Raw genomic sequence first — 115,343 nt, 5'->3', positions numbered from 1 at the left:
AGGGCATGCTTTATTTAATGCAATAGGTGAATTAATTATTTTAACTGTACGCTCACTCTCTTTACCGATCGATGTCGCGGCTAAAACAATTATTGGTTCCTTTATAATGTTGTTGTTACGTTTTATGGTTGGCTTGGTGGTGGTATTAATTGTCACAATCTGCTTAAGTTGTATTGTTCAAACTGGGCCAATTTGGGCGCATAAAAGTTTGGCATTTAGTTTTAATAAAATGAATATTATCAAAAATGCTAAACAAATTTTTTCAATGAAAAATCTATTTGAGTTTGGAAAAAATATTTTAAAGGTTATTGTACTCACTTTGGTTTTTTATTATTTATTAGATTATTATGTTAACCTATTTCAATATTTGCCAACTTGTGGTATTGACTGTGGTGTAATGGTAACTTTTACACTAATTCAATGGTTATGGGGAGGATTCTTAGTTTGTTATATTGTGTTTGCCATAGCAGATTACGGTTTTCAATATTATCATGTAATGAAAGAGTTAAAAATGTCGAAGGAGGATACAAAACGAGAGTTTAAAGATACAGAAGGTAATCCTCAAATTAAGCAAAAGCGTCGTGAAATACAACGAGAGATAACGAGTAATTCAGTGGTTGCCAATGTAAGAAAATCAACAGTGATTATTCGTAATCCAACCCATATTGTTGTTTGTCTTTACTACCAACCTGGCATTACTCCATTACCTCAAGTTGTTGAAAAATTTCAAGATAATATGGCTTTGCATATTGTGAAACTTGCTGAAAAAGCAGGTATCCCAATGGTTGAGAATATCCTACTAGCGCGTGCGCTGTTTCAACAAGTCGAGACGGGACAAATGATCCCAGAAAGCTTGTTTGAACCGGTTGCTGAGTTATTGCGCTTAGTAATGGATCTTCGTTACGATAGTGATGATTGATTAATTATTTATAAAAATTTGAAACTTATCACTCTTTTAGTTGTAGGAATGATAAGCATTATAATGAATAATAAGTTGCATTGTTTTTACTTATTAAAGTAGTTTCCTCCATCGCTTGAGGTTATGAATTTAGAGTATCAAGTGTGACAGAAACCAAGATGGGGAAGTTAAATGATTACTGGGGATTTGAAACGAATCAAGATCGTTGTGGTGGATGATCATGACTTGATCTTTGATGGCTTAAAAAGCTGTCTTGCCCCCTACTCCGATCTGGAATTAGTTGGATTTGTTACTGATGGTCTTGGTGTGTATGATGCCTGTCTAAAATTACAGCCAGACTTAGTGATAATGGATCTTAGCTTACCTGGCATGAGTGGTGTTGAAGCTATTCGTCAATTAAGAAAACGTTGGCCAAAATTGATGGTAATTGTATTGACAGCTTCAGAAGAAGAGCGAAAAGCTCGCGATGCCCTTGATGCAGGCGCTAATGGTTATGTATTAAAACATGGCTCTAAAAGTACACTGATAGCGGCAATTAAAAGTGTCGGTAGAGGTAAGTTTTTCATCGATCCTAATTTGGATGCAGCAAAAATTGTTGCCTTAAAAGGGGTTGAGAATGGGGATATTCCGGTATTAACCCATCGAGAAAAACAGGTACTTAAACTTATTTTCGAGGGCAAGCGTAATCGTGATATTGCTGAAGCATTAGTGATCGGCTTGAAAACAGTCGAAACTCATCGAATGAATATTATGAGGAAACTCGATGCGCATAATGTAGCAGATTTGATGAAATGGGCGCACAGAATGGGATTCTAACAGCTTGGCCCTATTACGGGCCATGATGGATCAGAGATTGATTGTATTCTGGTGCGATTAATAACACCTCAAGTTCATCATTAGAAAACTGGCCTTGTGATTCGAGACGTTTTTCTAATTCTGCTGCGATTTTTGCTATGTTGTCAAAACCGGTAAGGGCTGCGCTCCCTTTTATGTTATGTAAAATGTTTCGTAGATCTTCCCAATTACAGGTTTGTAAGCAATCTTGAGTACGTTTAATCATATCAGAAAAGTGCTGAGCTAGCCGATGGTTAAACTCGTCTTCAGAAAATTTCATAATAGGCTCTGCATTATCGCAGTTAACCTCAGGTTGCATATCGCGATCGATCTGAATTTCGGCTGCCATCTCAATGCATTGGGCTAATTGCTCGAGTGACACAGGTTTAGTCAAATAGCCGTTCATTAATGATATTGTTTTTTCATGCTCACTTGGATTAGCGTTTGCGGTCAGTGCGACGATTGGGCATTCAGTATCTAGAATGACATTACTTTTACGCCATAATCGAGTTGTTTGATAACCATCAATGTCAGGTATTCGTATATCCATTAATACTAAATCGAAAATATGCTTTTTACCCAGTTTAAGCGCCGCTCTACCACTGTCGGCAGTATAAACCATTTGACCAAGTTCAATTAGCATTTGGCTAATAATGTCGCGGTTAGTTGCAACATCATCGACTAATAGTATTTTCAGTTTCCAAGGTATAATCGTTTTGAATAACATTGATGAAGAGGGCAGTGAAATACCGTGTTGGATCTCATACAACTGCTTCCATAATCGCCATGGCAAGTAGGTTAGCTCTTCATTTTCCAGTAATGGATTTTTTCCTTCCTTAGCTTGGCCACCCCACAAAGCAATTTGTGCATGTAGTTTATGCGGCGCAACGATAGGTTCTGGCTGTAAACTCATCGGTGAACTTGGTTCGAGTAAAGGCATACGAAATATGAACGTACAACCATAGCCATAATTACTCTTTAGGGTAATATTTCCACCCATTATAATGGCAATTTTCTCAGAAATAGAAAGACCTAGCCCCGTTCCCACTTTATAGTGTGATGATTGGACAAAAGGTTGGAATATACATACCTGATCCTCTTCTTTTATCCCCGGGCCAGTATCTTTTATATAAAAACAGAGCTGATTTTTTTCTACTTTAATCGTGAGTATGATATGCCCTTGTTCAGTAAATTTTGCTGCATTACCCAAAAGATTGACCAAAATCTGTTGCACTCTTAGTGAATCTAAATTTGAAGATTCTGGTACGTCATTATTGACTATGCAGTGTAATTTAACCGGTTTATCTATTAAATGGGGCTGAATGGTCACCATGGCATCATCAACGATTTTTAGGATCGGGTAACGACGAAGATTTAATTCCACTTGATCGGCTTCAATACGAGAAAAATCTAAGATATTGTTAATAATACTGAGCAACGATTTAGCACAGGTATAGGCGGTATTACGTAAATTAGCTTGTTTTTCGGAAAGCGGCGTAGTTTGCAATAATTCTAACGATCCGGTGATGCCGTTAAGTGGTGTACGTAGTTCATGGCTGATAGTGGTAAGGTGTTCACTTTTACGTGCTGTAGCCCGCTCGGCCAATTGTTTAGCTTCAGTTAGTTCAATGGTACGCATTGCCACTTTGTTTTCTAATTCATCATAACTATGTTTGATAGTATCAAGTAACGCGTTATAAGCGCGGGCAATATCACCAAGTTCATCTTTACGTGATTCAGGTAAACGGCGACTAAAGGTCGGTTGCACATCTTGTTTAATAATATTAACAAAGTGACGAATCGGCTTTGCCAGGTATTGCCATAAAATCCACAACATCACAATGGTCATAATAGCAAATGACAATAATGACCATTTCAATTCATGGACAAAAGGGGTATAGGCAATTTGCTTAATACATGCCTTAGGGATTAATGTGATTTGCTGCCAATTTGGGCCATCGATTTGTTCTGATATAGCATAATAATGGCCAATATCAATGCCATACAGTGATCCTAACAAATGAGTATAAGTTGGCATTAGCATTTTGATATCGGACATCTCCTTTTGAGAGATATTTAACTCGTTGTTGAAAGATAGAACGCCTTTGGGCGTAAGGAAAAAGTTGATATCACTGGCATGGTAAATATTAGAGACATCTAACATATCATTGATATCAATTACAAAACCGACTTGTTGATGATTAGATTTTTGTGATGGCGGCGTGTAACTCATCAGTACATAACTACGTTTGCTAACGGCGTCGTAAAATGGCTCACTCCAACGAAAACCATCTGTTGTTGGTTGCTTGGCTAATGCGGTAATTTCAGTTATTCGTTTGGTTAAATTATTGCGTTCAATCGTGGATAGCGCATAAATAGCGATACTCTTACCAGGTTCAATAATAAATGTATCAATATATCTTTGTTGACCTGAGGTGCCAAAAGTTTGTAGCGCCCATAGATTAGTCATATTTGTTTCCATGGGATGAGAGCCAATATTAATTTGGCGGGCAACCAATTCATGTTGATCTGGAAAATGTAGGCATTCAAACTGGGATTCACTAATGCGATGTTCTAATTGTTGAATGTCAGTAATTGCCTGTTTAAATAAATTACGATTCAAATGAGCCCGTATTTCACTTGTTTGGTGATAGGTCATAAGAATATGTTGTATGGCACCACTATAGATATTGTTATAAGAATTTACTTCGATAAGTATCCATAAACTAATTAGTACCGAAATAAAGGCAAAGGTGAGTTTAGTCACTAAGGACGAACACCAATGTGTATTCATAATTACTCTCTTATCCTAAAACGTATGCACAAAGACATACATACAATTTGTTAACAATAACGCAAATTGCGGTTAAGAATCTACTCAAATTTCTCTATTTATTTTTAATATGTTTAGCTAACGATGAGATTAAGGTATTTACCTGATACGACAAAGATATTGTATTACTCATACTTGTTAACAGATAAAAAAGGTGACATGACGATGATAGAGAGATTTACCGCAACTGGATTGTTTGAAGTTGTTGAAAAAACAGAAAGCAATTGGAACGCAATTTGTGCGGGCAGAAATGCACATTGGTTATCATCTTCTTTCGGTGCCACGGTTGGCGTTCAGATAATACCACCCAACAGTAAAATATGGTACCAACAAGCAAGCTTAGTGCTTGTTAGCTGTCCAGAAGGACGGAATATGGGGCTAAATTATCGAGGTTCTTATTGGGTACTCTGGCAAGCCTATGGCAAAGATATTGATGATAACCTACTTATTCAATCTATTTGTGCTCACCTGGCATTGGCTAAATTTTTGGAAGAAGGTTTGTGTCAACCTGTGACATCACCATCATTGCGCTATCGGAGTATAAAAAGATGAAAAAGAAACTCTGTTGCTTATTTTTATTAACCACCACGGTTGCGCAGGCGGCATCAATTTCTTCCATACACTGGCCGGACAGCGACCCCTTCGTTTATGTCAGCCGTGGGACACCGCTTGCATCGGTAATAAGAGATATTGGTAATTCCTATGGTATTCCTATGGCTATTAGTCCACAAATACAGGATACCTTCAGTGGTCGTATTGAGAACAAAACACCGAAAGAAATCCTGGCATTCTTAGCGCAACAGTATGGCTTAGTTTGGTATTACGATGGTGATGTATTGCATGCTTATAAAGCACAGGAAATGAATAACCAAGTCGTTTCTCTTAGTGCTTTATCAAATGAACGTGCGCTGAATTATATGGGAAAAGCCGGTTTTTTAGATAAAAATAGTTGTGAAGTTAAAGCGATTAATGGATTGAATGCGTTACAAGTTTATGGCGTCCCAGACTGTATCAATAAAGTCACTCGATTTATTAATCAGATTGATCAAGAAGCGAAACAAAATATTCAAACACAGCGTTTAATACGCATTTTCCCGCTTAAATATGCTTCAGCGACGGACACCGTTTATCAATATCGTAAACAAAATGTCACCGTACCGGGTATTGTCAGTGTCCTGAAACAGATGAATCAAACGAATGCCAATGGCGTAAATGCACAACAAGATACAACGTCATTTGCCGCCGATCCAAGGCAGAATGCGGTAGTAGTTAGCAGTAATAAGCACGATATGGGGCTGTATAGCACGTTGATTAAACAGCTTGATATCGCACCAACCATGATTGAAGTATCTGTATCGATTATTGATGTCGATGCGTCAGATTTTAATCAGTTAGGTATTGACTGGTCGGCCAGTGCCAAAATTGGAGGCGGAACGATCTCTTTTAACCAAGGTACATCAGGCAGTGATAATTTTTCAACAGTGATTGGCAATACCGGCAATTTTATGGTGCGTTTGAATGCATTAGAGAAAGTCTCTAAGGCGAAAATACTTTCTCGCCCATCGGTGGTAACACTGAATAATGTACAAGCTGTATTAGATAAAAATATCACTTTTTATACTAAATTACAGGGCGATAAGGTAGCAAAACTAGAATCGGTAACCGCCGGCTCATTACTTCGTGTAACCCCGAGACTGATTGATAGTAATGGTCGCAAAAAAGTGATGTTATCACTTAATATCGAAGATGGTCAGCAAACGAAGGCGATTAATGATAGTGAGCCATTACCACAAGTCCAGAATTCGGAGATAGCTACACAAGCAACTCTGAATACGGGTGAAAGTTTATTACTCGGTGGGTTTGTACAAGATAAAGACCAAACGGTGCAAAATAAAATTCCATTATTAGGGGATTTGCCACTGATTGGCGGTTTGTTCCGCAGTGAAGATCGTAGTAAGCAGAGTGTGATACGTCTGTTTTTAATTAAAGCAGAGCCTATCAATCAAGGAGGCTAATCATGGCAAGCGATTATAAATTGCTATGGTTAAATGGTCCGATGCAAGGGCGAGAATTATTTTTGCCTGAAGGTGATCTGACCATGGGTATCGAGGGTGACATTATTGCACCATTAACCGGGCATTCCTCTTTATCACTGACGGTACAGCCACAAGGTATTACGCTTAATCAGCCCATGACAGTATTAGTTGAAGGCGGGGAGCAGACTGGCCCCATGACAATTCCACTAAATCAAGTCATTGTGCTAGCCGGTATCGGTTTTATGGTTGGGCGAGCTGATGAATCATTACAATGGCGCCCATTACCAGAAGCTAAACTTGCCGACAAAACCAAATGGAGTTTATTACTGTGGAGCGGATTTTCACTCTTTATCTTGCTAGCAAGTTTATTTGTACTGTTATTACCCCCATCAACATCTACCCTGTTTGATCCACATATTTGGTTAAAACAGCAGTTATTGGCACCTGAATTAGGACAGATTCAATCACAGTGGGATAGTAATGGTGGTCTAACGTTGAGTGGTTATTGTAAAAATTTTATTGCTTTGACACAACTAGAAAATGAATTGAAATTACGTGGTATTCGTTTTCGTGACAAAACCATCTGTATTGATCAGCTGGTAGCAAATGTGCAGTCAATTCTAGTCGCTAATGGTTATTTGCAAGCGAGAGTGACAACCGGTAAAGCAGCAGGCGATATTCTTATTTCAGGCGCGATCCAGTCGGGTAAGCAATGGGATAATGTTACCCAACAACTTGGACAATTAAATGGCTTACGTCATTGGCAGGTAATCAATGCGGTTGGTGGTTTTAGTCAGCAATTAATCAATACATTACGCAGTGAAGGGTTATTAAGTGGGTTGATGGTTGAATCTCGCCAAGACAGCATCATTATCACTGGCTTGAGCGACCAGAACAAAGAACAGAAAATACAGCAGCTAGTTGATTCACTTGCTGCTTCAACCGGGCAGCATAGGGATGTAAGAATTGAAAATATTCCTGTGCGCGAAAATTTAAGTGATTATCTTCCGGCCCAGGTTGTTAGTTATGGTGGTAATAGCAAAGCACCGTTTGTTGAGTTAAGTAATGGTATACGACTTAAATATAATAGTCAGTTGGACAATGGTTATGTTGTAAGTTATATCGATTTTACTGGATTAGATTTAAATCGAGATGGTAATTCTGTTCATATTCCATTTTCTTTTTAGGAGGTCATATGACATGTATCACAAAATTGGAAGAGAATTTAAAGCAACAACCAGAATATCAGGCCATTTATTTACAGCAATTAAATAATTGCCAAAAAAGCCTAGCAAAAAATGATGCGAAATATGTGATGGTATTATTGGAGGCTGTAGAAGCAGCAAAACAGGTTATTAATATTTTAGCGCAACGATATAAAAAGCAAAATTAAATAAATATTTATTTTTTACGTTTTACTATTTTATTTTTCTATTTTTTATAAATTTATTTTCATTATTAAAATTTTTTAACCAGAGGAAATAATTATGTTTAATGATATTCAAGCATTAATATCAGATTTGGATTCTCGTCGTTCATTATTATTTGAGCAAATGAAAGAGTTTGAATCTTTGCAAGAAGAAATAAAGCAATTGACCGCAGAATCTGGCCATAGTGCAACCGCACAAAATAAGTTAAAGAAATTAGAACAAGCGTTTCCTGAAGGGATTGATAAATGCCAAAAGGATATTCTTGCTAAAATTAATTCCCTTGAAGAGAATTTCAAAGTTATAGAGAAAACATTTAAATCAATTAATCATGAACCTGATGATGGAAATAGTTCATTGTTAGGATCAGATACTGCAGTAAATACAAAAAAGAAAACTTTTAAATCTTATATTTAGTTATGAGGGCTAAATTATGACTAATCCAATCTTAAACGCACCAGGTAATTATTCTGTCAATGCCGGATCTCTTAATGGGGTTAAAGATAGCTCTGCAATATATGGTGATTCAGTTTTATCCGGCGGTATTGCGATACTCTATATATTTATGAGTTTGTTATCTGATATTGCCAGCCAAAAATATGCTCAAATGCAGCAAAAATCGGATATATCACGTAGTGCCCAGGATATGTTGATGAAATCATCGCTGAGGTCTCTAAAAAAGGTGACAAAGCGACCGGCGAACTGCCCGATGATGTTGTCAAATATATGCGTGATAATGGTATTACTGTTGATGGCATGACAATCGATCAGTATTTGGCAAAAAACGGCAAAGATCTTGATCAAGGGAAATTGCAAGCGGTTAAAGCAGCGCTGGAAACCGTATCAAACCGCGCTTCCGATTTTGTTTCTCAATCGCAACTGCAATTGCAAAAAGTGATGCAAAGCTACAATGTGACGGTTAGTTTAATTAATAGTATGCAAACCATGTTGGCGGAAATGAATAAATCGATTGCGCAAAATATCCGTTAATAGGCAGATCTAACCGTTAATAAATAACGTTAAACAAATTAAATAGTTGGAGGTCGCTATGATCCATTTAACCAGCGGCATTAAAACGGCTTTGTCTCTTAATAAAGGGCAAGTGAATAATAATAATCCCAATAATGGCGATTATGTTATATCCGGCGGAATCGCAGTTCTCTATTTATTTATGAATTTACTTTCTGACATGGCGCAATTGAAATATAACCAGATGCAAATCAAGTCAGAAATGGCGCGTGATGCGCAAGATATGGCTAATCGAGTAGATGAAATCATCGCCAAAATTGCTAAAGAGGGCGATAAAGCGCTGGAAAAATTGCCGCCTGATGTTATCGACTATATGAGAAATCATGGTGTCACCGTTGATGGTATGACGATTGATGATTTCCTGCAACAAAATGATCCTACAGCCGCTTTATTAGCCAAATTACGGGAAAAAATCGCTGAATCAGGTGCCGATGGCATGCAATCAGCCAGTTGGCAAGATGTAGTTCGTTATATGGATGAACATGGTATTAAGGTTGATGGACAACGTTGTAGTGATTATATCTGGGGATTACCGGAAGTCGGTTCTCGATCCTATCAAAAGATCAGCCGGGAACACATGCAACATATTGCTGATGTATTGGCGGCGGCCGGTGGTTTAGATCAAGGGAAGCTAGGAGCGGTTAAAGCGGCGCTGGAAACAGTATCAAACCGCGCTTCCGATTTTGTCTCTCAATCTCAACTGCAATTGCAAAAAGTGATGCAAGGCTACAACGTGACGGTCAGTTTAATCAATAGTATGCAAACCATGTTAGCAGAAATGAATAAATCGATTGCTCAAAACATTCGGTAGGGGGAAGCAATGGATAATAAAGATTTTGCCACTTTACTTGACTTTGTACAGCAAGGTGGGGCGTTGAGTGGTTTGGCAAATGTTGATCAAAAGGATCTTGATTTACTTTACCGCTACGCGATGCAACTGATGACTTATGGCGACTATCACGGTGCCAAGCGAATTTTTTTCTTACTCATGCGACTCAATCAAAGTAATTTTGAATATGTTTATGCTTTGGCAACTTGCTGCCAACAACTGAATGAACATGAAGAGGCTATTTTTTGTTTTGGCCGTGCGGGCATGAATCGTTTGCAAGATCCACGTAGTCCCTACTTTGCGGGTATTAGTTATCTGGCGCTTGGCAATCGACAATATGCAGAAAAGTCTTTTCGTGCTGCGCTAAGGATATGCCGTTGCTTACCGGCTGAGCAATGGTCAGAAGTCCGAGAAAATGCCCAGCAAAAGTTAGCTTATTTAATGGGAGCAATGTGCCATGAATAATATCAGTGTTACTTCACCCATGAATAGAGCGGATATACAAAATCCTAATGTTTATGATAGCAATCCGGTTGAAAAAGCCAGTTTACCTGCGTGGTCTATGCCAACCTATGTTTCGTTGAATGTGGATCGTGATGAAAAAAACGGCGTGGTTAGCCAGCAACAAGCACAACAGGCTTTTGCTCGCATATTGAGTGCCTTTCAAGCTGATGACGGTACTACCTTAAATCAATTAGAAAAGGTATCCATTAACGATATGATTTTACTGGCTGCCAACCTGAGTTTGAAGACATTTGGTGATACGGCGAATGCGGCAGCTAAAGCAAGCCAATTGATGACGGATACCCAAGCATTTTTACGTGATCAACGGGTAAAAGAGTTTCAAGAGCAGCTGGCCAAACAAATTGAGCAATCGGAAAAAGCGCAAAGAGGCGGTATTTTTGCTGCTATTTTTGATTGGATTGTTGGCGCAGTAGAGGCTGTTTATGGAGCCCTCAAGCTAATTGAAGGGGCGCAGTTGGTGATGTGGTTGGTGGTTCATTAGAAATTGCCAGTGGTGCCTCTTATTTAACTGCTGGCATTGCAGGAATGGTCAAAGCTGCAGCTGAAACGGCGATATTGTTAGGTGCCGATAAGGACAAATGCCAGGAAGTCGCGGATATTGCCGGTAAAGTTCATGGTTAGGAATCTCAATCAATACAGTAAGGCATTAATGGAGGTGTTTTGAACTTAATATTTCTATTAAATTCTGACAGTTTTCTCGTTGATTAACCATGAGAACAGTAATTCGGTTAAATTATCATCTAAAAGCCTAATAATAGGCACACTGCTCCTAGGCTGCGGTTTGTAACCATCGTTTTTTGACCATTTTATCCCGCCTTTCTGACAGTAAAGTGACGGCGTGTATTCCTTTTTCCGCACTCATAAACCGCAATCGGTTTCCACATAAAATACATTGGTACGGGTCAGTATTTAAAAAACCTTTGATAAGGGCTCCAAACCCAGGTTTTTCAGGCACATTAGGAGATATCATGTCTAACGCCTCATACACCTTCGGTAATAAGCCCCCGCGTTTGCGATTGGCTAAAAAACCGTAATAACGGATCATCTTAAAATGTCGCGCAGGGATATGACTGACATAACGCCGTATCATTTCTTCTTGGGATAAGGTCTGTCGTCTGTATTGTTGGCTGTGGTGGTCATAGTAATGATGAACCACGGTGCCGCCGCTGTAGTGTTTCAATTGAGAAGCGGAGATAGGGGGACGTTTAAGATAACGGCCCAGATATTTCACATTATGCCAGGCCCCGCGTGTCTTTTTGGCAAAATGTACTTTCCAATAACGTTGAAATTGGGCATTGAGGTAACGGCACCAGGTCTGATAATTGCGAATGTGCCCGAAGCCAGGCAATTTATTGGGTTGTAACTGAAAATAGTTATCCCTAAGGAGTCGAATGACCGCACTGCGCCAGACCTTTTCAACGTCTTTCTTTTTAAAGAAAATCGGTTTCCAGGTGTCATATTGAGTGAGTCCCCCACGCGTGACGGATAAATGAATATGCGGATGTTGATTGAGTTGGCGACCGTAAGTATGCAGCGCACAAAAAATGCCAATTTCGAGGCCTTGGCGCTTGGCGTGTTTGAGCATGGCGCGGGTTGCACAGCGAAAGAGTTGGTTGAGCAAGTACCAGTTATTGTTAAAAAAAGGCCAAAGTAGGTGAGGCATAGTGAGGGTAATATGTTGCCATTCGCAATCCGGCAAAATATGGCGCTGCTGGGCAATCCACTGTTCGGTGCCTTTGAGGCCACACGCACTGCAGGCTTTGGATTTACAGGTTTGACAAAAGAAGCGTGAATGAGAGCATTCAGGTGAAGAACAGCAATAACGGCGAACGCCCATAGCGCAGGTGCTGCAGGCGAGCATCTTTTCGACAGAGAGTAGTTGCCATTCATCCACGTGATTATTTTCGATGAAAAGGTTCCATCCGTCATCGTATTGAAATAGCAGTTTTGCAGGTCTGGGGATGTACATAGAGCAGAGTATAAAAGACGAGAAGGGAATTGCCTAGAAATAGAGCGCCTTTGCCGCGATGCTCACGCCAAAGGCGTGCTTATGTTCAATTGGGCGCAGAAGTTGTCGCCATGGCATTAGATATTTTCCAGGCTGGACGTGCGATATCGGCCACCAGAGCAATCGCCAAAACAGCGGGTGAAACCATGAAAGAAGCGGCGCCGAAATTAGCTGAAGCCGTGGTTAAAAATTCATCACAAGAAATATCTACTATTGCCGAGCAAGTGGGTAAGCAGGTCTCTGAACAGATCGCTGAACAAATTGGTAAACAATTAGTTAGTGGCGTGGAGAAAGGCTTAGAAAAAGTGGCTGAACGTGGCGGACAGATTGCCAAATCATTAAGTAAGGCTTTCAGTCAAGAAGCAATCCAAACACTGGTAACCCAATCTGTTGAGAAGATAGCTACCCAAGCAGTAGAAAAAGGGGTGCAAATCACAGCAGAAGAACTCACTAAACAAGTCACTAAGTTAATCCGTAATGAAGTGATCAAACAAGCGATCAAAGCCTGTACGTTTGTTTCTCTCGATTTGGTATATGTGGCAGCTAATGCTGGTAAAACGGTGACTAGCGGTATTATTGGCCTAGAAAAAGCCAAGTTACAAAAAGAGATTGAAGCATTAATCCTGCAACAAAATTTTATGGAATTCTGTTTTGATTGGTACGACAAAGCGAAAGAACAGCAAGGTAAAACGATCAAAGATCTGTTAGATAAACAGAGTGATACCTTAGCGGGTGTAAGTAAGACGATTAGTGAAACGGGTATGCTGCAAGCGCGCATTGCTAGTGCTGTCACCGATCATGCAAAACTGATCCACTAACGATCATCTAAAACTGATCCACTTGGTATTATTCGCACATTTTTGTACGGATAATTTATGTTAACCAAGGAGATATTTGTGGATATTCATGTTCGCTTTGCACAAGGACAAAGCCTTCGAAAAATTGCCAGTGAGTTGGGTATATCCCGTAACACCGTAAAACATCATTTACAACAACAGACAATGCCAACTTATGCTAAAAGAAGTCAACAACCGACTAAATTATCCCCCTTTAAACCTTATTTGCTTCAGCGAATTGAACTGGCTAAACCTGATTGGATCCCTGCAACAGTCTTATTTGATGAGGTAGTTGAAAACGGCTATCAAGGTGGTATTGCTCAATTACGCCGATTTGTTTGTCAATTTAAACCAAGCATTGTTCCCGAAGTAGTCGTCCGTTTTGAAACACAGCCAGGTCAACAAATGCAAATCGACTTCACCAGCATCCGGCGAGGTAAAAAATCGCTGAAAGCGTTTGTTGCAACGCTAGGCTATTCGCGTGCGAGTTATGTAAAGTTCTTTGATAATGAACGAGCAGAATCGTGGCAGCAAGGTTTAAGAGAAGCTTTCGACTACTTTGGTGGTGTACCACAGGAAGTATTGTGTGATAACGCAAAATCCCTCATCATCGAACGGGATGCTTATGCAGAAGGTGATCATAAATTACATGTCGAAATGCTTCAAATGTCGAAAGATTACGGGTTTAAATTGAAGGCTTGCAAGCCCTACAGGGCAAAAACGAAAGGGAAAGTAGAGCGCTTTAACCACTATTTAAAAAACAGCTTTATCGTGCCATTAAACACCGACCTTCGTGCTCATAATCTTGAACTGGATATTGAAATAGCTAATGCAAAAGTGGGTCCATGGTTACAACGCGTTGCCCATCAGCGAATTCATGGAACAACGTTAGAGAAGCCAGCAGATAGATTAGCTAAGGAAGTTAAGTCTCTTCTACCCTTACCAGCAAGGGTTTGCCAATCTATCCCACAGACTAATACGCTTAATATCCCTATCGTACCGCCCCTTGAATCTGTCAGTTTGCAACACTCAATCAGCGTATACGAAGCATTACTGGGAGGTGAACATGTTATTGCATGAACAAATTGAACACCTGTGTGAGTCATTGAAATTAAATTCTATTCCGACTCATTGGTCATCACTTGCCGAAAAATGCATTGCCCAAGACAAAAGCTACGGAGAGTTTTTACTGTCCCTGTTAAAATGTGAGCAACAACAACGAGATGAACGAACTCGTAATCTTTTGAGTCGGATGGCAGGATTCCCAGCACATAAAGAACTTAATACGTTCGATTTTAAGTTTGCAACGGGGATCCCCAAACAACACATACAGGAATTAAGCGCATTAACGTTTATTGAACGTAATGAAAATGTCGTGTTGCTTGGCCCAAGCGGTGTAGGCAAAACGCATTTAGCTATTGGGTTAGGATTAAAAGCAGTACAGGCCAAGAAGAAAACCCGCTTTACCACGGCAGCTGAACTGATGTTGCAACTCTCAACTGCCAAACGACAAAATAAGCTCAAACAATATCTATCACGTTCGGTGATGGCCCCGAAGTTGTTGATTATCGATGAGATTGGATACCTGCCGTTTGGGCGAGAAGAAGCAAACCTGTTTTTCAATGTGATTGCCAAGCGTTATGAGCATGGCAGTGTCATATTGACGAGTAACCTATCATTTGGGCAATGGCCAAGTGCTTTTGCTGATGACGCAACATTAACTGCCGCTATGCTTGATCGTTTACTTCATCATTCGCATGTACTGCAATTAAGCGGTGAAAGCTACCGATTGAAAGATAAGCGGCGCTCAGGAGCAATAACTGAGTAAAACAGTGGATCAATTTTGATTGATCGGATTTAGATAAAAAGTGGATCAGTTTTCGGTGATCGTTGACACTTCAAAGAATATCGATTCATTATCATTGCCTATCATCAATAAGTATTAAATCCCTGTACAACCGCCCAACCACATAATACACCGGTAAAAAAACTCATTAGTTCCCACATAAATACCTCTGAAAAGGGGCAATAAAGCCCCTGTCAGCTAAAACGCATTGAGCATACGAGCAACTTTTTTAATGCCCATAACAACCACAGCAACGCCCATAATTGTCCCCGCCACAGCAACAACGCCCGTAATAATCGGAGCGACATCAATCTTTTTTAATAATCCATCAAGATAATTAGCCGATACAGGCGCATCTTCAGCAAACGCAAAAGAACTTAATGCCATTGTTGCGAAAACGCCCGTTTTTAAATAAGCAGAAGAAATACTATTTGTAATATTCATAAAACACCTACAAATTTAACATTTTAATCATTCGTCCTAATCCGTAACCTAGGCTGTGTCCCTTAATTGCTTGAGCTATAGTATCCATCTGTTTCTACGATACTTTGAATTATGGCTCGCTACGATCTTTCTGATGAAGCATGGGCAATCATTGAGCCCTTGTTGCCAACCGTTTTGACATCTTCGCGGGTCGGTCGGCCGTGGGCAGAACATCGCAAAATCGTCAACGGCATGTTCTGGATACTGTGTTCAGGCGCCCCATGGCGTGATTTACCTGAACGTTACGGCCCATGGAAAACCGTTTATAACCGTTTCAACAGATGGTCAAAGGATGGAACTATTAACATTATTTTCAATAAGTTGCTTTCATTTCTTGATGCTCATGAACTGGTTGACTGGTCAGCCATTGCGCTGGATGGCAGTAATATTCGTGCTCTCAAATGTGCGGCTGGTGCTCAAAAAAACATCCCGATATTACCGACGATAACAGCTTGGGTCGCTCACGAGGTGGTTATGGCACCAAAATCCACATGGCGACTGACGGAAGCGGCATCCCGCTAAACATCGTACTGAGTGCTGGGCAGGCTCACGAAAGCCTGTTCGCGCTACGACTCCTGGACGGCATTGGCGTGCAACGCCAGAACGGCAGCATGAAGCGTCGTGGTCATACGGTACTGGCTGACAAAGCCTACTCTGGGAATGCGCTACGTAACGAGTTGAAAAGAAAAGGGATGAAAACGGTTATTCCCCGAAAATCAAATGAAAAACTGGCTTCAGATGGACGCTCGCAACTTGATCGTGATGCTTATCGCCATCGCAACGTTGTGGAAAGGTGTTTTGGCCGTTTAAAGGAATATCGCCGGATCGCTACACGTTATGAAAAAACGGCAAGAAACTATCTAGCAATGGTGAAACTGGGCTGCATTCGCTTGTTTTACCGCCGATTACGCAATTAAGGGACACAGCCTAATACATAAAAGATCAAGACAAGCCCTAACCCAGCCCCTAAGATATTTACATTGAATTCTCCTAACGGCGGATTATTTGAAATAACCAAAGATTGAAGCTTAATAACTTCTGTTTTCGATAATTTCAAAATTACGTCATTACAACTATTTTCATTCCCATTAGTATTCACAATGGGATGACATAATTTAGTTGTAATATCAAAGTCATCTTCCATACTAGCTACTCTGCTAAATCAAGGAACATTTCAACGTTATACCCAAATGTCATTTACCCTGTTTTTTTATCAGGATATCTAAAGGAACGCTTATAACCTGAAATACGACAAACTAGTTCATTAATATCAAATTATTTTGATTTAGCTTCTGAAATAAGCACAAATATTTGATCATAAGCAATTTCAAGATTGCCATATTTATTTACCGCAAAAGAATTCGGATGATATAAATATTGCCCTGCGGAATATGGCAATTGACCTTCTTTTAATGGAATGGAAATTTCAATATTTTGTCGACCTTTATGTAATAATCCAATTTGATAATAACGTTTTATCGCTTCATCTTTTTTATTACCATTTTCATCTTTTTTAAAAAATTCCTTTTCTAAAACCCGAACATCACTTTCTTCAATTTCAACCATTAATAAATATCTTGAATCTACCGTTATCATTGCCATATTTAATTCTCTCTTTATTAAGCGACCAGCATTAAATGATTTCTTTCTCTATACCAGTTTGGTTTTTCAACAATATAAGGTTTAATTTCACGCACATTACGCACCACCACACTAGGAAATAAAGACACGTTATATTCATCCGCAATATCAATACCGATTTTACGTAAACGTGCTCGATGAACTTGTACTTGTTTTTTATTTAAATCAAAGCGCTCACCTAACGTCCATGAATACGCATAAAAAGCCGTTGTATTAGCAGCTCGGGTACTATCAACAATACCTTTTTCAATTAATTCATTTGCTACCGTTTTTATATCCATGTTCGTCACCGATAATTTCTCTGGTAATGCGATAAACTCATTTAATAACGTTTTTAATTCATCAAATTCTGAATAACCCCAATAACATAATTTATATCGCTGTAAATATTTGCCATGTAATTTCAATTCAAATCTGACTATGCCTTCTAATACCAAGTATTCATATAACATCTTTAAATATTTATATTCCTGACTTTCATTTCCAAATTTATTTTCTATTTTCTTCATTGAGTGAATTAATAAATCATGCGCCTTACAATAAACACTGGGATAAATTAAATGAGCATTACCTAATTTCGATAACCAATCACACGTCATACCATTGGTATGTAACCGAAGGATCGAATTTCTAAAACGGAGTGTCGACATTCCCCGAATAAACGCCCTTTCATTGTCATAACCTACTGCAATATTTTGATTGATATGTATTTCTTTAATTAATGCGCCATTCCAAACGTGCCCCGCTACTGTACCCTCTGGAGACTGACGCAATTTAAAACGAGCCCCTTTTGAAAACGGCGGTAATCCTAAAGAACATAAAATACCATTAAAAACATCAAAACATTCATCAACAGATTGACAGCCAAATACATTATCCAATTTCCCCCATCGAGACGGATTACCACTCATAATCAATACAGAACCGCGTATCCTTATATTGACCAAATCACAAAATGATCCCTCATGACAAAAATTTGGCTGAGTCAATTCAAAGGCCTCTCCCGTATCAATCCGTATACGTTGATAAGCTACGTCCCCTAACATCGGTAACGGAAAAATAAAGTCCTGTTCTGCTTTCAGCCAATCGTATTACATTTTAAACTTTTAAAATTTTAAACAATAAATTATTTATAGCATAAGAATATTAAATATTCAAAACTTTAAAAGTTTAAAATGTATAACAGTTAAAATTTTAATCCAAAATAATAAAAAAGGAGAGAATATGGCTAGAAAACACATAGCAGTAACCGAAGAAACAAAAATGAAGATAGAAAGAGTAGCACTAGAAGTATCAAATAAAACAAACAACATAATTAAATGGTCTGAAGTAGTACACTATCTTATTGAAAATTATTTAGAAGAGGCAAGAAAAGATATGCTAAACACCATATCACCAGAAAATCCCAAAAAACAAAAAAAATACTAATAGAAATAAACATTACGATGATCGAATAACACAAGTATAAAAAGCACCCAAATAATGTTAAATAATAGTTAAGAGTAATATTAATCTAATAATTACCGTGGGAAACCACGGTAAAGTTCGGGTGTAACAGAACTTCCGAACCGCTTCGCGGTGAAAATTTAAACATAACAGTCAATGTTATGAGAAAAAAAGACTAAAAATTAAGCATTTTAAAAAAGGAAAATATAGATGAACCGCACAGATAATAATCAAATTGAAATTTTGTTTGTTGTTTTAGGTTTTTTACTACTTATAGGATTTGCTGTCTGGATCAAGAAGATTTTTGAAATTCCTCTTGACATCGCAATTAATACAGGCATCAAAATTGTCATATGGATCGCACTAATCAGCTTTATTATTTGGTACTTCCGTTCAAATTTCAACGTAATAAAATTAACAACCCCACTTATGCTCAGTCTACTATGGTGTAGCTTTTTCCCTATACTCGACTATAAAGCAGGGATTCGAGACAATTTTCCCATTAAGATAGAGCCTGAATGGTACGGAACTGCATTCTGGCAGTTCATTATTTTTCTAGCAATAAATGGCATAGGGTATGGAATAATTTACTATCAAAACAAACGAAATAATGACTACTATTAATTTTCAGGATCGCACAATACACTCTATGTTAAAGACGAACCTCGCCCATTCCGGCAGGCGAAATTTTGCCGAAATGGGCAAGAACCCTTTTGTAACATAGCGTTGTACATAAGAGAATATTTATGAATACGCCTACCTTTACATTAGACGATGCTCAGAAACTTATCATTGCAAAATTTATTCATGAGATGCCGTTCAACCAATTATTAGGTCTTGAGGTGTTATGCTTTGATAAGACACAGATCAAGTTGGTTTTTAACAATAAACCAGAATTGATAGGCAACTTTGAACAGCAGATCTTACATGGTGGTGTCATTGCTTCAGTATTAGATGTTGCCAGCGGCTTAGTTTGCATTGGTAATGTATTAAATCGAATGACTTCATTTTCAAAAGAAGCGCTTAGAAAACGCTTATCAACGATTGGCACCATCGATTTAAATATTAATTACTTGCATCCTGGTCGTGGTAAAAAATTTATTGCTAGTGGCAAAATCATTCGCACAGGTAATAAGATCTCCGTTGCCCGAGCCGAATTGCATAATGAAGAAAATAAACATATCGCAACCGGCATAGCCACTTACTTAGTGAGTTAAAATAACCAAGCTAGCAAACCATAAAATCTATATTAAATTAAACGCTATATGAAGCTTAAGTTATCAAGTTGGTCTTTCGCTGTATTCAAGTTTTCTTTTATCGTCTGATAAATTCAGAGCCAATTTTTACGTTTAAAATAAAGATAGGGTGCCAGCCCGGCGATAATCATCAATATAATTGCTGCCGGATAGCCAAAACGCCATCCTAATTCAGGCATAAATTCAAAATTCATACCGTAACTGGACGCCACCAGCGTTGGCGGTAAAAAAACCACAGAAACAACGGAGAAAATTTTAATAATACGACTCTGTTCAATATTAATAAAACCCATTGCTGCTTGCATAAGAAAGTTTACTTTTTGAAATAGCGATTCATTATGGGGTAACAGTGATTCAATATCACGTAAAATATCTCTTGCTTGCTCTAACTGACCTGCCGGCAATCTTGCCCGGCGGATCAAAAAATTTAATGCTCGTTGACTATCCATCAAACATAATCGCACTTTCCAGCCAATATCTTCTTGTTCCGCTAAATTAGAAAGCGCACTATCAAGTTCATCTCCTTGTTTACCTTCCAGAATAATTCGGCTTAACGATTCCAATACGCTATAAATATTTTCTATTACATCAGCAAGTTGTTCAATTTTAGTTTCAAATAAATCTAAAAATAACTCATAAGCATTAGCATCGATCAGTTTTTGACTTCTTGAACGCATACGATACAAACGAAAAGCCGGCAGATCACGCTCCCGTAACGTATATAAGCGACCATCACGAAAAGTGAAAGCAACCGTCGAATTACCAACATGTTCATCGCTATCTTGATAATAAAAAAATGAATGAATATGTAAACCATCTTCGTCCTCAAAAAAACGAGCCGAAGCTTCAATATCGGTTAATTCAGATGGAGTTACTAATAATTGTTTCAATTCAGTTTGTACTGTTTGCCGCTCTTTCTCATCAGGCTCCATTAAATCAACCCATACAGCATCTGTCAGTTTTTCACCTTCATCAAGTTCCAGACGAGACAAACGGTGGTTGTCTAATTTAAATGCCAGCAGCATATTATGGCGCCTCCTTTAGAACCCCAAATAGTAAAATAAATAGAGGATTAATTAGTAACAAAAATACTAGATCCTGCAAGCAATAATATGTTCAGTTATTGCAACTCTAATTTGGCGTAAGCGGCAACTAGCCATTTAATCCCTTCGCCCTGAAATGCTATCTGCAAGCGGCAACGCTCACCATCGCCTTCCAAATTAATAATAGTTCCTTCACCAAACTTAGGATGACGCACCCGTTGACCTAATGCATATCCACTATCATTTCGATTAATTGGGGTACCAAGTCGTTGATGGCTAATTGGACGTGAAACCGTTGCACGTAAACGGACTTCTTCGATACATTCTGTGGGTAATTCAGCAATAAAACGCGAAGGACGATGGTAAACTTCCTTACCATATAATCGACGGCTTTCCGCATAAGTCAGCGTCAATTTCTCCATCGCCCGAGTCAATCCAACATAAGCTAACCGTCGTTCTTCTGCCAGCCGTCCGCTCTCTTCCGCACTCATTTGACTTGGAAACATACCTTCTTCCATACCCACAATAAAGACCAATGGGAACTCTAGACCTTTTGCCGAATGTAGAGTCATTAACTGAACGGCATCCTGATGTAGTTCCGCCTGCCCTTCACCCGACTCCAACGCAGCATGAGACAAAAATGCTTGTAGTGGCATGAGATCTTGATCTTCTTCTTGATAGCTAAACTGACGAGTAGCAGTGACTAGCTCTTCAAGGTTTTCAATACGCGCTTGCGCTTTTTCACCTTTTTCCTGCTCGTACATTGCCCGCAGACCTGAGTCGCGGATCACTCGGTCAGTTTGAACATGTAACGGCATATCCATCGTTTCTTTAGCCAATGCATCAATTAACTCAAGAAACCGTTCAATCGCCCCCGCCGCACGGCCGGCAAGAACTTTCTCTCTTAATAAATATTCACAACTTTCCCAAAGCGTGAGTTGTTTCTCGCGTGCCGCCTGACGAACAGTGTCTAATGTTCGTTCTCCTATGCCGCGAGTGGGCGTATTAACCACTCGTTCAAATGATGCATCATCATTGCGATTGGCAACCAAACGTAAATAAGAGAGTGCGTCTTTAATTTCTTGCCGCTCAAAAAAACGTTGGCCGCCATAAATTCGATAAGGCATTGAAGACTGCAACAAGGCCTCTTCAAGTACCCGTGATTGGGCATTGCTACGATAAAGAATGGCACACTGTTTTAAAGAGCCACCTTTCTCATGCCATTGCTTAATGCGACTAACTACATAACGTGCTTCATCTAACTCATTAAAGCCACAATAAAGCGAGATAGGTTCACCATCAGCCCCTTCTGTCCAGAGATTTTTCCCTAATCGATTATTATTGTTGGCAATCAATGCGTTAGCCGACTTCAAGATATTGTTAGTCGAACGATAATTTTGTTCCAGCCGGATAGTTTCCGCTGCCGGAAAATCTTGCAAAAAACGTTGAATATTTTCTACTTGCGCGCCACGCCAACCATAAATTGACTGATCATCATCGCCAACAATCATCACCTTACCGGTATCACCGGCCAAAACACGTATCCAGGCATACTGAATACTATTAGTATCTTGAAATTCATCAACCAGAATATTGGTAAAACGATCACGATAATGTTGTAGTATATGTGGTTTATTCAACCACAACTCATGGGCACGCAATAAAAGTTCAGCAAAGTCAACTAATCCGGCCCGATCACACGCTTCCTGATAAGCCTGATAAACTCGCAACCAAGTTGCTTCTGTTGGATTACCATAACTCTCAATATGCTGGGGCCTTAATCCTTCATCCTTCTTTGCGTTGATGTACCACATAGCCTGACGTGGTGGCCACTTACTCTCATCTAAATTGATGGCTTTGATAATTCTACGTAATAATCGATATTGATCATCACTATCTAAGATTTGGAAATCTTGCACTAAATTGGCATCCAAATAGTGCGCGCGCAATAGACGATGGGCCAAGCCATGAAAAGTTCCTACCCACATACCGCCTTGATCGCTACCTAATAACGCATTGATACGATGACGCATCTCAGCTGCCGCTTTATTGGTAAACGTCACCGCCATAATAGAGAAAGGCGAAACCTTATCAACCGCCAGTAACCAAGCTATTCGATGAACAAGTACCCGAGTTTTACCACTACCAGCACCGGCAAGTATTAGCATATTCGTTCTAGGTGCCGCAACGGCTTCGCGTTGCTTATCATTTAAGTTTTCAAGTAAATATGAGGCGTTCATGGTTACCATTAAATTAAGAGAGCAGTCAATGAATCACTACTGTGTTTTTAACCAGATAAGAAGATTATACCAGCGTAATGAGTGAAGCCAAACCGGTTATCTCAACATGAGGCAATATGTCATTCTTATTGGCGGTTAGTAAGTTACTATTATTAGTATTGATCCAACAAGCTTGCATGCCACTCTGTAAAGCCCCTTGAATATCCGTTGTTAAATCATCACCTACATGCAAAATTTTATCCAATACAATATTAAATTTCTGCGCGGCAAGATAATACATATCACTAAACGGCTTAGCGCGTCCATCTGGCCCCGCTTTTAAAACAAATTGAAAATAATCGCCTAATCCGCAAGCATAAGGATCGGCATTGCCATTAGTAATGGCCGCTAGTGGGACTTTTTCGGCTAAAGTAGATAAGGTTTTATGGGTTAATTCTGGGATGACAATTTGACTACGCCAATAAGAAAAGTGTGCCATTATATCGTCAGCACCGCCAGCAGATCCTTCGCTATCGTAACCGTAATGACAAAGTAACGCTTTTACTGCTAACCAACGCCACTGTGTGACATCATGATAAATTTCAGGATACTGATTAACAATTAATGTTTGATAGTTTTTTAAATCGGCAAATTGAAGCTTATCAAAGCGATCGTCATAACAACGAATAAAATTTAACAGTTCTTGTTCAGTTTTATCTATAACAGGACGATTATCATACAGTGTGTCATCCAAATCAAAAGTAATCGCTGCAATAGGTGCTAATTGCCGATAAAAGCGCACTCAAGGTTTCTCCCTTTTTGCTCGTGGATGAGCCACATCATAAACCTTGGCTAAATGCTGAAAATCTAGATGAGTATAAACTTGGGTGGTAGAAAGATTGGCATGTCCAAGTAACTCTTGAACTGCCCTCAAATCTCCGCTTGATTCCAAGATGTGAGTGGCAAAAGAGTGACGAAGCTTGTGAGGATGAATATGACTTCTAACCCCCTGACGAATTCCCCATAACGCAAAACGCTTTTGTACATTACGAGCGGAAATGCGTTTGCCTCTTTGTATTGAGATAAAAACCGCCTCGTCTTGCTTAGCATATTGCTGACGCATCTCAAGCCAACGAATTAACCATTCTACAGCTATACGTCCTAATGGTACTTTCCGCTCTTTACTACCCTTTCCCATAACCCGAACTTCACCACTTTGTAAATCCAAATGTTGGCAATTCAAATTAATTAACTCAGATAAACGTAATCCAGCACCATACATTACTTCCAACATGGTTCGATCACGTACAGATAAAGGATCTGCTAAATCAATATTTAGCAACTGATTGACTTCATCCACATCGATATTTTTAGGTAAATGGCGTTTATTTTTCGGCGCTCTGATTGTCTTAGCTGGATTAGCTGTTATTAGGCCCTGCCCAACTAACCAATCTAAAAAACTTCTTAATGACGAAAGACGTAAAGCAAGACTCGCGGCCTGCAATCCTTGTCGGCGACACTTTGCAACCATCATACGAACATGTGATGTCTCTAATTGTGCCCAATCATTGATGTCCATATCTATAGCCATATCCACTAATACGGCTAACTGACGTTGATAATTAATAAGCGTCACTGGACTTAGCTGCCGTTCTACACGTAAGTAACGTAAAAAATCATCAATTTGTTGCTGCAAGCGTTGCCGTGTTGCATTCATGCCCGTGTTACCCAGCGCAAAAGCAGATCAGGTAATAATTTGGCTAAATGGTCAAGCATGGTCGTTCCCATACCTTTTTGATAATGTTGAATATCACGACTACTAAAGATCACCATCCCTAAATTACCATAAAGTCCTAATAAAGAAACAGCCACCGAACCAACATGATTTGCATCTGGCATTAATAACAATATTTCGGGATTATTTAACGTGCCAAGATAGTGATTTTTTCCACCAAATCGCTGAATACGGACAGGCTCAAAAGCTTGACGTGAAATCATAACTTTTTGTGCATCCATCGGTACACCTAGCTGCCAACAATCACTAAACAAGCGAATATAAGCACCACTCAAACCAAAACTTCTTGACCAGGCATATAAACGTTGCTGAAAATCGGCAAAGTCATCTGCCGTTGATAGCTGGATAACCAATTTTAACAGTCGATTAAAGAGTATTTCATTATTGCGAGCCTGCTCAACCAAGAGTTGCATATCCTGTTCTAGATTTTGGATACAAACTCGTTGACGCTTCATAGACCATTCAACTAATGAAACCGCGTGATGAACAGGATGAGGAACCCGCATCTGTTCAACAGCAGCGGCATTGCGAATAAAAAAATGAGGATTGCTTTTCAGATATTCCACGACAGTCTGATCATCTAACAGAGGTTGAGGATCAAATGCTGCTTCTTTTTTATCCATAATAAAAGACCTTTTAACCAAACAAAACCTAGAAATGAATAACACCATCATAAACATGTGTCGCTGGGCCTGTCATAAATAGAGGATGACCCAATCCATTCCAACGAATTTTTAGCATGCCACCGGGTAAATCAACACGGACACTTTTTCTTAATAAGCCTTGCTGAATACCGATAGCAACAGCAGCACAGGCACCACTTCCACAAGCCTGTGTCTCTCCTACACCACGTTCATGTACACGTAATCGAATGTGTTCATGATCAATAACCTGCATAAATCCTATATTAGCCCGCTCAGGAAAACGTTCATGTTTTTCAAGCATCGGCCCCAATAAAGCCACTTCAGCCGTGTCAATATCTTCAACCTGTAATACGCAATGAGGGTTCCCGATAGAAACGACTCCACATAATATTGTTTGTTGTTGAGTTCTAATTATATAAGTTTTCTCAGATTTTTGCGCTTTAAAAGGCACTTTATTTGGTTCAAACTCAGGAACTCCCATATTGACACAAACATCTTCATTTTCTGCTACCGATAATGTCAATCTACCGGATTGAGTACTTACCTTAATATCGCGTTTGTTTGTCAGTTTTTTAAGGCGAACAAAACGCGCAAAACAACGGGCACCATTACCACATTGAGCCACTTCACTACCATCGGCATTAAAAATACGATAATGAAAATCAAGATCAGGATCATAAGGTGCTTCAACAACTAAAAGCTGATCAAATCCAATCCCCCTATGTCGATCTGATAAACGACAAATAAGCTCAGGAGAAAAATAAACATTTTGAGTAACGGCATCTACCACCATAAAATCGTTACCCAAACCATGCATTTTGGAGAATTGCATTTTCTACTCCATCATAATCAATTGGCTATTTTTTCATTAATCTATTGGTGAAGTGTTTCTGTCTGTATCGATTGATGTTCTGTCTCTTTAGACGATATCGTACTTTCAGCCTTTTGTTTAGCTGTTGTTTTTGCTGGAAAATAGAGTGGCCCTTTCAAACCACAGGCAGAAAGTAGGGTTAATAATATCGATATCATAAATAGCCAAATTAATTTTTTCATTATGTTAAAGCCTGCATTCTTAAATCATTATCCTTTATAATCTATAATCGCAGTTAGGCACAGAAAAGCAAATAGGAAATTGGCGATGACTGACACAGAATTTCATCAACTGGTTGATAAATTGATGGATAGAATAGAAGAACAACTCGATCAATATGATGGTAATAATGATATCGATTGCGAAACCCATAGCGGTATTATGACGCTAACCTTCGAAAATGACAGTAAAATTATTATCAATCGCCAAGAACCACTCCATCAAATATGGCTAGCAACGCGCTCAGGTGGTTACCACTTTAATTATAAGGCAGACAATTGGTATTGTGCTCGCAGCAAGAAAAATTTTATCCAAATATTAGCCTATGCGATTAGTGAACAAAGCGGTGAACCATTTTCATTTGATCTTTAACTACTAAAAAAACAAATATCATTCTTTATTATTTAATGTATATAAAAACTAACGCCTGATTCTTCACGACAGACATTTTCATTGAACTGTGAATTAGAAAATGAGCCAGACAAATAAGGAATGACTTGATTTTTATCTTCTACTTTTATTATCTGGTAAAATTGCGGCAAATTAAAATTGACTAAATTTGTACGGTAGGTAGAACGATAATGTGATGATGAGTAAAAACGGCTTACATCCCTAACAAGTTCTTCTTTATTTCCTTCACAATGTGAATAAATTTCTACCCGATTTTTTTCATCTAAAATATAGATATTAAAACCATGATTATCTTCCGTATCCTCAAAAAAGAATTGCACAATCCCTTCACTTGCATAACCATCAACAACTAAAGGTAGATGATAAGTTTCTTTGACATTCAATTTTATCGGTAAGCCATGTAATTTATTATTAGAAATTGCACCATAAAATTCGACTGCATTTTCCAATTTCTGCACAGAAACATTCAACCGCTCAAAAAACAATCCCCAGGTTTGACCTGCAATACGTAATGCCTTGAAACGCCCTGAGTCATTACAACTGCTTGAGAGACGGAGTTCAATACATTCTGAAACCAGCTGTTGAACACGTGTACCAATCAACCCTCGCATATGTTGGCTATAACAAAAAACTTCAACCACATCTGGTAGCTCAGCATCTTGATGCATTTTGCCCAGAATCGTTTTTAATGCTTCCAACATAGATTGCTCACCAGAGAAATGCAGTGTTCTCACCTCATTCCAAGAGTTGCGATACAGTAGATCAATACTGCTGACTAAGCATTGTGGTGGATCACCAAAACTCAATATGTCTAATTTACGTAAATCAAAATGGATTATTTGATCAGAAAACACCGCTGTCGGATCTTTCTCTAAATTAACAATTATGGCTAAGTGGCGAATTTCACAGGGGCTATATAAAGCTTTTGGTGTGGGAGCCAGTAAGCGAATAGGGAAATTTGTCGTTATATCATTAACAAATTGATGTAATTTATTTTCATCACATTGTGATCCACCGTTATGAATATAAATATGAGATTGTTCTGTCAATAAACCATTAAAGTAAGTCCAGGCCACTAATTTACTAAGATAACGGTTATATTCTAACGGCTGATGTCCAATAATAGAATCTATCGTCGGCGCCTTATTATATAAGTACCAACCACTACGATTCGCGCACCCGGCAGGAACATAAATAAAAGTGAGATGACTCTCAGATAAATCTGGCGAAATTTGCGGATTAACCAAAGTGACTTTGCCTGGTAATACTTCAAAGGCTGCATACAACTTCCGCGTCAACACACCAATATCTTGTGGACTAGCACTTACTCGTAAATTATTACGACGTGCAAAGCGAATAAGGTTACGATAACTTTGCATCATGGTATCAAGTAATTCATTATGCGCATCTCGAACCTGCTCTATTTTCCAATAATTTCGCTTGTCGAGAATATTTAATCGCTCTGTACTCCAATCCCATGAAGTAACAAGCTGTGATAACACATGCCTTCGCCAACCATCACTCGCACAGTTATTGTTTCCACCCGACAATTTTTCACAAACTTTGAGGTAAAAACAGCGACGAATCAAATCAAGACGCTTAAAATCACCGATTTCTATCAAATAACGCGTAACGCGTTCTAACATTAAACAATAGGCATCTAGGCCATAAGAAACAATTTCTCCTGCATGCAAGTGTTTCTTAAATTCCATTGCAAGCAACATACCACGCGGATAATCCCAGGAATAAGCTTCAAGTAAAATACTTTTCAGCACAGCTTTATAAGGAGAATCAACACTTTTATACAGTTGCCATAAACTTGCACCAAAATACTCTTCAGCTGATAATTCACCTAAACCACCTAAATCTAACCATTCATTTGGGGTTAAGACTCCTCGTGCATACAACAATAAAACATATTCATCGTAATTGGTTTCTTCTTCTGCCGGTACCATCATCCATAGTAAACGTTTCCCTGCCATACGAACCGCTGTACGATAAAATTCATCCAACAGTAATATATGTTGTGTCGTTCCACAATCTTCGCCACTTAGGCTACCACTCGTATGGTGGCGAAAACGATTTTCATCAATTAAAAAGAAAGTAGCATCTATACCAAGCGAGGACGCCCATTGCTCAATTAATGTGCATTTTTTTTGTAAAAGTTGTCTTTCTTCTTGATCTAACCATGATTGATGACATACCCAAATATCCAAATCAGAAACATCACTTTGCCCAATTGATGATGTACTTCCCATGGAATAGATACCTGTAATAGGTAATTCACCATTGGTTTGTTGTGAAGATAGTTCACAAAAGAGATAGGCCTCAAACTGCTTTAACCAATTAATTTGTTGAGTATCAGGCGCAAAAAAACAGACACCATTAGGTACATTACCTTCAATATAACCAGGTAACATAGGATGATGATAATTTAATAAAACTGGTAGCAATCCATATACATGCTTGAACGCTTCATTCATAGAAGATGATGCTCGTTCCAGTCGTAATTGATTGATCGCATCCAATCTTTGCTTCAGTGTCTCAATATAAAGATACAAAAGTTTTGCCTGAATTAACTTTAAAAATGAATAACCTCAACTCAGCCATTGGTTCCTTTATTATTAGGGAACGATAACAGCGATATGCTTTTTGAATAGGTTGCTAGAAACGTGATCAATTTAACATTTTGTACCCAAAGCGTAAAGTACATTACCTCTACATTAACTGTTTATTTTTTACACTAAATGCTTTCCATTCTTTCACATAAAAAATCTTTTTCGTTTCTAAGAATTTCAAATAGATGATCCATATAAAAAAGAAAACAATTAGTTAAATTTTCTTATTAAATTTCTTATAATTATTTTCAATGATAAATATTCAAATAAGTATAAAAAAATTAATTAAATATGCTTTTATTTGCTTACATCCAATAAAAAAATCATTTTGCCGCCATTGTAACCCTCCTTTTTTCTGTCTACAAGCTGTACTATACATTAGCTATATTTATTAAGTGCTCAGCTATAACTGGAAAAAGACTTATCAAAATGTTAAAACTGGCTACCTTTCCTTTATAATTCACTCATAATCTAACTACCTAAGAAAAATAAAAACATGTCAATACAAACACTGCGTATCGCAACAAGGAAAAGTCCATTAGCAATGTGGCAAGCGATTTTCGTGAAAACACAACTAGAAAAACATCATCCAACACTAACGATCGAACTTATTCCCATGAGTACTCAAGGTGATATCCTACTCGATACTCCCCTGGCTAAAATTGGTGGCAAGGGGCTTTTTGTCAAAGAATTGGAAAATGCCCTACTAGAAAATCGAGCGGATATTGCTGTTCACTCCATAAAAGATATTCCTGCTACTTTTCCTAATAACTTAGGATTAATGGCTATTTGCCAGCGAGGAGATCCTCGTGATGCTTTTGTATCCAATCAGTATGATTCCCTTGATGCCCTTCCAGCTGGGAGTATTATTGGAACATCAAGCCTACGTCGCCAATGCCAACTACGTCATACTTATCCCCACTTAGTTATTCAAGATCTGCGCGGTAATGTGGGAACACGGCTGAGTAAATTAGACAATGGGCAATATGATGGTATTATTCTCGCTGTGGCTGGTCTAAAACGTCTTAATTTAGAAACACGGATACGTATGCCTCTGCCACCAGAGCACTCATTACCTGCCGTTGGCCAAGGCGCAATTGGTATTGAATGCCGTCTTGATGACCACCATACACAACATTTTTTAGCGCCGTTACATCATCATGATACGGCTATCTGTATTCAAGCAGAACGAACCGTCAATAATCGATTGCAAGGTGGCTGCCAAGTCCCAATAGGTAGCTATGCTATTTGGCAAAATAAACAAATTTGGCTTAGAGCGCTGGTTGGTACGCCTGATGGTAGTCAAATTATTCGTGGAGAAAGATCTTTTAAGCCTGAAGATGCTCAACAAATGAGTATTGAACTTGCTGAAGAGTTACTCAATAATGGCGCCAAACAAATTCTTAACAACATTTTCCCAGGAGCATTTTCTCGATGAGTATATTGGTCACCAGACCAAACCCCAGCGGTGAAAAACTTGTTCAACGTATTAGGTCATTAGGAAAAAAGGCCTTTCATGCCCCACTGATTAAAATTATACCCGGTAATGAACTGGCCCTTCTACCGACTAAATTAGCCAAGCTAACTAATGGTGATCGGGTTTTTTTCTTATCGCCAAACGCAGTTTGGCATGCTAATTCAGCGCTTCATTTAACAGGACGAAAATGGCCTGATACGCTATCCTATTATGGTATAGGGCACTCAACAGCATCCGCTTTTCACCAATTAACTAATTTGCCTATTCAACTATCTCAAAAAGGTGAAACGAGTGAAACATTACTTGAATTACCTGGTTTACAATCACTATTAGGCAAAAAATCTTTGTTATTGCGGGGTAACGGTGGACGTGAACTACTCGCCACAACATTAAAATCGCGCGGAAGCCATATTGATTATTGTGAGTGTTATCAACGTCAACCAATAAAATATGATCGACAAATTTTCCAGTTGCAATGGCAACAGGCAAATATTAGAACAATTATTGTTACCAGTGGCGAAATGTTGCATTTATTATTTAACTTAATTACAGATGATGTTAAACCTTGGTTTCTTTCTCGCCATTTAATTGTTGTCAGTGAACGTTTGGCTAGTACTGCCTACCAATTAGGATGGCAATCAGTAAAAGTAGCCAAAAGTGCTAATAATGATGCTTTAATTCAGGCATTAATATAAACCGATATTGAGATATTAATTATGACGGAACAGAATAAACCAAATGAGGCAAATGAAAACACATCAAATGCCTCTACAACAGCAACGCAATCTACAGCCAAAAATGGTATCTCTCATAGGCAAAAGCGTTCTGGTCTGTTTGGTAGTATAATTACTATCGTACTTATTATCATACTGGGTGGTTGTCTCTATTATTATCTTAATCTAAAGCATCAACAAATAGTCAATGAAAGCAGCGAACTACAACAACAAATAAATGAACTACTGCGTCAACAAGAAACAGAAAAACAGCAAATTAACCAATTAACTGAATCTCAGCGTATTACCCAGTTAGATAAGAAAGAATATGAGCAACAACTTGAACAGAGGGTTGAAGAATTACAAGCTCAAATCACAACACTTTCAAGTACTGATGTAAAACGCTGGTTACTTGCCCAAGCTGATTTCTTGGCCAAAATGGCTGGCCGAAAACTTTGGAATGACTATGATCCCGTTACGGCGATTGCTTTATTAAAAAGTGCTGATTCAAGCCTAGCAGAAATGAATGATCCTAATTTAATTGAGATCCGAAAAACGATTAATAGTGATATCAGTGCGCTATCAGCCATTACCCAAATTGATTATGACGGAATTATTTTAAGACTTAATCAACTGAGCAGTGATATCGATAATTTACGCATAAATGATAGTACTCCAGATGGTAAACCCATGGATGAAGATAGTACTGAACTTTCCAATAATATTACTGATTGGAAACAAAATCTTAGCCAAAGTTGGAAAAGTTTCAGTAAAAATTTTATTACCATTCGTCGTAGAGATTCTCATGAAACCCCTTTACTTGCACCTAACCAGGATATTTACCTACGCGCCAATATTCGAGCACAACTACTGATTACCGCCCAAGCCGTACCTCGTTATCAAGAGCAAATTTACAAACAATCCTTAGAGCAAGCTTCAACTTGGATCCGGATCTACTTCAATACCAACGACGCAGCAACAAAAGCCTTCCTCACCGAAGTGGATAAGCTAATTGAACAACCTATTACGATGGATATTCCCAGCGAATTAAAAAGTTTATTACTGCTCGATAAAGCATTACAAAAACGTATTCAAGGACAAATCCCTTCTTCTGCAACACCGATACCGCATAAGACTCAACCAACCAATGAAAAGAAAAAAAATCAAGACATAAAAATAGTGCCCCCTACACCAACCGAAGAGGCAGTGAAGCCAAGCAATAAAACCGCGCAGGAGAAAACTGCATGATAAAAGTACTGATCCTTTTTATTGTACTAATTGCTGGCATCATCATTGGTCCCATTGTCGCAGGGCACCAGGGTTATGTACTTATCCAAACCAACAACTACGATATTGAAACCAGTGTAACCGGCTTAATCATCTGTTTTATTATTTTACAATTTATCTTCTGTTTTGTTGGCTGGTGCTATCGTCGTATTCGCGGCACGACATCATTTACCCATAATTGGCTAAAAGGCCGTAAATATCATAAAGCGCATAGTCAAACGCAAAAAGCATTACTAAAATTAGCGGAAGGTGATTTTTCACAAGTTGAAAAACTACTGACACGTCATGCTGACTATGCAGAACAACCCGTTGTTAACTATCTACTGGCAGCCGAAGCTGCTCAACAACGTGGCGATGAATATCGTACCAATCAATATCTTGAGCGCGCAGCTGAAGTCGCGGGCAATCATCAACTTCCTGTTGATATTACGCGCGTCCGTATACAACTTGCCGAAGATAAAATTTACGCCGCACGTCACGGTGTCGACAAATTACTGGACCAGGCACCGCGCCACCCTGAAGTCTTAAGAATGGCAGAACAAGCCTATCAGCGGTCTGGGGCTTATCAAGCGCTTATTGAACTTTTGCCTATTATGCAAAAAGAAAAATTATACAGTGCAGAAGAGATCGATAAATTACGCAAAAATGCCTATAAAGGTTTGATTAATCAATATACGGCTGAAGGTGGCAGCGAAAATCTAAAAGATTGGTGGCGGTCTCAAGGACGTAAAATACGTCATGATCCGGTACTACAATCGATCGTGGCTGCTCGCCTTATTGAATGTGACGATAGTGAAGCAGCAGAAAAAATTATCACTGATGGACTAAAACAGCAATATGATGAACATCTTTTATTGCTGGTTCCTCGTTTACAAGTCAGCGATAGCAAAGCTATGAATAAAATCCTACACAATCTAATAAAACAGTCTGGTGGTGCCACTCCCTTACTAAATAGTACTTTAGGTCAACTTGCATTACAGCATGCTGAGTGGCAAGAAGCGGAAAAGTACTTTAAATCTGCTTTAGCACAACGTCCTGATGCTCACGACTTTGCCTGGCTTGCTGATGCTTTAGATAAACAGCATAAAGCTGAAGAAGCTGCACAAATTCGCCAGCATGGCTTACTTTTTTCATTAAAGCATGTAAATTGATAGCTATCTCTTCTCTATTGTTTTGACCTGGCCTCTAACTTTCAGAGGCTTTTTACTCTCATCGATTAATTTGCCATTTTGACGTAAAGCTATCTAAATTAAATAGCATCAATGATTCCCCTTGGATAGAATTTTAGCTTTGTTAAATAATAAAAAAACACCCATCAAAAGATAGGTGTCAAAATACAATCAGGTCTACAGACGGATTGTGCCTCACTCAACGTTGCGTCCGGTTGGTGATGGATATTATTGCATCGATAACGTGGACAATAGGCACATTAAATTGGCTCTGCGTCATCCTATAGTTTATGATGCGAAACGCAATCACAAGAAGCTGGATGAGCATCTACACTCTATCTAAAGCATAATTCATGCCAGATATCATTTTTATATTCAAAGACACTCTTTTTATCCCTATTGATGAACAAATATTCATCAATCAATCATTGATTGCCTTTTAACAAAATGATTTTACTTATTTTGATTGTCACAACCCACAATACGCATGGCTAAACTGTCTCTCTTTAGAGACGCTATAGAAATATTTATATTTTTTCTTTATTTTTCATGTAATAAGATGTCTCTTTATAGAGACATTAAAAGTTAATTTTGTTGTTAAAACACGACAAATTTTTATAAATACAAAAAAAACAACATTTTAAATACAATTATGCCATTTTTTCGCTATAAAAATGTGGCAATCGGCATTATCAGATAATGAATATAAACTGATATATCCACACTCATTTGTTTTTGTTTAGCTGAATATAAAGGTATCAACGGCATAGGGACAGCTAGATATCTAGCCAATCCTCTGCCAGACCAACCAGAATGGAGGCCGCCCCGAGCGGTTCGAAAAATTGAGATTATGTGAGAACGTCATTCCGACATTTGGTCGCCCGCATGCAGTTGTGCTCTACTTGATTTGCCGTGATCAGCTTATGACGAGACTTTCATCCGCAGGAATGCGCGATGCTGGGCACAAAAAATAAAACTGATACGGATTAAATATTGTGGGATTACCATTGTGGTACGCTGAGGCTACAAAAAAACCTGCAATTAGTGTGCAGGTTTTTTTTAAATTTGGTCGGCGAGAGAGGATTCGAACCTCCGACCCACTGGTCCCAAACCAGTTGCGCTACCAGGCTGCGCTACTCGCCGAAACAAAACAATCTCTGTTTTAATAATGCTTTTTATGTAATTTTTAAAACTTATTTATATTATGGTGCGAAAGGGGGGACTTGAACCCCCACATCCGTAAGGATACTAACACCTGAAGCTAGCGCGTCTACCAATTCCGCCACCCTCGCAAACTGCATAAAACAAATATGGGGTGACTAATGGGATTCGAACCCACGACAACCGGAATCACAATCCGGGGCTCTACCAACTGAGCTATAGCCACCATAGAATCTTTAAAAATTCAATTTATTGAATACAACACTAATCCACTACACCGTAGCAGAGCACGCATTATATGGCGCGCCCGACAGGATTCGAACCTGAGACCTCTGCCTCCGGAGGGCAGCGCTCTATCCAGCTGAGCTACGGGCGCTTAACGCCGTTGCGGGTGAGGATAGTACGGATTTAATAGCATGCTGTCCAGTGATTTTTTAAATAAAAAGGTTATTTGCTTATGCTTTATCCATTTCAATCAAAAAATTAACCTTATCATCATTTTTTAGCCAGTTAAACAGGCTATTGCTAATCATTTTTCATCCTTTTACGGCAAAAAATTTGATTCAAAAAATAGATCACAGAAACAATCAATAAAAATACGCCACCCACAATTAATGACAAACGCGTATCGGGATTAATCACCATGCCAACAAGTACACACACCAAAAAAAGTAAGGTCAAATAATTCACGTAAGGAAATAATACCGATTTAAAAGTATGTTGGGCTAATTGCTGTTGATGCACTTGCCGAAAACGCAATTGACTCAATAAAATAACAAACCAAGGTATCATTCCAGGCAATACGCTCGCACTATAAACATAAACAAAAACTGCTTGTGGATCAGGGATAATGTAGTTGAGACCTGAGCCAACAATAAGACACAAAATGGTTAGCATTATGCACCGTGCAGGCACACCATTTGCTGTCACTTTCAATAAAGATTTTGGCAATTGACCATTTTGCGCTAAAGCATAAATCATACGCCCGCCACTATACATGCCACTATTACAGCCTGATAATGCCGCTGTAAGTACGACAAAATTAATTACTGCAGCTGCCGAAACAATGCCTACTTTGGCAAACATTAGCACAAATGGACTACCATTTTGGCCAATCTCTGTCCAGGGAAATAAGGTTACAACAATAAAAATAGCACCAACATAAAAAATTAAGATTCGCCATAAAATATTATTAATCGCTTTTTTTAATGTCACTTGCGGATTTTTCGCTTCTCCAGCAGTAATACCAACTAATTCAACGCCTTGATAAGAGGCCACAACAATACAAAGCGCAAATAAAAAGCCTTGCCAACCACCAGCAAAAAATCCACCATGCTCAGTCAAATTAGCTAAACCTATTGGTTCAAAATTATTGCCAATACCAACAAAAATCAGTCCTAATCCAATCAAGATCATCACAACAATCGTGGTAACTTTGATCATTGCAAACCAGAATTCCAATTCACCATACAAACGTACTGCGGCTAGATTAGCTAGTGCAACAAGTACAACCGCAATCAACGCAAAAACCCATTGTGGCACCTCAGGAAACCAAAATTCCGCATAGACACCAATCGCTGTGATCTCTGATATCCCAACAGCGACCCACATAAACCAATAACCCCAGGCCGTTAAACATCCCCAATATGGGCTCAAATATTTATATCCAAATGAAGCAAAAGCGCCAGTAACAGGTTCAAGAAACAGCATCTCTCCCATCGAGCGCATAATAAAAAAAACAAATAATCCAGCAACAATATAAGCCAGTAATACAGAAGGTCCTGCCCATTTTAATGTACTGGCAGATCCCATAAATAAACCAACACCAATTGTTCCACCTAATGCAATAAGTTCAATATGCCTCGCTTCAAGGCCACGACTGAGGCCTTGTTCCGGTTTCCCCATAGCAATTTCCTGCCCTTTCAATAATCACTTAATACCATATGACCTTTTTGGTCAAAATGACAGATAATAGTGCCGTAATGAAAACATGTTTTTAATAATAACGAAATAAAAATTTATAAATGTCATCAAAATAGTGGTAATTGCTCAACAATGAAAAAACAGTTGTAAGCTAAAAAACCTATTTTAAAGAAGATTTAGCAGATGGAATTGCCATTCATTAGCTGTCAAAGCGAACTATTGCAAAGGAAATAATATACAAATAAATGTCTAAAGTTTGCCACCAAAATAGTAAGCTAAAAAGCGCAATAATTTTATCTGTCTTTTGATACGACTTGGCTGAGCAAGCAATCGATATAACCATTCCAATCCTAATCGTTGCCATAATTTAGGTGCACGTTTTATATGTCCAGTAAAAACATCATAAGTACCACCTATTCCCATGTAAAGTGCATCGGGATAAACTTGCCGACAATCTCGGATAAAAATTTCTTGCCTTGGTGACCCCATCGCTACTGTCACAATTTTCGCACCACTGGCCTTGATGTGATTAAATAATATTTGACGTTGTTCAGGCTTAAAGTAACCATCTTGGCTACCAACAATATTCACCTGCCACTGAGTACGAAGTTTATTTTCGGTCTGTTTAAGAATTTTCGCTTTTCCACCCACCAAAAATACGGGTACCGCCTTTTGACCCGCGATTTCCATCAAGGCTTCCCACAAATCAGCACCCGCAATACGTGAAACCTTTGCTTGTGGGTATTTACGACGAATCGCTCTGACAATACTGACCCCATCGGCATACAGATATTCCGCTTCAGCTAAAAATGCATTTAAGTCACGATCTTGCTCTGCGGTTAGGATTTTTTCCGCATTGATAGCCACTAATGTTCCACTCTTAACCTGTTGATCAAAAAACAGATAATTGACGAAATGGGTTATATCATGGAAACCCCAAATAAGATGACCTCGAATATCATATTTCGGGATCACTGGTTGCTTCATACATTACTCCAGTCGCTATTATTTAGTTTATTTTTTACAATCATTAGTGATATATATGCGAATTAAACCAGCTTTGGCAAATAACCAATAAATAAATTTCGCCACCAACAGACAAAGTGCAAATACCAGACCAAAAAACACCACTCGTGACACGAAAGAGTCCACACCCTCACGGACAAGGACAATAATATTAAAAATAGCGCCAAAACAGAAAGCTTGCAGGATAACCGATTTATAACGATTGGTTTCAAGCTTACTTTTTTCATAAAGCCAATCAAACCACTTAATAGTCAAACCAACGCCAATCGCGCCTATAGGAATAAAAGCAACACCGCCCATCACGACTAAAGAACCAATTAATGTTGGCGATATGGCTAAACCAGAGTGATTATTAAGTACTTGCCAGGTAAAATAATTAGCTGAATTTAATACCAGATTAGGTCGTTCAGGCCATAACCAACTGGGAATAAAAACATAAAAATCACGTACAATAGGCGCTAATCCTTGGAATTCAATTTTGCCATAGTTATCTAGCAACAGAGCCAAATTTTCCCAAGGGGAAAAAGTATCACGGGTTAAATAAAGAAAAGTATAAAAAGCCTCAGCACCCCGAACATCCAATCCATAACGCTCTAATGCTAACCAAAACATGCCAACAATACCGATAACACCGGCAATAATTAGCATCCATAAATTAATCCAGCCACGGATGATGCCGATAAATAGGAAAAGTGCAAAAGCAATAATAATATTAGCCCGTGTTCCACCCACAACCAGATAAGTGAGTAGCCCAAAAACAACCGTGCTAAATAGAAAAAATAACCAACGATACTGGGTCGGTTTTAAAAAATAGACAATTAACATTGCCGGGATGAAGAAATAAAAAAAACGTTTTAATGCCACGCTAGAAACTTCACGAGAAAAAATCTGACTATAGGACTGTAAACGAAACAGTAAAAAGCCATTTTGTAAGAAAAATATCGCCACGGTCACAATAGCAATAAACATCAATAAGAAACACGTTAACCGCGTTTCTACCCCATTCATAGTGAATAATGGCTGTTTAGATTGCTGGACACCACTTCGCAAGCGGGTTTTGTAAGCAATATAATAAACAATGTAAAAACTGATAGATGAGAGCAATGCATTCAATAATGCATTGGTTGGCACCACACTAACATCAAACTGAAAAACAAGTAATCCCGTTAATGGGAAACCAAAGTAGAATGTTAATAAATAAAGTAAAGAAAAAAAGATATTAAAATTAAAACGTACGCGCCGAAATTCTCGATAGGTTAGCGCCAAAATTAATATTAGAGAGATAAAATAGACTATCGATAAGCCACCAAATTCCGCAAAAGTCATTACTGCTCTCCTATCGATGTCAATGCAGATTGCCACCCTTTAGTAAAATTAGGATTAAAAAAGGCTACCTGGCTTCTATCAATTAATGTCATTTTTTGTCGAATAGCAGTCAGTTGTCGTTCATCTAATTGCTCATCATAAAATAGAAAAGGAACATTTTGCTCGATAAGATCCTGCCAAAAGTAATTTTGACGGCTAATAATAAAAGGAATTCCAAACTGAATTAATAAGCACAATGTGCCGATACCCTGCTGTCTTTTGAAAATAAAGTAACCTAAATCACAACAACGCAGTAAAGTGAGATAATCATTAAAAGCGATTTTTTCCTTAATAATAATCACTTCGCCATTAGGGAAATAATTTTCCGCTGCCTGAGCGACTTCTGCAATATACATCTGATTATTATCGGGATATCCCATAGGAACAAAAATTTCAACTGGCTGATTAGCGAATTGCTTTTTGATCGCCTGTAATGCTTCAATATGTCGATTGGACTTATCACCTGAGTTACCAACCAGAATTGTTACTTTATCGGTTTGGTTAATCGATTTTTCATAAACGGTTAAGGCCGGATCCATTTTGGTTGGAAAATAGAGCAAAGATGTTGCTATCGCTGGATTTGAGTGAGAAAAATAATTTAAATCTCCTCGCGTTGCAAAAACATGCCCTACCCGTTTAAATGCCAGACGCCGTAAATAATAAAATAATCTAAATTTCAAAGCAGCTGAGTCCTCATAGAAATCAGCGCCCCAAATATGCCATAAAAATTGTTGTCGACGGATCTTGCCAAACAATAATGCTAACCAGATTGATACATTAAACTGACCATGAAAAAAGAATTGGCAATTTCTATCTGCTTTTGCTTGCTTAGCGATAACTTTAGCAATCGCCTTTTTATTATCAAATTGCTGAATGTGAAGACGTGGATAGCGTGAAGCTAGCGTGAGATCACGACTAACAACCATAAACTGTCTCTTTTCTCGTGATGGCATTGACAAAGATAAAACATCATTAAAAAATGCTAACACTGTCTGATTATGATGTGGGATGTCAGAGCCTAATACATGGATTAAGGTTTTCATGTCCGCCTGCGGTAAAGATAGAATATGCCACTACAAAGCATAAAATAAACGATATAAGTTGCCATATAGGCCTGGGCAGCACCTAAAGCGCCGTAAGCAGGTATTAACCAATAAGCAAGCCCAGTTAACAACGCAAATTGAGTCACTTCCGTTAAAATGTAAAATCGTAATGCTGCCTTAGCAATAACTAAATAACCGAACACATAAGCGCCGACTTTAAATACATCACCAATCAACTGCCAAGCAAAAAGATCGTGCATGGCGAGAAACTTATCGGAAAAAAGCAGCCAAATTGCCAGATCTCGCAATAGCCATACGGTAAAACTAGCTAACGCTACCGCCGGTAAAACAAATTTCAGTGCTTTAAAAATTTCTGCACTAATCTCATCTCTATGCTGCAATTTAGCTAAGGTTGGCAATAAATAGACGGTAAAAGATGCAGTAATAAACTGTAAATAAGCATCTGAAATACTACTCACTGCCTGCCAGATACCCACCTCATCCCAACTATAACGCTCAGCTAATAAATTTCTCATCATAATATAGGCAACCGGCAACGTGACTGAGGTTATTAACGCCATTAAAGTAAATTTAGCTAAATGATGACTAATAGCAGGATTCCACCTTGGTTTAAAAAACGACCAATTCAGTTGCTTATGGCGTAGGATCAGGATCGCTGCTGGCACAACAATTAATGCAGGCACTAAAGCTAATCCTACTAGCGCCCCTTGATAACCACTTAATCTAAAGCAAAAATAGTAAGCAATTACGCCTGCTAAACTACCAACAATAATCGATAGCGCATTACCTTTCGCATCACGGAAACCTTTTAATATAGCGAGAAAATAATTCGCATACGCAATCCCCATTTGTATCAATGCTAAGGCACAAATAATCGTTTGATAATGTGTATGACCAAATAGAGCCAAGCTGATAAATGAGCTAAATAGGAAAAAAATAAGCGCTAATAGAGTTGAAAAACCCAAAATAATGGATGATGAAGTGCCTATTACAGCAGCTAATTTTATGGGTGTCTGATGATATTCAGCAACATATTTGGTCACACCATTGAAGATCCCTGCACCGGATAAAACACCAAGTACAGTAATCAGTTGACGGAAATTTCCTGCCTGACCCACCCCACTAGGGCCAAAAGAAACAGCCAATAATTTGATAACGACTAACCCTGCCCCAATTTTTATTAAGGTTGAAATCGCTGTCCACACAGACGCTTTAGCTAATGACATATCACGCAAAAAAACATCGGATTTGCTTGATCACCTGCTGCTGTTCTTCATCGGTAAGATTATAGAACATCGGTAAACGAACTAAACGTTCACTTTCTTTCGTCGTATAACAATCATCACCATGAAAACGACCAAATTTATGGCCTGCTGGGCTGGAGTGTAAAGCGACATAGTGAAATACCGTCAAAATATTGACTGCTTGCATATGCTTATTAAATGCTGTTCTTTGTTTAATATCTTTCAGTTTGATATAGAACATATGGGCATTTTGTTGCAAATCTGAAGGTATAATAGGTAAATCTAGCTTACCAATTTCAGCCAAAGGTTTAAGTGCTTGATAGTAGTTTTTCCATAAATCTAACCTACGCTGATTAACTTTTTCCGCCTGCTCCAATTGTGCCCATAAATAAGCCGCTTGTAGATCTGACATTAAATAACTGGAACCAATATCTCGCCAGGTATATTTATCAACTTGCCCGCGAAAAAACTGACTGCGATCCGTGCCTTTTTCCCGCACAATCTCTGCCCGCTCAATAAGCAAAGGATCATTAATCAATACCGCACCTCCCTCGCCACCGGAAGAGTAATTTTTCGTTTCATGAAAACTATAACAACCAATATGACCTATCGTGCCAAGCGCTTTACCTTTATAAGTCGACATAACACCTTGAGCGGCATCTTCAACAACATAGAGGTGGTATTTATCTGCCAATGCCATAATGGTATCCATCTCACAAGCCACACCAGCATAGTGAACAGGGACAATAGCGCGAGTTTTGGTGGTGATCGCCGCTTCAATTTTATTCTCATCCATATTCATGGTATCGGGCCGGATATCAATAAATACAATCGTTGCCCCCCTTAGCACAAAAGCATTCGCGGTAGAAACAAAGGTAAAACTTGGCATAATAACTTCATCACCAGGTTTAATATCCAGTAAAATCGCCGCCATTTCCAAAGATGCTGTACAAGAAGGGGTTAGCAGCGCCTTCGGACACTGGAAATGCTTTTCCAGCCACTTTTCGCAACGCTGAGTAAAGTACCCATCACCACATAACTTGCCACTTTGCATGGCTTCTTGCATATAATTTAATTCAGTACCAACAATCGGTGGTTTATTAAATGGGATCATGTCGTCCTCGATATAACCAATAAGCGGTGCTTTCAATTTGTGCACCCATTTGCGAATACAGACGCATGGCGCCTATATTGCTGATTTGAGTTGCTATTCTTAATCGCTCTACCCCTTGCCGCTCACACCATTGGCATGCTGCTATCATTAATTGTTTACCAACCCCTTTACCCTGATGAGTAGGAGCTGTGGCTAATAAACCAATCCGCGCCTCTTTTTCAACGGCGAGTTTTCTAAGCGTAACAAAGCCCTGAATGTCTCCTTGTACATTTTTGACTAACAAGCAGCCATCATCAAAAGAGCCCTTAACGGCTTTTTCAAGCCACACAGAATAAAAACGAGCATTGTCGACCAATTGATACCAGGGCAGGCGAAAACGGCTATGTGAAAAAGCCGTAGCAGCAATAGTTTGCAATAATTCAATATCCTTTTCAGCCGCCACAACCAATTCAGCACTATGATTTTTTACGCAGCTAGCAATATTTAGACAAAAATCAATTTCACTTTCTACCAGCCAAAACCCCATCGCTAACATTGCGTCAATCAGTTCAGTATTAGCAGTCGCAATTTTGGCTTGCACAAGATCATATTCGGTTAATTGAGCTAATGAAACAATTGGTGCATCAGGTGCAAAATGCAACTTTGCCGTTTTACGTTTAAAAAAATCACTTTCCCAACTGAGTATTTCAATATTGGCGTGGATAGACATGCAGCAAATCCTGTAAATATTGACCATAACCGGTTTTCGCTAGTTTTTCCGCTGATTTTCTAACCTGTTCATCCGTCAACCAGCCGTTACGCCATGCGATTTCTTCTAGGCAAGCGATCTTAAATCCCTGCCTTTTCTCAACGGTTTGTACAAACATACTCGCTTCAATCAAGCTGTCATGAGTGCCGGTATCTAACCAGGCAAATCCGCGGCCTAAGAGCTCAACATTTAGTTGACCATGCTTAAGATACATTTGATTCAGGCAAGTGATCTCTAGCTCTCCACGTGACGAAGGTTTAATTTGTTTTGCAAAGTCAACCACTTGATTATCATAAAAATAGAGACCAGTAACCGCCCAGTTGGATTTAGGTCGCTGTGGTTTCTCTTCAATAGACAGCACTTTAAATTGTTTATCAAATTCAACCACACCAAAACGTTCAGGATCCATCACCTGATAAGCAAAAATCGTTGCCCCCGACAGACGAGCTGTTACAGATTTCAATTTAGGGCTAAAAGCCTGCCCAAAATAGATATTGTCACCTAATATCAGACAGCAAGCATCCTTTCCAATAAACTTTTCACCGATCAAAAATGCTTGCGCTAAGCCATTAGGTGAGGGTTGTACGGCATAACTGAAATGAACACCAAAAGCATCACCATCGCCAAGTAAACGCTGATAATCAGGCAGATCTTCCGGTGTCGAAATAATTAATATTTCTCGGATGCCAGCCAACATAAGGACCGAAAGCGGATAGTAAATCATCGGTTTATCATAAATAGGTAGCAGCTGTTTAGAGACACCACGTGTAATGGGATACAAACGGGTTCCAGAGCCACCAGCCAAAACAATGCCTTTCATCACTTTTCCTCGTTTTCAATTATGTGGCAATACCTAAACGTTGACCAGCATATGAACCATCTTGCACATGACGCCACCAAGTTTCATTACTTAAATACCATTCAACGGTTTTACGCATACCCGATTCAAAAGTCTCTTGTGGCTTCCATCCCAACTCTTGCTCTATCTTGCTAGCATCAATTGCATAACGCATATCATGGCCTGGACGATCAGTGACATAGGTAATCAAATCACGATAATGAGTCACTCCATTCGGCTTAACCGGCCGTAATTCTTCCAGCAGATCGCAAATTGTTTTTACCACATCAATATTTTTACGCTCATTATGGCCGCCAATATTATAAGTCTTCCCCGCATCTGCTTGACTGATGACTAAGTGCAATGCACGGGCATGATCTTCAACATACAGCCAATCACGGATCTGTTCGCCTTGACCATAAACAGGCAATGATTTACCGGCTATCGCGTTCAATATGATCAAAGGAATTAATTTTTCAGGAAAGTGATAGGGGCCATAATTATTAGAGCAATTGGTCACCAGTGTTGGTAAGCCATAAGTACGCTGCCAGGCTCTGACTAAATGGTCACTAGAAGCCTTTGATGCAGAATAAGGGCTACTTGGTGCATAAGGGGTTGTTTCGGTAAATAACCCCTCAGTTGTATGCAAATCGCCATAAACTTCATCGGTAGAAATATGATGGAAGCGAAATAACGGTTTTTTCTGCTGGTCTAAATGATTCCAATAATTGCGAGCAGCCTCTAATAAATGATAAGTGCCAACAATATTGGTTTCGATAAAGGCGGCGGGCCCATCAATCGAGCGATCAACATGACTTTCTGCCGCTAGATGCATAACAGCATCAGGTTGATATTGCGCAAAAATTTTATCCATTGCCGGTCTATCAGCAATATTTATCTGGGTAAAAGTATAACGAGGGTTGTCTACCACTGACGCTAACGATTCCAGATTACCGGCATACGTCAAACTATCAACCACTAGCACATTATCGTTAGTGTGCTCAATGATATGACGCACAACTGCCGAACCGATAAATCCAGCCCCACCCGTCACTAAAATACGTTTCAACGCCATACTCCTTTGGTGTCAACCACCCATTTTTGTCGAATTTGCTCACCATTAATTGCCTTAAATTGTTGATGGTCAACCAGCAACAAAATAATATCTGCATTAGCAATGGCAACTTCAGTAGATATCAATTGACAAGAGCCATTTAATACTTTTGGTAACTCATCAATGTTCGGTTCTACAGCATAAGTGGTGCCCATATGCCAATCGGCAATCATTTTAGTAATTTGCATAGCGGGACTTTCCCGTAAATCATCAATATCCGCTTTAAAGGCAAGCCCAAAACAGGCAATTTTAATTTCATTTGCCCGTTTTCCTGTCTCAGTTACACAATCTGCTAATGCTGTCTTGACCTGATCGACAACCCAGACTGGCTTACTATCATTAACTATACGAGCAGTATGAATCAAACGGGATTGCTTTGGATTCTGAGCAACAATGAACCAGGGATCGACAGCAATACAATGGCCTCCAACACCAGGGCCAGGTTGTAAAATATTGACCCGAGGGTGACGATTGGCCAAACTAATTAGTTCCCAAACATTAATCCCTTGCTCGGCACAAATAAAAGACAGTTCATTGGCAAAAGCAATATTGACATCACGAAAACTATTTTCTATCAATTTACACATTTCAGCCGTTTTCGCATTGGTGAGCACACATTCACCTGCCAGGAAAATTTTATACAATTCACTGACTCGTTGAGATGACTTCATTGTCATACCACCAATAACGCGATCATTTTCGATCAGCTCAACCATGACCTTACCTGGTAAAACACGCTCAGGGCAATAAGCAATATCAATATCTGAATTTTCGCCTTGTTGCTGTGGAAATGTCAGATCAGTACGTATAGCAGCCAGTTGCCCTGCCATTTGCTCCGTTGCGCCGATTGGCGAGGTAGACTCCAGAATAATTAAATCGCCTTTTTTTAAAAACGGAGCAATAGATTCTGCCGCTGCCATAACATAAGACAGATCAGGTTTATGATCATCTTTAAACGGTGTAGGAACTGCAATTAAAAACGCATCCGCCTTCTGAGGTGTGGTAAACGCTTTCAAATAACCAGCTTCTACGGCTGTTTTTACCGTCTTATCTAAATCTGGTTCAACAATATGAATTTTACCTTGATTTATCGTATCAACCGCATGTTGATTAACATCAACCCCAATCACTTTTTTCTGTCGAGCAGCAAAAGCAGCGGCGGTAGGTAAACCGATATAACCTAAACCAATAACAGAAATAGTTTCAAAACTCATAATGTCACCTGATTTGTTTTCAACGCTTCAAGAATTCGCAGGCAAGCTTTACCGTCACCATAAGGATTATGTGCACGGCTCATTTTCTGGTAAGCATCGTCATTCGTTAATAATTGCGTTACGACTTGAACAATTTTTTCTGTTTGTGTACCGACTAAACGTACCGTACCAGCTTCAACCGCTTCTGGGCGCTCAGTAGTATCACGCATCACTAATACGGGCTTACCTAAAGCTGGCGCTTCTTCTTGAATACCCCCTGAATCTGTCAGGATCAAATAAGCGTTATTCATTAAATAAATAAAAGGTAAATAATCCTGTGGATCAATTAAGATTATATTATTAATACCCTGCAAAATTCGTTGTACTGGTTCACTGACATTTGGATTGAGATGAACCGGATAAACAACTTGAACATCCGTATGACTTCTGGCAATTTCAGCTAATGCATGGCAAATACGCTCAAATCCGCTACCAAAACTTTCCCGCCGATGTCCTGTAACTAACAGCATCTTTTTATTTTGATCAAGAAAAGGATATTGCGCAGCAAGGCTTGCCCGTATTGTGGCATCATTCATCATTTTATTACGTACCCAGAACAATGCATCTATTACCGTGTTACCAGTAACATAAATGCGATGATCAGGGATCGACTCGCGTTGTAAATTTCTTCGTGAGTACTCGGTAGGCGCAAAGTGATACATAGCCAGATGACTGGCAATTTTACGATTAGCTTCTTCTGGCCAAGGAGAATACAAGTTACCGGTTCGTAATCCTGCTTCAACATGACCAACCAGAATACGCTGATAAAAGGCAGCCAGGCTGGTTGCCATCGTGGTTGCCGTATCACCATGAACCAATACCACATCGGGTTTAAAAGATAGCAATACGGGTTTCATCCCTTCAAGAATACGACAAGTAATATCAGTTAAATCTTGTCCAGGAGTCATAATATCTAAATCATAATCAGGTATGATCTCAAAAAGATGCAATACCTGATCCAACATTTCTCTATGTTGAGCAGTTACGCAAACTTTCGACTCAAAAGCCTTATCGTTTGTCAAAGCATGTACAAGTGGAGCCATTTTTATGGCTTCAGGACGAGTACCAAACACAGTCAACACTTTCACAATGACTCTCTTTTTTATTTTAACTTCATCTACTAATGAGATGTAACATCAATAATGATTTTACCTTCAACATATTAATAGTTTGTTGAAGTCCCCTATTGTTATATGTTTAGCAAATAATTAGGTTTTGCGTCTTAACAATGCAATACCTATCCCACTTAAAGCACCAATCATTCCCCAAATGATCATCATTAACACTCGACGAGGACTATCACGTTTAACTGGATCTTCTGGTGTTCTTAAATAGCGGTAAGTTTGAAAATTATTCTCGAGAACAGGTTCTACATTTAATGTCGCTAACATTGCTATATTTTGATCATAGCTTTCATCATAATTAGGCCCAGTTGCCTGTAATGTTTCAATTTGTGCTTGTAATAAGGAAGTACCCAATAGAAACATTTCTGAATCAGGTAGTTGATCGATCGGGACATCGACTTTATTACGTGAAATGCCTTGCTTTTGAGCAACTTTTAACGATTGCTGTAGGATATTTAAACGCCGTTCATAACTTGCCTTTGCGACCATTTCCTGACGTTTAACTAATGTTTTAAAAGACTGCTCCTTTGCTAGCCATACACCTTTAATCTGCTCGTTAAGATTAAAAGTCGCTCGTTTGTTAGCAAAAGAAATATATTCACGTAGTAATTGATTCGCATCAGAAGCCGTTTCAGCAATTAATTTTATATTATCATGGAGTATCTTGTTATCATCTTGGGGGGTAAATTGAATATTATCAATTAATTCATCAAGTAATACAGCATCAGCCTTAGCATTTCCTTCCATGCGTGTTTTATAGTAATCACTATTTAACCAAAATTCTCGGCGGGTATCATAAGAACCAACTTGGGCAGTAAATTCCTGATAAACCTGATTCGCAATGGTTGGCAACTGATTATCTTGCGCTTCATTAATATGCGAATCCAAATTTCGTAAAAATTGCTGTTGGGAATAATATGCCCCTAAATTATTAACTGTAGGTAAATCAGTGACAGCATTAGCACTCCATTTTTGTTGCATCATGTAAGAAACAATCAATGCCACAGCCGCAAAAATAAATGCTAAAGAGATAATCCATATTTTTCCCTGCCATAGCGCACAAAATAACCTTTTGATATCTAACTCATATTCAACAGACTGTAAGTGAGAATTAGGTTTGGGTTGTGTTTCTGATTTTGTCACTGGTATGACACTCCTTTAAACATTTGTTTATTTATTTTGCTATACGTTGCATCCGACGTTTAACCCGTTTCACAAAACGCGCCACTTTCCAAGCACGTTTAATACAATAGCCATAGACAGCAAATATAAGCAAAAATAATGCCAACATCACCCATTCAGGAATAAAACTTGAACGTTCACCGATCATGCCTATCGCTGCTAAAATAGCTGCCGCTAAAGTAATTAAGATAAAAGCCTGGCTTGAAGTAAAACCTGACCGCATAATCAAATGATGAATATGTTGTCTGTCGGGTGAAAAAGGACTCATTCCTTTACGAAGGCGCCGATACATAATGGCAATCATGTCCATCAAAGGAATAGCAATAATCCAAAGAGCCGTCACTGGTTTAATTGAACGTTGCTCACCTTGTGTCGACATCAAAAGCAACCAAATAATGGTGAAACCAATTAATGTACTACCCGCATCTCCCATAAACACTTTATAGCGCTTTCCCAATAAACCTAAATTCAGGAATATATAAGGAAGAATGGCAGCAATAACAGCAAAACACCAAAAAGCTAATGCCATATTGCCATTTTGATAAAGCAAAATACCTAACGCAGCAAATGAGATACAAGAAAGCCCACCAAGCAGACCGTCAATACCATCAACCATGTTAAAAGCATTAACCGCTGCCCAAACAGCAAATAACGTCGTCAAATAGCTTAAAGGCCCCAATTTTATTTGCCATGGGCCAAGGACATAACCTAAGTTATCTAATATTAGGCCTGCAAAATAAATCATGACAAGCGCAACAATCGCTTGAATCGTTGCTCGAATTTTAACACTAATATCAAAGCGATCATCTAATACACCAACAAATACTAAAATCCCAGCACAAATCAAATACAACCATTTATGTGGAATGTATTCGTTTGTAATCATGAATGCCAAACTAATACCAAAAAAAACCGCAATACCACCAACCAAAGGAATTTCTCCCTGATGTGTTTTTCGATGATTAGGTTCATCTACCAGACCAAATCTTTTTGCCACTTTTCTCGCAATAAATATAAAGATCAATGAAAACAAGAAAACCCAAAAAACATCGATTAGTAAATCTAGTGTGTGCACAATATTTACTCTCTTATAATTTTTTTAGACACCATCCACTGCATCCATTTCCATGTATAGACTATAAGTGTACTTTAAGTTAGCGTATATGTAACAATAACAAAACATTTCTATCATCTTGTACCAGCTATTAATAAGCAAAATCTATACCAAAATAGAGACTACTGGATAATAAAAACGAACAAAACAAAACGCCACATAAAAGTGGCGTTTTACAATAAATAATTAAACAAATAACAACTTAAGAACGTTTCATGAAATCGAAAAATTCATCATTGGTCTTCGTCATTGCTAATTTATTAATTAAAAATTCCATTGCATCAATTTCACCCATAGGATGAATAATTTTGCGCAATATCCACATTTTCTGTAACTCATCAGGTAAGGTTAATAATTCTTCCTTACGCGTACCGGAACGATTATAATCAATCGCCGGGAAAACACGTTTTTCCGCTATTTTCCGCGACAAATGTAACTCCATATTTCCGGTGCCTTTAAACTCTTCGTAGATCACTTCATCCATTTTAGAACCAGTATCAACTAGTGCTGTAGCAATTATGGTTAGGCTTCCACCTTCTTCTACATTACGTGCCGCACCAAAAAAACGTTTTGGACGATGTAATGCATTTGCATCCACCCCACCAGTTAATACTTTTCCAGAGGAAGGAACTACTGTATTGTAAGCACGAGCAAGACGCGTAATCGAATCTAAAAGAATGATGACATCTTTTTTGTGTTCAACTAAACGTTTAGCTTTTTCTATTACCATTTCAGCAACCTGAACATGACGGGATGCAGGTTCATCAAAGGTTGAAGCAATGACCTCACCTTTAACTAGACGTTGCATTTCGGTCACTTCTTCGGGACGCTCATCAATTAACAACACCATCAAAACACAGTCTGGATAGTTATTGGCAATATTAGCTGCAATATTCTGCAATAACATGGTTTTACCTGCTTTTGGTGGAGCAACAATTAAACCACGCTGCCCACGCCCAATCGGTGCAGCCAAATCTAAAACACGAGCTGTCAAATCCTCTGTTGACCCATTGCCACGCTCCATACGTAGACGGTTATTAGCATGTAGCGGTGTCAGATTTTCAAACAGGATTTTACTACGGGCGTTTTCAGGTTTATCAAAATTAACTTCATTAACTTTTAGTAGGGCAAAATAGCGTTCTCCTTCCTTAGGAGGACGAATTTTTCCTGATATAGTATCTCCCGTTCGTAGATTAAAGCGACGAATCTGACTGGGAGAAACATAAATATCGTCAGGACCGGCTAGATAAGAGCTGTCAGCAGAACGAAGGAATCCAAATCCATCCTGCAAAATTTCTAGCACGCCATCACCAAAAATATCTTCTCCACTTTTCGCATGCTGCTTCAAAATCGAGAAAATAATATCCTGTTTCCTCATGCGGGCTAGGTTCTCTAGCCCCATACTTTCGCCAAGAGTAATCAATTCAGATACCGGCGTATTTTTTAATTCGGTAAGATTCATAATGGTGGGTTCTTAAACTCGGGGTATATTTTTTGAACTATGAACAATAAATAGTATAGCAATCTCTAAATGCCTGTTTAAATAAAAATACAAAAACCTTAACGATTCTTGATGTATATATCAATTTCATTAGGATATAAATTCATGTAGTAGCAGTAATTTGTTAATTTACTACCTTAGATAACACTCTTTATACAGCAAAGACAGAATAAGACTATAAGAATTCATCTCAAAGTTGATGAGGAAATCTCACTTTATACTTCTTAGGCCCTACACAACAGCACCAAGCAAATAACAAATGGAACATGTCTGTCTAAAAGAATTATCTCTATGGGAGTCAATGGAATTCAGACCATTGTAGGATATAGATTATCCAGAGATAACAAATATGTCTATACAATAGCATATCCAATATGTACACATTAAGATAAATAACGCGTATCATATTAAGTAATGGCGCTAAGTTACCATGCTTCAAAGCAGACGTCTAGCTATGAATTGCATAAAAAGCAGACGTCTAACAAGAAATTGAGAAAAATATTGGTCTACTAAACGTCCGTTGTTAATATTTTAGGAAAAATTAGAGGTTTTTGTCTAAAAATTCTTTTAATTGAGTTTTAGACAGAAGACCAACTTGCTGGCCAACCTTCTCGCCATTTTTAAAAAGCATTAAAGTAGGAATGCTACGAATACCATATATAGTTGCTATATCAATACTTTCATCAACATTCAATTTGGCAATAATCAATTTAGCTGTATATTCATCAGCAATTTCGTCTAAAATAGGGGCGATCATTTTACAAGGGCCACACCATTCAGCCCAAAAATCAACTAATATTGGTTTTTTTGCAGATTTGACTGTTTCTTCAAAATCAATACCAGATAGATGAATAACTTTTTCGCTCATTGCGATACTCCAAGGATCAAGTTTTTATGTCGTTTCAGTCTAACATTAATTTAACCATGTTTGCTTTATTTCAAACAATCTTCTTTCATAAAGCAACCGTTAACTGATATTCTAACACACTATGAGTAAAACACATTTGACAGACAAGAAGTTTATAGACTTCGCCCTACACCCTAAAGTTATTGAAGCCCTTAATAAAAATGGCTTTCATAATTGTACGCCGATACAAGCGTCAACATTGCCTTTTACTGTCGAAGGCCGTGATGTTGCGGGGCAGGCACAAACAGGAACAGGTAAGACATTGGCTTTTCTTACCTCAACATTTCATTATTTACTAACACATCCAACAAATTCAGAACGTCAAGTTAATCAACCTAGAGCGCTAATTATGGCTCCTACACGGGAGTTAGCCGTTCAGATATATACCGATGCAAAAGAATTAGCCGCTATAACAGGCTTAAAAATGGGCTTAGCTTATGGTGGTGATGGCTACGACGAACAACTGCATGTACTCCAATCGGGAGTAGATATTCTTATCGGTACAACCGGGCGCTTGATCGATTATGCTAAACAAGGCCACATTCATTTAGGTCGCATTCAGGTAGTTGTACTTGATGAAGCTGACCGCATGTATGATCTTGGTTTTATTAAAGATATTCGTTGGTTATTTCGTCGAATGCCACCCGCTGCCCAACGCTTGAATTTACTCTTTTCCGCAACACTTTCTTATCGTGTTCAAGAACTGGCATTTGAACAAATGAATCAACCCGAATATATTGAGGTAGAACCTCAACAAAAAACAGGTCATCGCATTAAAGAAGAACTTTTCTATCCTTCTAATGAAGAAAAAATGCGTCTGTTACAAACGTTAATCGAGGAAGAGTGGCCCGAAAGATGTATAATTTTTGCTAATACTAAACATCGCTGTGAAGATATTTGGGCACATCTTGCTGCTGATGGTCACCGTGTTGGCTTACTGACCGGTGATGTGGCACAAAAAAAACGGCTACGTATTCTTGAACAGTTCACTCAAGGCCATTTAGATATTTTAGTTGCCACAGATGTTGCCGCTAGAGGTTTACATATTCCATCTGTCACGCATGTATTTAATTACGATCTCCCTGATGATTGTGAAGATTATGTCCATCGTATTGGTCGTACTGGGCGCGCGGGTGAAAGTGGTCATTCGATTAGTTTGGCTTGTGAAGAGTATTCTTTAAATCTACCGGCTATTGAAGAGTATATTCAGCATCAAATCCCGGTCAGCAAATACAATAGTGAAGCATTATTACAAGATTTACCGACGCCAAAACCACGTCGTCGTCCACGCGCTAGCGGAACACGGCGTAATAATAGTAGTCAAAGCCGACAGAATAATTCACGCAACAATCGTAAACGTCCGAGCTAATAAACATATGTTAAAATCATCGCTTTACGCAGCAATCGATCTTGGTTCTAACAGCTTTCATATGTTAGTAGTAAGAGAAATTTCTGGTTATGTACAAACCCTTGCCCGCATAAAGCGTAAAGTCAGACTGGCCGCTGGTCTTGATGAAAGTAACTATTTATCTCAACACGCAATGGATCGTGGCTGGCAATGTTTGCATCTTTTTTCCGAGTATTTACAAGATATTCCGACTGAACAAGTGCAAATTGTTGCTACAGCAACCCTTCGTCTCGCTAAGAATGCTGACCTTTTTATTAAGCAAGGAGAAAATATTCTAAGGCATCCCATCAGAATTATTACTGGTGAAGAAGAAGCACAACTCATTTATCAAGGGGTAGCACATACCACTGGCGGTTCAGATAAACGACTAGTGATAGATATCGGCGGTGGCAGTACTGAAATCATTACCGGTACCCATGTTAAACATAGTCAACTTGTTAGCCTTAATATGGGTTGCGTTACCTGGCTTGAACACTACTTTAAAGATCGTAATTTGACCGAAGAAAATTTCACACAAGCTGAAACTGCTGCACATAAAATTATTAAACCTAGCGCGAGCCGACTTATTAAGCAAGGTTGGCAAATTTGTGTCGGTGCTTCAGGTACAATACAGGCTATACAAGAAATTATGCTAGCTGCTGGCATGGATGAACGTATTACGCTAGATAAATTACAATTATTAAAAAAAGCCGCGATCACCTCTGGAAAATTAGAAGAATTGGAAATCAAAGGATTAACGCTAGAACGAGCGCTAGTTTTTCCCAGTGGTTTAGCTATTTTAATTGCCATATTTGCCGAATTGAAAATCGATTACATGATATTAGCAGGCGGGGCATTGCGTGAAGGGTTAATCTATAACATGCTTGATCTTCCTGCAAAACAGAATATACGCGCAATTACACTTGCCAATATTCAACATCGTTTTCAAGTTGATATTGAGCAGGCTAACCGGGTAAAGAGGCTAACTGAATATTTTTATTCACAATTAAAGAAAAGCTTTTATCGTGATAATCACCAACTTGATGAGCTATTAAAAGGTGCCAGCGCGCTGCATGAAATTGGCTTAAGTATTGATGCTCGTCATGTTACTAAACATGCCCATTATCTCATCAGCCATCTTGATATGCCAGGTTATACACTTACGCAAAAACGCTTATTAGCGACTTTACTTAAAAACCAAACTGGCCCGATTGAGTTAACAGAACTAATCCAACAAAATGCGATCCCTGTCCAATATGCTATTCTTCTTTGTCGGCTTTTAAGACTGGCGATTATTTTTACTCTTCCACGTCGTGACAATACCATACCGTTATTACGTCTTAGAGCAAATAAAGAAACCTTAATCCTTACATTACCCCATCAATGGTTATTGGAACATCCGCTCTGTTATGAAAATTTACAGCAAGAAATCCAATGGCAAAGTAATATCAATTGGCCTTTGTTACTAGAAGAACAAACTGAATTAACACAATAAGCTCAATCTATTTTAGTTAGCAAAATTTATTTTCTGTTTAACCCCAATCTGGCTCTGATATCCGCAATCGCAGACTGGCCTTTTTCCATTCGCTGCTCGGCGGTGACTATTTTTTTATTTTGCTCCCAGATCAAATCATCTTGTGGTAATTCATGTAAAAAACGACTAATCTCCGGTCGAATAAGCTCACCATATTGCCGTCGCTCTCGACAATGGCTAAAGAATAACTCTCGCTGAGCGCGAGTTATGCCCACATAAGCCAGCCGGCGTTCTTCATCAATATTATTTTCATCAATACTGGTTTGATGGGGTAATAATCCTTCTTCCATACCGACTAAAAAAACGTAAGGGAATTCGAGTCCCTTTGAAGCATGCAAAGTCATTAATTGCACCTGATCTAAATCTTCAACCGTTTCCCCACGCTCCATCATATCCCGCAAGGTAAAGCGTGATACAACCTGAGATAACGTCATTGCCTCATCAATATCATTGCCATTAATCATTTCATCCATCCAGCCAAATAGTTGATTAACATTTTTCATCCGTATTTCAGCCGCTTTGGTACTGTTTGATGTTTCATATAACCAACTTTCATAATCAATGTCATGCAGGAGATCTCTAACCGCAAGCAGGGGCTCACGTTCTGCTCGTTCGGCAATCTCTGCTAACCAACGAGTGAAATGCTGTAATGCCGTCAAACCACGTCCAGTTAATGTTTGTTCAAGTCCAACATCAAAACTGGCAGCAAACAGGCTTTTTTGGCGTAAAATCGCCCATTCACCTAATTTTTGGATTGTTTTCGGCCCAATTTCGCGTTTAGGGGTATTCACTATGCGGAGAAAGGCACTATCATCATCGGGATTAGTTAGTATCCGCAAATAAGCTAAGATATCTTTAATTTCTGCACGTGAAAAAAATGAAGTTCCACCGGAAATACGGTAAGGAATGCGGTTTTGTAACAATAATTTTTCAAATAGGCGCGATTGATGATTACCACGATATAAAATAGCATAATTTTTATATTGGGTTTTATTGACAAAATGGTGGGCAACCAATTCGCCGATCACACGCTCTGCCTCATGATCTTCATTATTAGCGGTGATAACTTTTAACGCTTCACCATAACCCAATTCAGAAAATAACTTTTTATCAAAAACATGCGGATTATTAGCAATCAATATATTAGCGGCTTTCAGAATACGGCCAGAAGAGCGATAATTTTGCTCCAGTTTGATCACCTTAAGCTGAGGGAAGTCGGTTTTTAGTAACGCTAAATTTTGCGGTTGAGCACCACGCCAGGAATAAATAGATTGATCATCATCACCAACAACAGTAAAGCGTCCACGGTTACCCACTAACAATTTAACCAGTTGATACTGGCTAGTATTGGTATCTTGATATTCATCCACCAGCAGATAACGGATCTTTTGCTGCCAACGCGAACGTATCTCTTCATTCTCATCCAGCAAGCGGGTCGGTTTAGTAATTAAGTCATCAAAATCCAGCACATTGCAACTTGATAAATGTAATTCATAACGCCGATAACATTCAGCAAACCGTTGTTGTTGTTCTGATTTTACCTGTGCCATCACTTGGTTGGCCGTTAATAGATCACTCTTCCAGTTAGAGATAGTAGAAGCCAACTGGCGTAATAGATCTTTATCTTCTTCCAATAAATCAAAGGTCAGCTCTTTCAGCAGAGCCATTTGATCGTGTTCATCAAATAATGAAAAATTGGCCTTTAGGCCTAATGCGCTATATTCCCGCTTAATAATTTCCAAGCCTAAAGTATGAAAAGTGGCAACCATTAATCCTCTGGTCTCTTTTTTCCCTAACGTTTGCCCAACACGCTCCTTCATCTCTCTAGCCGCTTTATTGGTGAAAGTGACGGCCGCTACCTGACGCGGTAAATAACCACGCTGACGAATTAAGTAGGCAATTTTATGGGTAATAACCCGGGTTTTACCTGAGCCCGCCCCAGCCAGTACCAAACAGGAGCCGTCAACATATTCAACCGCTTGTTGTTGATTGTAATTTAATCGCATAGGCTGTTAACTGAGCATTTTCCATTATTTGTTGTAATGGTAAAATTGTATCAGAAAGCAGATAAGTAAAAAATGGCATAAAAAACCCGCTAATTAGTAATTAAAATATAGCGGGTAAAAAGTCATATAAAAATAGGTTAATTCTTACCATAGTGAGTTGATTGTGTCACATTAAATGGTGATAAGTTCGGTTAGCGCTAGGTTTGCAAATCGAGTATTGTTGTACTTTTAGTGCAACTGCTAACAAATAAAAATAGATAACTTATTGATTTAGCAAAACTAGATTTTATTTTAATGCTATTTCCTAGTTGTATCTCACAAAGATTATGACAAAGTAGTTAATATAGCAAAACAACCTGAGCAAATCGTAATACAAAGCTATAAACGGCTACCAGACTAACTAAAAAATGGGTTTATGGGGGAGCTCAAACAAAAATTTGTTATTTCTCCCCGATAAATTTCATCAAAACATAAATTTTCCTTTTAAGAATGTTGTATGTTTATCCATCCTCCTCCAGTACGATTATTTTTATAACGAGTAATATATTTATAGGGTACAGGAGTGATGAATGTCGCTTCGACAGACTTATTTGGCATCATTGCAATAAATTTAGAATCCTGTGCATTTGCCGCAGAAAGTAATAATTTGGGAGTTAATATTTTGGGTGGCGTTTTAACTTTTTCAACTCCCATTGTAATTGGACTAATAGGAACTTCCGCTATATCAGGAATATTCACTTCATAAAAATAATTTCGTGTTTCCGCATAGCCTCCAGATTCTAGTGTCGTACCAAAAGAAACAAAATCCGGATTGGGTGAAGTCACATGGTTTTTGGCTAATGTTCCTGCGTCAAAACTTGTAGTGGTCTAATAAAACTGTAGAGATTTATAGCTTATAATTAAGCAAAATCTTATAGGTATAAATATGACCCGAAAAGTAAAAGTAACCTTTAGCGGAAAGCAAAAACTGGAATATGCAAAACTCATGGTTGAAGGTGGATATAGCAATATCCAAGTTGAAAAAATATCCGGTGCGGGTAAATCTGCCGTATCACGATGGAAGCAACAATATCTTGCCGAGTTAAATGGGAATACGCCTGTAAAATCAAAAGCGTTAACACCCGAGCAACAGCGCATACAAGAATTAGAAGTTCAACTTAAGCGTGCTCAGAGGGATAATGACATATTAAAAAAAGCCGCGGCTTACTTCATCCTCGACAATCAAAACTCAAAATCGTGAAGCAACTGAAAATCATGTACCCCAATTTTACGGTCACTGAGTTATGCCATCTTTTTGAAGTAAGCAGCAGTAGTTTTTATTATGAAACGAAAATACCGACAGTTGAAAATGAAAGACTGTGTGGCGAAATCAAACGTATTTTTTATACATCGGGTCAAATTTATGGCAAAAGACGTATTCAAGCCGAGTTAAAGGGTTTAGGGCACCAAATTGGCACTTATAAAATATCGAACATCATGAAATTAAATCAATTAGTTGCAATTAGACCAACGAAAAAGCACTACTATCACTCATCGGGTAACGAACATCGATATGCCCCTAATTTGCTTAAACGACAATTTTCCCCTGAACAGCATAATCACTATTATGTCGGGGATATCACGTATATTAGACATCACTATGGGTGGAGCTATTTAGCCTGTGTGTTGGATTTAGCCACCAAAGAAATTATTGGTTATGCCTTATCAACAAAACCGGATTCGAAATTAGTGAAAGAAGCCTTAGATAACGCAATTGAACGGCAATTACCGGATACGACAAGTTTGATGTTCCATTCAGATCAAGGTTGCCAATATTCATCGGAGGAGTTTAGGGCGCACCTCTTTGAACGGAAAATAACTCAAAGCATGAGTCGGCGAGGTAATTGCCTCGATAATGCCGTGATGGAAAGATTTTTTAGGAGTTTAAAGACAGAAAGACTTAACCGTTTATCGTTTATGAATCATCAATCTGTTGTCTGTGAAGTTGAAAATTATATTCAGTTTTACAATTATTATCGACGCCATTCAACGATTGGTTATTTAACGCCACATCAAAAATATCATGAACTAAAAAATGCCGCTTAGATCTTCTACAGAATTTGTTGACCATTACAACTAAAGATTTCTATGAAGCGTTTTTTGATAACAGATGCAGGATCTGGCGATCGAGGGAAGAAACCGCCCGCACTTTTGATCACTTCAGGTGAACGATCATCTCCACGATAAAAAAATGTTCCATTCGTTTGTGCTTCTGTTTCATTAATAGATCTTGAGCTTGCTATTAAATCTGTCGAGGAAGACTCAGATAAAACGGTTGGTGATGCGTTCTCTGTACCTGGCAATACTAGAAATTTTTTTGGCTTAATTGGCTTAGCCGGAACCGGAAGAGGTAAACTTACTGCTGTTGATGAAGGATTGATATCTGAACCTGTAGACACCAATTTAACCGGTTTTGGGGAAATGGGAACCACCTCTGATAACGGCATTATATTTCTTCTTGATGAAAATTGGCCAGGTATAGACAATCTTTTGGATGCGATAGGTTGTGATTGCATTTCCCCATTGCTCTGGCTTGCCAATTCCAATTGTTTTATCCTGTCAGCAATCGATATAAGCCCATCAGCATCCATAAGAGTTATCGGATTATTTCGCACCATCCAAAATAGATTTAACCCATCCACTGCCCCTGCCGGATCCGCACTCAACCAGCGCCCCACCCAAGGCTGGTAGTAACGGTAACCATAGTAATACAGCCCAGTTGCATCCCGCTCCTTGCCCGAATAGCGGATGGTTTTATAATCCGCCTCAATCTGACTGCGTGCCGTCCATATCGCTGTGCCACCGTATGGATAATACTCTTCCAAGCTGATAATAAAACCATCACCATCAACTTCCATACAACTGCTGCCGATAAGATTGTCATAACTGTAACGAAGTTGATTGTTCCCATTAATGGCCGGCGGCTCGCCTATTTCCCAGTGTAATAACTGCACCTGCGCCCGTCCAGCTTCACCAATAGTGATAACCTGAAAAATCTCGCTGGTTACATCATCGTTTGCCGTGCTGCGCAACTCTAATCCCGGTAGATACTGCACACGTTGACCCCGCACACTGTTGCCCATCACTTGCCGGTTTATCTTGAGGATCCGCTGGCTATCCGCCGCATAACGGTAGTATTCATTGTCATCCGTGGCATCTTCTCGTGTCACTGGTGTCACCTTTTGTAGTTCGCCACGTGGTGTCCAGTTGAGGTGTTGCCCCGGCAATAACATACGCTGATGACCCGCTGTCAACGATCACCGAAAACTGATCCACTTTTTATCTAAATCCGATCAATCAAAATTGATCCACTGTTTTACTCAGTTATTGCTCCTGAGCGCCGCTTATCTTTCAATCGGTAGCTTTCACCGCTTAATTGCAGTACATGCGAATGATGAAGTAAACGATCAAGCATAGCGGCAGTTAATGTTGCGTCATCAGCAAAAGCACTTGGCCATTGCCCAAATGATAGGTTACTCGTCAATATGACACTGCCATGCTCATAACGCTTGGCAATCACATTGAAAAACAGGTTTGCTTCTTCTCGCCCAAACGGCAGGTATCCAATCTCATCGATAATCAACAACTTCGGGGCCATCACCGAACGTGATAGATATTGTTTGAGCTTATTTTGTCGTTTGGCAGTTGAGAGTTGCAACATCAGTTCAGCTGCCGTGGTAAAGCGGGTTTTCTTCTTGGCCTGTACTGCTTTTAATCCTAACCCAATAGCTAAATGCGTTTTGCCTACACCGCTTGGGCCAAGCAACACGACATTTTCATTACGTTCAATAAACGTTAATGCGCTTAATTCCTGTATGTGTTGTTTGGGGATCCCCGTTGCAAACTTAAAATCGAACGTATTAAGTTCTTTATGTGCTGGGAATCCTGCCATCCGACTCAAAAGATTACGAGTTCGTTCATCTCGTTGTTGTTGCTCACATTTTAACAGGGACAGTAAAAACTCTCCGTAGCTTTTGTCTTGGGCAATGCATTTTTCGGCAAGTGATGACCAATGAGTCGGAATAGAATTTAATTTCAATGACTCACACAGGTGTTCAATTTGTTCATGCAATAACATGTTCACCTCCCAGTAATGCTTCGTATACGCTGATTGAGTGTTGCAAACTGACATATTCAAGGGGCGGTACGATAGGGGATATTAAGCGTATTAGTCTGTGGGATAGATTGGCAAACCCGTGCTAGTAAGGGTAGAAGAGACTTAACTTCCTTAGCTAATCTATCTGCTGGCTTCTCTAACGTTGTTCCATGAATTCGCTGATGGGCAACGCGTTGTAACCATGGACCCACTTTTGCATTAGCTATTTCAATATCCAGTTCAAGATTATGAGCACGAAGGTCGGTGTTTAATGGCACGATAAAGCTGTTTTTTTAAATAGTGGTTAAAGCGCTCTACTTTCCCTTTCGTTTTTGCCCTGTAGGGCTTGCAAGCCTTCAATTTAAACCCGTAATCTTTCGACATTTGAAGCATTTCGACATGTAATTTATGATCACCTTCTGCATAAGCATCCCGTTCGATGATGAGGGATTTTGCGTTATCACACAATACTTCCTGTGGTACACCACCAAAGTAGTCGAAAGCTTCTCTTAAACCTTGCTGCCACGATTCTGCTCGTTCATTATCAAAGAACTTTACATAACTCGCACGCGAATAGCCTAGCGTTGCAACAAACGCTTTCAGCGATTTTTTACCTCGCCGGATGCTGGTGAAGTCGATTTGCATTTGTTGACCTGGCTGTGTTTCAAAACAGACGACTACTTCGGGAACAATGCTTGGTTTAAATTGACAAACAAATCGGCGTAATTGAGCAATACCACCTTGATAGCCGTTTTCAACTACCTCATCAAATAAGACTGTTGCAGGGATCCAATCAGGTTTAGCCAGTTCAATTCGCTGAAGCAAATAAGGTTTAAAGGGGGATAATTTAGTCGGTTGTTGACTTCTTTTAGCATAAGTTGGCATTGTCTGTTGTTGTAAATGATGTTTTACGGTGTTACGGGATATACCCAACTCACTGGCAATTTTTCGAAGGCTTTGTCCTTGTGCAAAGCGAACATGAATATCCACAAATATCTCCTTGGTTAACATAAATTATCCGTACAAAAATGTGCGAATAATACCAAGTGGATCAGTTTTAGATGATCGTTAGTGGATCAGTTTTGCATGATCGGTGACACCGCTGCCGTAAACAACGCATCTACTTCTGTTGGATCCTCTGTCAGCGTACTTAATACACCGCGATTACTGCGGTCGCTAATGGTAATGTTTATGGTGTAATTGTTATTGCTAGCGGGTGCACTATGACGTATTTGTGTCAAGTTACCGCCGGTATCGTAACTATAAGTACGGAAGTAGTTTGTATAGGTAGAGTTATCTGATGAAAGGGGGACAATGACGGGAGGTAAATTATTGCTTTGCTGTGGAATATCGGCCATTTCACGTCCGGTGGCATTGACCAGCTGATAAAGGCTGTCATAGCTGTAAGTATTTTCTGGTACTATTTTTTGATTGCGCCAAAAACGAGTCTCTTCAGCATCATTACGGATGTTAAGCACGTTACCTACTGGATCATACTCATAGCGTAGATCCTGCAACACCCTCATTCCGGCAATATGTCCTGCTGGACGCACTGCTTTAATTCCCATCAGGCGCTGCGTTTCCGGTTCGTAAGTGTACATGGTCACCACACCATTGCCATGTTCTTCACGCAATTTTTGGCCTGCGGCAGAATAAGTCAGTGATTGTACGATAACCTGTTCCTGACCGTCTTTCACCGTCAGCCAACTACTCATCAGTAAACCAGCTACATCATAAGCCATACGTTGTAAATTACCACGCGCATCAATAGTGGTTAACACACGACCGGTTGCATCTGCTGTAACCTGAGTGGTATAGGGCTCGTCATCTAACTGTTGATTCCAAACAACGGGATCATTTCCTTGCCAATCAGCGATTGTCTCCTGCCTATCTGCCTCCTTTAACAACTTGCGGGTCACTGCCAGCGGGATACCACTTAAAGCGATGCTATCTGTCTGCACCAGACCTGCCGTGTCATAATGGCTAACACACTGACCAACCAGATTGTATCTCTGCTCCTCTTCGGTGTTACCGGCCCAGATAAAACGTTCCGTTACCCGAGTTGCTTCAGTGGTTACTTGTTCTGTGATACTTAGTTGACGTCCCGGTAGGCTGGCATCCTCATATTGAAAAGTATGGGTAACAGCTTGGCTTATATCTTCTTCACCATGGTTGTAAACGCCGATATTACTTATTGCTATAAAAGGCCGGCCGGCAATATCGCTTAAAGCTAGTGTGATACCTGCATCAGCACTCTGCGTACTCAGCACATTGCCAAGCAAGTTAGTTTGATAGGCAAAGTTGGTCAGTCCGCGCTCATATAAACGCGGATCGGCACTTTGCGCCAGAAAACCGCGGGCATTGTACTGATGGTGAGTAATACGTTGCTCTGTATTATTTGGTGTATCAGGATGGCGGTAATACGCGATATCACGCACGCTCAGACCTCGATTATCAACCACCGTGATCGTCGGTGTTTTACTAAATAGCAGTGTACTCATAAGTGTCTCCTGAAAATGATTATGCAATCAATTTTTGTTACGTGGAGTTAGCCACGACAGGAAATATACCACTTTATGGGTAGCTTTTTTAATAACTTGGGCACACTAAGGGATGATAAATTAAGCTTAAAGAAAGGGTGATTTTTAAGCAATTTAAATAGAATAAATCGCGATTGAATTAATATATTAACTTCGTATAGGTGTTCAGCTTTTATGTAACATAGATAATTTTTCTATCCAACATTATGCTAGCGCATTTTGTCTAAAACGGCATGTTTGCTTCAGGATGTTATTTTTAATATCTAGCAATCGATGGTGTCATAACCCAAAATTAATTCCTTTTTTACCCCATTATCTCCGCTAAATGATGCAGGTTTAACTTATAAACCAAGTAGTAAGGTAAACAAACTCATCTAACTACAATTAGATAATGGAGATATTTAAAGAATTGCTGAGCGATATTATTATGTTATCAATGGCAAGGTAAATAAAATCTACCGTATTGCCCCTATTTTAACTAGCAGCATCAATGCGCTTCATATCAGTCATATAATTACGCAGTTTTTTACCTATGATCTCAATGGGATGATTACGGATCGCTTCATTGGTATCTCGTAATTGTCTATTGTCAATCTGGCTAACGGGTATATTTTTCGCTAAGTCGCCTGGCTGTAATGTTGCTATAAAATCCTTCAACAAAGGAATTGCTGCAGAAGAGAATAGATAATTACCATATTCTGCAGTATCGGAAATAACGACATTCATCTCATATAAACGTTTACGCGCAATGGTATTCGCGATCAAGGGTAATTCATGTAACGATTCATAATAAGCCGACTCTGCGACAATACCGGCTTGCAACATCGTCTCATAAGCTAATTCAACACCAGCTTTGGTCATTGCGACTAATAACAGACCATGGTCAAAATATTCCTGCTCTAAAATTTTGCCCTTATAGGTAGGATAATTTTCAAACGCCGTTTGCCTTGTTTCTGCCCGCCAAGTGAGTAAATTGTTATCATTATTCTGCCAGTCTGCCATCATGGTGGCTGAAAATTTACCGGACATAATGTCATCCATATGTTGCTGAAATAATGGCGCCATGATTGTTTTTAATTGTTCAGATAATGCAAATGCCCGTAATTTAGCCGGATTAGCTAAACGATCCATCATGAGCGTAATACCACCTTGTTTTAATGCTTCGGTGATTGTTTCCCAGCCATACTGGATTAATTTCCCCGCATAGCCTGGTTCGACACCCTCGGCAACCATTTTGTCATAACACAGTAATGAGCCGGCTTGTAGCATGCCACATAAGATAGTCTGTTCACCCATCAGATCCGATTTTACTTCGGCAACAAAAGAGGACTCAAGTACACCAGCGCGATGACCGCCTGTGGCAGCTGCCCATGCTTTAGCAATATTTATCCCTTCACCTTGCGGATCATTTTCTGGATGAACGGCAATCAGCGTTGGTACACCAAAACCGCGCAGATACTCTTCACGGACTTCGGTTCCTGGGCATTTTGGCGCCACCATAATAACGGTAATGTCCTGGCGGATCGGCTCACCCACTTCGACAATATTGAAACCATGGGAATAACCTAATGCAGCCCCCTGTTTCATTAATGGTTGAATGGTCTGCACCACAGCAGAGTGTTGTTTATCTGGTGTTAAATTAATAACTAAATCCGCTTGCGGAATTAATGTTGCATAAGTACCAACAGTAAAACCATTTTCTATCGCCTGACACCATGAAGGACGCTTTTCTTCAATCGCTTCTTTGCGCAATGCATAGGCAACATCCAGACCGGAATCACGCATATTTAGTCCCTGATTAAGTCCTTGCGCTCCACAGCCAACAATGACAATTTTTTTGTCTTTTAAATAACTGGCTCCAGCAATAAATTCATCACGAGCCATAAAACGGCATTGACTTAATTGCAATAATTGTTGGCGCAAATTTAGGGCATTAAAATAATTAGCCATAGATTAATTTCCTTCATAATTTCAGCATGTTATTATACATTTTCTATTGTTTTATTGTCAGATTACTTAGCAAAGAAGCGTTGCTATGCTTACTATATGCGATCAAAATTATTGCGTAAATTGATATATTTGAAATATAATGTTGCAAAATATGCAATATTATATGGCCACTTTTTATCACTGAGGGCGCAATGGATATTCGCGATCTAAAGTTATTTTTACATCTAGCTGATAGCTGTCACTTCGGACGCACGGCTAATGCCATGCATATCAGTCCCTCGACATTATCTCGCCAAATACAACGTCTGGAAGAAAGTTTTGGTCATCTTTTATTTATGCGCGATAATAGAACTGTACGCCTCACAGAAGCAGGAAAACAATTTACACAATTTGCCCAACAAACACTGCTTCAATATCAGCAACTTAGCCACTCACTTAACCAACAGAGCGCCTTATTGACTGGTGAATTACACCTATTTTGCTCAGTTACTGCCGCTTATAGTCATTTACCCAAGATCCTGGATACCTTTAGGCTAGCAAATCCTTTAATCGAAATTAAATTAACCACTGGTGACGCAGCGGATGCCGTCAATAAAGTTGCCAGACGAGCAGCCGATCTAGCGATTGCCGGTAAATCGGAAAAATTACCGGATAATATTTTATTTAACAAATTAGGTGAAATTCCGCTCGTCTTGATTGCGCCATCATTAGCGGGAACGATCCGTCAACAAGTTTCGCAACCGCAACCGAACTGGCAACAAATTCCATTTATCCTGCCAGTACACGGACCTAGCCGCCAAAGAATTGAGCTTTGGTTTCAACAGCACGCGATTATTAATCCGCTAATTTATGCTACTGTGTCAGGCCATGAGGCCATTGTATCGATGGTAGCACTCGGTTGTGGTATCGCATTAATACCTAAAGTGGTCGTTGATAATAGCCCTGAATCTGTCCGCAATCGTATTTGGCAACCTGATCCTATTTCACGGGTTGAACCTTTTGATCTTGGCGTTTGTGTTTTAAACAAACGCCTTAATGAACCATTAATTCGCGCATTCTGGCAGTTGCTGCCTGCTGCCAATATGCTCAGTCAATAATTGACTTGGCGGCGCTAAAAAGAATTGGAATGAGGCATTATTGGTTTCATCATGATACTGATAGCCCAATGCGGCAAGATGATTGGCAAATAGGGCTTCTGAACCAGACAATTCAAAGGCTGCCAAGACACGGCCATAATCAGTTCCATGACTGCGATAATGAAACAGGGTAATATTCCAATAAGTACCTAACGTTTGTAAAAACTTAAGCAGCGCGCCTGGAGACTCTGGAAAGACAAAACTTAATAGTCGCTCATTAAGTGGCTTTGACGGACGTCCTCCCACCATATAACGCACATGGAGTCTGGCCATTTCATCATGGGAAAGATCAGCAACTTCATAACCCGCTCGTCGTAAATCAGCAACAATGTCAGCACATTCATCAACCCCATAGCTCAACCGAACACCAACAAAAATAGACGCTTGCCCTGAATTTATGTCGCTATAACGATAATTAAATTCAGTAACAGCACGCTTACCCAATACTTGGCAGAAACGCAAAAAACTACCTTTTTGTTCAGGAATGGTGACCGCGAATAAAGCTTCTCGTTGTTCGCCTAATTCACAACGCTCTGAAACATAACGCAAACCATGAAAATTAATATTTGCGCCCGTTAAAATATGGGCTAAACGTTCGCCTTTTATACCATGCTGCTGAACATATTTTTTCAAACCCGCTAATGCCAACGCACCTGCCGGCTCTGCTACAGCGCGTACCTCTTCGAATAAGTCTTTAATGGCAGCACAAATATTATCACTATTAACCGTAATAATATCATCGACATACTTTTGACATAGCCGAAAAGTTTCATCGCCAATACGCTTAACCGCTACCCCTTCGGCAAATAAACCCACAGTGGGTAAATCTACCGGATGACCCGCTGCTAAAGCAGCTTTGAGGCAAGCCGCATCTTCGGCCTCAACAGCAATAATTTTAATATTAGGCATTAGTTGTTTGAGCAGGATCGCAATACCGGCAATCAATCCTCCACCACCAACGGGCACAAAAATACGATCAAGGTGAGGAACTTGTTGTAATAATTCCATCGCTATTGTTGCTTGACCTGCAATCACTGCCGGATGATCAAAAGGTGGCACATAGGTGTATCCTTTCTGATGAGCAATTTCAATCGCTTTTGCTTTTGCCTCATCAAAATTTGCTCCATATAAAAGCACCTCAGCCTGTAGACCTCGAACTGCATTAACTTTGATATCTGCAGTGGCTAACGGCATCACAATTAGTGCCGGGATCCCCATCCGACTGGCAGATAACGCAACACCTTGGGCATGATTACCGGCCGAGGCGGTAATAACACCACTCGCTCGCTGCTCGGCTGACAAACTAGCAATCATGTTATAAGCGCCACGTAGCTTAAAACTATGCATTAATTGCAGATCTTCACGCTTAACCAAAATTGTATTATCAAACCGCTCAGAGATTTTTTTCATCTCCTGTAATGGAGTGACTTGGGCAACTTGATAAACGGGTGCCTTTAGTGCTGCGCTTAAATAATCCGCTGCTGAGGGTGAACTCTGCAAACAAGACATCGCCATTTTATTCTCCTAGTTTCGTTTTATCACGCACCGCACCCTTATCTGCACTTGTTGCCAATGCAGCATATGCGCGTAGGGCAAAAGAAACTTTACGTGCACGCTTGTGTGGTGTCCATGCTTTGTCGCCACGTTGCAATTCAGATTGTCTACGTTGATCTAATATTTTGTTATCGATATTTAAGGCAATCCGGCGAGCGGGAATATCAATATCAATAATATCGCCATCTTCAATCAAGGCAATCAAACCTCCACTTGCCGCTTCTGGCGAAATATGGCCAATGGATAATCCTGAACTACCACCAGAAAAACGGCCATCAGTGATTAATGCACAACTGCTGGCTAACCCCATTGATTTAAGATAAGACGTGGGATAAAGCATTTCTTGCATACCTGGCCCACCCCTTGGTCCTTCATAGCGAATTACCACTACATCACCAGCAACAATCTTACCGTTCAATATTGCTGCTACTGCCTCTTCTTGACTATCAAACACCTTGGCTGAACCGCGAAATGTCAGGCAATTTTCATCAACCCCTGCGGTTTTGACAATACAACCGTCTGCCGCCAGGTTGCCAAATAAAACCGCCAATCCGCCATCCTGACTATAAGCATGCGCTAAATTGCGAATACATCCTGTTTGACGATCGAGATCCAAGGATGGCCAACGGCATGTTTGTGAAAATGCTTGGGTAGTACGAATACCGGCTGGTCCTGCCGCATACATCTGTTTCACCGCATCATCATGTGTCAATATGACATCATACTGCGCTAACATTTGCTCAACATTCAAACCAAGAATATTTTTTACCTGACGATTAAGTAATTGCGCGCGATCTAACTCGCCTAAAATAGCGATAACGCCGCCGGCTCGATGAACATCTTCCATATGATATTTGGCTGTACTGGGTGCTACTTTACATAAATGCGGTACTTTACGTGATAAACGATCAATATCTGCCATAGTAAAATCAACCTCAGCTTCCTGCGCTGCCGCTAATAGGTGTAATACTGTATTCGTCGATCCTCCCATTGCAATATCGAGTGTCATCGCATTTTCAAATGCCGCTTTTGTGGCAATATTACGTGGCAAAACACTGTCATCATCCTGCTCATAATATTGTTTTGTGATCTCAACAATACGTTTACCGGCAGCCAAAAACAGCTGTTTACGATCGGTATGCGTCGCCAATAAAGAACCGTTACCAGGCAAAGATAATCCTAATACCTCGGTCAAACAGTTCATTGAATTAGCAGTAAACATGCCTGAGCATGAGCCGCAAGTTGGGCAAGCTGAACGTTCGATTTGTTCACTATCTTGATCACTCACAGTCGGATCCACACTTTTAATCATGGCATCTACCAAATCAAGTTTAATAATCTGATCAGAAAGTTTGGTTTTGCCTGCCTCCATCGGGCCACCCGATACAAAAACAGCCGGAATATTTAAGCGCAATGCGGCCATCAGCATGCCTGGTGTAATTTTGTCACAATTAGAAATACAAACCATCGCATCGGCACAATGAGCATTAACCATATATTCAACGGAATCAGCAATAAGCTCGCGAGACGGCAGCGAATACAACATACCGCCATGCCCCATTGCAATACCATCATCAACCGCAATGGTATTAAACTCTTTTGCCACACCGCCAATGGCTTCTATTTGTTTAGCCACCCACTGACCAAGATCACGTAGATGCACATGACCAGGGACGAATTGCGTAAATGAATTGACAACCGCAATAATTGGCTTGCCAAAATCAGCGTCGGTCATTCCAGTTGCCCGCCAAAGTGCCCTGGCACCAGCCATATTACGGCCATTGACCGTTGTAGCAGAACGATATTCTGGCATTGTTGCTCCCTTAGTATAAAAATTGACGATAATTAGACGCCAATAAACATCTCGCAATTTGAACTAACTATTGACAGGATCTAACCAGTTCCATTTATCTTTTGTTGAACCATCAAATAAGCCAAAAAAAGCCTGCTGGATACGTTTAGTTACTGGGCCACAATGACCAACCCCGACTTGAATACCATCAACACTCCGAACTGGCGTAATCTCAGCCGCAGTACCGGTCATAAAAATTTCATCCGCCAGATACAACGATTCACGTGATAACATTTGTTCACGAACTTCAAATCCCAATTCAGTAGCTAACTTGATAATGGCATCACGTGTGATGCCGGGTAGTGCTGACGAGGTAAATGGCGGTGTAAAAAGTACGTTATCTTTAACTTCAAATAGGTTCTCACCCGCACCTTCGGAAATATAACCATTAACATCTAACGCAATGCCTTCCTGATAGCCATGACGACGCGCTTCACTACCCACCAGTAAAGACGATAGATAATTACCACCCGCTTTAGCCGCTGTCGGGATGGTATTGGGTGCGGCGCGATGCCAAGACGAAACCATCGCATCAATACCTTGTTCTAGTGCTTTTTCACCTAGATACGTTCCCCATGGAAAAGCCGCAATAATAACATCCGTTTTATAACCTGGTGGTGGATTCACTCCCATACCAACATCACCAATAAAAACCAGTGGTCTAATATAGCCACTAACTAACTTATTTTTACCAATGGTTTCGCGACAGGCTTCCATTAATTCATCAACGCTTTGGTTTAAAGGCATGCGATAAATTTTTGCTGAATCGTGTAAACGCTGCATATGCTCACGATGGCGAAAAATTACTGGACCTTGATGAGAGTGATAACAGCGAATACCTTCAAAAACCGAAGTACCATAATGCAAAGAGTGAGACATAACATGTATCTTTGCTTCCGCCCAGTGCACCATTTCTCCGTTGAACCAAATATAATCTGCCTTTTTTGTCATTTTTTTACCTTATATTACGATTGATTGTTTGACAGCTTGTTGCTTGATTTCAATATCAAAAATATCTACCAATTTAATTAACTGTGAATAAAGTAGATTCAGTGGACGTTGACTATTAACCGTTATTTCAATGCTAACGTTATTGCCATCCAATCCTTGATTCATGCTTATTGTATTAACCTGAAATCCACGATGACGAGTTACCCGCAAAATGCGCTCTAAAATTTCTGGCCGAAAGCGCGCTTCAATATTTAATCGATAATGTCTCATAAGGGTTTCTCCATCATTTTTTCATTGCTGGCACCAGGAGGAACCAACGGCCAAACATTTTCTAATTCATCAATAGATACCTGTAGCAAATAAGGGCCAGCATGACTGAATAATCTATCCAGTGCGTTATTAATTTCTGATGTATGCGTAATACGCTGACCGGCAATATCGAATGATGCAGCTAATGCGACAAAATCTGGATTATCCGTTAACTGAGTTTCACTATAGCGTTGTTGAAAAAATAACTCTTGCCACTGACGTACCATACCCAGACGTTGATTATCGATAAGCACAATTTTGATCGGTAATTGTTTGCGCTTTATGGTCGCTAATTCCTGAATATTCATCATAAAAGAGCCATCGCCTGAAACACAGATAACCGCAGCATTAGGGCGAGCTAATTGAGCGCCGATTGCGGCTGGAATGCCAAACCCCATTGAACCTAATCCACTTGAAGTAATAAAATTCTCTGGTGCTCGAAATGACATATGCTGTGCCGTCCACATCTGATGTTGTCCAACATCGGTTGTCACGATGGTATCAACATGCATACGCTCTGAGATTTGTTTTAACAAAGCAGGGACATCGATAGAATCCCCTGTATGGTTATAATTCCATGCATACTCTGTTTTCAACGCGCTTACTTTGGCTTGCCATAATGCAATATTTAATGGTCGAGCTAAGCGCGGTAACAATAGTTTTGCATCACCGAGTAAACAAACATGCGCCTGGCGCAATTTATTCAATTCAGCATGATCTATATCTAAATGGATGACTTTGGCATGAGGCGCAAATGTATTCAATTTGCCGGTCACACGATCATCAAACCTTGCGCCTACTGCTAACAATAGATCACATTCCTGTACCGCAAAATTTGCCGCTTTGCTGCCATGCATACCCAACATCCCCAAATAATGCGGATCATCTGCTGTGACAGCACCAAGCCCCTTTAACGTAGCAACAGTGGGCAATCCGGTGATCGCAATAAAATCCCGCAACTCAGAAACCGCCCCTGACATACCAACCCCACCACCCACATACAAAATAGGTTGTTTCGCTTGCTGCATAATTTCACATGCGGTTGCTAATTGATTGGCAGAATAAAATGATTTTTCTTCAACTGGCATAAAATAGGGCAACAAATGGGTTGTTTGTAACTGTATATCTTTGGGGATATCAATTAAGACGGGTCCTGGACGCCCCGTTGTCGCAATACTGAAAGCCTCAGTAATAATCTGTGGTAACATCTCAACAGAATCCACTAAGAAACTGTGTTTTGTACAAGCTAAAGAGAGACTTAAAATGTCAACTTCCTGAAAGGCATCTGTGCCAATAAACTCCAGAGCAACCTGTCCTGTTATGGCAACGATAGGCACTGAATCTAATAATGCATCCGCTAAGCCAGTGATCAAATTTGTTGCTCCTGGCCCTGATGTTGCGATACAGACTCCTGGTTTATTCGTTGCTCTTGCATAACCAATTGCAGCCATAACAGCACCTTGCTCATGACGACATAACAAATGCTGCAAATCACTATCATACAAAGCATCATAAACAGGCATAATGGCTCCCCCAGGATAACCAAAAATCTGTTCAACCCCTTTACTAATTAATGCCTGAACTAACCATTGCGCTCCATTCATTGTTTTACTCCAGCAACCTAATTTATTTGTTTATTTTTCTGAACTCTCACCGGCAACTAACACAAATTTAAAGCTAAAAAAAACCCCGCGCCTTTCGGTGCGGGGTTCTTGTGAAATCTGGCTAGTTATTCTGCCTTTCTTCTTCCAAGTGCTGCCCCGCACGGTGGGATAATCACCACCACGCTCACAATAATTAGGTTAATTATTAGGGCAAACACATTCGTCATAATATTCGTTCTTTGATCTCGATAATTTATTTACTTATTTAGTGTTAACACGTTGACACTGATTTGACAATAATTATTTTATTTTTTATCGAAAAATAAAAAATCACGATTAGAATCAATAAATTTCTTTCATAATAAAATTATTTAATAGCTTATAAAAAATAATTAAAATAAAAAACTACAAAAACCAAAAAAAATAAAGATAATTACACCAAAATATAACTATTATTTGGTTTTGTATAAAATGATTAGTTTAAGTTTAATTAGTTAAGCATAGATTATAATGCAGATCGTTCTAAATAATTCGTAGCCGACTTTTTTATTATAAATAATGACAGCACCGTCCTAAAAAATTACAACAAAAGTAAAAGTTCCGGGCACTTCTCTAACAACCTTCCCATATTCACTAAAACCTAGTTGTACTTAATTTACTGACGAAGAAAATAGTAATGTGACATTTTAGGGAGGCAATATGGCACTAGCTGTTATTTACACCAGAGCTTCAATTGGTATGCATGCCCCACGGGTAACAGTTGAGGCACATATTAGTAATGGACTACCTGGACTTACCCTGGTTGGGTTGCCAGAAACAGCTGTAAGAGAAGCCCGTGATCGTGTCAGAAGTGCTTTAATAAATAGTGGTTTTCAGTATCCATCTAAAAGAATAACCATCAATTTAGCACCTGCAGATCTGCCAAAAGAAGGCGGACGTTACGATCTAGCCATCGCACTTGCCATTTTAGCGGCATCGGAACAAATTACATCGATAAAATTAAATCAATTCGAATTCCTTGGCGAATTAGCACTTTCTGGCCAAATTCGTCGAATAACAGGGGTAATCACTGCGGCACAAGCTGCATTAAAAAATCAGCGTAAATTGATTACTGCGATAGAAAACGCAAATGAATTAAATTTGTTACCAACAGAAAGTGTCTATTTTTGTGAACATCTACTCTCTGTTTGTCATTTCTTACATGATCAAAATACGTTACCTCACAATCAAGAAACGCCTATTACCAACCACAAGCACACTAATATAACAGATATCAATGATATTATTGGTCAACAGCACGCCAAACGCGCATTAGAGATCACAGCCGCAGGAGGACATAACCTTTTATTGCTTGGTCCACCTGGCACAGGTAAGACCATGCTTGCCAACCGCCTAATTACTATCTTACCTGATCTCACCAATCAAGAAGCGCTAGAGGTAGCGTCAATAAAAAGTTTGTGTGATATTTCATTTGATAACGAAAAATGGCTTACACGGCCATTTAGAGCTCCTCATCACAGTGCTTCTATGGCAGCATTGATCGGTGGCGGCAGCTTACCCAAACCTGGGGAAATATCTTTAGCTCATAATGGTATTTTATTTCTTGATGAATTGGCTGAATTTGAACGAAAAGTGCTCGACGCACTTAGGGAACCTCTAGAATCTGGTGAAATAGCAATTTCACGTGCCAAAGCTAAAGTTAATTTTCCAGCCAATATTCAACTTATTGCCGCTTTAAATCCCAGCGCTATGGGTCACTATAAAGGGATATATAACCGAGCCAACTCAAAACAAATCCTTCGTTATCTAGCAAAGATATCTGGGCCATTCTTAGACCGTTTTGATCTCTCTATAGAGGTACCACTTTTACCACTAGGTACCTTAAGCCATTCTACACCAACGAATGAAAGCAGTTTCGATATAAAACAACGTGTTATACAAGCAAGAAAACAGCAAATTGAACGTTCGGGTAAAATTAATGCAAAACTAAATAGCAAAGAAGCCGCACTTTTTTGTAAACTAAAACCGAATGACGCTCTTTTTTTAGAAACAACATTAAATAAACTTGGCCTCTCAATCAGAGCTTGGGGTCGTATACTGAAAGTTTCACGAACTATTGCTGATTTAAAACAGCAACAACAAATTGAAAAAATTGATATTATTGAAGCAATTAGCTATCGCTGTATGGATAAGCTACTTATTCAGTTACAAAAACAAATTGCATAACAAAGGGGTATTAAAACCCCTTTTTTTAGATCTATAATGATATTAATCATCAGTATCGGTATAGTCTTCTGAAGGATCCAGTTGTGGTTTACCTCCAGATAAGGTATGAAAACGCTTAGGTCGGCTAATACGAGACATATATTTAGACCATACTTTTTCTTCTGGTGTCACAGGTTCGCGTTCACCGCGACACATAGCAACAAAAAGTTTTTCTTCTTCTGTCTGAGGTTGACGCTTACCTAAATCAAGTTCATTGAAAGCTTGACCGCAACGTTCTAACAACTGAGCTTCTTTAATGGTGAAATCACCATGACGAGAAAACCCTCGAGGATAATTTTTATTATCAAAAAAACGATTAGTCGTGATAAAGCTTTCTGCCATCTAACACACTCCTACCTCTCTAATGTCAACTCATTATGGCGCGGAGTATTAGTTAGCAATTGCATTCTGTAAAACAAAACATTTAAATCGTTAAGATTAAAAATTTTGGAGATTGCTGTGGATACTGAATTATTAAAAACTTTTTTAGAAGTTAGTAAAACCCGACATTTTGGTCTAGCAGCCGAATCGTTATACCTAACACAATCAGCGGTAAGTTTCCGAATACGCCAATTAGAAACTCAATTAGGGACCGTTTTATTTGCCCGTCATCGCAATAATATTCGTTTAACTGCGGCAGGCGAACGCTTGATACCCTACGCTAAATCGTTAATAAATACCTGGCTACAAGCTAAAAAAGAAATTTCTCATCAATCATTACAAACAGAATTTTCAATAGGCTCGACAATATCACTATGGGAAGGATGCTTAACAAATTGGATTCAACTTATTTATCAAAAACATAAAGAGCTTCATCTTGAATGCAGAATATCAACACGACAATCTTTAGTAAAACAACTTCATTCACGAGAACTTGATTTACTTATTGCGATCGAACCACCGAAAATGGATGAGTTTGAAAGTGCTATCATTGGTGAAATAAAATTACAACTGATGACAAATAAAAAAAATTTAACTTTATCGAAATTCAATCTTATCAAACTTGACTGGAGTGCTGATTTCAATACCACTGAAAAATCATCTTTACTTGAAAATTCGCCTACACTGCTAACAACATCAGCTAATCTTGCACGGGAGCTATTATATCCAACCAAATCTGCCGCTGTTTTGCCCATTCATTGGCTTAATCAACATCATGAATTAGAAACACTATCGAAAATTATCTACAGCAAACCAATTTATGCTATTTGGTTACAAAATAATGAACAAGAAACGTTTATTAATAAATTAGTGAAAATACCTATTGAGGAATAACTAATTATGAAGAGGTAAAAAATATAAACTTTCAGTTTCATAACCAGTTATTAACAAAAAAATATTTATTATGGTAAAAAGTACAAAAAAACCACGATAGTTTTTTGTCTCTAATATCTAGTAAAAATAAAATAATAGAACATAATCCATCAATTTTAATAAATAAAAATTAGAATATTAAGATAAGAATATATTTTTGAACGGTTCATAGACAAAAACCCAGTCAGTTAAACTGGGTTTTTTGATATTTAATAACATTATCTATAAAACTATAAATGGCAGGGGCGGAGAGACTCGAACTCCCAACACCCGGTTTTGGAGACCGGTGCTCTACCAATTGAACTACGCCCCTAAATAGGTGGCGGTGCGGACGGGACTCGAACCCGCGACCCCCGGCGTGACAGGCCGGTATTCTAACCAACTGAACTACCGCACCACCCGATTTATTTCACTAATGGCCTTAGCCATTAGCATTAAATTAAAGTCTGGCAGCTCCCTACTCTCACATGGGGAGACCCCACACTACCATCGGCGCTACGGCATTTCACTTCTGAGTTCGGCATGGGGTCAGGTGGGACCACCGCGCTATTGCCGCCAGACAAATTCTTTTTTACCTATCCCGTTTCAGTACGCTGCCATCTCGGCTAGCCTTTCGGCTCACTCGCCTACCTCAGTAGGTGCTCACCATCAACAGCGCCAGTTCACGCTCCTTCGCGTAATATCTCGTCAGGATAGACTCTTGAACAAGCTAAAATTCTTCTCTCTTCTCAAAACACCTTCGGTGTTGTCAGGTTAAGCCTCTCGGGTCATTAGTACTGGTTAGCTCAACGTATCGCTACGCTTACACACCCAGCCTATCTACGTCCTCGTCTCGAACACCCCTTATAGGACATTACTGTCAGGGAAGACTCATCTTGAGGCAAGTTTCCCGCTTAGATGCTTTCAGCGGTTATCTCTTCCGCACTTAGCTACCAGGCGATGCCATTGGCATGACAACCTGTACACCAGTGGTGCGTCCACTCCGGTCCTCTCGTACTAGGAGCAGCCCCCCTCAATCTTCCTTCGCCCACGACAGATAGGGACCGAACTGTCTCACGACGTTCTAAACCCAGCTCGCGTACCACTTTAAATGGCGAACAGCCATACCCTTGGGACCTACTTCAGCCCCAGGATGTGATGAGCCGACATCGAGGTGCCAAACACCGCCGTCGATATGAACTCTTGGGCGGTATCAGCCTGTTATCCCCGGAGTACCTTTTATCCGTTGAGCGATGGCCCTTCCATTCAGAACCACCGGATCACTAAGACCTACTTTCGTACCTGCTCGCGCCGTCACGCTCGCAGTCAAGCTGGCTTATGCCTTTGCACTAACCTCACGATGTCCGACCGTGATTAGCCAACCTTCGTGCTCCTCCGTTACACTTTGGGAGGAGACCGCCCCAGTCAAACTACCCACCAGACACTGTCCTCAGCCCGGATAACGGACCTAAGTTAGAACATCAAACATTAAAGGGTGGTATTTCAACGTTGGCTCCATGCGAACTGGCGTCCACACTTCTTAGCCTCCCACCTATCCTACACATCAAGGCTCAATGTTCAGTGTCAAGCTATAGTAAAGGTTCACGGGGTCTTTCCGTCTTGCCGCGGGTACACTGCATCTTCACAGCGAGTTCAATTTCACTGAGTCTCGGGTGGAGACAGCCTAGCCATCATTACGCCATTCGTGCAGGTCGGAACTTACCCGACAAGGAATTTCGCTACCTTAGGACCGTTATAGTTACGGCCGCCGTTTACTGGGGCTTCGATCAAGAGCTTCGCCTTACGGCTTACCCCATCAATTAACCTTCCAGCACCGGGCAGGCGTCACACCGTATACGTCCACTTTCGTGTTTGCACAGTGCTGTGTTTTTAATAAACAGTTGCAGCCAGCTGGTATCTGCGACTGGCTTCAGCTCCATGGGTTAACCATTTCACCTAACGCCAGCGTGCCTTCTCCCGAAGTTACGGCACTATTTTGCCTAGTTCCTTCACCCGAGTTCTCTCAAGCGCCTGAGTATTCTCTACCTAACCACCTGTGTCGGTTTGGGGTACGATTAAGGATTACCTATCGCTTAGCGGCTTTTCCTGGAAGCTGGGCATCAACTACTTCACCACCTTGGTGGCTCGTCATCACGCCTCAGTGTTATAGTCGTACGGATTTGCCTGCACGACCCACCTACACGCTTAAACCGGGACAACCGTCGCCCGGATAGCCTAGCCTTCTCCGTCCCCACTTCGCAGTAACCCTTAGTACGGGAATATTAACCCGTTTCCCATCGACTACGCTTTTCAGCCTCGCCTTAGGGGGTCGACTTACCCTGCCCCGATTAACGTTGGACAGGAACCCTTGGTCTTTCGGCGAGCGGGTTTTTCACCCGCTTTATCGTTACTTATGTCAGCATTCGCACTTCTGATACCTCCAGCAGACCTCTCAGTCCACCTTCAACGGCTTACAGAACGCTCCCCTACCCAACAACATTGCTGTTGCTGCCGCAGCTTCGGTGCATGGTTTAGCCCCGTTACATCTTCCGCGCAGGCCGACTCGACCAGTGAGCTATTACGCTTTCTTTAAATGATGGCTGCTTCTAAGCCAACATCCTGGCTGTCTAAGCCTTCCCACTTCGTTTCCCACTTAACCATGACTTGGGGACCTTAGCTGGCGGTCTGGGTTGTTTCCCTCTTCACGACGGACGTTAGCACCCGCCGTGTGTCTCCCGTGATGACATTCTTCGGTATTCGGAGTTTGCATCGGGTTGGTAAGTCGGGATGACCCCCTAGCCGAAACAGTGCTCTACCCCCGAAGATGAATTCACGAGGCGCTACCTAAATAGCTTTCGGGGAGAACCAGCTATCTCCCGGTTTGATTGGCCTTTCACCCCCAGCCACAAGTCATCCGCTAATTTTTCAACATTAGTCGGTTCGGTCCTCCAGTTAGTGTTACCCAACCTTCAACCTGCCCATGGCTAGATCACCGGGTTTCGGGTCTATACCCTGCAACTTGACGCCCAGTTAAGACTCGGTTTCCCTACGGCTCCCCTATACGGTTAACCTTGCTACAGAATATAAGTCGCTGACCCATTATACAAAAGGTACGCAGTCACCCCATCCTCAAAGGGCTCCCACTGCTTGTACGTACACGGTTTCAGGTTCTCTTTCACTCCCCTCGCCGGGGTTCTTTTCGCCTTTCCCTCACGGTACTGGTTCACTATCGGTCAGTCAGGAGTATTTAGCCTTGGAGGATGGTCCCCCCTTATTCAGACAGGATAACACGTGTCCCGCCCTACTCTTCGAGCTCACGATACTAACACCTTCGGATACGGGGCTATCACCCTTTATGGCTGGCCTTTCCAGACCCTTCTCCTGATGCTAATATCGATGCTGACTCTGGGCTACTCCCCGTTCGCTCGCCGCTACTAGGGGAATCTCGGTTGATTTCTTTTCCTCGGGGTACTGAGATGTTTCAGTTCCCCCGGTTCGCCTCGTTTGACTATGAATTCATCAAACGATAGTGCATTAATGCACTGGGTTTTCCCATTCGGACATCGCCGGCTATAACGCTTCATATCAGCTTACCGACGCTTTTCGCAGATTAGCACGTCCTTCATCGCCTCTGACTGCCTAGGCATCCACCGTGTACGCTTCATTCGCTTAACCTCACAACCCGAAGGTGTCTTTATTTCACTGTCGTTCTGATAGGTTATGGCTGCGCGTGCAGCAATTCTTTGTTGGGCAGTGCTCACCATGCTCACGTACTTTTTGTACGCTGCGCTGACTGCGCGCTGGCCGCCTCGAATTCCGAATTCCTGACTGCTCGCTCATAACGCCTGCCTTCCTGACAGCGAATACACTTCGCGTTGGAGTTTTGAGAGTTCTCCACATTATTTTTCTTAATAATGTGTGTTTCAATTTTTAGCTTGTTCCAGATTGTTAAAGAGCATTATTATTCGCAGCATACTGTTGCTAGCCTGCTCTGAATAACCTTTTATCTATTTTTTATCTTGCAATATGGTGGAGCTAAGCGGGATCGAACCGCTGACCTCCTGCGTGCAAAGCAGGCGCTCTCCCAGCTGAGCTATAGCCCCATTAAGACTGAGCTACAAGCCTAATGATACCTTCAGCTCAATCTTCATCAGACAATCTGTGTGAACACTCACATTCCATCTATCTCGGTAAGGAGGTGATCCAACCGCAGGTTCCCCTACGGTTACCTTGTTACGACTTCACCCCAGTCATGAATCACAAAGTCGACGGTAAGCGCCATCAATGGTTAAGCTACCTACTTCGGGTTTTGCAAACTCCCATGGTGTGACGGGCGGTGTGTACAAGGCCCGGGAACGTATTCACCGCGACATGCTGATCCGCGATTACTAGCGATTCCGACTTCATGGAGTCGAGTTGCAGACTACCAATCCGGACTTCGACGTACTTTCTGAGTTCCGCTTCACCCTCGCAGTTTAGCTGCCTCTTTGTATACGCCATTGTAGCACGTGTGTAGCCCTACTCGTAAGGGCCATGATGACTTGACGTCATCCCCACCTTCCTCCGGTTTATCACCGGCAGTCTCCTTTGAGTTCCCGACCGTATCGCTGGCAACAAAGGATAAGGGTTGCGCTCGTTGCGGGACTTAACCCAACATTTCACAACACGAGCTGACGACAGCCATGCAGCACCTGTCTCAAAGTTCCCGAAGGCACGCCTCTATCTCTAAAAGCTTCTCTGGATGTCAAGAGTAGGTAAGGTTCTTCGCGTTGCATCGAATTAAACCACATGCTCCACCGCTTGTGCGGGCCCCCGTCAATTCATTTGAGTTTTAACCTTGCGGCCGTACTCCCCAGGCGGTCGATTTAACGCGTTAGCTCCGGAGGCCACAGTTCTTGACCACAACCTCCAAATCGACATCGTTTACAGCGTGGACTACCAGGGTATCTAATCCTGTTTGCTCCCCACGCTTTCGCACATGAGCGTCAGTCTTTGTCCAGGGGGCCGCCTTCGCCACCGGTATTCCTCCACATCTCTACGCATTTCACCGCTACACATGGAATTCTACCCCCCTCTACAAGACTCTAGCTAACCAGTCTTGAATGCCATTCCCAGGTTAAGCCCGGGGATTTCACATCCAACTTAATTAACCGCCTGCGTGCCCTTTACGCCCAGTAATTCCGATTAACGCTCGCACCCTCCGTATTACCGCGGCTGCTGGCACGGAGTTAGCCGGTGCTTCTTCTGTCGCTAACGTCAATTGCTAAGCTTATTAACCTTAACACCTTCCTCACGACTGAAAGTACTTTACAACCCGAAGGCCTTCTTCATACACGCGGCATGGCTGCATCAGGCTTGCGCCCATTGTGCAATATTCCCCACTGCTGCCTCCCGTAGGAGTCTGGGCCGTGTCTCAGTCCCAGTGTGGCTGATCATCCTCTCAGACCAGCTAGAGATCGTCGCCTAGGTGAGCCTTTACCCCACCTACTAGCTAATCTCGGGTTCATCCGAAGGTGTGAGGCCAGAAGGTCCCCCACTTTGCTCCTTAGAGATTATGCGGTATTAGCCACCGTTTCCAGTGGTTATCCCCCGCCTTCGGCCAGATCCCCATACCTTACTCACCCGTCCGCCGCTCGCCGGCAAGAAAGCAAGCTTTCTCCCGCTGCCGCTCGACTTGCATGTGTTAGGCCTGCCGCCAGCGTTCAATCTGAGCCATGATCAAACTCTTCAATTAAAAGTTTGATGCTCAAAGAATGTTTTACTGGCCGTAACGCTTTTTTTGCCACTTTGTCGGCCTTTTATCGCCTTCTCCGTCGGCTAAAATAACGTTACTGCTTATTAGTTCATATATGAATTAACTGTTTGTCACTCTTTAAGACTTAATCTTCAAATAGTTTTTGATGATGTCTTGCGAGTGCCCACACAGATTGTCTGATTAATTGTTAAAGAGCGTGCGACTGGAGTCGCGAGGTGGCGTATACTACGCTTTTCACCTGTAAAGTCAAGTAGTTATTTCTACTTTTCTTTACTCTGCGTCGCTAAAATCCACTTCAAGTGATTGGTTCTATACTGACTCAGTGGGGGCGCATTATAGGGAGTTTTACGCGGCTGGCAAGTAATAATTTGTAAACTTTAGCTGTTTGCTCTTTTTTTCGACAAAAACAATTTAATTATGTTTTAGTTTCCTGTAATTTTAAATTTTTTAGTGGTAATTATTTAGAAACAATTATCTAGATCAAAGTTATATAAGCAATAGCTCATTAGATATCTGTTAGTGCTATAATTTTCTAAAATAAATAAAAGATAATCTATTTTATAATCTGATTTGTTTTGGTTTACCTTATTTTTTAGGTTATTAAATGTTAAAAACAACACAAAATATGTTTGGCCTACCAGTTATAGCCGCAATGGCTTTTTTTATGCAAAGCCTAGATGCAACTATTTTAAATACTGCATTGCCTGATATAGCTAAAAGTCTTAATCATTCTCCTTTAGCAATGCAATCTGCTGTAATAAGTTATACATTAACCGTTGCTCTCCTTATACCTGTCAGTGGATGGTTAGCTGATCGCTTTGGTACAAGAAAAATTTTTATCTTTGCAGTTAGTCTATTTTCTTTAGGCTCTTTCTTATCTGCAATGTCATTATCATTAGAATTTTTGGTTTTTTCTCGCATCATTCAAGGAATAGGTGGTGCAATGATGATGCCTGTCGCACGTTTAGCATTATTGAGAGCTTACCCACGCAGTGAATTACTGCCTATTTTAAATTTTGTTACTATTCCAGGATTAGTTGGACCTATATTAGGACCTTTACTGGGTGGTCTTTTAGTAACTTATACCAGTTGGCATTGGATATTTATTATTAATATTCCGATTGCTTTATTAGGTATTTTATATGCACTAAAACATATGCCTGACTTTAAAATGCCTAAACGCGCCTTTGATACCACAGGGTTTATTCTTTTTGGTGTTGGTATTGTGATGTTAACGGTGAGTTTAGATTTTTTTAATAACGAAAAATTAACTAATTATGCACCATTAATTATAATTATGGGCGGCATTTTTTTACTTTTTCTTTATGTATTACACGCAAGGAAAATCTCTTATTCGATTATTCCATTAAGTTTGTTTAGCACAAGAACCTTTTCTATCGGCATAGCCGGTAACATTATGACCCGTTTAGGAACAGGCTGTATTCCGTTTTTAATGCCGTTGATGTTACAAGTAGGATTTGGACACCCAGCAGTTACAGCGGGTTTAATGATGGCTCCAATGGCGATAGGATCTATATCGGCAAAATCTGTTGTGACAAAAATATTAACTAACTATGGCTATAAAAAAACACTTTTTACAATAACATTTGTTATTGGTTTAATTATTACTCAATTTTCATTGCAATCACCCAATATGCCAATTTATGTTTTGATAATTCCTTTATTTTTACTGGGAGCAGCAATGTCTACTCAATTCACAGCTATGAATACGCTTACTCTAGCAGATTTAACTGAAAACAATGCCAGTTCTGGTAATAGTATGTTAGCTGTAACTCAACAACTTGCTATCAGTTTTGGTATAGCGAGTAGCGCCGCAATTTTACACTTTTTTGAGTCGCTACCTTATGGTGATCATATTGATAATTTTCATTATACATTTATTACTATAGGTATGATTACGCTGTGTTCTTCATTTATTTTCCTTCTGTTACAGCAAGAAGACGGACAAAATTTAATTAATAAAAAAGATCCCCAACAGTAAACATTTCATGTAAATAGAACAAACCTAAAATAAATTAGGTTTATTTTTTTTTATTGCATTTACTAAAATTCAATAAATTAATTTGCAATAATTCTTTTTAACAGGAGAAGAGTATATGCAATTAGCTGAACGCATTGCTCAATTAAGTAACTATCTAGAAGCTGGTCTATATGAACGGCAACATACTATTCGCCTTTGTTTATTAGCCGCATTATCCGGAGAAAGTGTTTTTCTACTAGGTCCACCTGGTATTGCTAAAAGTATGATAGCTAGGCGGATAAAATAAGCCTTTAAAACAGTTAATTCGTTTGAATATCTAATGACTCGTTTTTCAACACCAGAAGAAATTTTCGGTCCACTTTCCATTCAAGCATTAAAAGAAGAAGGACGTTATCAACGTTTAACGGCAGGCTATTTACCTGATGCCGAAATTATTTTCCTTGACGAGATTTGGAAAGCCGGCCCCGCTATATTAAATACGCTATTAACGGCAATTAACGAAAAAAAGTTTAGAAATGGCTTTCACGAAGAAAATATTCCCATGCGCTTACTTGTGACTGCTTCCAATGAGCTACCAGAATCAGATAGTAGTCTTGAAGCTTTATATGATCGTATGCTTATTCGTTTGTGGCTAAATAAGGTTCAGAAAAAACAGAATTTTAGGGCATTATTAAATAGTAAAAAAGAAGAAAATGAAAATATTGTTCCCAAGCAACTACAAATAAGTAATGAAGAATATGAAGAATGGCAAGTAAAAATTTGCCAAATAAAACTACCTGATGATTGCTTTGAAATAATTTATCAATTAAGGCAACAAATTGATAATTTAGTTCCATCACCTTATATTTCTGATCGTCGATGGAAAAAAGCGATTCACTTACTCCAAGCTAGTGCTTTCTTTAATGGGCGTGATGCCATATCACCTTTAGATATTATTTTATTTAAAGATTGCCTTTGGCATGATCTACAATCCCTACAGCTATTGACACAATTAATTACTACGTTATTAATAGAAGAAGGTTGGCAACAACAAGCTATCAATAAGAAAATAGATGATCTTCATAATGATTGGCAGCAATCAATCCAAATTAATAACAATAAAACCGCTTTTAAATTAAAGAAAGAAAATCGTCTATTCAATCGCATTCCATATTATTCTGTATCCAAGCAAATTAATGAAAAAAACATAACATTATTTTTACATACCCCGCTTGTTTTACATAATATAAAAGTTATTTCTATTACCATAGATAAGAGTTCAATCAACGATACATTAAACAAAGGAAAAATTTCTGCTCAACTTAATAGCATTGGTTATCCTCAATTAATTTCAGCGCAAGTTAATAGCAAAAATCAATTGCAAGTGCTGGATGCAAGTAGAAAATCATCAACAGTTTATTTAAACGAAAAAATAGATGAAAATAAATTAGATAATAAATGGCTGGAAAAACTTGAACAACTTAATCATTTAATTCAACAACAAAAATCTTTATTTAGTCATCATCAACCTTGTTTTTTTATTGAAGATCATTGGCTAGCAACTATTGAGCAAAGCTTTTTAACTCTAACAGATAAATTATCTCAATTAAGAAAGCAGATGATGAGCAAATAATCTATGTTAAATATCGCAACGATTGATATGTTACTCTCCATTAATGAGTTGGAGCTAATAGAAGAAATTGTTTTAACATTACTCGCCACACCTCAATTAGTCATTTTTTTCGAAAAGTATCCTAATTTAAAATCTATTTTATTAAATGATCTTTTAGCATGGAAAAAAAATTTATATCGTCAATTGCAAGAGACCTTGGTGCCAATTAAATTAACCGAAGAATTTGCACTTTATCAGCAAAATTTAGCCATTGATACCACAAAATTTTTTAGTAATCTTCCGGTAACTATTAATAAATTAACAGAAATAGCTTCTACTTTTGTGCAAGAAGCTAATTATTTACAGGAAAGAATATCTCATGATCCCGCTGGACAATCGCTATTTATTCAACGCTGGCGTCTTAACCTTATTATTGAAGTGACAACGTTTAATAAACTGTTATTAGAGCGGGAAAAAGAACAATTATTGGCTGAATTAGAGCAACGATTGAAATTAACCGGAAATTTGATAGAAACGTTTAATCAAGATAATCATTCTGTTGGTAAATTATGGGATATTAGTAAAGGCGTTTTAACGCAATCTTCTAATAATATTCAATTGTTAATTCAGTATAGTCATTTTTTACAACAACAACCTGAACTAGAAAAATTAGCCGAACTTTTAGGTAGAAGGCAATCGTTGAAACCTAAACAAAAACAGCAGCAAATGTTAGAGTCAATAATCTCTGTGGAAAAAATACCTGACCAAATACCAGAGCAAATTAGTGGTATAAACCACGGTAATGATATTTTGCGTCTTTTGCCAAGTGAATTAGCTTTGCTTGGATTAGAAGAACTTGAATTTGAATTTTATCGCAAATTAGTCGAAAAACAGTTACTCACATACCGGCTACAAGGCGATAATTGGCAGCAACGAAAAATATTACGTCCAGCTATTAAGTATGAACGTAGCACGCTACGCGTGAGCGGCGCAGCGGTGCTGCTTCGGGGATGTTAATGAGTTGAGTACTGTTTTATACTCTGCAGTAGGTTAATTTTTTTCAGGGATTCATCTCGATGGCTCGCAATAAATCTCCCAGAAAGCGTAAACCGGTTAAATCAGGCAGGCTGCCCGTCACTTCACGTGCCACAGCGCCTGTTTATCCGAAACGTTTTATGCTCTCTCTCCCACCCGAAAATGATGATGACAGACCGCCTGAATTTTTTTATGACACCCTAAAAGAAGCCATACGCCACTGCGTCCGACTCGGCCCCAATTTTTTCTCGACACGCAGTATTACCCGCCGCTAGTCACGATTATCAGGGTTTTGAACAACGCCAAGACCAAGCCGATGACGCTGGATACGACTACACTGAGGGTAATAACTGAAAGTCTGCCTGCCGATGAATTCATCACCTATACGGAGCTAGGAATAATCCCTGTTTCCTTTGAACCCTGGGATAAACACACCGATAACTGGGCTGACGAATCTGACAATTTCTGTTTCTTTGGCAAGATGCCCATAAGGTAATTGAGTCAGATGTATATCCCTCGTCCTGCTAAACTACTTTTCACCATTGATGACGGTTGGAATAAATTCCTCGAAAATACGGCGATAGCGTTAGTTCGTGGACGAGTTTATCTGTGGAGCGCATGCTTGCCTGCGGCACTTGTGCCATGGGTGTCCGGCGCTATTGTTGCGCTTCGTCTGATTGTTCTCACAGCCGTTTTTCTGCCAAAGCTGTAAGTCAAAAGCCTGCAGTTCATGTGGCTTTAAAGCCACCGAGCAGTGGTTAGCACAGCAGGTTCATATTTTACCCGACTGCGACTGGCAACACATTACTTTCACCATGCCACATCTCCTTTGGCCTTTTTTAACAATAACTGGCCGCTACTTAATGCTCTGTTTCGGCAGCCACTCGAGCTATGCTGCAGTTGGCTCGCAAACAGGGTATCGAAATTGGTATTTCTGTGCCTTGCATACTTATGGCCGGCAACTCAATCAACATCCGCATGTTCATGTTTCCGTCACTCGAGGGGTTTGGATAGTAAACATAGTGTATGGCGAAAGCTGTTTTCAAAAAAAGGATGTCGAAGAAATCTGGCGAGGGCTGTTATCCGACTACTGCGTCACAGTTATGATTTAATTAACCCTGGCCTTCTTCCCGGTCTTGGCCATATCCGTGACAAAAAACATTGGCGGCGTTACTTGAGGGCGCAGTACGGACGTTATTGGAAAGTGCACTTTGCTAAAAAAAACGAAAGGGCATGGCATAGTGTTAAGTACCTCGGTCGCTACCTTAAACGCCCACCGGTATCTGCGTCAAAACTGCGGCATTACCGAGGGGGTGCCGTTGTTCATCACTACCATGACCACCGAACTGGCCAGCATCGGCAGCAGACTCTGCCGCAGGAAGAGATGATTAGACGCTATATGCCATATTCCGGCCAGGCATTTTAAAATGGTGTCAACGATCACCGAAAACTGATCCACTTTTATCTAAATCCGATCAATCAAAATTGATCCACTGTTTTACTCAGTTATTGCTCCTGAGCGCCGCTTATCTTTCAATCGGTAGCTTTCACCGCTTAATTGCAGTACATGCGAATGATGAAGTAAACGATCAGCATAGCGGCAGTTAATGTTGCGTCATCAGCAAAAGCACTTGGCCATTGCCCAAATGATAGGTTACTCGTCAATATGACACTGCCATGCTCATAACGCTTGGCAATCACATTGAAAACAGGTTTGCTTCTTCTCGCCCAAACGGCAGGTATCCAATCTCATCGATAATCAACAACTTCGGGGCCATCACCGAACGTGATAGATATTGTTTGAGCTTATTTTGTCGTTTGGCAGTTGAGAGTTGCAACATCAGTTCAGCTGCCGTGGTAAAGCGGGTTTTCTTCTTGGCCTGTACTGCTTTTAATCCTAACCCAATAGCTAAATGCGTTTTGCCTACACCGCTTGGGCCAAGCAACGACATTTTCATTACGTTCAATAAACGTTAATGCGCTTAATTCCTGTATGTGTTGTTTGGGGATCCCCGTTGCAAACTTAAAATCGAACGTATTAAGTTCTTTATGTGCTGGGAATCCTGCCATCCGACTCAAAAGATTACGAGTTCGTTCATCTCGTTGTTGTTGCTCACATTTTAACAGGGACAGTAAAAACTCTCCGTAGCTTTTGTCTTGGGCAATGCATTTTCGGCAAGTGATGACCAATGAGTCGGAATAGAATTTAATTTCAATGACTCACACAGGTGTTCAATTTGTTCATGCACAACATGTTCACCTCCCAGTAATGCTTCGTATACGCTGATTGAGTGTTGCAAACTGACAGATTCAAGGGCGGTACGATAGGGATATTAAGCGTATTAGTCTGTGGGATAGATTGGCAAACCCTTGCTGGTAAGGGTAGAAGAGACTTAACTTCCTTAGCTAATCTATCTGCTGGCTTCTAACGTTGTTCCATGAATTCGCTGATGGGCAACGCGTTGTAACCATGGACCCACTTTTGCATTAGCTATTTCAATATCCAGTTCAAGATTATGAGCACGAAGGTCGGTGTTTAATGGCACGATAAAGCTGTTTTTAAATAGTGGTTAAAGCGCTCTACTTTCCCTTTCGTTTTGCCCTGTAGGGCTTGCAAGCCTTCAATTTAAACCCGTAATCTTTCGACATTTGAAGCATTTCGACATGTAATTTATGCTCACCTTCTGCATAAGCATCCCGTTCGATGATGAGGGATTTTGCGTTATCACAATACTTCCTGTGGTACACCACCAAAGTAGTCGAAAGCTTCTCTTAAACCTTGCTGTCACGATTCTGCTCGTTCATTATCAAAGAACTTTACATAACTCGCACGCGAATAGCCTAGCGTTGCAACAAACGCTTTCAGCGATTTTTTACCTCGCCGGATGCTGGTGAAGTCGATTTGCATTTGTTGACCTGGCTGTGTTTCAAAACGGACGACTACTTCGGGAACAATGCTTGGTTTAAATTGACAAACAAATCGGCGTAATTGAGCAATACCACCTTGATAGCCGTTTTCAACTACCTCATCAAATAAGACTGTTGCAGGGATCCAATCAGGTTTAGCCAGTTCAATTCGCTGAAGCAAATAAGGTTTAAAGGGGATAATTTAGTCGGTTGTTGACTTTAGCATAAGTTGGCATTGTCTGTTGTTGTAAATGATGTTTTACGGTGTTACGGATATACCCAACTCACTGGCAATTTTCGAAGGCTTTGTCCTTGTGCAAAGCGAACATGAATATCCACAAATATCTCCTTGTTAACATAAATTATCCGTACAAAAATGTGCGAATAATACCAAGTGGATAAGTTTTAGATGATCGTTAGTGGATCAGTTTTGCATGATCGGTGACAATGGTGCGTTACTCTGGTTTTGTCGAATCGTAAACGGGGAAAACTATTGCCGAAAGTGTATAAGGCAATTGAGATGACGGCACGTAAAACCGGAGAACCCAGGTTTTCTGTGCTGATGAAAGGATTTCTGCGTACCGATCCGTACAAATGTATTCTGTGTGGCGACAGGCTGCTTTTCACCGGGGCGCAAATGGGTAAAAAGCAACGGAATTGTTGTCAGAAAGACTGCATAACCTGGAGAAAAGCGATGGTTACGCAGCTAAACGCAGGATCAATGTGTCTAAAATAAGGAAATCAGGTTAGAAATTACACTCTCTGAGGAAATGTTAACTGGCACTAAACACAATAAATCGATCCCCATCTCCTTTTTGCAATAAGGGATGGCTTTTGCTACTCACTTTAAAAGCGATTCAATTTCCTAACCATCAAGAACAACAACAACTAAAAGGGCCATTCATTGTATGCATTGACACGTCAGGTTCAATGGGAAAATTTAATGAGCGTTGTGCTAAAGCTTTCTGTCTCGCTTTAATGAAAATAGCCATGAGTGACAACCGTCAGTGTCACATTATTCTATTTTCAAAGGAAGTTATTCATTACGATTTGCTAAACATTGATGGATTAGAGCAATTAATGCAATTTCTTAATCAAACATTTAGTGGAGGAACAGATTTGGCGGCCTGTTTAAATAAATGTTTAGAAAAAATGCAACAACAGCAGTGGAAAGATTCAGATGTGGTTGTAATTTCAGATTTTATTGCTCAACGGCTACCTGATAATTTAATAAAAAGAATAAAAATTCACCAAACTAAACAACAACGCTTTCATGCTGTTACATTATCTAAATATGGAAAACCCGGTATCCTAAATATTTTCGATTATATCTGGCATTTTGATACCGGGCTAAAAAGTCGATTCATACGCTATTGTAAATAATTACAGCATATCCGCAATAACTGCATGACTTTCTGGCGACCATACACTACATTGAACTTGGCCAATATGCTTTTTCTGAAGTAATAACATTACTAAACGAGATTGTCCAATACCCCCACCGATTGTCTGTGGCATTTGATCTTTTATCAATGCTTGATGCCACTCAAGAGACATTCTATCTTCATCATCTGTGATTGCTAATTGGCGTGTAAGCGCTTCTGTATCGACACGGATCCCCATCGAAGAAATTTCAAATGCATCCTGTAATATAGGGTTCCATACAATAATATCACCATTTAAACCGGCATAACCTTCACCGTTAGGTGTTGTCCAATCGTCATAATCAGGAGCACGTACATCGTGAGCAAGGCCATGTGATAGTTTTCCACCAATACCAATAAGAAAAACTGCACCTAATTCTTTAGCTATTTCACGTTCTCTTCCTTTAGCATCAAGATCAGGATAGCGTTGTAATAGTTCTTCACTATGAATAAAATGAATTTGCTCAGGTAAGAATGGCTCTAAACCAAACTCTGTGTTTACGGCTTTTTCTGTTTCCTTTATGGCTTGATAAATTTTAATTACTGCCTGCTTTAAATAATCAAGAGAGCGCTCATCCTTAAGCATCACTTTTTCCCAATCCCACTGATCTACAAATACAGAATGAATAGGTGTGAGACGATCTTCATCAGGGCGCAATGCTTTCATATGGGTATAAAGGCCTTGTCCAGGTTTAAAATCAAAACGACCTAACGTTTTACGTTTCCATTTAGCCAATGAGTGTACAACTTCAAAAACAGAATCTGGCATCGATTTTACTTTGACTTGTACTGCTTTTTCATGACCGGAAAGGTTATCCTGAATTCCATCACCGAGACGACTTAATATAGGCGCTTGAACTTCAATTAAAGCTAACTTTTTTTCTAATAAACGTGAAAAATATGATTTAACAAAACTAATTTGTTGTTGTTTTTCGATGAATGACTTTTCCATTTTCTTACCCCATAATCTGTAGCATTGTTTGCTTTGTTATACAGATTAAGCAACAGATCAGGCCATAAATTCAATATACTTAATAAAAAAAAGTCATTATGATTTATAATATTCAAAATATATCCCTTTAAAATAGATAATCGCTAAAAATGGTGTTTTAAAATGGTTGAAAATTATCAGATCGATAATCTGGATCGTGACATACTTAATGAACTAATGAGAAATGCAAGGATCCCATACGCTGAAATGGCTAAAAAATTTGCCGTAAGTCCAGGTACGATACATGTCCGAGTTGAAAAAATGAAACAAGCTGGGATTATATTAGGAACACGTGTAGATATTAGTGTGAAGCGACTAGGTTTTGACGTCTGTTGCTTTATTGGCATTATTTTAAAAAGCGCAAAAGACTATCATACTGCCCTGAAAAAACTTGATGAATTAGACGAAGTGGTTGAAGTCTACTACACAACTGGACAATATAGTATATTTATCAAGGTAATGTGTCGATCCATTGATGCGTTGCAAGACGTACTTATCAACAAGATACAAACAATAGATGAGATCCAATCTACGGAAACCTTGATCTCTTTACAAAATCCAATAATGCGTACTATTAATCCATAAAAAATATAATAACCATATTATCCACAGGTAGATCCCAACTCATTCACAACATACAATAGCCATAGTTTTAAATAATGAGGTTTATAATGACAAAAGTAACATTGATAACAGGTAGCACTATGGGCAGCGCTGAATATGTGGCCGAGCATATTGCTGAAATATTGGAAAAAACTGGTTTCGACACTGAAGTTACATATGGTCCATCCTTAAAAGATCTACCAACAAAAGGTATTTGGTTAATTGTATGCTCTACCCATGGAGCAGGCGAACTACCTGAAAATATACAACCTTTAGCAAAAGAGATCAGCGAAGAAAAACCTGATCTTAGCCAGATTAATTATGGTGCGATTGGGATAGGTAGCAGGGAATATGATACTTTTTGTGGGGCAATCCATACTTTAGATCAACTACTAAAGGATCATCATGCAAAACGTGTAGGTGAACTATTAGAGATTGATATTCAAGAATATGACGTGCCAGAAGAACCCGCAGAAATTTGGATCGAAAAGTGGAAAGATAATATTACCGTTTTGAATAAATAAAATCACAAATAAATGTGGATAACTTTGCTTAAAAGCAGGGAATAACCGGTAGTTATCCATAGCATAAGCTTAAATGCTAGCAATCGTTGTGTATAACTAGCTATATTAATCCCAGCTTATACGGAGTAGGATCACTTATCATTCACAGCTAAAGATCATAAACAACATAATGATCTTCTTAGGGTATTTACGTTTATCCACAGAAGATCGCGATCCTAATAAAAGATCTAATAAAGAGATCTTTAAATAAAAAGATCTTATTTATATTAAACAAGGATCATATAACTTGCCTCTTTGCAAAACTCGAGTAAAATTCATTCCCAAAGTCATATTTAACACTAAGGTTCATACATGTTTTACCCAGAACAATTTGACGTCATTATTATTGGTGGGGGCCACGCTGGTACTGAAGCAGCTATGGCTGCTGCTCGTATGGGACGCCAAACTTTACTTCTAACCCATAATATTGATACGTTGGGTCAAATGTCATGCAATCCAGCTATCGGAGGAATAGGTAAAGGACATCTGGTTAAAGAAATTGATGCCTTAGGTGGCATTATGGCTATTGCAACTGATAAAGCAGGGATCCAATTCAGGACGCTAAATGCAAGCAAAGGGCCAGCAGTACAAGCAACAAGAGCTCAAACTGATCGCGTACTTTACAAACAAGCGATCAGGACAGCGCTGGAAAATCAAAACAATCTAATGATTTTCCAACAAGCTGTTGAAGACTTGATCGTAGAAAACGATCAAATTATTGGCGTAATAACCAAAATGGGATTAAAATTTCACACAAAATCTGTTGTACTAACCGTAGGTACCTTCCTTGACGGTAAGATCCATATAGGATTAGAAAATTATAGTGGTGGCAGAGCTGGTGATCCTCCTGCTATTGGTCTATCGCATAGGTTAAGAGAACTACCTCTACGGGTAGATCGACTTAAAACAGGTACACCACCTAGAATAGATGCAAGAACTATCGATTTTTCCCAATTAGTACCGCAATTTGGTGATGATCCTACGCCCATTTTCTCTTTTATTGGATCTGCGGAACAACATCCAAAACAATTACCTTGCTACATCACCTATACCAATGAAAAAACTCACCAGGTGATTCGTGATAACTTAGATCGCAGTCCTATGTATGCAGGTATCATTGAAGGAATAGGTCCTCGCTACTGTCCTTCTATTGAAGATAAAGTTATGCGGTTTGCGGATCGTTCAGCACATCAAATCTTCCTTGAGCCAGAAGGACTAACAAGTAATGAAATTTACCCTAATGGAATTTCTACTAGTTTGCCTTTTGATGTACAAATGCAAATTATACATTCGATGAAAGGTCTAGAAAATGCTCGTATTATTCGACCAGGATACGCTATTGAATATGATTTTTTTGATCCTCGGGATTTAAAACCAACTTTAGAAAGTAAATTTATCAAAGGATTATTTTTTGCTGGCCAGATCAATGGCACCACTGGTTATGAAGAAGCTGGAGCACAAGGATTATTAGCTGGACTTAATGCAGCTCGTTACGCTTTTGAACAAGAGGGATGGTTTCCTCGTCGTGATCAAGCTTACATTGGTGTTTTAGTTGATGATCTTTGTACATTAGGAACTAAAGAACCGTATCGAATGTTTACTTCACGAGCAGAATATCGTCTCATGCTACGTGAAGACAACGCTGATCTTCGTTTAACTGAAAAAGGCTATGAGCTTGGTCTAATTGATGAAAATCGTTGGCAAAAATTTTGTCGTAAAGTTGAATTAATAGAACAAGAACGTCAACGCTTGCGTAATCTTTGGTTACATCCTAATTCAGATAAAATTAATGATCTTAATCAAGTGTTAGCTGTTCCGCTTTCAAAAGAATCAAATGGCGAGGATTTACTACGACGTCCTGAAATGAGTTACAAATTACTTACTTCTTTAAAATATTTTTCACCTGCAATTGATGATCCTCAAGTTACAAATCAAGTTGAAATTCAAGTAAAGTATGAAGGTTATATTATTCGTCAACAAGAAGAAATAGAAAGACAACTCCGTAATGAAAATACAACATTACCGACTAATTTAGATTACAAGCAAATTACTGGCCTTTCTAATGAAGTCATTGCCAAGCTCAATGATCATAAACCTAGTTCTATTGGTCAAGCATCGCGTATATCAGGTATTACACCAGCTGCAATATCCATATTATTAGTATGGTTAAAAAAACAAGGTTTATTACGTCGGAGTGCTTAAAATGAGGTTAGTAACCTATTTTAAAACTTTATTAGATAAAACAGATATTATTTTGACCGATCAGCAAATACAACAGCTCATTGCCTATATTGAATTATTAAATAAATGGAATAAAGCATATAATTTAACTTCAATTAGATCTCCTGAACAAATGATTATTCGTCATATTTTGGACAGCATAATTGTTGATAAATACCTTGTTGGTAAACGATTTATTGATGTCGGAACAGGTCCAGGATTACCGGGTATACCACTTGCTATTGTTCGCCCTAATGCTCATTTCACACTGTTAGATAGTTTAGGAAAACGGGTCAGATTTTTGCGACAGATACAACATGAATTGATGCTTAAAAACATAGAGCCTATCCAAAAACGAGTTGAACAGTACCAACCGGTAGAAAAATTTGATGGCATAGTAAGCCGGGCATTTGCTTCAATACAGGATATGCTTTCATGGTGTCAGCATCTTCCGAAGCAAAATGGAGGACAATTCTATGCGCTTAAAGGTACACTTTCCGCAAGTGAAATATCAACTTTTCCTTCTAAATTTAAGCTAAATAAAATTATTTCGTTGGATGTACCTGGCCTCAATGAACAGCGACATTTAGTGATTTTAGGGTTCAATTAATATTGTTTTTGATCAAAAAAAGTGACATTTTTAGTCAAAAAAATAAATTTTAAAATGTTACTGTTATTTTTTGCATTAAAATTTTAAAAAGAAATAATATTAACTTTTTTATTACATTATGATAACCAAAAAGGATAATAATTATATTGTATTCTACTTATTATTAATTAGTTACATAAAAATATCTAAATGTATTTTCCCATTTATTTTCAATAAAAATAATTAGTATTTCAGAGTTAATTTTTTATCTTTGATTTTCTGATTTTTTACTCTATTTCTTTTTAAGTAAATAATTTACCACATTAAAATGTGATAAAGATCATATTTTAAAAATTAATATAATTAAATAATGGTAATTAAATTGACTTAAATTTGTTTATTTTCGTGTTGCATCGAAAAATTTAAATATTTGTTCACGTTTTCGCTACTTATAGATTGAATTCATTTTTTTGGGTCGTATAATTTGCAGGTTTTTGTCTCTTGACACTCTTGAGCAAAGGCAGTTTTATACGCACTCTGCAATTTAAGATGCAAAATACTGGGAGAAAATATTAAGAGTCATGTCTGTATCCTTCTACAACGGTAAAATTGCTTTAAAACTGTTGTTATTTCAGTTAATGGCGCTTGTAATCCTGAGTATAGCTTTCTACATGAATAGTGTAGAATGGGGCTTATCTGCTTTTGCGGGCGGGTTCGCATGTTGGTTATCTAATGCTTTATTTATGCTGTTAATACGTTATCAAAAGGCAGTGAAAAAAGATGTTCCTATTCACATTGCATGGTTTTTTACCATTGGTGAGGGAGTCAAAGTTATTATAACAATAACTGTATTGGTAATTGCTTTGGGTATATTTAAAGCAGCATTTTTGCCATTAGGTTTGACCTATTTAGCTATGTTGACTATTCACATCATTACACCAGCTGTAATTAGATAGTGAGCATTTTTTAACAACAAAAGGGTAAAGACATCATGTCTGCATCAGGAGAAGTGATGACTGCGGGAAGTTACATAGGACACCATCTAAATAATCTTCAGTTGGACCTGCGTACCTTCAAATTAGTTGATCCCCATAACAACAATGATCCAACATTTTGGACGTTAAATATTGACTCGCTTTTTTTCTCAGTTGTCCTTGGAATTATTTTCTTGTGGCTCTTTAGAAAAATTGCCGTTAATGCAACCAGTGGCGTACCTGGTAAATTCCAAACTGCAATAGAAATGGTCATCGGTTTTGTCGATAATACTGTTCGTGATATGTATCATGGTAAGAGCAAAGTCATTGCACCTTTAGCTTTGACGGTGTTTGTTTGGGTATTATTAATGAATACCATGGATTTGTTGCCAATCGATTTACTTCCTTATATCGGAGAACACTACTTAGGTTTGCCTGCATTGCGTGTTGTTCCAACTGCGGATGTAAGCATTACTATGTCAATGGCGATTGGTGTATTTATCTTGATCATTTTCTACAGTATCAAAATGAAAGGATTAAGTGGATTTACGAAAGAGTTAACTTTACAACCATTCAATCATCCTATTTTCATTCCTATCAATTTGATTTTAGAAGGTGTTAGCCTGCTGTCTAAACCGGTATCACTAGGTTTACGGTTGTTCGGTAATATGTATGCAGGTGAATTGATCTTCATTCTTATTGCAGCTTTGTTGCCTTGGTGGTCACAGTGGATACTTAACCTACCTTGGGCAATTTTCCATATACTGATTATTACATTGCAAGCTTTTATTTTTATGGTTCTAACGATCGTTTATTTATCGATGGCGTCAGAAGAACATTAATTTCAACTTACTAATAAATTTTTTTATTTAACTGAAACAAACTGGAGACTGTCATGGAAAACCTAAATATGGATCTGCTGTACATGGCTGCCGCTGTAATGATGGGATTAGCAGCGATTGGTGCTGCAATTGGTATTGGCATCCTGGGGGGGAAATTCTTAGAAGGTGCTGCTCGTCAGCCAGATTTGATTCCTCTATTACGTACGCAGTTCTTTATTGTTATGGGCTTAGTTGATGCCATTCCGATGATTGCTGTTGGTCTAGGACTATATGTGATGTTCGCAGTTGCTTGATAATGCAAGCTAAATGGGAACATTAATATGTTAATTTTTAAAGAGGTATTGTGCGATGAATCTTAATGCGACAATCCTCGGCCAGGCTATTGCATTTGTCCTGTTTGTTTTGTTTTGTATGAAGTATGTATGGCCACCAATTATGGCGGCGATTGAAAAACGTCAAAAAGAAATTGCTGATGGTTTATCTTCTGCAGAGCGAGCTAAAAAAAACTTGGACTTGGCAAAAGCTGATGCGACCGAACGACTGAGAAAAGCAAAAGCAGAAGCACAAATCATTATTGAACAAGCCAATAAGCAACGTGTTCAAATGATTGAAGAGGCTAAAGCAGAGGCTGAAATTGAACGTAACAAGATCGTTACTCAGGCGCAAATTGAAATTGATGCTGAGCGTAAGCGTGCTCGTGAAGAATTGCGTAAACAAGTTGCTATGTTAGCAATTTCAGGTGCAGAAAAAATAATTGAGCGTTCCGTTGATGTAGCTGCTAATAGCGACATCGTTGATAAATTGGTCAACGAACTGTAAAGGAGGAAAGGGGCATGTCTGAAATTACTACGGTTGCTCGCCCCTATGCCAAAGCAGCTTTTGATTTTGCTGCAGAAAACCAACTTGTTGATAAATGGCAAAATATGCTTAGTTTTATTGCTGAAGCAACCCGTAATCAACAAATAGGTGAGCTGCTTTCTGGTTCAATAGCGCCAGAAACATTAGCGAAAACATTTATCACTATTTGTGGTGATGAAATCGATGAACATGTTCGAAATCTAATTCGCATTATGGCTGAAAACGGGCGTCTAAGTACGTTACCAGAGGTTTTGAAGCAATTCATACAATTACGCGCTTTTCTGGAGTCAACCGTTGATATTGACGTCATTTCTGCCACTGAGCTAAATGAAAAACAGCAATTTAAAATTTCTGCAGCGATGGAAAAACGTCTGTCACGTAAAGTTAAGCTGAATTGCAAAATTGATAAGTCTGTTATCGCAGGAGTTATTATCCGCGCCGGAGACCTGGTTATTGATGGTAGCGTGCGTGGTCGTATTGAGCGTTTAACTGACGTCTTGCAGTCTTAAGGGGATTGGAGCATATGCAACTGAATTCCACCGAAATCAGTGAACTGATCAAGCAACGTATTGCTCAGTTTGATGTAGTGAGTGAAGCTCACAATGAAGGTACAATTGTTTCTGTTAATGATGGGATCATCCGCATTCACGGTTTAGCTGAAGTTATGCAAGGTGAAATGATCGCATTACCTGGTAATCGTTATGCTATTGCACTCAATTTAGAGCGTGACTCAGTTGGTGCCGTAGTCATGGGACCTTATGCTGACTTAGCAGAAGGTATGAAAGTCAAGTGTACAGGTCGTATTCTTGAAGTCCCTGTAGGTAGAGGATTACTTGGGCGCGTTGTTAATACGCTGGGTGAGCCTATTGATGGTAAAGGGCCTGTTGAGCATGATGGGTTCTCTGCCGTTGAAGTTATTGCACCTGGCGTTATTGATCGTCAATCGGTTGATCAACCTGTACAAACAGGATACAAATCGGTTGATGCTATGATCCCTATTGGACGTGGTCAACGTGAATTAATCATTGGTGATCGCCAAACCGGTAAAACGGCATTAGCTGTTGATGCCATTATTAATCAGCGTGATTCAGAAATAAAATGTATTTATGTAGCAATTGGGCAAAAAGCGTCAACTATTGCTAATGTGGTACGCAAACTCGAAGAGCACGGTGCACTCGAGAATACGATAGTTGTTGTTGCTACTGCTTCTGAATCTGCGGCATTACAATACCTTGCGCCATATGCTGGCTGTGCAATGGGTGAATATTTTAGAGATCGTGGTGAGGATGCATTAATTATTTATGATGATCTCTCCAAGCAAGCGGTTGCTTATCGACAAATTTCGCTATTGCTACGACGTCCTCCTGGACGTGAAGCTTACCCGGGTGATGTTTTTTATCTCCATTCTCGTTTACTCGAGCGTGCTGCGCGTGTTAATGCTGAATACGTTGAAAAATTTACTAATGGTGAAATCAAAGGTAAAACCGGTTCATTAACGGCATTACCGATTATTGAAACGCAAGCAGGTGATGTTTCAGCATTCGTACCTACAAATGTAATTTCAATCACCGATGGACAAATTTTCTTGGAGTCTAACTTATTTAATGCGGGGATTCGCCCGGCAGTTAACCCAGGAATCTCAGTATCACGTGTAGGTGGCGCGGCTCAGACTAAAATTATCAAAAAATTATCTGGTGGCATTCGTACCGCGTTGGCACAATATCGCGAGTTAGCTGCATTTTCACAATTTGCTTCTGATTTAGATGATGCGACCCGTAAACAGCTTAATCATGGACAGAAAGTTACCGAATTGTTGAAACAAAAACAGTATGCACCAATGTCAGTTGCACAACAGGCTTTATCTTTATTTGCTGCTGAACGTGGTTATCTGGATGATGTTGAACTAGCAAAAATTGGTGATTTTGAGACGTCACTGCTGGCTTATGCTACTCGTGAGCATTCTATCTTGCTGAAAGAAATTGATCAGACAGGTAAATATAACGATGAAATCGAAGCCAAGTTAAATGCCTTGCTCGATTCTTTTAAAGCAACTCAATCCTGGTAATTCTATTCGGCCTTTATTGAGACCGTTTGGTTAATAAGGAGGAGCTGAAATGGCGGGCGCAAAAGAGATACGTTCTAAGATCGGTAGTGTACAAAACACACAAAAGATTACTAAAGCGATGGAGATGGTCGCTGCATCCAAAATGCGAAAAACACAAGATCGTATGGCAGCTAGTCGTCCTTATGCAGAAACTATGTGTAGTGTAATTGGCCACTTAGCATTAGGTAATCTGGAATATAAACATCCATATCTTAAAGAACGTGATGTTAAACGTATTGGTTATTTAATTGTTTCAACTGATCGGGGTTTATGTGGTGGTTTAAATATTAATTTATTTAAAAAATTGCTAACAGAAATGAAAATATGGACTGATAAGGGTGTTCAGGTTGATCTGGCATTAATTGGTTCTAAAGCAGTTTCATTCTTTAATTCGGTTGGGGGTAATATTGTTGCTCAGGTAACCGGAATGGGAGATGATCCTTCTCTGTCTGATCTTATCGGACCCGTGAAAATTATGTTAGAAGCATATGATGAAGGGCGTCTAGATAAGTTGTATGTGGTAACTAACAAATTTGTTAATACCATGACTCAAATACCAACGATTACTCAATTATTGCCTCTACCTGCGGGTGATGATGAAACATTGAAAAAGAAATCTTGGGATTATTTATATGAACCAGATCCTAAGATACTACTTGATACCCTGCTGCGTCGTTATATCGAATCACAGGTTTATCAGAGCGTTGTTGAAAACTTAGCTAGTGAACAGGCTGCTCGAATGGTAGCAATGAAAGCGGCTACTGATAATGGTGGTAACCTGATCAAGGAGTTGCAGTTGATTTACAATAAGGCTCGTCAAGCCAGCATTACTCAGGAACTTACCGAAATCGTTTCGGGGGCTGCCGCAGTTTGATGGTTAGGTTTACGAATTACGTAGAGGATTCAAGATGGCTACTGGAAAGATTATCCAGGTAATCGGCGCCGTAGTGGATGTCGAATTTCCTCAAGATGCGGTACCTAAAGTGTACGACGCGCTTGAGGTAATAAATGGTAAAGAAAAACTAATTTTAGAAGTTCAGCAGCAATTAGGTGGCGGTGTCGTTCGTTGCATTGCGATGGGGACTTCTGATGGTTTAAAACGTGGTTTAGACGTTGTTGATTTAGCTCACCCAATTGAAGTGCCTGTCGGTAAAGCGACCTTGGGGCGCATCATGAATGTGCTAGGTGATCCTATCGATATGAAAGGTGAGATAGGTGAAGAAGAACGTTGGGCTATTCATCGTGCCGCTCCCAGTTATGAAGATTTATCTAATTCAACAGAATTACTCGAAACCGGTATCAAAGTAATGGATCTTATTTGCCCATTTGCTAAAGGGGGTAAAGTAGGATTATTTGGTGGAGCTGGTGTTGGTAAAACAGTAAACATGATGGAACTTATTCGTAATATTGCGATTGAGCATTCCGGTTATTCTGTTTTTGCCGGTGTTGGCGAGCGGACTCGTGAAGGTAATGATTTCTATCACGAAATGACAGACTCAAATGTATTGGATAAAGTTTCTCTGGTTTATGGTCAGATGAATGAACCACCTGGAAACCGTCTACGTGTTGCGTTAACGGGATTGACGATTGCTGAGAAGTTTCGTGATGAAGGACGGGATGTCTTGTTATTTATCGACAACATCTATCGCTATACATTAGCAGGAACAGAGGTGTCGGCCTTGCTAGGCCGTATGCCTTCGGCAGTAGGTTATCAACCGACCTTAGCGGAAGAGATGGGGGTATTACAGGAGCGAATTACATCAACTAAAGCGGGTTCCATTACGTCTGTTCAAGCAGTTTATGTTCCTGCCGATGATTTGACCGATCCTTCACCAGCAACGACTTTTGCTCATTTGGATGCAACGGTCGTTCTTAGTCGTCAAATTGCCTCATTAGGTATTTATCCTGCGGTTGATCCATTGGACTCAACTAGTCGGCAGCTTGACCCATTGGTTGTAGGGCAAGAGCATTACGACGTAGCACGTGGTGTTCAGTCTATTTTACAGCGTTATCAAGAATTGAAAGATATCATTGCTATTCTGGGAATGGATGAGTTGTCTGAAGAAGATAAGTTGGTTGTTGCACGTGCTCGTAAAATTCAACGCTTCCTGTCTCAGCCATTCTTTGTGGCGGAAGTTTTCACCGGTTCACCGGGAAAATTTGTTTCTTTAAAAGATACTATCCATGGCTTTAAAGGTATTTTGAATGGTGATTATGATCATCTGCCTGAACAAGCGTTTTATATGGTAGGTACTATCGAAGAAGCGATAGAAAAAGCGAAAAATTTATAATGTCGCTGGTGGGAGGTTGATATGGCTGCAATGACATACCATCTGGTTGTGGTAAGCGCTGAAAAGCAGATGTTTGACGGCCTTGTCCAGAAAATCCAGGTGACAGGCAGCGAAGGGGAGTTGGGGATTTATCCACAACATACGCCGCTGTTAACTGCCATTAAGCCTGGTATGATACGTATTACTAAACAGTTTGGCGAAGAAGAATTGATCTATCTTTCTGGTGGTATTCTTGAAGTTCAACCAAATGGTGTTATTGTATTGGCTGATACAGCGATCCGTGGTAAGGATTTAGATGAAGCTAAGGCATTAGAATCTAAACGTAAAGCGGAAGAGCATATTCGTAAAGCACATGCGGATGTCGATTACGCTCAAGCATCGGCTGAATTAGCGAAAGCAATTGCTAAATTACGTGTCATCGAGCTGATGAAAAAATAATATAATCCTAAGAAATTATTAAAAGAATAGCTGTAGAAAGACAACTATTTTTATAAAAATTAGGTAAATACAGGGAGTGAGACAATTTATTTATGTTTCGCTCCTTTTCTTTTATATAGATAGTAAGCTTTTTTATTTGAACGAAATATGTAGTAATTTGCTTAATAAATAGTTTTACTTTTACCTAACTGATGGAGTTATTAGGTTTTTATGTCTATGAACGCAAAAAGTGTTGTGATTCTCGCGGCGGGGAAAGGTACCCGCATGTATTCTGACTTACCAAAAGTTTTACATCCACTGGCTGGCAAACCAATGGTGCAGCATGTTATCGACACGTCATTATCACTTGGGGCAGCTAATATTCATTTAGTTTATGGCCATGGAGCTGATTTAATTAAATTAGCTTTAGCTAATCAACCTGTTAATTGGATCTTACAGGCAGAACAGTTAGGAACAGGGCATGCAATGCAGCAAGCAGCACCATATTTTGCTGATAATGAAGATATCCTCATGCTTTACGGTGATTCTCCCCTGATCACAAAAGAAACACTTGAACGATTAATAGCCGCTAAGCCCGATGGCGGAATAGGTTTATTGACGGCAATCGTTAATGAACCGACAGGTTATGGACGTATTATTCGTGAAAGAGGCCAAATAGTTGGTATTGTTGAACAAAAAGATGCAACAGAAGAACAAGCTAAAATTAACGAAATTAATACTGGTATATTAGTTGCTAATGGTAGTGATTTAAAGCGATGGCTGAAAAAACTTAATAATAACAATGCGCAAAACGAATATTATGTAACCGATATTATTTCATTGGCGCATGAAGAAGGTTGTAAAATAAATGCTGTTCATCCTAAGAAATTGAGTGAAATGGAAGGAGTGAATAACTGTTTACAGCTTTCAGCGCTTGAACGTATTTATCAACAAGAACAAGCAGAAAGGTTGTTATTAGCGGGTGTTATGGTTATTGATCCGGCTCGTTTTGATTTGCGTGGGACATTAAAGCACGGGCGTAATGTAATTATCGATACTAATGTTATTATTGAAGGGGACGTTGTACTGGGTAATAATGTACATATTCATGCCGGTTGTATATTAAGAAATTGTATTATCAATGATAATTCAATTATTAGCCCTTACTCAGTTATAGAAGGCGCAGAATTATCTACCGCCTGTACTGTTGGCCCTTTTGCTCGTTTACGTCCGGGAACTAGGCTAGCAGATAAAGTGCATGTTGGTAATTTTGTTGAGGTTAAAAACGCCGCTTTAGGTGTGGGCTCTAAGGCTGGCCATTTAAGTTATTTAGGTGATGCTGAAATTGGTGCTGATGTTAATATTGGCGCAGGAACAATAACTTGCAATTATGATGGGGCTAATAAATTTAAAACCACTATTGGTGATAATGTTTTCGTTGGATCTGATACGCAATTAATTGCCCCGGTTACCATTGCTGATGGGGCAACTATTGGAGCAGGAACGACTTTAACTAACGATGTTAAAGAAAATGAACTCGTTATTAGTCGTATCAAACAGCGGCATATTCTCAATTGGCAACGCCCAGTAAAGAAAAAATAGCCACAAAAGAAATAATGACGATTGATCATCTATTTTATAAAGAATAAACCCAATATCTACAGGCTCTGGGAACGGTAAAAACCGAATTTATTAATCAGGTTACGGCAGCATAAGAGCAATATGCTCCTCTATTTTGGAATGAAAATTGATGTGTGGAATAGTTGGTGCAGTAGCACAACGTGATATAGCTGAAATTCTTATTGAAGGGCTTCGTCGACTGGAGTACCGAGGTTATGACTCTGCCGGTATAGCCGTGGTTGATGATAAAGCCAATCTGACACGATTACGTGAAACGGGTAAAGTTCAGATCCTGGCTGATGAAGTAGAAAAACATGCTGTCATTGGTGGCACAGGTATTGCGCATACACGTTGGGCCACTCATGGTCAGCCAAGCAAAAAAAATGCCCATCCGCATACATCGGAATATATTGCGGTTGTTCACAATGGAATTATTGAGAATTATCAAGAACTGCGTGAACAACTTAAAAAACAAAAATATGTTTTTACTTCAGAAACTGATACTGAAGTTATCGCGCATTTAACGCATTGGGAATTACAAAAGGGTGGCACTTTGCTTGAAGTGGTACAGCGTGTTATACCCCAGTTAAAGGGCGCTTATGGTACCGTCATTATGGATAGCCGTACTCCTGGATTACTGGTGGCTGCGCGTTCGGGTAGCCCTTTAATTATAGGTTTAGGTGTTGGTGAAAATTTTCTTGCATCTGATCAATTAGCCCTTTTGCCGGTTACACGTCGCTTTATCTATTTAGAGGAAGGTGATATTGCTGAAGTGACTCGTCGAACAGTGCGAATTTTTGATCAGCAAGGCATAGAAGTTGAACGAGAGTCAATAGAATCTAATGTTCAATATGATGCTGGAGATAAAGGAATTTATCGCCACTATATGCAAAAAGAGATCTATGAGCAGCCCTTAGCAATAAAAAATACCTTGGAAGGTCGCTTTGATCAGCAGGATAGAGTTATTTTTACCGAATTAGATAAAAAAGCCCAAAATCTATTATCTCAGGTTGAACATATTCAAATTGTTGCTTGTGGGACTTCATACAATGCTGGAATGGTTGCCCGTTACTGGTTTGAATCTTTAGCCGGGATACCTTGTGATGTAGAAATTGCTTCTGAATTCCGTTATCGCAAACCGGCCCGGCGGAAAAATAGTTTATTGATCACCCTTTCTCAATCGGGTGAAACCGCCGATACTTTAGCGGCATTAAGATTATCGAAAGAGCTTGGTTATCTGGCATCATTGGCCATATGTAATGTTTTCGGTTCTTCTTTGGTTCGTGAATCAGATTTTGCATTAATGACAAAAGCCGGCGCAGAAATTGGTGTAGCATCCACCAAAGCATTTACCACCCAATTGACAGTTTTATTATTGTTGGTTGCTTATCTGAGCCGCTTGAAAGATAAAGATATTGCCCTTGAGCGAGACATCGTTCAGGCATTACATGCCCTACCTGCTCGTATTGACAGTATGTTATCGCAAGAAAAAATGATTGAAGTTTTAGCAGAAGATTTTTCAGATAAAAATCATGCTCTTTTTCTGGGGCGTGGTGATCAATTTCCGATAGCGGTTGAAGGTGCGTTAAAGCTAAAAGAGATTTCTTATATTCACGCCGAAGCCTACGCAGCTGGTGAGTTGAAACATGGCCCATTAGCCTTGATTGATGCCGATATGCCCGTGATTATTATTGCGCCGAATAATGAATTATTGGAAAAGCTTAAATCAAACATAGAAGAAGTTCGTGCCCGAGGAGGATCACTTTATGTTTTTGCTGATAAAGACGCCGGTTTTATTGACAGTGAAAATATGAAAATTATCCCATTACCCCATGTTGAAGAGTTAATTGCCCCGATTTTTTACACCATTCCACTGCAATTATTATCTTATTATGTAGCCTTAATCAAAGGTACCGATGTGGATCAACCAAGAAATTTAGCTAAATCTGTGACTGTTGAGTGAGTTGGGTTAGGCTATCCTCATAAATTATTGTATAGAATAGTCTGAGATAGCTTTTTTACATTTTGTTACCTATTTTTATACTGAAAAATGCGCTTTGCTCTAGCGTATTTTTTTATAAGATTAAAAAATAGCAAGCTAAAATATTATTATTAAGTTAATTTGATTATTGATTACCGAAAATAAATATTTTTATATTTAATAAGGTCATTAATATAATACCATCAATTAAACAATACTCACAATTTATCGAGCTCTGAACGATAACAAAATAAGGAATGAAGGATGCGATTGCGATTAAAGGGGATAAGGTGGTTTATTACTTCGTTATTTTGCTTGTTTTTAGTCGTTGGTTGTAATAATAAAAAAGTCGCGGATGAGCAGAAAACAACAATTAAAGCAGAGATACCCGTACGTGGTGTGTGGTTAACGACCGTATCTCGCCTTGATTGGCCCTCCCTTTCATCGGTTAACCTTGATTCAGATCAGCGTAGAATTGAAGTACAGAAAAAAGAGCTAATCGATAAACTAGATAATTTGGTAAAAATAGGCATTAACACCATTTTTTTTCAGGTCAAACCCGATGGTACAGCGCTTTATCATTCTCACATTCTTCCTTGGTCTGACATGCTTACAGGCGTAGTCGGTAAAGACCCAGGTTATGATCCGTTAGCGTTTATTATTGCTGAAGCACATAAAAGAAATTTAAAAATACATGCTTGGTTAAATCCCTACCGTGTTTCAATGGATACGCAGCCAGAAACTATTGCTTCACTGAAAAAGACACTTTCTTCTCCGCCTGCTAGTGTTTATGTTTTACATAAAGATTGGATACGTACTGCCTACGACCGTTTTGTGCTTGATCCAGGCTTACCAGAGGTTCGTAATTGGATCACCAGTATTGTGGCTGAAATAGTTAGAAACTATGATATTGATGGAATTCAGTTTGATGATTATTTCTATTATGAAACACCTTCCTCCAAAATTAATGATGATGCAACATTTCAACGATATGGTCAGGGATTTTTAGATAAAGCCAGTTGGCGAAGAAATAACACTTTGTTGTTGATTCGAGAGGTTTCTTCAACAATTCGTGCGTTAAAACCCAATATTGAATTTGGTATCAGTCCTGGCGGTGTTTGGCGAAATATTGCAGATGATCCACGCGGCTCTGATACTAAGGCGGGTGGGCCTACTTACGACAAAGCCTATGCCGATACCCGACTATGGGTAAAAGAAGGTTTATTAGATTATATCGCCCCACAGATTTACTGGCCTTTTGCCCGCGAAATTGTGCGATATGATGTGATTGCAAGATGGTGGGCTGATGTGGTGAGATCGACTAACACTAAATTGTATATTGGAATGGCGTTATATAAAGTTGGTGTGCCATCTCAGGCAGAGCCAGATTGGTCTCTTGACGGCGGTGTCCCGGAACTAAAAAGACAACTCGATCTAAACGATCAATTACCTGAAATTAAAGGCGAGATCCTATTTAGAGAGGGACTACTCCAGTCTTCTCCGCAAACTGAAGAGGCAGTAAAATATCTTAAATCTGGTTGGCATCCATAAGCGTAGTAAAGTTATTTACCGTTATTTTAAGCAAAACACCCTTAATACGGGGTGTTTTTTTATCAGTTATAAATAGATTTTTATTTATTAAATAATTAGTGTTAATAAATGGCGAAAATGATTTCAATTTGCGATTATTGTTTATAAATGACGATAATTTTACTTGAGCTTCAACGTTCAGATTGGATATAAAAAGAATGAAAAATGTTGGATTTATTGGCTGGCGAGGAATGGTTGGTTCTGTGTTGTTGCAACGAATGGCTGAAGAGGGTGATTTTGATAATATCAATCCTGTTTTTTTTACCACCTCTCAGCATGGTGAGCTGGCGCCAAAATATGGTCAACATCAAGGAACACTACAAGATGCTTTTGATCTTGATGGGCTGAAGGAATTAGAGGTAATAATTAGCTGTCAAGGGGGCGACTATACCGAGCAAATTTACCCTAAACTACGTGCTATTGGTTGGACAGGTTATTGGATAGATGCCGCATCTTCGTTACGGATGGAAGAGGAGAGCATTATTATTCTTGATCCCGTTAATCGCCAGCATATTGATAGAGGTTTAAATGAAGGGATAAAAACCTTTGTTGGTGGTAATTGCACGGTCAGTTTAATGCTAATGGCATTAGCTGGTTTATTTGCTGAAAACTTGATTGAGTGGGTTTCGGTCGCAACCTATCAGGCGGCTTCTGGTGCAGGTGCGCGTAATATGCGTGAATTATTACTGCAAATGGGTGAGTTACATGCACAGGTTGCTGATGAACTGCAAAATCCGGCGGCGGCGATTTTATCGATCGAGAAAAAAGTCACTGACTTCACGCGTAGCGGAAAAATGAGCACAGAAGCCTTTGGTGTGCCATTAGCCGGTAGTTTGATCCCCTGGATAGATAAACAACTGCCTAATGGTCAAAGCCGGGAGGAATGGAAAGGGCAGGCGGAAACTAACAAAATTTTAAATAGTGTTAGTCATATTATTCCTGTCGATGGTTTATGTGTTCGTATTGGCGCATTGCGCTGCCATAGCCAGGCATTTACCTTAAAATTGAAAAAAAATGTGGCTATTGCTGATGTTGAGCAAATTTTGGCTGCCCATAATGAATGGGTTCGCATTGTTCCTAATGAACGAGAATTAACCATTCAACAGTTAACACCGGCGGCAGTGACTGGAACCCTAAATGTTCCGATAGGGCGTTTGCGGAAATTAACTATGGGGCCAGAATATTTAACCGCTTTTACGGTTGGTGATCAGCTATTATGGGGAGCAGCCGAGCCTTTACGCCGTATGTTAAAAATATTATAAAATATTAGATAGCTTGATTTAATAAAAAGCCCCAAATTAGGCATGGGGCTTTTTGTTTTGTTATTTAAAAATTAAATGTCGATATTTTCGGCTTTTAATGCGTTTTCTTCAATGAAAGCTCTACGTGGCTCAACCGCATCACCCATTAGGGTGGTAAACAGTTGGTCAGTTGCGATTGCATCTTTAACGGTAACACGCATCATGTGGCGGGTATCTGGGTTCATCGTTGTTTCCCATAATTGCTCTGGATTCATTTCGCCCAATCCCTTATAGCGTTGCACCATCAAGCCACGGCGTGATTCTTTTGATAACCAGTTTAATGCATCTTCAAAGGAAGAAATAGTCTGGCGACGCTCACCTCTTTCCACATAGGCACCATCCTCAATTAGATCGCCTATTAGCTGACCTATTTTAGTAATGCGAGTATATTCAATACCATGAATAAAATCGAAATCTAGATTGTAATCGGTATCAACGCCATGGGTTCTAATACGTAAAACCGGTTCAAATAATTGACGCTCACTATTTTCATTAATGTGGTAACTATAAGTACTACCATGTTCTTCATTATCGGTTAGGCGTTTAACTAACATGTTTATCCAATCTTCTACTTTTGCTTTATCTTTCAAATCATCTTCTACCAAAGTAGGTTGATAGATAAGATTATTTAATAAAGCCAGCGGATAGACACGTTCTAACCGTTTGATAATTTTCTGCGCCGCATTGTATTCAATGATTAACTTCTCCAATGGCTCACCTTTCAATGCCGGAGCATGAGGGCTGGTATAGAGTGCGGCATTGTCTAAAGCAATTGAGATCAAATATTCGTTCATCGCCTCATCGTCTTTAATATATTGTTCTTGCTTACCTTTTTTCACTTTATATAAAGGTGGCTGCGCAATATAGACATGGCCTCGCTCGATGATTTCTGGCATCTGACGATAGAAGAAAGTTAATAACAATGTCCGAATATGAGAGCCGTCAACATCGGCATCGGTCATGATAATAATGCTATGATAACGTAATTTATCAGGATCATATTCATCGCGTCCAATACCACAGCCTAAAGCAGTTATTAAGGTAGCGACTTCCTGTGAGGAGAGCATTTTATCGAAACGGGCTTTTTCCACATTAAGAATTTTACCTTTTAACGGTAAAATTGCCTGATTTTTCCGGTTACGCCCCTGTTTGGCAGAGCCGCCTGCGGAATCACCCTCCACTAAATAAAGTTCTGATAACGACGGATCACGTTCCTGGCAGTCTGCTAATTTGCCTGGTAATCCGGCCAGATCCAGCGCACCCTTGCGGCGAGTCATTTCACGTGCTTTACGGGCGGCCTCGCGGGCACGGGCAGCATCAATAATTTTGCTAACAACGATTTTGGCGTCATTAGGATTCTCTAATAGATATTCAACCAGCTTTTCATTCATTAATGTTTCAACAACGGTTTTTACTTCGGAAGAAACCAGCTTATCTTTTGTTTGTGAAGAAAATTTTGGATCGGGAACTTTAACTGACACAACGGCAATTAAACCTTCACGGGCATCATCACCAGTAGCACTAACTTTGGCTTTTTTCTGATAACCTTCTTTATCCATATAACTGTTTAGTGTACGTGTCATTGCGGTACGAAAACCAACCAGATGCGTTCCTCCATCTCGTTGTGGAATATTATTGGTAAAGCAATAAACATTCTCCTGGAAGCCGTCATTCCATTGCATGGATATTTCTACATTAATACCCTCTTTTTCAGCCGAAAAATAGAAAACACTGGGATGAATTGGGGTTTTATTTCGGCTTAAGTATTCGACAAAAGCTTTAATTCCACCTTCATAATGAAAATGGTCTTCTTTATTATCACGTTTATCGAATAAACGAATGGAGATGCCCGAATTGAGAAAAGAGAGCTCCCGTAACCGTTTTGCCAAAATATCGTATTCGAATTCGGTAACCGTTTTGAAAGTTTCCAAACTTGGCCAGAAACGAATATAAGTTCCCCGCTCTTCAGTTTCACCGGCAATCGTTAAAGGTGCCTGCGGAACACCTAATTGATAAGTCTGCTCATGGATCTTTCCTTCACGGCGGATCACCAACGATAATTTTTCGGATAAGGCATTAACGACAGAAACGCCAACACCATGTAGGCCACCCGAAACTTTATAGGAATTATCATCAAATTTGCCTCCAGCATGGAGAACCGTCATGATGACTTCTGCGGCAGACACCCCTTCTTCTTCATGAATATCGGTTGGAATACCACGACCATTATCGAGAACAGAGATGGAGTTATCGGTATGTATAGTTACAATAATATCGGTACAATACCCTGCCAAGGCTTCGTCGATAGCGTTGTCGACAACCTCGAAGACCATGTGATGAAGGCCTGTACCATCGTCGGTATCACCGATATACATGCCTGGGCGCTTACGCACCGCGTCTAGCCCTTTTAATACCTTGATACTTGAGGAGTCATATGTATTCGACATCAACGTTTCTCGCTAATTTCTGATCCTATGGTTGAACTTCTATTTTGCCATGTTTTACGCAAAACATCCTACTATTTCCATCTAACATATCTTTAACTTGCGCGATGGTAATCGCGCTAACAAAGACCTGAGCTTGTGTCGCTTTAAGCCGTTCGGCTAATAATTGACGGCGATCCTTATCTAACTCAGAAGCAAAATCGTCTAATAGATATAAGCATCGTTGCCCACTCTGTCGGGTGAAATATTCACCTTGTGCTAATTTTAGTGCGCACATTAATAATTTTAACTGCCCGCGGGATAAAATATCTTCAACGGCAATTCCTCCTACACGGAGCCGTAAGTCAGCTTTGTGTGGTCCTAATGCGGTATAGGTTAGCATTCGATCACGTTCAAATTGCCTTACTAGTATATCTGAATAATCAGTTTCTTTATCCCATCCTCGTTGATATGAGATGCTAAGTGAAAATTCAGGTAAGAACTGTTTACAGGTGTTTTCAATATCTTTCGCAATACCTGCAATATAATTGGCCCGCCATTCGCTTATTTTATGGGCCAGCGGGATCAGTTCATAGTCCCAATGACTAAGCTCATTATAACGTGTTGCTTGGCGCAATGCTGCATTACGTTGCTTTAATAGCCGTTTTAAATCAGACCAGGCAGCAAAAAACTGAGGTTCATTATGGAAACATCCCCAGTCAAGAAAAGCTCGACGATATTTAGGGCCACCATTTAATAAAGTAAAACCTTCAGGGGTTATTAATTGCATCGGTAATAATTTGGCTAATTCAGCAATTTTATGTCCATCACTACCATTAATACGAACTTTACTATCACCATTACGATCTTTACTTAGCCCCAAAGTCAGTTCACGCGATTCCGGCTCTAAAGGAACAAGACGACCATGTAAAATAAAATTATCTTGTTCATGTCGAATGACACGCGCAGCTTGAATGCTACGAAAAGCCCTGCCGTGCCCTAATGTATAGATCGCTTCAAGAATACTTGTTTTTCCGCTGCCATTTGGACCAATCAAAAAATTAAAACCTGTTGCTAATGATAGATCCGCACTTTCAATATTACGAAAGTCGCGGATAAGTAAACGCGAAAGCATCATAGAATTTGAATATTATAGACGCATAGGCATAACAACATAAGCTGCTGCGTTAGTGGCCGCGTCTTCGATTTGTACGCTTGAATTTGAATCAGTCAACAATAAATTAACCTGCTCGCATTTTAGTGTATTTAATACATCGAGGATATAACTGACGTTAAAACCAATTTCTATCATCGGACTTTGATAATTGACATCAACAATTTCTTCTGATTCTTCTTGTTCTGGATTGTTTGCGGTAATTCTAAGTTGATTTTCACTTATATAAAGGCGAACACCGCGGAATTTTTCATTGGATAAAATCGCAGCTCGAGAAAATGCTTGTTTTAGTTTATCACAATCCGCGGTCAATGTTTTATCCGGATTTTTGGGCAAAACACGTCGGTAATCAGGAAAACGGCCATCAACCAGTTTGGAGGTGAAAATAAAATCACCAACATGAGCTCGGATATTATTACTACCAATCTGTAACTTAAGTGACTCGTCGCTACTATCCAGTAATCGCATAAATTCTACCAC

General features: G+C 39.5%; 94 protein-coding genes, 7 tRNA genes, 3 rRNA genes and 10 pseudogenes (2 of these 114 running past the window's edge). 55 read left to right on the top strand and 59 right to left on the bottom strand.

Features of this window, described 5'->3' with window-relative positions; genetic code table 11:
* Together ArsFIN_RS01260 and ArsFIN_RS01255 are read left to right on the top strand one after the other, a co-directional pair.
* Window positions 1-919: the 3' portion of an EscU/YscU/HrcU family type III secretion system export apparatus switch protein gene (locus tag ArsFIN_RS01260; protein ID WP_026823357.1), read on the top strand. The gene continues 131 nt to the left of window position 1, outside the view; only the last 919 of its 1,050 coding nucleotides appear in the window; its start codon lies beyond the left edge, outside the window; its stop codon occupies window positions 917-919.
* Window positions 920-1,090: 171 nt separating this feature from the next.
* Window positions 1,091-1,735, top strand: coding sequence for a two component system response regulator (locus ArsFIN_RS01255; protein WP_026823358.1), 645 nt, complete (start codon window positions 1,091-1,093; stop codon window positions 1,733-1,735).
* Window positions 1,736-1,748: 13 nt separating this feature from the next.
* Here the strand turns inward: ArsFIN_RS01255 and ArsFIN_RS01250 are convergent, their stop codons facing one another.
* Window positions 1,749-4,547: a two component system sensor kinase gene (locus tag ArsFIN_RS01250; protein ID WP_026823359.1), complete on the bottom strand. Its 2,799-nt coding sequence runs from the start codon at window positions 4,545-4,547 to the stop codon at window positions 1,749-1,751.
* Between the two features lie 204 nt (window positions 4,548-4,751).
* Here ArsFIN_RS01250 and ArsFIN_RS01245 point away from each other — a divergent pair, with 204 nt between their 5' ends.
* From ArsFIN_RS01245 to ArsFIN_RS26905, 10 genes and pseudogenes are all read left to right on the top strand, one after another.
* On the top strand, window positions 4,752-5,138 hold the full coding sequence (locus ArsFIN_RS01245; RefSeq protein WP_026823360.1) for a hypothetical protein: 387 nt from the start codon (window positions 4,752-4,754) through the stop codon (window positions 5,136-5,138).
* Window positions 5,135-6,601, top strand: a complete 1,467-nt coding sequence (locus tag ArsFIN_RS01240; RefSeq protein WP_026823361.1) for an EscC/YscC/HrcC family type III secretion system outer membrane ring protein — start codon at window positions 5,135-5,137, stop codon at window positions 6,599-6,601. The genes ArsFIN_RS01245 and ArsFIN_RS01240 overlap by 4 nt, the downstream gene beginning before the upstream one ends.
* Before the next feature lie 2 nt (window positions 6,602-6,603).
* Window positions 6,604-7,809, top strand: a complete 1,206-nt coding sequence (sctD, locus tag ArsFIN_RS01235) for a type III secretion system inner membrane ring subunit SctD (RefSeq protein ID WP_026823362.1) — start codon at window positions 6,604-6,606, stop codon at window positions 7,807-7,809.
* Window positions 7,810-7,817: 8 nt separating this feature from the next.
* Window positions 7,818-8,015, top strand: coding sequence for a hypothetical protein (locus ArsFIN_RS01230; protein ID WP_026823363.1), 198 nt, complete (start codon window positions 7,818-7,820; stop codon window positions 8,013-8,015).
* A 94-nt stretch (window positions 8,016-8,109) separates the two neighbouring features.
* A complete protein-coding gene (locus tag ArsFIN_RS01225) occupies window positions 8,110-8,466 on the top strand; it encodes a hypothetical protein (protein ID WP_034249880.1) in 357 nt (118 codons plus the stop codon).
* Between the two features lie 16 nt (window positions 8,467-8,482).
* Window positions 8,483-9,039, top strand: a pseudogene (sseB, locus tag ArsFIN_RS01220) (type III secretion system translocon protein SseB).
* A gap of 58 nt (window positions 9,040-9,097) precedes the next feature.
* Window positions 9,098-9,889: a secretion protein EspA gene (locus ArsFIN_RS01215; RefSeq protein WP_026823364.1), complete on the top strand. Its 792-nt coding sequence runs from the start codon at window positions 9,098-9,100 to the stop codon at window positions 9,887-9,889.
* Window positions 9,890-9,898: 9 nt separating this feature from the next.
* Window positions 9,899-10,372 (top strand): SycD/LcrH family type III secretion system chaperone, encoded by a 474-nt coding sequence (locus ArsFIN_RS01210; RefSeq protein WP_026823365.1) that lies wholly within the window; start codon window positions 9,899-9,901, stop codon window positions 10,370-10,372.
* Window positions 10,365-10,913 (top strand): type III secretion system translocon subunit SctE, encoded by a 549-nt coding sequence (sctE, locus tag ArsFIN_RS01205; protein ID WP_210409091.1) that lies wholly within the window; start codon window positions 10,365-10,367, stop codon window positions 10,911-10,913. The genes ArsFIN_RS01210 and sctE (ArsFIN_RS01205) overlap by 8 nt, the downstream gene beginning before the upstream one ends.
* Window positions 10,895-11,053, top strand: a complete 159-nt coding sequence (locus ArsFIN_RS26905) for a hypothetical protein (protein WP_210409090.1) — start codon at window positions 10,895-10,897, stop codon at window positions 11,051-11,053. Before sctE (ArsFIN_RS01205) ends, ArsFIN_RS26905 begins: the two co-directional genes overlap by 19 nt.
* Before the next feature lie 148 nt (window positions 11,054-11,201).
* Here the strand turns inward: ArsFIN_RS26905 and ArsFIN_RS01200 are convergent, their stop codons facing one another.
* Entirely contained in the window at window positions 11,202-12,401 is a 1,200-nt protein-coding gene (locus ArsFIN_RS01200; RefSeq protein ID WP_135677418.1) for an IS91 family transposase, read from the bottom strand.
* 29 nt (window positions 12,402-12,430) lie between these two features.
* Between ArsFIN_RS01200 and sctE (ArsFIN_RS01195) the strand changes: the two genes are divergently transcribed.
* From sctE (ArsFIN_RS01195) to istB (ArsFIN_RS01185), 3 genes are read left to right on the top strand one after another with little or no spacing between them, the layout of a single operon-like run.
* Window positions 12,431-13,258: a type III secretion system translocon subunit SctE gene (gene sctE / locus ArsFIN_RS01195; protein ID WP_210409089.1), complete on the top strand. Its 828-nt coding sequence runs from the start codon at window positions 12,431-12,433 to the stop codon at window positions 13,256-13,258.
* 57 nt (window positions 13,259-13,315) lie between these two features.
* The gene (istA, locus tag ArsFIN_RS01190; RefSeq protein WP_135677417.1) at window positions 13,316-14,356 is read left to right on the top strand and encodes an IS21 family transposase; all 1,041 of its coding nucleotides are present in this window, start codon (window positions 13,316-13,318) and stop codon (window positions 14,354-14,356) included.
* Window positions 14,343-15,104, top strand: a complete 762-nt coding sequence (gene istB, locus ArsFIN_RS01185; RefSeq protein WP_135677409.1) for an IS21-like element helper ATPase IstB — start codon at window positions 14,343-14,345, stop codon at window positions 15,102-15,104. The genes istA (ArsFIN_RS01190) and istB (ArsFIN_RS01185) overlap by 14 nt, the downstream gene beginning before the upstream one ends.
* Before the next feature lie 216 nt (window positions 15,105-15,320).
* Here istB (ArsFIN_RS01185) and ArsFIN_RS01180 read toward each other — a convergent pair whose 3' ends face one another.
* The gene (locus ArsFIN_RS01180) at window positions 15,321-15,566 is read right to left on the bottom strand and encodes a hypothetical protein (protein WP_135677416.1); all 246 of its coding nucleotides are present in this window, start codon (window positions 15,564-15,566) and stop codon (window positions 15,321-15,323) included.
* 111 nt (window positions 15,567-15,677) lie between these two features.
* On the opposite strand from ArsFIN_RS01180, the gene ArsFIN_RS01175 reads away from it, so the two are divergent.
* Window positions 15,678-16,522 (top strand): IS5 family transposase gene (locus ArsFIN_RS01175; RefSeq protein WP_135677415.1). Its coding sequence is split into 2 segments (ribosomal slippage): window positions 15,678-16,023 and window positions 16,023-16,522, totalling 846 coding nucleotides; the frame shifts between segments, so codons are not numbered across the junction.
* Here ArsFIN_RS01175 and ArsFIN_RS01170 read toward each other — a convergent pair.
* From ArsFIN_RS01170 to ArsFIN_RS01160, 3 genes are all read right to left on the bottom strand, one after another.
* The gene (locus tag ArsFIN_RS01170) at window positions 16,519-16,749 is read right to left on the bottom strand and encodes a hypothetical protein (RefSeq protein ID WP_135677414.1); all 231 of its coding nucleotides are present in this window, start codon (window positions 16,747-16,749) and stop codon (window positions 16,519-16,521) included. The two genes, ArsFIN_RS01175 and ArsFIN_RS01170, sit on opposite strands and share 4 nt — an antisense overlap.
* Window positions 16,750-16,880: 131 nt before the next feature.
* On the bottom strand, window positions 16,881-17,207 hold the full coding sequence (locus tag ArsFIN_RS01165) for a single-stranded DNA-binding protein (RefSeq protein WP_026824084.1): 327 nt from the start codon (window positions 17,205-17,207) through the stop codon (window positions 16,881-16,883).
* A 17-nt stretch (window positions 17,208-17,224) separates the two neighbouring features.
* Window positions 17,225-18,292 carry a phage/plasmid replication domain-containing protein gene (locus ArsFIN_RS01160; RefSeq protein ID WP_246067309.1) on the bottom strand — a complete coding sequence of 356 codons (1,068 nt, stop codon included), beginning with the start codon at window positions 18,290-18,292 and terminating at the stop codon, window positions 17,225-17,227.
* A 178-nt stretch (window positions 18,293-18,470) separates the two neighbouring features.
* Here ArsFIN_RS01160 and ArsFIN_RS01155 point away from each other — a divergent pair, with 178 nt between their 5' ends.
* The 3 genes from ArsFIN_RS01155 (at window position 18,471) to ArsFIN_RS01145 (ending at window position 19,909) form a co-directional block, all read left to right on the top strand.
* Window positions 18,471-18,674 carry a hypothetical protein gene (locus ArsFIN_RS01155; RefSeq protein ID WP_135677413.1) on the top strand — a complete coding sequence of 68 codons (204 nt, stop codon included), beginning with the start codon at window positions 18,471-18,473 and terminating at the stop codon, window positions 18,672-18,674.
* A gap of 228 nt (window positions 18,675-18,902) precedes the next feature.
* Window positions 18,903-19,316, top strand: coding sequence for a hypothetical protein (locus ArsFIN_RS01150; protein WP_246067307.1), 414 nt, complete (start codon window positions 18,903-18,905; stop codon window positions 19,314-19,316).
* A gap of 122 nt (window positions 19,317-19,438) precedes the next feature.
* Complete coding sequence (locus ArsFIN_RS01145; RefSeq protein WP_026822665.1) at window positions 19,439-19,909, top strand: thioesterase family protein; 471 nt, start codon at window positions 19,439-19,441, stop codon at window positions 19,907-19,909.
* A 113-nt stretch (window positions 19,910-20,022) separates the two neighbouring features.
* Here ArsFIN_RS01145 and corA read toward each other — a convergent pair whose 3' ends face one another.
* The 7 genes from corA to lptM form a co-directional block, all read right to left on the bottom strand.
* Window positions 20,023-20,973, bottom strand: a complete 951-nt coding sequence (gene corA / locus ArsFIN_RS01140; RefSeq protein ID WP_026822664.1) for a magnesium/cobalt transporter CorA — start codon at window positions 20,971-20,973, stop codon at window positions 20,023-20,025.
* Between the two features lie 95 nt (window positions 20,974-21,068).
* Complete coding sequence (uvrD, locus tag ArsFIN_RS01135; protein WP_135677412.1) at window positions 21,069-23,231, bottom strand: DNA helicase II; 2,163 nt, start codon at window positions 23,229-23,231, stop codon at window positions 21,069-21,071.
* Window positions 23,232-23,295: 64 nt separating this feature from the next.
* Window positions 23,296-24,012, bottom strand: a complete 717-nt coding sequence (gene yigB / locus ArsFIN_RS01130) for a 5-amino-6-(5-phospho-D-ribitylamino)uracil phosphatase YigB (RefSeq protein ID WP_026822662.1) — start codon at window positions 24,010-24,012, stop codon at window positions 23,296-23,298.
* A complete protein-coding gene (gene xerC, locus ArsFIN_RS01125; RefSeq protein ID WP_026822661.1) occupies window positions 24,013-24,927 on the bottom strand; it encodes a tyrosine recombinase XerC in 915 nt (304 codons plus the stop codon). It lies immediately after the preceding gene.
* On the bottom strand, window positions 24,924-25,628 hold the full coding sequence (locus ArsFIN_RS01120; RefSeq protein WP_034249542.1) for a DUF484 domain-containing protein: 705 nt from the start codon (window positions 25,626-25,628) through the stop codon (window positions 24,924-24,926). Before ArsFIN_RS01120 ends, xerC begins: the two co-directional genes overlap by 4 nt.
* Window positions 25,629-25,656: 28 nt before the next feature.
* The gene (gene dapF, locus ArsFIN_RS01115) at window positions 25,657-26,481 is read right to left on the bottom strand and encodes a diaminopimelate epimerase (protein ID WP_026822659.1); all 825 of its coding nucleotides are present in this window, start codon (window positions 26,479-26,481) and stop codon (window positions 25,657-25,659) included.
* Between the two features lie 41 nt (window positions 26,482-26,522).
* Window positions 26,523-26,702, bottom strand: coding sequence for an LPS translocon maturation chaperone LptM (gene lptM, locus ArsFIN_RS01110; RefSeq protein ID WP_034249540.1), 180 nt, complete (start codon window positions 26,700-26,702; stop codon window positions 26,523-26,525).
* Window positions 26,703-26,787: 85 nt separating this feature from the next.
* On the opposite strand from lptM, the gene cyaY reads away from it, so the two are divergent.
* Window positions 26,788-27,111 carry an iron donor protein CyaY gene (gene cyaY, locus ArsFIN_RS01105; RefSeq protein WP_026822658.1) on the top strand — a complete coding sequence of 108 codons (324 nt, stop codon included), beginning with the start codon at window positions 26,788-26,790 and terminating at the stop codon, window positions 27,109-27,111.
* A gap of 32 nt (window positions 27,112-27,143) precedes the next feature.
* Here the strand turns inward: cyaY and ArsFIN_RS01100 are convergent, their stop codons facing one another.
* Window positions 27,144-29,711: a class I adenylate cyclase gene (locus ArsFIN_RS01100; protein WP_034249538.1), complete on the bottom strand. Its 2,568-nt coding sequence runs from the start codon at window positions 29,709-29,711 to the stop codon at window positions 27,144-27,146.
* Window positions 29,712-30,264: 553 nt separating this feature from the next.
* On the opposite strand from ArsFIN_RS01100, the gene hemC reads away from it, so the two are divergent.
* Genes hemC through hemY form a run of 4 tightly spaced genes read left to right on the top strand, consistent with a single transcriptional unit; the run spans window position 30,265 to window position 34,396 of the window.
* Complete coding sequence (gene hemC, locus ArsFIN_RS01095) at window positions 30,265-31,206, top strand: hydroxymethylbilane synthase (protein ID WP_026822657.1); 942 nt, start codon at window positions 30,265-30,267, stop codon at window positions 31,204-31,206.
* Window positions 31,203-31,940 carry a uroporphyrinogen-III synthase gene (hemD, locus tag ArsFIN_RS01090; protein WP_026822656.1) on the top strand — a complete coding sequence of 246 codons (738 nt, stop codon included), beginning with the start codon at window positions 31,203-31,205 and terminating at the stop codon, window positions 31,938-31,940. Before hemC ends, hemD begins: the two co-directional genes overlap by 4 nt.
* Window positions 31,941-31,961: 21 nt before the next feature.
* Window positions 31,962-33,206 carry a uroporphyrinogen-III C-methyltransferase gene (hemX, locus tag ArsFIN_RS01085; RefSeq protein ID WP_026822655.1) on the top strand — a complete coding sequence of 415 codons (1,245 nt, stop codon included), beginning with the start codon at window positions 31,962-31,964 and terminating at the stop codon, window positions 33,204-33,206.
* On the top strand, window positions 33,203-34,396 hold the full coding sequence (gene hemY / locus ArsFIN_RS01080) for a protoheme IX biogenesis protein HemY (protein ID WP_026822654.1): 1,194 nt from the start codon (window positions 33,203-33,205) through the stop codon (window positions 34,394-34,396). The genes hemX and hemY overlap by 4 nt, the downstream gene beginning before the upstream one ends.
* A 1,084-nt stretch (window positions 34,397-35,480) precedes the next feature.
* Here hemY and ArsFIN_RS01075 read toward each other — a convergent pair.
* From ArsFIN_RS01075 to trxA, 19 genes are all read right to left on the bottom strand, one after another.
* Window positions 35,481-35,557: transfer RNA gene (locus tag ArsFIN_RS01075), tRNA-Pro, on the bottom strand.
* A gap of 62 nt (window positions 35,558-35,619) precedes the next feature.
* Window positions 35,620-35,706: transfer RNA gene (locus ArsFIN_RS01070), tRNA-Leu, on the bottom strand.
* 19 nt (window positions 35,707-35,725) lie between these two features.
* Window positions 35,726-35,801: transfer RNA gene (locus tag ArsFIN_RS01065), tRNA-His, on the bottom strand.
* A 73-nt stretch (window positions 35,802-35,874) separates the two neighbouring features.
* Window positions 35,875-35,951: transfer RNA gene (locus ArsFIN_RS01060), tRNA-Arg, on the bottom strand.
* A 149-nt stretch (window positions 35,952-36,100) separates the two neighbouring features.
* Window positions 36,101-37,480 carry a bifunctional threonine/serine APC transporter ThrP gene (gene thrP, locus ArsFIN_RS01055; RefSeq protein ID WP_026822653.1) on the bottom strand — a complete coding sequence of 460 codons (1,380 nt, stop codon included), beginning with the start codon at window positions 37,478-37,480 and terminating at the stop codon, window positions 36,101-36,103.
* 267 nt (window positions 37,481-37,747) lie between these two features.
* Complete coding sequence (gene wecG, locus ArsFIN_RS01050) at window positions 37,748-38,485, bottom strand: lipopolysaccharide N-acetylmannosaminouronosyltransferase (protein WP_026822652.1); 738 nt, start codon at window positions 38,483-38,485, stop codon at window positions 37,748-37,750.
* Window positions 38,486-38,512: 27 nt separating this feature from the next.
* Window positions 38,513-39,850, bottom strand: a complete 1,338-nt coding sequence (gene wzyE / locus ArsFIN_RS01045) for an ECA oligosaccharide polymerase (protein WP_026822651.1) — start codon at window positions 39,848-39,850, stop codon at window positions 38,513-38,515.
* Entirely contained in the window at window positions 39,850-40,932 is a 1,083-nt protein-coding gene (locus tag ArsFIN_RS01040; protein WP_026822650.1) for a TDP-N-acetylfucosamine:lipid II N-acetylfucosaminyltransferase, read from the bottom strand. Before ArsFIN_RS01040 ends, wzyE begins: the two co-directional genes overlap by 1 nt.
* Entirely contained in the window at window positions 40,929-42,179 is a 1,251-nt protein-coding gene (gene wzxE / locus ArsFIN_RS01035; RefSeq protein WP_026822649.1) for a lipid III flippase WzxE, read from the bottom strand. The genes ArsFIN_RS01040 and wzxE overlap by 4 nt, the downstream gene beginning before the upstream one ends.
* A gap of 1 nt (window position 42,180) precedes the next feature.
* Window positions 42,181-43,311, bottom strand: coding sequence for a dTDP-4-amino-4,6-dideoxygalactose transaminase (gene rffA / locus ArsFIN_RS01030; protein WP_026822648.1), 1,131 nt, complete (start codon window positions 43,309-43,311; stop codon window positions 42,181-42,183).
* A complete protein-coding gene (gene rffC / locus ArsFIN_RS01025) occupies window positions 43,298-44,020 on the bottom strand; it encodes a dTDP-4-amino-4,6-dideoxy-D-galactose acyltransferase (RefSeq protein ID WP_026822647.1) in 723 nt (240 codons plus the stop codon). The genes rffA and rffC overlap by 14 nt, the downstream gene beginning before the upstream one ends.
* On the bottom strand, window positions 43,998-44,879 hold the full coding sequence (gene rfbA, locus ArsFIN_RS01020) for a glucose-1-phosphate thymidylyltransferase RfbA (protein WP_026822646.1): 882 nt from the start codon (window positions 44,877-44,879) through the stop codon (window positions 43,998-44,000). The genes rffC and rfbA overlap by 23 nt, the downstream gene beginning before the upstream one ends.
* 19 nt (window positions 44,880-44,898) lie before the next feature.
* A complete protein-coding gene (gene rfbB, locus ArsFIN_RS01015) occupies window positions 44,899-45,972 on the bottom strand; it encodes a dTDP-glucose 4,6-dehydratase (RefSeq protein ID WP_026822645.1) in 1,074 nt (357 codons plus the stop codon).
* Window positions 45,963-47,225: a UDP-N-acetyl-D-mannosamine dehydrogenase gene (gene wecC, locus ArsFIN_RS01010; RefSeq protein WP_026822644.1), complete on the bottom strand. Its 1,263-nt coding sequence runs from the start codon at window positions 47,223-47,225 to the stop codon at window positions 45,963-45,965. Before wecC ends, rfbB begins: the two co-directional genes overlap by 10 nt.
* A complete protein-coding gene (wecB, locus tag ArsFIN_RS01005; protein ID WP_026822643.1) occupies window positions 47,222-48,352 on the bottom strand; it encodes a non-hydrolyzing UDP-N-acetylglucosamine 2-epimerase in 1,131 nt (376 codons plus the stop codon). The genes wecC and wecB overlap by 4 nt, the downstream gene beginning before the upstream one ends.
* 120 nt (window positions 48,353-48,472) lie before the next feature.
* Window positions 48,473-49,531 (bottom strand): ECA polysaccharide chain length modulation protein, encoded by a 1,059-nt coding sequence (wzzE, locus tag ArsFIN_RS01000; RefSeq protein ID WP_026822642.1) that lies wholly within the window; start codon window positions 49,529-49,531, stop codon window positions 48,473-48,475.
* Window positions 49,532-49,562: 31 nt separating this feature from the next.
* On the bottom strand, window positions 49,563-50,645 hold the full coding sequence (gene wecA, locus ArsFIN_RS00995; RefSeq protein WP_026822641.1) for a UDP-N-acetylglucosamine--undecaprenyl-phosphate N-acetylglucosaminephosphotransferase: 1,083 nt from the start codon (window positions 50,643-50,645) through the stop codon (window positions 49,563-49,565).
* A 241-nt stretch (window positions 50,646-50,886) separates the two neighbouring features.
* Window positions 50,887-52,146: a transcription termination factor Rho gene (rho, locus tag ArsFIN_RS00990; protein ID WP_026822640.1), complete on the bottom strand. Its 1,260-nt coding sequence runs from the start codon at window positions 52,144-52,146 to the stop codon at window positions 50,887-50,889.
* Between the two features lie 580 nt (window positions 52,147-52,726).
* Window positions 52,727-53,053, bottom strand: coding sequence for a thioredoxin TrxA (gene trxA, locus ArsFIN_RS00985; protein WP_026822639.1), 327 nt, complete (start codon window positions 53,051-53,053; stop codon window positions 52,727-52,729).
* A 121-nt stretch (window positions 53,054-53,174) separates the two neighbouring features.
* Here trxA and rhlB point away from each other — a divergent pair, with 121 nt between their 5' ends.
* Both rhlB and gppA read left to right on the top strand, forming a co-directional pair.
* Entirely contained in the window at window positions 53,175-54,461 is a 1,287-nt protein-coding gene (rhlB, locus tag ArsFIN_RS00980; RefSeq protein WP_026822638.1) for an ATP-dependent RNA helicase RhlB, read from the top strand.
* Between the two features lie 7 nt (window positions 54,462-54,468).
* Window positions 54,469-55,974: a guanosine-5'-triphosphate,3'-diphosphate diphosphatase gene (gene gppA, locus ArsFIN_RS00975; protein WP_026822637.1), complete on the top strand. Its 1,506-nt coding sequence runs from the start codon at window positions 54,469-54,471 to the stop codon at window positions 55,972-55,974.
* 26 nt (window positions 55,975-56,000) lie between these two features.
* Here gppA and rep read toward each other — a convergent pair whose 3' ends face one another.
* Together rep and ArsFIN_RS00965 are read right to left on the bottom strand one after the other, a co-directional pair.
* Window positions 56,001-58,019, bottom strand: coding sequence for a DNA helicase Rep (rep, locus tag ArsFIN_RS00970; RefSeq protein ID WP_026822636.1), 2,019 nt, complete (start codon window positions 58,017-58,019; stop codon window positions 56,001-56,003).
* A gap of 483 nt (window positions 58,020-58,502) precedes the next feature.
* Complete coding sequence (locus tag ArsFIN_RS00965) at window positions 58,503-58,844, bottom strand: hypothetical protein (RefSeq protein WP_026822635.1); 342 nt, start codon at window positions 58,842-58,844, stop codon at window positions 58,503-58,505.
* 100 nt (window positions 58,845-58,944) lie between these two features.
* On the opposite strand from ArsFIN_RS00965, the gene ArsFIN_RS00960 reads away from it, so the two are divergent.
* Window positions 58,945-60,104, top strand: a protein-coding gene (locus ArsFIN_RS00960) for an IS3 family transposase (protein ID WP_135677411.1) whose coding sequence is annotated in 2 segments (ribosomal slippage) — window positions 58,945-59,224 and window positions 59,224-60,104 — 1,161 coding nt in all. Because the reading frame shifts where the segments join, the coding sequence is not laid out codon by codon here.
* Between the two features lie 497 nt (window positions 60,105-60,601).
* On the opposite strand, the pseudogene ArsFIN_RS27085 reads toward ArsFIN_RS00960, so the two are convergent.
* From ArsFIN_RS27085 to ilvC, 5 genes and pseudogenes are all read right to left on the bottom strand, one after another.
* Window positions 60,602-61,303, bottom strand: a pseudogene (locus ArsFIN_RS27085) (RHS repeat-associated core domain-containing protein); the annotation flags it as partial.
* 71 nt (window positions 61,304-61,374) lie between these two features.
* Window positions 61,375-62,136, bottom strand: a complete 762-nt coding sequence (gene istB / locus ArsFIN_RS00950; RefSeq protein ID WP_135677409.1) for an IS21-like element helper ATPase IstB — start codon at window positions 62,134-62,136, stop codon at window positions 61,375-61,377.
* A pseudogene (gene istA / locus ArsFIN_RS00945) lies at window positions 62,123-63,165 on the bottom strand (IS21 family transposase). The gene istB (ArsFIN_RS00950) and the pseudogene istA (ArsFIN_RS00945) overlap by 14 nt, the downstream one beginning before the upstream one ends.
* Before the next feature lie 92 nt (window positions 63,166-63,257).
* Window positions 63,258-64,655, bottom strand: a pseudogene (locus ArsFIN_RS00940) (RHS repeat protein); the annotation flags it as partial.
* 513 nt (window positions 64,656-65,168) lie between these two features.
* Entirely contained in the window at window positions 65,169-66,644 is a 1,476-nt protein-coding gene (ilvC, locus tag ArsFIN_RS00935) for a ketol-acid reductoisomerase (protein WP_026823490.1), read from the bottom strand.
* Window positions 66,645-66,835: 191 nt separating this feature from the next.
* Between ilvC and ilvY the strand changes: the two genes are divergently transcribed.
* Window positions 66,836-67,741: an HTH-type transcriptional activator IlvY gene (gene ilvY, locus ArsFIN_RS00930; protein ID WP_026823489.1), complete on the top strand. Its 906-nt coding sequence runs from the start codon at window positions 66,836-66,838 to the stop codon at window positions 67,739-67,741.
* Here the strand turns inward: ilvY and ilvA are convergent.
* The 6 genes from ilvA to ArsFIN_RS00900 form a co-directional block, all read right to left on the bottom strand.
* Window positions 67,688-69,295, bottom strand: coding sequence for a threonine ammonia-lyase, biosynthetic (gene ilvA / locus ArsFIN_RS00925; RefSeq protein WP_051297100.1), 1,608 nt, complete (start codon window positions 69,293-69,295; stop codon window positions 67,688-67,690). The two genes, ilvY and ilvA, sit on opposite strands and share 54 nt — an antisense overlap.
* Window position 69,296: 1 nt before the next feature.
* The gene (gene ilvD / locus ArsFIN_RS00920) at window positions 69,297-71,147 is read right to left on the bottom strand and encodes a dihydroxy-acid dehydratase (RefSeq protein ID WP_026823488.1); all 1,851 of its coding nucleotides are present in this window, start codon (window positions 71,145-71,147) and stop codon (window positions 69,297-69,299) included.
* Window positions 71,148-71,210: 63 nt separating this feature from the next.
* Window positions 71,211-72,137, bottom strand: coding sequence for a branched-chain amino acid transaminase (locus ArsFIN_RS00915; RefSeq protein WP_026823487.1), 927 nt, complete (start codon window positions 72,135-72,137; stop codon window positions 71,211-71,213).
* Between the two features lie 9 nt (window positions 72,138-72,146).
* Window positions 72,147-72,407, bottom strand: a complete 261-nt coding sequence (gene ilvM / locus ArsFIN_RS00910) for an acetolactate synthase 2 small subunit (RefSeq protein WP_026823486.1) — start codon at window positions 72,405-72,407, stop codon at window positions 72,147-72,149.
* Window positions 72,404-74,050, bottom strand: a complete 1,647-nt coding sequence (gene ilvG, locus ArsFIN_RS00905) for an acetolactate synthase 2 catalytic subunit (RefSeq protein WP_026823485.1) — start codon at window positions 74,048-74,050, stop codon at window positions 72,404-72,406. Before ilvG ends, ilvM begins: the two co-directional genes overlap by 4 nt.
* Before the next feature lie 125 nt (window positions 74,051-74,175).
* On the bottom strand, window positions 74,176-74,277 hold the full coding sequence (locus tag ArsFIN_RS00900; protein ID WP_135677408.1) for an IlvGEDA operon leader peptide: 102 nt from the start codon (window positions 74,275-74,277) through the stop codon (window positions 74,176-74,178).
* Between the two features lie 472 nt (window positions 74,278-74,749).
* Between ArsFIN_RS00900 and ArsFIN_RS00895 the strand changes: the two genes are divergently transcribed.
* Window positions 74,750-76,276, top strand: coding sequence for a YifB family Mg chelatase-like AAA ATPase (locus ArsFIN_RS00895; protein WP_026823484.1), 1,527 nt, complete (start codon window positions 74,750-74,752; stop codon window positions 76,274-76,276).
* Window positions 76,277-76,318: 42 nt separating this feature from the next.
* Here ArsFIN_RS00895 and ArsFIN_RS00890 read toward each other — a convergent pair whose 3' ends face one another.
* The gene (locus ArsFIN_RS00890) at window positions 76,319-76,657 is read right to left on the bottom strand and encodes a DUF413 domain-containing protein (RefSeq protein WP_026823483.1); all 339 of its coding nucleotides are present in this window, start codon (window positions 76,655-76,657) and stop codon (window positions 76,319-76,321) included.
* 117 nt (window positions 76,658-76,774) lie between these two features.
* On the opposite strand from ArsFIN_RS00890, the gene hdfR reads away from it, so the two are divergent.
* Window positions 76,775-77,590 carry an HTH-type transcriptional regulator HdfR gene (gene hdfR / locus ArsFIN_RS00885; RefSeq protein ID WP_026823482.1) on the top strand — a complete coding sequence of 272 codons (816 nt, stop codon included), beginning with the start codon at window positions 76,775-76,777 and terminating at the stop codon, window positions 77,588-77,590.
* Window positions 77,591-77,866: 276 nt separating this feature from the next.
* On the opposite strand, the gene ArsFIN_RS00880 is transcribed toward hdfR, so the two are convergent.
* The 6 genes from ArsFIN_RS00880 to ArsFIN_RS00855 form a co-directional block, all read right to left on the bottom strand.
* Window positions 77,867-77,942: transfer RNA gene (locus ArsFIN_RS00880), tRNA-Trp, on the bottom strand.
* 7 nt (window positions 77,943-77,949) lie between these two features.
* Window positions 77,950-78,026, bottom strand: a tRNA-Asp gene (locus ArsFIN_RS00875).
* A gap of 47 nt (window positions 78,027-78,073) precedes the next feature.
* Window positions 78,074-78,189 (bottom strand): 5S ribosomal RNA (gene rrf / locus ArsFIN_RS00870).
* 189 nt (window positions 78,190-78,378) lie between these two features.
* Window positions 78,379-81,283: ribosomal RNA gene (locus ArsFIN_RS00865) — 23S ribosomal RNA — on the bottom strand.
* A gap of 352 nt (window positions 81,284-81,635) precedes the next feature.
* Window positions 81,636-81,711: transfer RNA gene (locus ArsFIN_RS00860), tRNA-Ala, on the bottom strand.
* An 88-nt stretch (window positions 81,712-81,799) separates the two neighbouring features.
* Window positions 81,800-83,342 (bottom strand): 16S ribosomal RNA (locus ArsFIN_RS00855).
* The 16S, 23S and 5S rRNA genes sit together here with 3 tRNA genes alongside, the layout of an rRNA operon.
* Before the next feature lie 625 nt (window positions 83,343-83,967).
* Between ArsFIN_RS00855 and mdtD the strand changes: the two genes are divergently transcribed.
* The 6 genes and pseudogenes from mdtD to ArsFIN_RS29125 all read left to right on the top strand — a co-directional run.
* Window positions 83,968-85,365, top strand: coding sequence for a multidrug transporter subunit MdtD (gene mdtD / locus ArsFIN_RS00850; protein ID WP_026823942.1), 1,398 nt, complete (start codon window positions 83,968-83,970; stop codon window positions 85,363-85,365).
* A gap of 115 nt (window positions 85,366-85,480) precedes the next feature.
* Window positions 85,481-86,977, top strand: a pseudogene (gene ravA, locus ArsFIN_RS00845) (ATPase RavA).
* A gap of 3 nt (window positions 86,978-86,980) precedes the next feature.
* Window positions 86,981-87,973: a vWA domain-containing protein gene (locus ArsFIN_RS00840; protein WP_051297166.1), complete on the top strand. Its 993-nt coding sequence runs from the start codon at window positions 86,981-86,983 to the stop codon at window positions 87,971-87,973.
* A 59-nt stretch (window positions 87,974-88,032) separates the two neighbouring features.
* Window positions 88,033-88,266, top strand: coding sequence for a hypothetical protein (locus ArsFIN_RS00835; RefSeq protein WP_135677407.1), 234 nt, complete (start codon window positions 88,033-88,035; stop codon window positions 88,264-88,266).
* Between the two features lie 17 nt (window positions 88,267-88,283).
* Window positions 88,284-88,487: a hypothetical protein gene (locus tag ArsFIN_RS00830; RefSeq protein WP_135677406.1), complete on the top strand. Its 204-nt coding sequence runs from the start codon at window positions 88,284-88,286 to the stop codon at window positions 88,485-88,487.
* A gap of 9 nt (window positions 88,488-88,496) precedes the next feature.
* Window positions 88,497-89,424, top strand: a pseudogene (locus tag ArsFIN_RS29125) (IS91 family transposase); the annotation flags it as partial.
* A 65-nt stretch (window positions 89,425-89,489) separates the two neighbouring features.
* Here the strand turns inward: ArsFIN_RS29125 and istB (ArsFIN_RS00820) are convergent.
* Both istB (ArsFIN_RS00820) and istA (ArsFIN_RS28675) read right to left on the bottom strand, forming a co-directional pair.
* A pseudogene (gene istB / locus ArsFIN_RS00820) lies at window positions 89,490-90,258 on the bottom strand (IS21-like element helper ATPase IstB).
* A pseudogene (gene istA, locus ArsFIN_RS28675) lies at window positions 90,256-91,261 on the bottom strand (IS21 family transposase); the annotation flags it as partial. The pseudogenes istB (ArsFIN_RS00820) and istA (ArsFIN_RS28675), both read right to left, overlap by 3 nt.
* 84 nt (window positions 91,262-91,345) lie before the next feature.
* Between istA (ArsFIN_RS28675) and ArsFIN_RS00810 the strand changes: the two are divergent.
* Window positions 91,346-91,608 (top strand): annotated as a pseudogene (locus ArsFIN_RS00810) (IS91 family transposase); the annotation flags it as partial.
* Between the two features lie 139 nt (window positions 91,609-91,747).
* Window positions 91,748-92,281: pseudogene (locus ArsFIN_RS00805) on the top strand (VWA domain-containing protein); the annotation flags it as partial.
* Here ArsFIN_RS00805 and asnA read toward each other — a convergent pair.
* Entirely contained in the window at window positions 92,282-93,274 is a 993-nt protein-coding gene (gene asnA / locus ArsFIN_RS00800; RefSeq protein ID WP_026822431.1) for an aspartate--ammonia ligase, read from the bottom strand. It lies immediately after the preceding pseudogene.
* A 162-nt stretch (window positions 93,275-93,436) separates the two neighbouring features.
* Here asnA and asnC point away from each other — a divergent pair, with 162 nt between their 5' ends.
* From asnC to asd, 17 genes are all read left to right on the top strand, one after another.
* Window positions 93,437-93,898 carry a transcriptional regulator AsnC gene (gene asnC / locus ArsFIN_RS00795; RefSeq protein ID WP_026822430.1) on the top strand — a complete coding sequence of 154 codons (462 nt, stop codon included), beginning with the start codon at window positions 93,437-93,439 and terminating at the stop codon, window positions 93,896-93,898.
* Window positions 93,899-93,984: 86 nt separating this feature from the next.
* Window positions 93,985-94,440, top strand: coding sequence for an FMN-binding protein MioC (mioC, locus tag ArsFIN_RS00790; RefSeq protein WP_026822429.1), 456 nt, complete (start codon window positions 93,985-93,987; stop codon window positions 94,438-94,440).
* A 351-nt stretch (window positions 94,441-94,791) separates the two neighbouring features.
* Entirely contained in the window at window positions 94,792-96,681 is a 1,890-nt protein-coding gene (gene mnmG / locus ArsFIN_RS00785; protein WP_026822428.1) for a tRNA uridine-5-carboxymethylaminomethyl(34) synthesis enzyme MnmG, read from the top strand.
* Window position 96,682: 1 nt separating this feature from the next.
* Window positions 96,683-97,309, top strand: a complete 627-nt coding sequence (gene rsmG, locus ArsFIN_RS00780) for a 16S rRNA (guanine(527)-N(7))-methyltransferase RsmG (RefSeq protein ID WP_034249434.1) — start codon at window positions 96,683-96,685, stop codon at window positions 97,307-97,309.
* 560 nt (window positions 97,310-97,869) lie between these two features.
* Entirely contained in the window at window positions 97,870-98,244 is a 375-nt protein-coding gene (gene atpI, locus ArsFIN_RS00775) for a F0F1 ATP synthase subunit I (protein WP_026822426.1), read from the top strand.
* A 35-nt stretch (window positions 98,245-98,279) separates the two neighbouring features.
* Window positions 98,280-99,104 carry a F0F1 ATP synthase subunit A gene (gene atpB / locus ArsFIN_RS00770; protein WP_026822425.1) on the top strand — a complete coding sequence of 275 codons (825 nt, stop codon included), beginning with the start codon at window positions 98,280-98,282 and terminating at the stop codon, window positions 99,102-99,104.
* Window positions 99,105-99,157: 53 nt separating this feature from the next.
* A complete protein-coding gene (gene atpE / locus ArsFIN_RS00765) occupies window positions 99,158-99,397 on the top strand; it encodes a F0F1 ATP synthase subunit C (RefSeq protein ID WP_000429386.1) in 240 nt (79 codons plus the stop codon).
* Window positions 99,398-99,452: 55 nt separating this feature from the next.
* A complete protein-coding gene (atpF, locus tag ArsFIN_RS00760; protein ID WP_026822424.1) occupies window positions 99,453-99,923 on the top strand; it encodes a F0F1 ATP synthase subunit B in 471 nt (156 codons plus the stop codon).
* A gap of 14 nt (window positions 99,924-99,937) precedes the next feature.
* Window positions 99,938-100,471, top strand: coding sequence for a F0F1 ATP synthase subunit delta (atpH, locus tag ArsFIN_RS00755; protein ID WP_026822423.1), 534 nt, complete (start codon window positions 99,938-99,940; stop codon window positions 100,469-100,471).
* A gap of 14 nt (window positions 100,472-100,485) precedes the next feature.
* The gene (gene atpA / locus ArsFIN_RS00750) at window positions 100,486-102,027 is read left to right on the top strand and encodes a F0F1 ATP synthase subunit alpha (protein ID WP_026822422.1); all 1,542 of its coding nucleotides are present in this window, start codon (window positions 100,486-100,488) and stop codon (window positions 102,025-102,027) included.
* A gap of 49 nt (window positions 102,028-102,076) precedes the next feature.
* Window positions 102,077-102,940 carry a F0F1 ATP synthase subunit gamma gene (gene atpG, locus ArsFIN_RS00745; RefSeq protein ID WP_026822421.1) on the top strand — a complete coding sequence of 288 codons (864 nt, stop codon included), beginning with the start codon at window positions 102,077-102,079 and terminating at the stop codon, window positions 102,938-102,940.
* 34 nt (window positions 102,941-102,974) lie between these two features.
* Window positions 102,975-104,357: a F0F1 ATP synthase subunit beta gene (atpD, locus tag ArsFIN_RS00740; protein WP_026822420.1), complete on the top strand. Its 1,383-nt coding sequence runs from the start codon at window positions 102,975-102,977 to the stop codon at window positions 104,355-104,357.
* A 21-nt stretch (window positions 104,358-104,378) separates the two neighbouring features.
* The gene (locus tag ArsFIN_RS00735) at window positions 104,379-104,795 is read left to right on the top strand and encodes a F0F1 ATP synthase subunit epsilon (protein ID WP_026822419.1); all 417 of its coding nucleotides are present in this window, start codon (window positions 104,379-104,381) and stop codon (window positions 104,793-104,795) included.
* Window positions 104,796-105,005: 210 nt separating this feature from the next.
* Window positions 105,006-106,376 carry a bifunctional UDP-N-acetylglucosamine diphosphorylase/glucosamine-1-phosphate N-acetyltransferase GlmU gene (gene glmU, locus ArsFIN_RS00730; RefSeq protein ID WP_026822418.1) on the top strand — a complete coding sequence of 457 codons (1,371 nt, stop codon included), beginning with the start codon at window positions 105,006-105,008 and terminating at the stop codon, window positions 106,374-106,376.
* 148 nt (window positions 106,377-106,524) lie between these two features.
* Window positions 106,525-108,357, top strand: a complete 1,833-nt coding sequence (glmS, locus tag ArsFIN_RS00725; protein ID WP_026822417.1) for a glutamine--fructose-6-phosphate transaminase (isomerizing) — start codon at window positions 106,525-106,527, stop codon at window positions 108,355-108,357.
* 282 nt (window positions 108,358-108,639) lie between these two features.
* Window positions 108,640-109,926 carry a glycoside hydrolase family 10 protein gene (locus ArsFIN_RS00720; protein WP_026822416.1) on the top strand — a complete coding sequence of 429 codons (1,287 nt, stop codon included), beginning with the start codon at window positions 108,640-108,642 and terminating at the stop codon, window positions 109,924-109,926.
* Window positions 109,927-110,123: 197 nt separating this feature from the next.
* Complete coding sequence (gene asd / locus ArsFIN_RS00715) at window positions 110,124-111,227, top strand: aspartate-semialdehyde dehydrogenase (protein ID WP_026822415.1); 1,104 nt, start codon at window positions 110,124-110,126, stop codon at window positions 111,225-111,227.
* 71 nt (window positions 111,228-111,298) lie between these two features.
* Here the strand turns inward: asd and gyrB are convergent, their stop codons facing one another.
* The 3 genes in view from gyrB to dnaN are tightly spaced (at most 25 nt apart) and all read right to left on the bottom strand, a layout consistent with a single transcriptional unit that may run on beyond the window.
* Window positions 111,299-113,713 carry a DNA topoisomerase (ATP-hydrolyzing) subunit B gene (gene gyrB, locus ArsFIN_RS00710; RefSeq protein WP_026822414.1) on the bottom strand — a complete coding sequence of 805 codons (2,415 nt, stop codon included), beginning with the start codon at window positions 113,711-113,713 and terminating at the stop codon, window positions 111,299-111,301.
* A 25-nt stretch (window positions 113,714-113,738) separates the two neighbouring features.
* Entirely contained in the window at window positions 113,739-114,827 is a 1,089-nt protein-coding gene (gene recF, locus ArsFIN_RS00705; protein WP_026822413.1) for a DNA replication/repair protein RecF, read from the bottom strand.
* Window positions 114,828-114,839: 12 nt separating this feature from the next.
* Window positions 114,840-115,343, bottom strand: the final stretch of a protein-coding gene (gene dnaN / locus ArsFIN_RS00700; RefSeq protein ID WP_026822412.1) for a DNA polymerase III subunit beta. It continues 597 nt past the right edge of the window; only the last 504 of its 1,101 coding nucleotides appear in the window; the start codon falls outside the window, past its right edge; its stop codon occupies window positions 114,840-114,842.

Origin of the sequence: Arsenophonus nasoniae, assembly GCF_004768525.1 — a bacterium.
Lineage (GTDB): Bacteria > Pseudomonadota > Gammaproteobacteria > Enterobacterales > Enterobacteriaceae > Arsenophonus > Arsenophonus nasoniae.
The sequence above is the reverse complement of the archived record's forward strand: the minus strand, read 5'-3'. Positions and strand labels throughout refer to the sequence as shown.

Bases quoted from the DNA above. Each gene is read 5' to 3' on its own strand.
- ArsFIN_RS01255 (WP_026823358.1), top strand. From the start codon at position 1,091: ATGATTACTGGGGATTTGAAACGAATCAAGATCGTTGTGGTGGATGAT.
- ArsFIN_RS01250 (WP_026823359.1), bottom strand. From the start codon at position 4,547: ATGAATACACATTGGTGTTCGTCCTTAGTGACTAAACTCACCTTTGCC.
- ArsFIN_RS01245 (WP_026823360.1), top strand. From the start codon at position 4,752: ATGATAGAGAGATTTACCGCAACTGGATTGTTTGAAGTTGTTGAAAAA.
- ArsFIN_RS01240 (WP_026823361.1), top strand. From the start codon at position 5,135: ATGAAAAAGAAACTCTGTTGCTTATTTTTATTAACCACCACGGTTGCG.
- sctD (WP_026823362.1), top strand. From the start codon at position 6,604: ATGGCAAGCGATTATAAATTGCTATGGTTAAATGGTCCGATGCAAGGG.
- ArsFIN_RS01230 (WP_026823363.1), top strand. From the start codon at position 7,818: ATGACATGTATCACAAAATTGGAAGAGAATTTAAAGCAACAACCAGAA.
- ArsFIN_RS01225 (WP_034249880.1), top strand. From the start codon at position 8,110: ATGTTTAATGATATTCAAGCATTAATATCAGATTTGGATTCTCGTCGT.
- ArsFIN_RS01215 (WP_026823364.1), top strand. From the start codon at position 9,098: ATGATCCATTTAACCAGCGGCATTAAAACGGCTTTGTCTCTTAATAAA.
- ArsFIN_RS01210 (WP_026823365.1), top strand. From the start codon at position 9,899: ATGGATAATAAAGATTTTGCCACTTTACTTGACTTTGTACAGCAAGGT.
- sctE (WP_210409091.1), top strand. From the start codon at position 10,365: ATGAATAATATCAGTGTTACTTCACCCATGAATAGAGCGGATATACAA.
- ArsFIN_RS01200 (WP_135677418.1), bottom strand. From the start codon at position 12,401: ATGTACATCCCCAGACCTGCAAAACTGCTATTTCAATACGATGACGGA.
- istA (WP_135677417.1), top strand. From the start codon at position 13,316: ATGTTAACCAAGGAGATATTTGTGGATATTCATGTTCGCTTTGCACAA.
- istB (WP_135677409.1), top strand. From the start codon at position 14,343: ATGTTATTGCATGAACAAATTGAACACCTGTGTGAGTCATTGAAATTA.
- ArsFIN_RS01180 (WP_135677416.1), bottom strand. From the start codon at position 15,566: ATGAATATTACAAATAGTATTTCTTCTGCTTATTTAAAAACGGGCGTT.
- ArsFIN_RS01170 (WP_135677414.1), bottom strand. From the start codon at position 16,749: ATGGAAGATGACTTTGATATTACAACTAAATTATGTCATCCCATTGTG.
- ArsFIN_RS01165 (WP_026824084.1), bottom strand. From the start codon at position 17,207: ATGGCAATGATAACGGTAGATTCAAGATATTTATTAATGGTTGAAATT.
- ArsFIN_RS01160 (WP_246067309.1), bottom strand. From the start codon at position 18,292: ATGTTAGGGGACGTAGCTTATCAACGTATACGGATTGATACGGGAGAG.
- ArsFIN_RS01155 (WP_135677413.1), top strand. From the start codon at position 18,471: ATGGCTAGAAAACACATAGCAGTAACCGAAGAAACAAAAATGAAGATA.
- ArsFIN_RS01150 (WP_246067307.1), top strand. From the start codon at position 18,903: ATGAACCGCACAGATAATAATCAAATTGAAATTTTGTTTGTTGTTTTA.
- ArsFIN_RS01145 (WP_026822665.1), top strand. From the start codon at position 19,439: ATGAATACGCCTACCTTTACATTAGACGATGCTCAGAAACTTATCATT.
- corA (WP_026822664.1), bottom strand. From the start codon at position 20,973: ATGCTGCTGGCATTTAAATTAGACAACCACCGTTTGTCTCGTCTGGAA.
- uvrD (WP_135677412.1), bottom strand. From the start codon at position 23,231: ATGAACGCCTCATATTTACTTGAAAACTTAAATGATAAGCAACGCGAA.
- xerC (WP_026822661.1), bottom strand. From the start codon at position 24,927: ATGAATGCAACACGGCAACGCTTGCAGCAACAAATTGATGATTTTTTA.
- ArsFIN_RS01120 (WP_034249542.1), bottom strand. From the start codon at position 25,628: ATGGATAAAAAAGAAGCAGCATTTGATCCTCAACCTCTGTTAGATGAT.
- dapF (WP_026822659.1), bottom strand. From the start codon at position 26,481: ATGCAATTCTCCAAAATGCATGGTTTGGGTAACGATTTTATGGTGGTA.
- lptM (WP_034249540.1), bottom strand. From the start codon at position 26,702: ATGAAAAAATTAATTTGGCTATTTATGATATCGATATTATTAACCCTA.
- cyaY (WP_026822658.1), top strand. From the start codon at position 26,788: ATGACTGACACAGAATTTCATCAACTGGTTGATAAATTGATGGATAGA.
- hemC (WP_026822657.1), top strand. From the start codon at position 30,265: ATGTCAATACAAACACTGCGTATCGCAACAAGGAAAAGTCCATTAGCA.
- hemD (WP_026822656.1), top strand. From the start codon at position 31,203: ATGAGTATATTGGTCACCAGACCAAACCCCAGCGGTGAAAAACTTGTT.
- hemX (WP_026822655.1), top strand. From the start codon at position 31,962: ATGACGGAACAGAATAAACCAAATGAGGCAAATGAAAACACATCAAAT.
- hemY (WP_026822654.1), top strand. From the start codon at position 33,203: ATGATAAAAGTACTGATCCTTTTTATTGTACTAATTGCTGGCATCATC.
- thrP (WP_026822653.1), bottom strand. From the start codon at position 37,480: ATGGGGAAACCGGAACAAGGCCTCAGTCGTGGCCTTGAAGCGAGGCAT.
- wecG (WP_026822652.1), bottom strand. From the start codon at position 38,485: ATGAAGCAACCAGTGATCCCGAAATATGATATTCGAGGTCATCTTATT.
- wzyE (WP_026822651.1), bottom strand. From the start codon at position 39,850: ATGACTTTTGCGGAATTTGGTGGCTTATCGATAGTCTATTTTATCTCT.
- ArsFIN_RS01040 (WP_026822650.1), bottom strand. From the start codon at position 40,932: ATGAAAACCTTAATCCATGTATTAGGCTCTGACATCCCACATCATAAT.
- wzxE (WP_026822649.1), bottom strand. From the start codon at position 42,179: ATGTCATTAGCTAAAGCGTCTGTGTGGACAGCGATTTCAACCTTAATA.
- rffA (WP_026822648.1), bottom strand. From the start codon at position 43,311: ATGATCCCATTTAATAAACCACCGATTGTTGGTACTGAATTAAATTAT.
- rffC (WP_026822647.1), bottom strand. From the start codon at position 44,020: ATGTCTATCCACGCCAATATTGAAATACTCAGTTGGGAAAGTGATTTT.
- rfbA (WP_026822646.1), bottom strand. From the start codon at position 44,879: ATGAAAGGCATTGTTTTGGCTGGTGGCTCTGGAACCCGTTTGTATCCC.
- rfbB (WP_026822645.1), bottom strand. From the start codon at position 45,972: ATGGCGTTGAAACGTATTTTAGTGACGGGTGGGGCTGGATTTATCGGT.
- wecC (WP_026822644.1), bottom strand. From the start codon at position 47,225: ATGAGTTTTGAAACTATTTCTGTTATTGGTTTAGGTTATATCGGTTTA.
- rho (WP_026822640.1), bottom strand. From the start codon at position 52,146: ATGAATCTTACCGAATTAAAAAATACGCCGGTATCTGAATTGATTACT.
- trxA (WP_026822639.1), bottom strand. From the start codon at position 53,053: ATGAGCGAAAAAGTTATTCATCTATCTGGTATTGATTTTGAAGAAACA.
- rhlB (WP_026822638.1), top strand. From the start codon at position 53,175: ATGAGTAAAACACATTTGACAGACAAGAAGTTTATAGACTTCGCCCTA.
- gppA (WP_026822637.1), top strand. From the start codon at position 54,469: ATGTTAAAATCATCGCTTTACGCAGCAATCGATCTTGGTTCTAACAGC.
- rep (WP_026822636.1), bottom strand. From the start codon at position 58,019: ATGCGATTAAATTACAATCAACAACAAGCGGTTGAATATGTTGACGGC.
- istB (WP_135677409.1), bottom strand. From the start codon at position 62,136: ATGTTATTGCATGAACAAATTGAACACCTGTGTGAGTCATTGAAATTA.
- ilvC (WP_026823490.1), bottom strand. From the start codon at position 66,644: ATGGCTAATTATTTTAATGCCCTAAATTTGCGCCAACAATTATTGCAA.
- ilvY (WP_026823489.1), top strand. From the start codon at position 66,836: ATGGATATTCGCGATCTAAAGTTATTTTTACATCTAGCTGATAGCTGT.
- ilvA (WP_051297100.1), bottom strand. From the start codon at position 69,295: ATGGCGATGTCTTGTTTGCAGAGTTCACCCTCAGCAGCGGATTATTTA.
- ilvD (WP_026823488.1), bottom strand. From the start codon at position 71,147: ATGCCAGAATATCGTTCTGCTACAACGGTCAATGGCCGTAATATGGCT.
- ArsFIN_RS00915 (WP_026823487.1), bottom strand. From the start codon at position 72,137: ATGACAAAAAAGGCAGATTATATTTGGTTCAACGGAGAAATGGTGCAC.
- ilvM (WP_026823486.1), bottom strand. From the start codon at position 72,407: ATGAGACATTATCGATTAAATATTGAAGCGCGCTTTCGGCCAGAAATT.
- ilvG (WP_026823485.1), bottom strand. From the start codon at position 74,050: ATGAATGGAGCGCAATGGTTAGTTCAGGCATTAATTAGTAAAGGGGTT.
- ArsFIN_RS00900 (WP_135677408.1), bottom strand. From the start codon at position 74,277: ATGACGAATGTGTTTGCCCTAATAATTAACCTAATTATTGTGAGCGTG.
- ArsFIN_RS00895 (WP_026823484.1), top strand. From the start codon at position 74,750: ATGGCACTAGCTGTTATTTACACCAGAGCTTCAATTGGTATGCATGCC.
- ArsFIN_RS00890 (WP_026823483.1), bottom strand. From the start codon at position 76,657: ATGGCAGAAAGCTTTATCACGACTAATCGTTTTTTTGATAATAAAAAT.
- mdtD (WP_026823942.1), top strand. From the start codon at position 83,968: ATGTTAAAAACAACACAAAATATGTTTGGCCTACCAGTTATAGCCGCA.
- ArsFIN_RS00840 (WP_051297166.1), top strand. From the start codon at position 86,981: ATGTTAAATATCGCAACGATTGATATGTTACTCTCCATTAATGAGTTG.
- ArsFIN_RS00835 (WP_135677407.1), top strand. From the start codon at position 88,033: ATGGCTCGCAATAAATCTCCCAGAAAGCGTAAACCGGTTAAATCAGGC.
- asnA (WP_026822431.1), bottom strand. From the start codon at position 93,274: ATGGAAAAGTCATTCATCGAAAAACAACAACAAATTAGTTTTGTTAAA.
- asnC (WP_026822430.1), top strand. From the start codon at position 93,437: ATGGTTGAAAATTATCAGATCGATAATCTGGATCGTGACATACTTAAT.
- mioC (WP_026822429.1), top strand. From the start codon at position 93,985: ATGACAAAAGTAACATTGATAACAGGTAGCACTATGGGCAGCGCTGAA.
- mnmG (WP_026822428.1), top strand. From the start codon at position 94,792: ATGTTTTACCCAGAACAATTTGACGTCATTATTATTGGTGGGGGCCAC.
- rsmG (WP_034249434.1), top strand. From the start codon at position 96,683: ATGAGGTTAGTAACCTATTTTAAAACTTTATTAGATAAAACAGATATT.
- atpI (WP_026822426.1), top strand. From the start codon at position 97,870: ATGTCTGTATCCTTCTACAACGGTAAAATTGCTTTAAAACTGTTGTTA.
- atpB (WP_026822425.1), top strand. From the start codon at position 98,280: ATGTCTGCATCAGGAGAAGTGATGACTGCGGGAAGTTACATAGGACAC.
- atpE (WP_000429386.1), top strand. From the start codon at position 99,158: ATGGAAAACCTAAATATGGATCTGCTGTACATGGCTGCCGCTGTAATG.
- atpF (WP_026822424.1), top strand. From the start codon at position 99,453: ATGAATCTTAATGCGACAATCCTCGGCCAGGCTATTGCATTTGTCCTG.
- atpH (WP_026822423.1), top strand. From the start codon at position 99,938: ATGTCTGAAATTACTACGGTTGCTCGCCCCTATGCCAAAGCAGCTTTT.
- atpA (WP_026822422.1), top strand. From the start codon at position 100,486: ATGCAACTGAATTCCACCGAAATCAGTGAACTGATCAAGCAACGTATT.
- atpG (WP_026822421.1), top strand. From the start codon at position 102,077: ATGGCGGGCGCAAAAGAGATACGTTCTAAGATCGGTAGTGTACAAAAC.
- atpD (WP_026822420.1), top strand. From the start codon at position 102,975: ATGGCTACTGGAAAGATTATCCAGGTAATCGGCGCCGTAGTGGATGTC.
- ArsFIN_RS00735 (WP_026822419.1), top strand. From the start codon at position 104,379: ATGGCTGCAATGACATACCATCTGGTTGTGGTAAGCGCTGAAAAGCAG.
- glmU (WP_026822418.1), top strand. From the start codon at position 105,006: ATGTCTATGAACGCAAAAAGTGTTGTGATTCTCGCGGCGGGGAAAGGT.
- glmS (WP_026822417.1), top strand. From the start codon at position 106,525: ATGTGTGGAATAGTTGGTGCAGTAGCACAACGTGATATAGCTGAAATT.
- ArsFIN_RS00720 (WP_026822416.1), top strand. From the start codon at position 108,640: ATGCGATTGCGATTAAAGGGGATAAGGTGGTTTATTACTTCGTTATTT.
- asd (WP_026822415.1), top strand. From the start codon at position 110,124: ATGAAAAATGTTGGATTTATTGGCTGGCGAGGAATGGTTGGTTCTGTG.
- gyrB (WP_026822414.1), bottom strand. From the start codon at position 113,713: ATGTCGAATACATATGACTCCTCAAGTATCAAGGTATTAAAAGGGCTA.
- recF (WP_026822413.1), bottom strand. From the start codon at position 114,827: ATGATGCTTTCGCGTTTACTTATCCGCGACTTTCGTAATATTGAAAGT.